110 protein-coding genes, 2 tRNA genes and 3 pseudogenes (1 of these 115 running past the window's edge) are annotated in these 111,527 nt (G+C 73.2%); 50 read left to right on the top strand and 65 right to left on the bottom strand.

The annotated features are described in order from the left end of the window. Together ligD and ACWD6N_RS02240 are read right to left on the bottom strand one after the other, a co-directional pair. Positions 1–312 carry the start of a non-homologous end-joining DNA ligase gene (gene ligD, locus ACWD6N_RS02245; protein ID WP_354963821.1) on the bottom strand. It extends 648 nt beyond the left edge of the window, so only the first 312 of its 960 coding nucleotides appear in the window; the start codon lies at positions 310–312; its stop codon lies off the left edge, out of view. Between the two features lie 31 nt (positions 313–343). Continuing rightward, on the bottom strand, positions 344–1,795 hold the full coding sequence (locus tag ACWD6N_RS02240) for an MFS transporter (RefSeq protein WP_354963820.1): 1,452 nt from the start codon (positions 1,793–1,795) through the stop codon (positions 344–346). Positions 1,796–1,871: 76 nt separating this feature from the next. Here ACWD6N_RS02240 and ACWD6N_RS02235 point away from each other — a divergent pair, with 76 nt between their 5' ends. From ACWD6N_RS02235 to ACWD6N_RS02220, 4 genes and pseudogenes are all read left to right on the top strand, one after another. Continuing rightward, positions 1,872–2,300, top strand: a complete 429-nt coding sequence (locus ACWD6N_RS02235; RefSeq protein WP_354963819.1) for a winged helix-turn-helix transcriptional regulator — start codon at positions 1,872–1,874, stop codon at positions 2,298–2,300. 101 nt (positions 2,301–2,401) lie between these two features. Then, the gene (locus ACWD6N_RS02230; protein ID WP_354963818.1) at positions 2,402–2,989 is read left to right on the top strand and encodes a TetR/AcrR family transcriptional regulator; all 588 of its coding nucleotides are present in this window, start codon (positions 2,402–2,404) and stop codon (positions 2,987–2,989) included. Then, a pseudogene (locus ACWD6N_RS02225) lies at positions 2,989–4,056 on the top strand (MMPL family transporter); the annotation flags it as partial. The gene ACWD6N_RS02230 and the pseudogene ACWD6N_RS02225, both read left to right, overlap by 1 nt. 6 nt (positions 4,057–4,062) lie before the next feature. Then, a pseudogene (locus ACWD6N_RS02220) lies at positions 4,063–5,205 on the top strand (MMPL family transporter); the annotation flags it as partial. 21 nt (positions 5,206–5,226) lie between these two features. On the opposite strand, the gene ACWD6N_RS02215 reads toward ACWD6N_RS02220, so the two are convergent. After that, a complete protein-coding gene (locus ACWD6N_RS02215) occupies positions 5,227–6,483 on the bottom strand; it encodes an erythromycin esterase family protein (protein WP_354963816.1) in 1,257 nt (418 codons plus the stop codon). A gap of 118 nt (positions 6,484–6,601) precedes the next feature. Here ACWD6N_RS02215 and ACWD6N_RS02210 point away from each other — a divergent pair, with 118 nt between their 5' ends. Continuing rightward, positions 6,602–6,793 (top strand): DUF2795 domain-containing protein, encoded by a 192-nt coding sequence (locus ACWD6N_RS02210; protein WP_354963815.1) that lies wholly within the window; start codon positions 6,602–6,604, stop codon positions 6,791–6,793. An 11-nt stretch (positions 6,794–6,804) separates the two neighbouring features. Here ACWD6N_RS02210 and erm read toward each other — a convergent pair whose 3' ends face one another. Further along, positions 6,805–7,602, bottom strand: coding sequence for an ErmE/ErmH/ErmO/ErmR family 23S rRNA (adenine(2058)-N(6))-methyltransferase (gene erm / locus ACWD6N_RS02205; RefSeq protein ID WP_354963814.1), 798 nt, complete (start codon positions 7,600–7,602; stop codon positions 6,805–6,807). A gap of 491 nt (positions 7,603–8,093) precedes the next feature. Beyond that, positions 8,094–8,996, bottom strand: a complete 903-nt coding sequence (locus ACWD6N_RS02200; RefSeq protein WP_354963813.1) for a Gfo/Idh/MocA family protein — start codon at positions 8,994–8,996, stop codon at positions 8,094–8,096. Between the two features lie 242 nt (positions 8,997–9,238). On the opposite strand from ACWD6N_RS02200, the gene ACWD6N_RS02195 reads away from it, so the two are divergent. After that, the gene (locus ACWD6N_RS02195; protein ID WP_354963812.1) at positions 9,239–9,634 is read left to right on the top strand and encodes a hypothetical protein; all 396 of its coding nucleotides are present in this window, start codon (positions 9,239–9,241) and stop codon (positions 9,632–9,634) included. Further along, positions 9,627–10,043: a hypothetical protein gene (locus tag ACWD6N_RS02190; RefSeq protein WP_121657381.1), complete on the top strand. Its 417-nt coding sequence runs from the start codon at positions 9,627–9,629 to the stop codon at positions 10,041–10,043. Before ACWD6N_RS02195 ends, ACWD6N_RS02190 begins: the two co-directional genes overlap by 8 nt. A gap of 61 nt (positions 10,044–10,104) precedes the next feature. Here ACWD6N_RS02190 and fabG read toward each other — a convergent pair whose 3' ends face one another. Both fabG and ACWD6N_RS02180 read right to left on the bottom strand, forming a co-directional pair. Further along, positions 10,105–10,863 carry a 3-oxoacyl-ACP reductase FabG gene (gene fabG, locus ACWD6N_RS02185; RefSeq protein WP_354963811.1) on the bottom strand — a complete coding sequence of 253 codons (759 nt, stop codon included), beginning with the start codon at positions 10,861–10,863 and terminating at the stop codon, positions 10,105–10,107. Positions 10,864–10,899: 36 nt separating this feature from the next. Beyond that, entirely contained in the window at positions 10,900–12,558 is a 1,659-nt protein-coding gene (locus ACWD6N_RS02180) for an alpha-amylase family protein (protein ID WP_354963810.1), read from the bottom strand. A 93-nt stretch (positions 12,559–12,651) separates the two neighbouring features. Here ACWD6N_RS02180 and ACWD6N_RS02175 point away from each other — a divergent pair, with 93 nt between their 5' ends. After that, positions 12,652–13,266, top strand: a complete 615-nt coding sequence (locus ACWD6N_RS02175; protein ID WP_354963809.1) for a DUF1349 domain-containing protein — start codon at positions 12,652–12,654, stop codon at positions 13,264–13,266. A gap of 100 nt (positions 13,267–13,366) precedes the next feature. After that, on the top strand, positions 13,367–14,038 hold the full coding sequence (locus ACWD6N_RS02170) for a DedA family protein (protein ID WP_354963808.1): 672 nt from the start codon (positions 13,367–13,369) through the stop codon (positions 14,036–14,038). Positions 14,039–14,068: 30 nt separating this feature from the next. Here ACWD6N_RS02170 and ACWD6N_RS02165 read toward each other — a convergent pair whose 3' ends face one another. The 3 genes from ACWD6N_RS02165 to ACWD6N_RS02155 form a co-directional block, all read right to left on the bottom strand. Further along, positions 14,069–15,475: a carbohydrate-binding protein gene (locus ACWD6N_RS02165; protein ID WP_387326013.1), complete on the bottom strand. Its 1,407-nt coding sequence runs from the start codon at positions 15,473–15,475 to the stop codon at positions 14,069–14,071. 71 nt (positions 15,476–15,546) lie between these two features. Beyond that, entirely contained in the window at positions 15,547–16,302 is a 756-nt protein-coding gene (locus ACWD6N_RS02160) for a YidC/Oxa1 family membrane protein insertase (RefSeq protein ID WP_354963806.1), read from the bottom strand. Between the two features lie 99 nt (positions 16,303–16,401). Further along, positions 16,402–16,695: a DUF6412 domain-containing protein gene (locus ACWD6N_RS02155; protein ID WP_354963805.1), complete on the bottom strand. Its 294-nt coding sequence runs from the start codon at positions 16,693–16,695 to the stop codon at positions 16,402–16,404. 229 nt (positions 16,696–16,924) lie between these two features. Here ACWD6N_RS02155 and ACWD6N_RS02150 point away from each other — a divergent pair, with 229 nt between their 5' ends. From ACWD6N_RS02150 to ACWD6N_RS02140, 3 genes are all read left to right on the top strand, one after another. Further along, on the top strand, positions 16,925–18,061 hold the full coding sequence (locus tag ACWD6N_RS02150) for a carboxylate-amine ligase (RefSeq protein WP_354963804.1): 1,137 nt from the start codon (positions 16,925–16,927) through the stop codon (positions 18,059–18,061). 23 nt (positions 18,062–18,084) lie between these two features. Next, positions 18,085–19,464: an FAD-dependent oxidoreductase gene (locus ACWD6N_RS02145; protein WP_354963803.1), complete on the top strand. Its 1,380-nt coding sequence runs from the start codon at positions 18,085–18,087 to the stop codon at positions 19,462–19,464. A 72-nt stretch (positions 19,465–19,536) separates the two neighbouring features. Then, positions 19,537–20,517 (top strand): LacI family DNA-binding transcriptional regulator, encoded by a 981-nt coding sequence (locus ACWD6N_RS02140; protein ID WP_354964010.1) that lies wholly within the window; start codon positions 19,537–19,539, stop codon positions 20,515–20,517. A gap of 52 nt (positions 20,518–20,569) precedes the next feature. On the opposite strand, the gene ACWD6N_RS02135 is transcribed toward ACWD6N_RS02140, so the two are convergent. The 4 genes from ACWD6N_RS02135 to ACWD6N_RS02120 form a co-directional block, all read right to left on the bottom strand. Continuing rightward, on the bottom strand, positions 20,570–21,523 hold the full coding sequence (locus ACWD6N_RS02135; RefSeq protein ID WP_354963802.1) for a carbohydrate kinase family protein: 954 nt from the start codon (positions 21,521–21,523) through the stop codon (positions 20,570–20,572). Then, complete coding sequence (locus ACWD6N_RS02130) at positions 21,520–22,785, bottom strand: AGE family epimerase/isomerase (RefSeq protein WP_354963801.1); 1,266 nt, start codon at positions 22,783–22,785, stop codon at positions 21,520–21,522. The genes ACWD6N_RS02135 and ACWD6N_RS02130 overlap by 4 nt, the downstream gene beginning before the upstream one ends. 253 nt (positions 22,786–23,038) lie before the next feature. Beyond that, a complete protein-coding gene (locus ACWD6N_RS02125; protein ID WP_354963800.1) occupies positions 23,039–23,464 on the bottom strand; it encodes a nucleoside deaminase in 426 nt (141 codons plus the stop codon). After that, positions 23,461–24,312, bottom strand: coding sequence for an LLM class flavin-dependent oxidoreductase (locus ACWD6N_RS02120; RefSeq protein WP_354963799.1), 852 nt, complete (start codon positions 24,310–24,312; stop codon positions 23,461–23,463). The genes ACWD6N_RS02125 and ACWD6N_RS02120 overlap by 4 nt, the downstream gene beginning before the upstream one ends. Before the next feature lie 81 nt (positions 24,313–24,393). On the opposite strand from ACWD6N_RS02120, the gene ACWD6N_RS02115 reads away from it, so the two are divergent. Next, complete coding sequence (locus tag ACWD6N_RS02115) at positions 24,394–25,260, top strand: aminoglycoside phosphotransferase family protein (protein ID WP_354963798.1); 867 nt, start codon at positions 24,394–24,396, stop codon at positions 25,258–25,260. A 12-nt stretch (positions 25,261–25,272) separates the two neighbouring features. Here the strand turns inward: ACWD6N_RS02115 and ACWD6N_RS02110 are convergent, their stop codons facing one another. Then, positions 25,273–26,082: an Fpg/Nei family DNA glycosylase gene (locus tag ACWD6N_RS02110; RefSeq protein ID WP_354963797.1), complete on the bottom strand. Its 810-nt coding sequence runs from the start codon at positions 26,080–26,082 to the stop codon at positions 25,273–25,275. Between the two features lie 131 nt (positions 26,083–26,213). Here ACWD6N_RS02110 and ACWD6N_RS02105 point away from each other — a divergent pair, with 131 nt between their 5' ends. The 3 genes from ACWD6N_RS02105 to rocD all read left to right on the top strand — a co-directional run bounded on the left by ACWD6N_RS02105 (position 26,214) and on the right by rocD (position 29,620). Beyond that, positions 26,214–27,041, top strand: coding sequence for a thrombospondin (locus ACWD6N_RS02105; RefSeq protein WP_387326006.1), 828 nt, complete (start codon positions 26,214–26,216; stop codon positions 27,039–27,041). Positions 27,042–27,590: 549 nt separating this feature from the next. After that, a complete protein-coding gene (gene ddaH, locus ACWD6N_RS02100) occupies positions 27,591–28,406 on the top strand; it encodes a dimethylargininase (protein ID WP_354964009.1) in 816 nt (271 codons plus the stop codon). Then, positions 28,406–29,620 (top strand): ornithine--oxo-acid transaminase, encoded by a 1,215-nt coding sequence (rocD, locus tag ACWD6N_RS02095; protein WP_354964008.1) that lies wholly within the window; start codon positions 28,406–28,408, stop codon positions 29,618–29,620. Before ddaH ends, rocD begins: the two co-directional genes overlap by 1 nt. A gap of 50 nt (positions 29,621–29,670) precedes the next feature. On the opposite strand, the gene ACWD6N_RS02090 is transcribed toward rocD, so the two are convergent. From ACWD6N_RS02090 to ACWD6N_RS02065, 6 genes are all read right to left on the bottom strand, one after another. Then, positions 29,671–30,822, bottom strand: a complete 1,152-nt coding sequence (locus tag ACWD6N_RS02090; protein ID WP_354963795.1) for an FHA domain-containing protein — start codon at positions 30,820–30,822, stop codon at positions 29,671–29,673. Positions 30,823–31,006: 184 nt separating this feature from the next. Next, on the bottom strand, positions 31,007–32,059 hold the full coding sequence (locus tag ACWD6N_RS02085) for a fatty acid desaturase family protein (RefSeq protein ID WP_354963794.1): 1,053 nt from the start codon (positions 32,057–32,059) through the stop codon (positions 31,007–31,009). Positions 32,060–32,190: 131 nt separating this feature from the next. Next, positions 32,191–35,619, bottom strand: a complete 3,429-nt coding sequence (locus tag ACWD6N_RS02080; protein WP_387326002.1) for an SCO7613 C-terminal domain-containing membrane protein — start codon at positions 35,617–35,619, stop codon at positions 32,191–32,193. Positions 35,620–35,667: 48 nt separating this feature from the next. Then, positions 35,668–35,988: a divalent-cation tolerance protein CutA gene (cutA, locus tag ACWD6N_RS02075; RefSeq protein ID WP_354963792.1), complete on the bottom strand. Its 321-nt coding sequence runs from the start codon at positions 35,986–35,988 to the stop codon at positions 35,668–35,670. A gap of 9 nt (positions 35,989–35,997) precedes the next feature. Further along, on the bottom strand, positions 35,998–37,014 hold the full coding sequence (locus tag ACWD6N_RS02070; RefSeq protein ID WP_450004376.1) for a 1-acyl-sn-glycerol-3-phosphate acyltransferase: 1,017 nt from the start codon (positions 37,012–37,014) through the stop codon (positions 35,998–36,000). Continuing rightward, positions 37,014–37,847 (bottom strand): patatin-like phospholipase family protein, encoded by an 834-nt coding sequence (locus tag ACWD6N_RS02065; RefSeq protein WP_354963790.1) that lies wholly within the window; start codon positions 37,845–37,847, stop codon positions 37,014–37,016. The genes ACWD6N_RS02070 and ACWD6N_RS02065 overlap by 1 nt, the downstream gene beginning before the upstream one ends. A 165-nt stretch (positions 37,848–38,012) precedes the next feature. On the opposite strand from ACWD6N_RS02065, the gene ACWD6N_RS02060 reads away from it, so the two are divergent. Together ACWD6N_RS02060 and ACWD6N_RS02055 are read left to right on the top strand one after the other, a co-directional pair. Next, positions 38,013–38,915: a serine/threonine-protein kinase gene (locus ACWD6N_RS02060; protein ID WP_354963789.1), complete on the top strand. Its 903-nt coding sequence runs from the start codon at positions 38,013–38,015 to the stop codon at positions 38,913–38,915. A gap of 62 nt (positions 38,916–38,977) precedes the next feature. Beyond that, on the top strand, positions 38,978–39,346 hold the full coding sequence (locus tag ACWD6N_RS02055) for a hypothetical protein (RefSeq protein WP_387325997.1): 369 nt from the start codon (positions 38,978–38,980) through the stop codon (positions 39,344–39,346). A 31-nt stretch (positions 39,347–39,377) separates the two neighbouring features. Here the strand turns inward: ACWD6N_RS02055 and ACWD6N_RS02050 are convergent, their stop codons facing one another. The 9 genes from ACWD6N_RS02050 to ACWD6N_RS02010 form a co-directional block, all read right to left on the bottom strand. Continuing rightward, positions 39,378–40,487: a glycosyltransferase family 4 protein gene (locus tag ACWD6N_RS02050; RefSeq protein WP_387325995.1), complete on the bottom strand. Its 1,110-nt coding sequence runs from the start codon at positions 40,485–40,487 to the stop codon at positions 39,378–39,380. Between the two features lie 100 nt (positions 40,488–40,587). Then, on the bottom strand, positions 40,588–41,259 hold the full coding sequence (locus ACWD6N_RS02045; protein ID WP_354963787.1) for a BON domain-containing protein: 672 nt from the start codon (positions 41,257–41,259) through the stop codon (positions 40,588–40,590). A 178-nt stretch (positions 41,260–41,437) separates the two neighbouring features. Beyond that, positions 41,438–43,012, bottom strand: a complete 1,575-nt coding sequence (locus ACWD6N_RS02040; RefSeq protein WP_354963786.1) for a trypsin-like peptidase domain-containing protein — start codon at positions 43,010–43,012, stop codon at positions 41,438–41,440. Between the two features lie 63 nt (positions 43,013–43,075). After that, entirely contained in the window at positions 43,076–44,635 is a 1,560-nt protein-coding gene (locus ACWD6N_RS02035; RefSeq protein WP_354963785.1) for a sensor histidine kinase, read from the bottom strand. Further along, complete coding sequence (locus ACWD6N_RS02030; protein WP_030336721.1) at positions 44,632–45,333, bottom strand: response regulator transcription factor; 702 nt, start codon at positions 45,331–45,333, stop codon at positions 44,632–44,634. Before ACWD6N_RS02030 ends, ACWD6N_RS02035 begins: the two co-directional genes overlap by 4 nt. 97 nt (positions 45,334–45,430) lie before the next feature. Then, a complete protein-coding gene (locus ACWD6N_RS02025) occupies positions 45,431–46,042 on the bottom strand; it encodes a PadR family transcriptional regulator (protein ID WP_354963784.1) in 612 nt (203 codons plus the stop codon). After that, entirely contained in the window at positions 46,039–46,863 is an 825-nt protein-coding gene (locus tag ACWD6N_RS02020; protein ID WP_354963783.1) for a DUF4097 family beta strand repeat-containing protein, read from the bottom strand. Before ACWD6N_RS02020 ends, ACWD6N_RS02025 begins: the two co-directional genes overlap by 4 nt. Before the next feature lie 141 nt (positions 46,864–47,004). Then, positions 47,005–47,931: a lysophospholipid acyltransferase family protein gene (locus tag ACWD6N_RS02015; RefSeq protein ID WP_354963782.1), complete on the bottom strand. Its 927-nt coding sequence runs from the start codon at positions 47,929–47,931 to the stop codon at positions 47,005–47,007. Further along, positions 47,928–48,707, bottom strand: coding sequence for a GNAT family N-acetyltransferase (locus ACWD6N_RS02010; RefSeq protein WP_354963781.1), 780 nt, complete (start codon positions 48,705–48,707; stop codon positions 47,928–47,930). The genes ACWD6N_RS02015 and ACWD6N_RS02010 overlap by 4 nt, the downstream gene beginning before the upstream one ends. Positions 48,708–48,861: 154 nt before the next feature. Here ACWD6N_RS02010 and ACWD6N_RS02005 point away from each other — a divergent pair, with 154 nt between their 5' ends. The 3 genes from ACWD6N_RS02005 (at position 48,862) to ACWD6N_RS01995 (ending at position 51,407) form a co-directional block, all read left to right on the top strand. Further along, positions 48,862–49,509, top strand: a complete 648-nt coding sequence (locus tag ACWD6N_RS02005) for a hypothetical protein (protein ID WP_354963780.1) — start codon at positions 48,862–48,864, stop codon at positions 49,507–49,509. 141 nt (positions 49,510–49,650) lie between these two features. Beyond that, positions 49,651–50,586, top strand: coding sequence for an ABC transporter ATP-binding protein (locus ACWD6N_RS02000; RefSeq protein WP_354963779.1), 936 nt, complete (start codon positions 49,651–49,653; stop codon positions 50,584–50,586). Continuing rightward, positions 50,583–51,407 carry an ABC transporter permease gene (locus ACWD6N_RS01995; protein WP_354963778.1) on the top strand — a complete coding sequence of 275 codons (825 nt, stop codon included), beginning with the start codon at positions 50,583–50,585 and terminating at the stop codon, positions 51,405–51,407. The genes ACWD6N_RS02000 and ACWD6N_RS01995 overlap by 4 nt, the downstream gene beginning before the upstream one ends. An 86-nt stretch (positions 51,408–51,493) precedes the next feature. Here ACWD6N_RS01995 and ACWD6N_RS01990 read toward each other — a convergent pair whose 3' ends face one another. Together ACWD6N_RS01990 and ACWD6N_RS01985 are read right to left on the bottom strand one after the other, a co-directional pair. Further along, positions 51,494–51,901 (bottom strand): hypothetical protein, encoded by a 408-nt coding sequence (locus tag ACWD6N_RS01990; protein ID WP_354963777.1) that lies wholly within the window; start codon positions 51,899–51,901, stop codon positions 51,494–51,496. Then, complete coding sequence (locus ACWD6N_RS01985) at positions 51,898–52,245, bottom strand: hypothetical protein (protein WP_354963776.1); 348 nt, start codon at positions 52,243–52,245, stop codon at positions 51,898–51,900. Before ACWD6N_RS01985 ends, ACWD6N_RS01990 begins: the two co-directional genes overlap by 4 nt. 265 nt (positions 52,246–52,510) lie before the next feature. Here ACWD6N_RS01985 and ACWD6N_RS01980 point away from each other — a divergent pair, with 265 nt between their 5' ends. From ACWD6N_RS01980 to ACWD6N_RS01965, 4 genes are all read left to right on the top strand, one after another. Next, positions 52,511–56,266, top strand: a complete 3,756-nt coding sequence (locus ACWD6N_RS01980; protein ID WP_387325985.1) for a multifunctional oxoglutarate decarboxylase/oxoglutarate dehydrogenase thiamine pyrophosphate-binding subunit/dihydrolipoyllysine-residue succinyltransferase subunit — start codon at positions 52,511–52,513, stop codon at positions 56,264–56,266. A gap of 106 nt (positions 56,267–56,372) precedes the next feature. Then, positions 56,373–56,558, top strand: a complete 186-nt coding sequence (locus ACWD6N_RS01975) for a DUF6104 family protein (protein WP_088987811.1) — start codon at positions 56,373–56,375, stop codon at positions 56,556–56,558. Between the two features lie 81 nt (positions 56,559–56,639). Beyond that, positions 56,640–58,709: a phosphate acetyltransferase gene (pta, locus tag ACWD6N_RS01970; RefSeq protein WP_354963774.1), complete on the top strand. Its 2,070-nt coding sequence runs from the start codon at positions 56,640–56,642 to the stop codon at positions 58,707–58,709. Then, positions 58,706–59,821 (top strand): acetate/propionate family kinase, encoded by a 1,116-nt coding sequence (locus ACWD6N_RS01965; protein WP_387325982.1) that lies wholly within the window; start codon positions 58,706–58,708, stop codon positions 59,819–59,821. Before pta ends, ACWD6N_RS01965 begins: the two co-directional genes overlap by 4 nt. 66 nt (positions 59,822–59,887) lie before the next feature. Here ACWD6N_RS01965 and ACWD6N_RS01960 read toward each other — a convergent pair whose 3' ends face one another. Beyond that, positions 59,888–60,061 (bottom strand): hypothetical protein, encoded by a 174-nt coding sequence (locus ACWD6N_RS01960; protein ID WP_387325979.1) that lies wholly within the window; start codon positions 60,059–60,061, stop codon positions 59,888–59,890. A 158-nt stretch (positions 60,062–60,219) separates the two neighbouring features. On the opposite strand from ACWD6N_RS01960, the gene ACWD6N_RS01955 reads away from it, so the two are divergent. The 3 genes from ACWD6N_RS01955 (at position 60,220) to ACWD6N_RS01945 (ending at position 62,375) form a co-directional block, all read left to right on the top strand. Further along, positions 60,220–61,125, top strand: a complete 906-nt coding sequence (locus tag ACWD6N_RS01955; protein WP_354963771.1) for an alpha/beta hydrolase family protein — start codon at positions 60,220–60,222, stop codon at positions 61,123–61,125. A 29-nt stretch (positions 61,126–61,154) separates the two neighbouring features. Continuing rightward, positions 61,155–61,334: a hypothetical protein gene (locus ACWD6N_RS01950; protein ID WP_387325976.1), complete on the top strand. Its 180-nt coding sequence runs from the start codon at positions 61,155–61,157 to the stop codon at positions 61,332–61,334. Positions 61,335–61,409: 75 nt separating this feature from the next. Beyond that, positions 61,410–62,375 (top strand): alpha/beta hydrolase family protein, encoded by a 966-nt coding sequence (locus ACWD6N_RS01945; protein WP_387325973.1) that lies wholly within the window; start codon positions 61,410–61,412, stop codon positions 62,373–62,375. A 50-nt stretch (positions 62,376–62,425) separates the two neighbouring features. Here ACWD6N_RS01945 and ACWD6N_RS01940 read toward each other — a convergent pair whose 3' ends face one another. From ACWD6N_RS01940 to ACWD6N_RS01930, 3 genes are all read right to left on the bottom strand, one after another. After that, positions 62,426–63,388, bottom strand: a complete 963-nt coding sequence (locus tag ACWD6N_RS01940) for a zinc-binding dehydrogenase (RefSeq protein ID WP_387325970.1) — start codon at positions 63,386–63,388, stop codon at positions 62,426–62,428. 99 nt (positions 63,389–63,487) lie between these two features. Beyond that, the gene (locus ACWD6N_RS01935; RefSeq protein WP_387325967.1) at positions 63,488–64,666 is read right to left on the bottom strand and encodes an NAD(P)-dependent malic enzyme; all 1,179 of its coding nucleotides are present in this window, start codon (positions 64,664–64,666) and stop codon (positions 63,488–63,490) included. Between the two features lie 143 nt (positions 64,667–64,809). Continuing rightward, positions 64,810–65,160, bottom strand: a complete 351-nt coding sequence (locus ACWD6N_RS01930; RefSeq protein ID WP_387325964.1) for a S24/S26 family peptidase — start codon at positions 65,158–65,160, stop codon at positions 64,810–64,812. An 84-nt stretch (positions 65,161–65,244) separates the two neighbouring features. On the opposite strand from ACWD6N_RS01930, the gene sodN reads away from it, so the two are divergent. Genes sodN through ACWD6N_RS01915 form a run of 3 tightly spaced genes read left to right on the top strand, consistent with a single transcriptional unit; the run spans position 65,245 to position 66,661 of the window. Then, a complete protein-coding gene (gene sodN / locus ACWD6N_RS01925) occupies positions 65,245–65,649 on the top strand; it encodes a superoxide dismutase, Ni (RefSeq protein ID WP_387325961.1) in 405 nt (134 codons plus the stop codon). Then, on the top strand, positions 65,646–66,221 hold the full coding sequence (locus tag ACWD6N_RS01920; protein ID WP_387325958.1) for a GNAT family N-acetyltransferase: 576 nt from the start codon (positions 65,646–65,648) through the stop codon (positions 66,219–66,221). Before sodN ends, ACWD6N_RS01920 begins: the two co-directional genes overlap by 4 nt. 32 nt (positions 66,222–66,253) lie before the next feature. After that, complete coding sequence (locus tag ACWD6N_RS01915; RefSeq protein ID WP_354963763.1) at positions 66,254–66,661, top strand: ATP-binding protein; 408 nt, start codon at positions 66,254–66,256, stop codon at positions 66,659–66,661. Positions 66,662–66,695: 34 nt separating this feature from the next. Here the strand turns inward: ACWD6N_RS01915 and ACWD6N_RS01910 are convergent, their stop codons facing one another. Then, positions 66,696–67,085 carry a hypothetical protein gene (locus ACWD6N_RS01910; protein WP_387325955.1) on the bottom strand — a complete coding sequence of 130 codons (390 nt, stop codon included), beginning with the start codon at positions 67,083–67,085 and terminating at the stop codon, positions 66,696–66,698. A gap of 43 nt (positions 67,086–67,128) precedes the next feature. Here ACWD6N_RS01910 and ACWD6N_RS01905 point away from each other — a divergent pair, with 43 nt between their 5' ends. Together ACWD6N_RS01905 and ACWD6N_RS01900 are read left to right on the top strand one after the other, a co-directional pair. Further along, positions 67,129–68,079 (top strand): diacylglycerol/lipid kinase family protein, encoded by a 951-nt coding sequence (locus ACWD6N_RS01905; RefSeq protein ID WP_387325952.1) that lies wholly within the window; start codon positions 67,129–67,131, stop codon positions 68,077–68,079. Between the two features lie 451 nt (positions 68,080–68,530). After that, positions 68,531–68,788: a WhiB family transcriptional regulator gene (locus tag ACWD6N_RS01900; protein ID WP_007072794.1), complete on the top strand. Its 258-nt coding sequence runs from the start codon at positions 68,531–68,533 to the stop codon at positions 68,786–68,788. A 92-nt stretch (positions 68,789–68,880) separates the two neighbouring features. Here the strand turns inward: ACWD6N_RS01900 and ACWD6N_RS01895 are convergent, their stop codons facing one another. From ACWD6N_RS01895 to ACWD6N_RS01880, 4 genes are read right to left on the bottom strand one after another with little or no spacing between them, the layout of a single operon-like run. Continuing rightward, the gene (locus tag ACWD6N_RS01895) at positions 68,881–69,690 is read right to left on the bottom strand and encodes a sirohydrochlorin chelatase (RefSeq protein ID WP_387325949.1); all 810 of its coding nucleotides are present in this window, start codon (positions 69,688–69,690) and stop codon (positions 68,881–68,883) included. Continuing rightward, positions 69,672–70,433, bottom strand: coding sequence for a phosphoadenylyl-sulfate reductase (locus ACWD6N_RS01890; RefSeq protein ID WP_387325946.1), 762 nt, complete (start codon positions 70,431–70,433; stop codon positions 69,672–69,674). The genes ACWD6N_RS01895 and ACWD6N_RS01890 overlap by 19 nt, the downstream gene beginning before the upstream one ends. Then, positions 70,430–70,591, bottom strand: a complete 162-nt coding sequence (locus tag ACWD6N_RS01885; RefSeq protein WP_172899052.1) for a hypothetical protein — start codon at positions 70,589–70,591, stop codon at positions 70,430–70,432. Before ACWD6N_RS01885 ends, ACWD6N_RS01890 begins: the two co-directional genes overlap by 4 nt. After that, positions 70,588–72,303 carry a nitrite/sulfite reductase gene (locus tag ACWD6N_RS01880; RefSeq protein ID WP_387325942.1) on the bottom strand — a complete coding sequence of 572 codons (1,716 nt, stop codon included), beginning with the start codon at positions 72,301–72,303 and terminating at the stop codon, positions 70,588–70,590. The genes ACWD6N_RS01885 and ACWD6N_RS01880 overlap by 4 nt, the downstream gene beginning before the upstream one ends. A 314-nt stretch (positions 72,304–72,617) precedes the next feature. Between ACWD6N_RS01880 and ACWD6N_RS01875 the strand changes: the two genes are divergently transcribed. After that, positions 72,618–74,132 carry a glycosyltransferase family 39 protein gene (locus ACWD6N_RS01875; protein WP_387325939.1) on the top strand — a complete coding sequence of 505 codons (1,515 nt, stop codon included), beginning with the start codon at positions 72,618–72,620 and terminating at the stop codon, positions 74,130–74,132. Positions 74,133–74,207: 75 nt separating this feature from the next. Here the strand turns inward: ACWD6N_RS01875 and ACWD6N_RS01870 are convergent, their stop codons facing one another. Further along, complete coding sequence (locus ACWD6N_RS01870) at positions 74,208–75,803, bottom strand: histidine kinase N-terminal domain-containing protein (protein ID WP_387325936.1); 1,596 nt, start codon at positions 75,801–75,803, stop codon at positions 74,208–74,210. Between the two features lie 25 nt (positions 75,804–75,828). Next, positions 75,829–76,860, bottom strand: coding sequence for an SIS domain-containing protein (locus tag ACWD6N_RS01865; protein WP_354964005.1), 1,032 nt, complete (start codon positions 76,858–76,860; stop codon positions 75,829–75,831). A gap of 188 nt (positions 76,861–77,048) precedes the next feature. Between ACWD6N_RS01865 and ACWD6N_RS01860 the strand changes: the two genes are divergently transcribed. After that, a complete protein-coding gene (locus ACWD6N_RS01860) occupies positions 77,049–78,890 on the top strand; it encodes a tetratricopeptide repeat protein (protein ID WP_387326211.1) in 1,842 nt (613 codons plus the stop codon). A 63-nt stretch (positions 78,891–78,953) separates the two neighbouring features. Here the strand turns inward: ACWD6N_RS01860 and ACWD6N_RS01855 are convergent, their stop codons facing one another. Further along, positions 78,954–80,531 (bottom strand): MDR family MFS transporter, encoded by a 1,578-nt coding sequence (locus tag ACWD6N_RS01855; RefSeq protein WP_354963756.1) that lies wholly within the window; start codon positions 80,529–80,531, stop codon positions 78,954–78,956. Between the two features lie 111 nt (positions 80,532–80,642). Between ACWD6N_RS01855 and ACWD6N_RS01850 the strand changes: the two are divergent. Then, a pseudogene (locus ACWD6N_RS01850) lies at positions 80,643–81,291 on the top strand (TetR/AcrR family transcriptional regulator); the annotation flags it as partial. Here ACWD6N_RS01850 and ACWD6N_RS01845 read toward each other — a convergent pair. Continuing rightward, entirely contained in the window at positions 81,267–81,776 is a 510-nt protein-coding gene (locus ACWD6N_RS01845) for a GNAT family N-acetyltransferase (protein ID WP_387326208.1), read from the bottom strand. The pseudogene ACWD6N_RS01850 and the gene ACWD6N_RS01845 sit on opposite strands and share 25 nt — an antisense overlap. Further along, the gene (locus tag ACWD6N_RS01840) at positions 81,773–81,994 is read right to left on the bottom strand and encodes a biotin/lipoyl-binding carrier protein (RefSeq protein ID WP_172899197.1); all 222 of its coding nucleotides are present in this window, start codon (positions 81,992–81,994) and stop codon (positions 81,773–81,775) included. Before ACWD6N_RS01840 ends, ACWD6N_RS01845 begins: the two co-directional genes overlap by 4 nt. Here ACWD6N_RS01840 and ACWD6N_RS01835 point away from each other — a divergent pair. Further along, positions 81,987–82,289: a 50S ribosomal protein bL37 gene (locus ACWD6N_RS01835; protein ID WP_387325933.1), complete on the top strand. Its 303-nt coding sequence runs from the start codon at positions 81,987–81,989 to the stop codon at positions 82,287–82,289. The genes ACWD6N_RS01840 and ACWD6N_RS01835 overlap by 8 nt on opposite strands. A 117-nt stretch (positions 82,290–82,406) precedes the next feature. Here the strand turns inward: ACWD6N_RS01835 and rsrA are convergent, their stop codons facing one another. The 5 genes from rsrA to ACWD6N_RS01810 all read right to left on the bottom strand — a co-directional run bounded on the left by rsrA (position 82,407) and on the right by ACWD6N_RS01810 (position 85,715). Next, complete coding sequence (gene rsrA, locus ACWD6N_RS01830; RefSeq protein WP_089019138.1) at positions 82,407–82,694, bottom strand: mycothiol system anti-sigma-R factor; 288 nt, start codon at positions 82,692–82,694, stop codon at positions 82,407–82,409. Between the two features lies 1 nt (position 82,695). Further along, positions 82,696–83,523, bottom strand: coding sequence for a sigma-70 family RNA polymerase sigma factor (locus tag ACWD6N_RS01825; protein WP_354963753.1), 828 nt, complete (start codon positions 83,521–83,523; stop codon positions 82,696–82,698). Positions 83,524–83,749: 226 nt separating this feature from the next. Further along, positions 83,750–84,367, bottom strand: coding sequence for an alpha/beta hydrolase family protein (locus ACWD6N_RS01820; RefSeq protein WP_354963752.1), 618 nt, complete (start codon positions 84,365–84,367; stop codon positions 83,750–83,752). A 48-nt stretch (positions 84,368–84,415) separates the two neighbouring features. Then, positions 84,416–84,808: a WhiB family transcriptional regulator gene (locus tag ACWD6N_RS01815; RefSeq protein ID WP_354963751.1), complete on the bottom strand. Its 393-nt coding sequence runs from the start codon at positions 84,806–84,808 to the stop codon at positions 84,416–84,418. Between the two features lie 196 nt (positions 84,809–85,004). Further along, complete coding sequence (locus tag ACWD6N_RS01810) at positions 85,005–85,715, bottom strand: SOS response-associated peptidase (RefSeq protein WP_354963750.1); 711 nt, start codon at positions 85,713–85,715, stop codon at positions 85,005–85,007. A gap of 101 nt (positions 85,716–85,816) precedes the next feature. On the opposite strand from ACWD6N_RS01810, the gene aroA reads away from it, so the two are divergent. From aroA to ACWD6N_RS01790, 4 genes are all read left to right on the top strand, one after another. After that, on the top strand, positions 85,817–87,118 hold the full coding sequence (aroA, locus tag ACWD6N_RS01805) for a 3-phosphoshikimate 1-carboxyvinyltransferase (protein WP_354963749.1): 1,302 nt from the start codon (positions 85,817–85,819) through the stop codon (positions 87,116–87,118). Between the two features lie 121 nt (positions 87,119–87,239). After that, positions 87,240–88,250: a ribosome small subunit-dependent GTPase A gene (rsgA, locus tag ACWD6N_RS01800; protein ID WP_354963748.1), complete on the top strand. Its 1,011-nt coding sequence runs from the start codon at positions 87,240–87,242 to the stop codon at positions 88,248–88,250. 28 nt (positions 88,251–88,278) lie between these two features. Further along, positions 88,279–89,100 (top strand): histidinol-phosphatase, encoded by an 822-nt coding sequence (gene hisN, locus ACWD6N_RS01795; protein WP_387325927.1) that lies wholly within the window; start codon positions 88,279–88,281, stop codon positions 89,098–89,100. Between the two features lie 26 nt (positions 89,101–89,126). Further along, complete coding sequence (locus ACWD6N_RS01790; RefSeq protein WP_354963746.1) at positions 89,127–90,014, top strand: hypothetical protein; 888 nt, start codon at positions 89,127–89,129, stop codon at positions 90,012–90,014. 30 nt (positions 90,015–90,044) lie between these two features. Here the strand turns inward: ACWD6N_RS01790 and ACWD6N_RS01785 are convergent, their stop codons facing one another. After that, the gene (locus ACWD6N_RS01785) at positions 90,045–91,244 is read right to left on the bottom strand and encodes a glycosyltransferase (protein WP_354963745.1); all 1,200 of its coding nucleotides are present in this window, start codon (positions 91,242–91,244) and stop codon (positions 90,045–90,047) included. Positions 91,245–91,479: 235 nt separating this feature from the next. On the opposite strand from ACWD6N_RS01785, the gene ACWD6N_RS01780 reads away from it, so the two are divergent. From ACWD6N_RS01780 to ACWD6N_RS01765, 4 genes are all read left to right on the top strand, one after another. After that, the gene (locus ACWD6N_RS01780) at positions 91,480–92,478 is read left to right on the top strand and encodes an SDR family oxidoreductase (RefSeq protein ID WP_354963744.1); all 999 of its coding nucleotides are present in this window, start codon (positions 91,480–91,482) and stop codon (positions 92,476–92,478) included. A 59-nt stretch (positions 92,479–92,537) separates the two neighbouring features. After that, entirely contained in the window at positions 92,538–92,762 is a 225-nt protein-coding gene (locus ACWD6N_RS01775; protein WP_387325923.1) for an STAS domain-containing protein, read from the top strand. A gap of 12 nt (positions 92,763–92,774) precedes the next feature. Further along, on the top strand, positions 92,775–93,278 hold the full coding sequence (locus ACWD6N_RS01770; RefSeq protein WP_449938660.1) for an ATP-binding protein: 504 nt from the start codon (positions 92,775–92,777) through the stop codon (positions 93,276–93,278). An 88-nt stretch (positions 93,279–93,366) separates the two neighbouring features. Continuing rightward, positions 93,367–93,939 carry a DUF5709 domain-containing protein gene (locus ACWD6N_RS01765; RefSeq protein ID WP_354963742.1) on the top strand — a complete coding sequence of 191 codons (573 nt, stop codon included), beginning with the start codon at positions 93,367–93,369 and terminating at the stop codon, positions 93,937–93,939. Positions 93,940–93,945: 6 nt separating this feature from the next. Here ACWD6N_RS01765 and ACWD6N_RS01760 read toward each other — a convergent pair whose 3' ends face one another. Continuing rightward, complete coding sequence (locus tag ACWD6N_RS01760) at positions 93,946–94,599, bottom strand: response regulator transcription factor (protein WP_354964003.1); 654 nt, start codon at positions 94,597–94,599, stop codon at positions 93,946–93,948. Between the two features lie 14 nt (positions 94,600–94,613). Then, a complete protein-coding gene (macS, locus tag ACWD6N_RS01755; RefSeq protein WP_354963741.1) occupies positions 94,614–95,747 on the bottom strand; it encodes a MacS family sensor histidine kinase in 1,134 nt (377 codons plus the stop codon). 121 nt (positions 95,748–95,868) lie between these two features. On the opposite strand from macS, the gene ACWD6N_RS01750 reads away from it, so the two are divergent. Continuing rightward, positions 95,869–96,324, top strand: a complete 456-nt coding sequence (locus ACWD6N_RS01750; protein WP_354963740.1) for an ATP-binding protein — start codon at positions 95,869–95,871, stop codon at positions 96,322–96,324. A 25-nt stretch (positions 96,325–96,349) separates the two neighbouring features. Here ACWD6N_RS01750 and ACWD6N_RS01745 read toward each other — a convergent pair whose 3' ends face one another. Then, positions 96,350–97,288, bottom strand: a complete 939-nt coding sequence (locus ACWD6N_RS01745; RefSeq protein ID WP_354963739.1) for a ribose-phosphate diphosphokinase — start codon at positions 97,286–97,288, stop codon at positions 96,350–96,352. A 102-nt stretch (positions 97,289–97,390) separates the two neighbouring features. Here ACWD6N_RS01745 and glpK point away from each other — a divergent pair, with 102 nt between their 5' ends. Beyond that, positions 97,391–98,875, top strand: a complete 1,485-nt coding sequence (gene glpK, locus ACWD6N_RS01740) for a glycerol kinase GlpK (RefSeq protein ID WP_354963738.1) — start codon at positions 97,391–97,393, stop codon at positions 98,873–98,875. A gap of 92 nt (positions 98,876–98,967) precedes the next feature. On the opposite strand, the gene ACWD6N_RS01735 is transcribed toward glpK, so the two are convergent. Continuing rightward, positions 98,968–99,801, bottom strand: coding sequence for a phosphoribosylaminoimidazolesuccinocarboxamide synthase (locus ACWD6N_RS01735; protein ID WP_354963737.1), 834 nt, complete (start codon positions 99,799–99,801; stop codon positions 98,968–98,970). 152 nt (positions 99,802–99,953) lie between these two features. On the opposite strand from ACWD6N_RS01735, the gene ACWD6N_RS01730 reads away from it, so the two are divergent. Further along, on the top strand, positions 99,954–101,285 hold the full coding sequence (locus tag ACWD6N_RS01730; protein ID WP_354963736.1) for an ABC transporter substrate-binding protein: 1,332 nt from the start codon (positions 99,954–99,956) through the stop codon (positions 101,283–101,285). Positions 101,286–101,361: 76 nt separating this feature from the next. Here the strand turns inward: ACWD6N_RS01730 and ACWD6N_RS01725 are convergent, their stop codons facing one another. The 7 genes from ACWD6N_RS01725 to ACWD6N_RS01695 form a co-directional block, all read right to left on the bottom strand. Next, a complete protein-coding gene (locus ACWD6N_RS01725; protein WP_089019121.1) occupies positions 101,362–101,613 on the bottom strand; it encodes a hypothetical protein in 252 nt (83 codons plus the stop codon). Between the two features lie 159 nt (positions 101,614–101,772). Beyond that, positions 101,773–101,849 (bottom strand) — tRNA-Met (locus ACWD6N_RS01720). Positions 101,850–102,006: 157 nt separating this feature from the next. Then, positions 102,007–102,080 (bottom strand) — tRNA-Met (locus tag ACWD6N_RS01715). 84 nt (positions 102,081–102,164) lie between these two features. Continuing rightward, complete coding sequence (locus ACWD6N_RS01710) at positions 102,165–103,085, bottom strand: hypothetical protein (protein ID WP_354963735.1); 921 nt, start codon at positions 103,083–103,085, stop codon at positions 102,165–102,167. After that, positions 103,075–103,584, bottom strand: a complete 510-nt coding sequence (locus ACWD6N_RS01705; protein WP_354963734.1) for a SigE family RNA polymerase sigma factor — start codon at positions 103,582–103,584, stop codon at positions 103,075–103,077. Before ACWD6N_RS01705 ends, ACWD6N_RS01710 begins: the two co-directional genes overlap by 11 nt. A gap of 182 nt (positions 103,585–103,766) precedes the next feature. Continuing rightward, entirely contained in the window at positions 103,767–106,769 is a 3,003-nt protein-coding gene (locus tag ACWD6N_RS01700) for a UPF0182 family membrane protein (RefSeq protein WP_354963733.1), read from the bottom strand. A gap of 97 nt (positions 106,770–106,866) precedes the next feature. Beyond that, positions 106,867–107,880 carry a YlbL family protein gene (locus tag ACWD6N_RS01695; RefSeq protein WP_354963732.1) on the bottom strand — a complete coding sequence of 338 codons (1,014 nt, stop codon included), beginning with the start codon at positions 107,878–107,880 and terminating at the stop codon, positions 106,867–106,869. A 115-nt stretch (positions 107,881–107,995) separates the two neighbouring features. Here ACWD6N_RS01695 and ACWD6N_RS01690 point away from each other — a divergent pair, with 115 nt between their 5' ends. Next, positions 107,996–109,285 (top strand): zinc-dependent metalloprotease, encoded by a 1,290-nt coding sequence (locus tag ACWD6N_RS01690; protein WP_354963731.1) that lies wholly within the window; start codon positions 107,996–107,998, stop codon positions 109,283–109,285. A 95-nt stretch (positions 109,286–109,380) separates the two neighbouring features. Here the strand turns inward: ACWD6N_RS01690 and ACWD6N_RS01685 are convergent, their stop codons facing one another. Then, the gene (locus ACWD6N_RS01685; RefSeq protein WP_354963730.1) at positions 109,381–109,989 is read right to left on the bottom strand and encodes a hypothetical protein; all 609 of its coding nucleotides are present in this window, start codon (positions 109,987–109,989) and stop codon (positions 109,381–109,383) included. 183 nt (positions 109,990–110,172) lie between these two features. Continuing rightward, positions 110,173–110,703: a M48 metallopeptidase family protein gene (locus ACWD6N_RS01680; RefSeq protein ID WP_354963729.1), complete on the bottom strand. Its 531-nt coding sequence runs from the start codon at positions 110,701–110,703 to the stop codon at positions 110,173–110,175. Positions 110,704–111,217: 514 nt separating this feature from the next. On the opposite strand from ACWD6N_RS01680, the gene ACWD6N_RS01675 reads away from it, so the two are divergent. After that, positions 111,218–111,385, top strand: coding sequence for a DUF5679 domain-containing protein (locus tag ACWD6N_RS01675; RefSeq protein WP_007464795.1), 168 nt, complete (start codon positions 111,218–111,220; stop codon positions 111,383–111,385). The last annotated feature ends 142 nt before the right edge of the window (positions 111,386–111,527 follow it).

Raw genomic sequence — 111,527 nt, 5'->3', positions numbered from 1 at the left:
GAACCAGAGCAGGGTGCGCCGGTCGTCGCAGAGGGCGTACGAGACCTCCCGGTGTGACGCCTCGGCCCAGACCGGCACCCGGCGGACCCAGTCCGGGGTGTAGCGGGGCAGATTCTTCTGCATGAACGGCGGCTGGCCGGGGCGGACCCGGATCACCGACAACGGCCGGTCCCGCAACTGCGGGAGGATCCGGTCCCAGACCGCGTCGAGGTAGTCGACCAGGTCGCGCTTGGTCGCGTCGTCGCGGTCGGACAGCGGCTGGTCGAGGTTGGTCAGGGCCACCCCGTCCCGGGTTTCGTCAGCCTCGCTCACCCGCTCACCCTCCCGGCCCCGACGCCGTCGGTCAACTGGACGCGGCGCTTCGCTGCCGCTCGATTCCGGCGCGCGGCGCGGCGCGCCGGGCACCCGGCAGCGTGGTCAGCGCGACCAGCAGCGCGGCGACCACCAGGGCGGCGGCGACGGTGAACGCGATCCGGTAGCCGCCGGCCAGTGCTGCCACCTCGGCCCAGCCGGCGGCCCGCAGACCCTCGGTGCGCGTGGCGGCCAGGGTCGCCAGCGCGGCCAGCCCGACCGCCCCGCCGACCTGCTGGGTGGTGTTGGCCAGCCCGGACGCCAGCCCGGCGTCCGCGTCGGTTGCGCCGGCCATGGCGAGCGTGGTGACCGCCGGCAGGGTCAGGCCACCGGCCACCCCGAAGATCAGCATCGCGGGAAGCACGTCGGCGAGGTAGCCGCCGTCGGCGGGCAGCCGACCGAGCAGCAGGAAACCGACGGTGGCCAGGCCGAGCCCGGCCAGCAGCACGGCCCGGGCGCCCCACCGGGCGATCAGCCGACCGGCCAGGCCCAGCGACACCACCGCGATCACCACCGGGGTGGGCAGGAAGGCCCAGCCGGTCGCCGCCGCGTCCAGCCCGAGAACCAGTTGCAGCTCCACGGCGAGCAGGAACTGGAAGCCGAAGTACCCGGAGATCATGAGGAACTGCACGGCGTTCGCCGCGACCAGGCCGGGGACGCGCAGCACGCGGGCCGGCAGAAGCGGGACGGGCGCCACCCGCTGGCGGACCGCGAACCCGCTGAGCAGCAACGCCGCGAGCGCCGCCGCGCCGAGGGTCCGCGGGCTGGTCCAGCCGTGCTCACCGGTCCCCACGATGCCCAGCACGGCGGCCATCAGTCCGGCGGTGGCGAGCAGCGCGCCGGGCAGGTCCAGGCCCGACCGCAGGCCGATGCCCCGCTCGGCGGGGAGCCGGCGGACGGCGGCCAGCACGATGGCCGCCCCGATCGGCAGGTTGACCAGGAAGATCGACCGCCAGCCGGCCAGCTCGGTGAGCACCCCACCGGCCACCGTGCCGACCGACGCCCCCGCCGCCCCGGTGAAACTGAAGACGGCGATCGCGCGGGCCCGCTCGGCCGGCTCGGGATAGAGCCGGACGATCATGCCGAGGCTGACCGCCATGGCCAGCGCGCCGCCGACACCCTGGCCGAAGCGGGCGCCGACCAGGACGGCCGGCCCGGTGGCCAGCGCGCAGGCCAGCGAGGCCAGGGTGAACAGCGCGATGCCGGCCAGGAAGATCCGCCGCCGGCCGAGCAGGTCGCCGAGGCGGCCGGAGAGCAGCAGCAGCCCGCCGAAAGCGACCAGGTAGGCGTTGACCACCCAGGCCAGGCCGGCGGCGGTGAAGCCCAGGTCGCGTTGCACGGCGGGCAGCGCCACCGCGACGACGCTGCCGTCCAGGATGATCATCAGGCTGCCGGCGCAGAGCACGAGCAGCGCCGGCCAGCGGGACGGGACCGAACGGTCCATCGGAACGCCTCCTTGGTGCATGGTTTGTTACCGACGCCATCGTCTGTGACCATGAGTGAGGGCGGAAGGAGGCACTGTGATGTCCCAGAGGAACAGCGATGTGTCCGCGCTGGTCGAGCTGACCTGCGCGCCGGGGAACGTGCCGTTCACCACAGGTCAGGCCCGGGCGTGCACCGTCCGCGAGGTGCTCGACCGGGTCGGCGGCAAGTGGAGCATCAGCATCCTGGTGTCCGCCTCGAATGGCCCGGTGCGCTTCACCGAACTGGAGCGGCACATCGAGGGGATCAGCCGCCGGATGCTCACGCTGACCCTGCGCAACCTGGAACGCGACGGCCTGCTGCACCGCACGGTCTATCCGACCGTCCCACCCAAGGTCGAGTACACGGCGACCCCGATGGCGTTGGAGCTCTACGAGTCGCTGGTGGCGCTGACCAGCTGGGCCGAGCGGCACCGCCGGGGCATCGCCGAGGCGCGGACCAGGTACGACGCGGAGCACGCCGGTTAAACCGGGCCGGGGTGTGGGGAACGCCACCGTGGCAATCTGACCGATCGGTCAGGGTCTGACCGATCGGTCAGGCATGCTGGTCTGCGGGAGGTGGACCGGTGATGGCCAGAGCGGTGTCCGAGACGCACGGCGAGATCCTCGCCGCGGCGGCGCGACGGTTCGCGGTGACCGGCTACCGGGGCACCTCGTTGCAGGACATCGCCCGCGAGGTCGGCTGCTCCAAGGCCACCGTGCTCTACCACTTCGCCAACAAGGAAGCCCTGCTCGCCGAGCTGATGGCCCCGGCCATCGCCGTCCTGCAGGAGCTCGACGACCGGCTCACCGGCCTGACCGGCGGGGCCGCCCAGCAGGTCGCCGCCGCGGGCTTCGTCGACCTCGCGGTGCGCTTCCGGCGGGAGATCGCGCTGCTCCGCGGCGAGTTCCCGGAGCTGCTGGCCCAGCCGGCCTTCGCGCACATCCAGCAGATCTCCGAGCGCCTGCGGGACGCCTTCGCCGGGCACTCCGACCGGCCAGGCGCCCGGATCGCCGCGCTGGTGCTGCTCGCCGGCATTTCCGAGGCGTGCGCCGAGTTCGTCGACGTTCCCGACGACGAGTTGCGCCCCGCCCTGCTCGCCCTCGTCCGGCGGGCCGTCGAGCCCGTCGAGTCCCCCCTGCCCCAACCACCCACGACCGAGGACAAGGAATCCTGATGGCCACCCTGCTCTACCGGCTCGGCCGGGGCGCGCTGCGTCGGCGACGGCTCGTCGTCGCGCTCTGGCTCGTCGTACTCGTCGTCGCCGGCCTGGCCGCGGCGACCCTGCGCGGCCCGACGGCGAGCAACTTCACCATGCCCGGCACCGAGAGCCAGCGGGCGCTCGACCTGCTCGCGCAGCAGTTCCCCGCAGCCAGTGGCGCCACCGGCACCATCGCGGTCAAGGCACCGGGTGACGGCCAGTTGGCCAGCCCGCAGGGCCAGGCCGTGGTGCAGGAGATCGTCCAGCAGGCATCGACACTGCCCGGCGTGGTCGGCGCCGTCGACCCGTTCCAGGTCGGCGCCGTCTCGCCCAACGGCCGGTACGCGCTGGTCCAGGTCCAGTTCGCCACCGGAGCGGACGAGGTGACCGACGAGCAGAAGACCGCGTACGAGCAGGTCGGCGCGGCGGCCGAGGCGCAGGGCTGGCAGGTCGCCCCGGGCGGCGAGGTGCTGGGCGGTGAGCCGGAGATCGGCTCCACCGAGGCGCTCGGTGTGCTGGTCGCCGCGATCGTACTGATCATCACGTTCGGCTCGCTGGTGGCCGCCGGCATGACGATGCTCAACGCCCTCATCGGCGTGGGCGTCGGCATGGCCGGCCTGTTCGCGCTGAGCAGCGTCGTGCAGTTGACCAGCACCGCGCCGATCCTGGCGCTGATGCTCGGCCTCGCGGTCGGCATCGACTACTCGCTGTTCATCACCTCCCGGCACCGGCAGAACCTGCTCGACGGCCTGTCCCCCGAGGAGGCGGTCGGCCGGGCCGTGGGTACGGCCGGCTCCGCCGTGGTCTTCGCGGGCGCCACCGTCGTCATCGCCCTGGCCGGGCTCGCCGTGGTGGACATTCCGTTCCTCACCGTGATGGGTCTCGCCGCCGCCGGCACGGTCACCGTCGCGGTGCTCGTCGCCATCACCCTCCAGCCCGCGCTGCTCGGCTTCGCCGGTCGCCGGGTGCTTCCCCGCCGGCTGCGCTCGGTCACCGCCGACAGCATCCCGGCCGACGACACGGACGCCGACCGCCCGGCTACCGCCACCGCGCGGTCCGAGGACCGGTCCGGCTTCGGCTTCCGCTGGGCGCGGCTGGTCACCCGGTTCCGCGTACCGGTCATCCTCGTCGGCCTGCTCGGCCTCGGAGTCCTCGCGCTGCCCACGCCGGACATGCGGCTGGCCCTGCCGGACGCCTCCACGGCGGCCGCCGGCTCGCCCGCCCGGGTGTCGAACGACCTGACCACCGAGGGCTTCGGTGCGGGCTTCACCGGCCGCCTCGCGGTGGTGGTCGCGGGCGACACGCCACAGGCCACCTCGGCCGCGGTGCCGCAGGTCACCGCGCTGCTCCAGCGCACCGACAACGTGCTCGCGGTGGCGCCGGCGCAGCTCAGCCCGGACGGCCGGACCGCCCTGCTCGGGGTGGTGCCGAAGACCGGCCCGACCGACGAGGCCACCGAAACCCTGGTGCACGACATCCGTGCCTCCGTGGGCGGGATCCGCGACGCGGACGTGCTGCTCACCGGCGTCACCGCGATCGGCATCGACGTCTCCGAGAAGCTCTCCGACGCGCTGCCGGTCTATCTGCTGCTGGTGGTCGGGCTCTCGGTGCTGCTGCTGATGCTGGTGTTCCGTTCGCTGCTGGTGCCGGTCAAGGCCGCGCTGGGCTTCCTGCTGACCGTCGCCGCCACGTTCGGCATCACGGTGGCGGTCTTCCAGCAGGGGCACCTCGCCGACCTCGTCGGCCTGGACACCCCGGGCCCGCTGATCAGCTTCCTGCCGATCCTGCTCATCGGGATCCTGTTCGGGCTCGCGATGGACTACGAGGTGTTCCTGGTGTCCCGCATGCGGGAGGACTTCGTGAACGGCGAGTCGGCCCGGCAGGCCACCATCAGCGGCATGGGGCACGGCGCCCGGGTGGTCACCGCCGCCGCACTCATCATGATCTCGGTCTTCGGAGGCTTCGCCTTCCTGGAGGATCCGGTGATCAAGTCGATGGGCTTCGCGCTCGCCGTGGGTGTGGCCATCGACGCCTTCGTGGTGCGGATGACCATCGTTCCCGCAATAATGTCGCTGCTCGGCGACCGCGCCTGGTGGCTCCCGCGCTGGCTCAACCGCGCCCTACCGAACGTCGACATCGAGGGTGAAGGCCTGCGCGCGAAGCTCACGGACCGCACCCCGGCCGGCGTCTGACCCTCCCGCTGCCCGGCCCGGTCAGACGCCGGCGGGGTAGGTCTCCATCTCGCCGGAGACGGCCGGGACGGGCAGCGGGTGCAGGGCGGTGGTCTCGTCGCACCAGATGAAGGCGTCGTAGCGTTCGCCGAGTCGGGTGGGCACGTAGTTGCCCCAGGACTCGAAGGACGGGTCGTAGACCACTCCGATCGCCCGGTGGTCCGCGGTGCCGGTGACCCAGCCCGGCTGGTCGTCGCCGCCGAAGACCAGCACCGCCCGCTCCGGCATCAGCTGGTGCAGCCGCCGCTCCACCGATCCCTCCCGGGCCGGCGGGACGACCATCGCCTCGGCCGGTGACCCCCATCGGGGGGCGGCGATCGCCGTACCCCGGTAGCTGCCGAAGCCGATCAGCGCCACGGCGTCGTCGCCGTGCCGCTCCCGGGCCAACTGGCCGATGTTGATCATCCCGTCGGTGACCATGTCGGTGGCCCGGGCGTCCCCGACGTGGGTGTTGTGCGCCCAGACGATCCCGCGGGCGTCCGGGCCGTACCGGTCCAGCAGCCGGTCCAGGGTGTCCTGCATGTGGATGTCGCGGATGTTCCACGAATCCGGTCCGCCGGTCACCATCGCCCGGTAGTAACGCTCCGCGCCGGCCACCACCTCCGCGTTCTGCCACGCCGAGAAGCGGTCCGGGCCGTCGGAGAGTGCCTGCTCCCGGGTCCTGGCCAGCAGTCGCACCACCTCCTCCTCGCACCGGGCGGAGACGAACCGGCTGGCCGCGCCGTACTCCTCGACCCGCTTGCCGTACGGCTCGAAGCACCGGTACGCGTCCTGCGCCGCCTCCAGCGAGGTCGGATCCTCCTCCCCCAGATAGTCGAAGATCGCCTGCATCGACTCCCAGAGGCTGTACACGTCGAGCCCGTGGAATCCAGCCCGTTGGCCCTCCGCGCGCTCCAGGTTCCACGCCCGCAGCCAGCGGCAGAACCGAGCCACCTCGGCGTTGGCCCACATCCAGGTCGGCCACCGCTCGAACCGCTCGAGCGCCGCCTGCGGGTCGAGAGCGCCGCCCGGCGCACCGGTGACCGAGCGGTGCACCCGGTCACAGTCCGGCCAGTCGCCTTCGACGGCCACGAACGAGAAGCCGCACTCCGCGATCAGCCGGCGGGTGAGCTGCTCGCGCAGCCGGTAGTAGTCGTAGCTGCCGTGGGTGGACTCGCCGATCATCACCACCCGGGCGTCCCGGACGCGCTCCAGCAACGGGTCGAAGTCGCTCGGCGCGCCGAGCCGCTGAACCAGCATGTCCGCGGCTACCCGGCGGCCGCTCCGACAAACCGTCGGCGCGCCGCCGGGCGACACGCCGTCCGCCGGCCGCCCGGCCGACCGGTGTACGCGTACGACGAGCGGGTAGCCGGCCGGCATGACCGTCACCGGGATTCAGTTGCAGGAGTACCTGGCCGGGCTCGACTACCCGGTCTCCCGCGAGGACCTGGTCCGCTGGGGCCAGGAGAACGGGGCCAGCACGGCGATGTTGCAGATGTTCCAGGCGTTGCCGATGGAGCAGTTCGAGTCCCCGGACGAGCTGAACGCGGCGCTGACAACCCTCTCCTGACCCCGCTGCGGTCAGCGGGCGTGCAGCAGTCGGAAGAGGACCAGCCACTGCTCCGGCCAGACGTACCCGACCGGGGTGTCCGGCGCCGTCCGGGTGGCGCGCAGCGCCGCGGCCACCCGGGCCGGCGGGTGGTGCCGGCGCAGGGTCGCCGCCAGCGAACCGCCGACGCCCTCGAAGCCCACCGCCACCAGCCTTCGGTACGCCGGCAGGGCGGCCCGGGGCAGCAGCGGCTCCGCCCGTCGGTCGATCCGCAGGATCCCGGCATCCACCGCAGGCACCGGCCGGAACGCGGTACGCGGCACCCGCCCGGCAAGCCGCCAGTCGACCTCCGGCCAGGTCGACACGGTGAGCCGGGTCCACCGGCCGTAGTCGCCACTGCGGCGACGGGCGTACTCCAGCTGGGTGAGCAGGGTGGCCGAGCGCAACCGGGGCGCGGCCAGGCACCACCACACCACCGCGGACGTCAGCGACCACGGGATGTTGCCGACCACCGCGAACGGCTCCGGTGGCGGCTCGGCGGCGAGGAAGTCGGCCTGCCGGTGCTCGACGTTGGGCAGGGCCGCGCAGACGGCAACCAGCTCCCGGCCGGCGGCCGGGTCCACCTCGTACGCCGTCAGTCGCCCGCAGCGGGCGGCGAGCGGTCGGGTCAGCTGGCCGCGACCGGCGCCGACCTCCAGCAGGAGCCCGTCCGGATCGGGGTCGGCCGCGCGGACGAGCCGTGCCACCGCGGCCCGGTCGACGAGAAAGTTCTGGCTGAGTACGCGACGGGACCGGTCGCGTTCGGTTGGTCGGAAGTTGCGGGGCGCCACGGGTCGTCGTCCTGTCTGTCGCCGTTCGGCGACGGGCTGGACAGGCAGCCGGGATTCCGGGCCTGTCCGAGTGGATCGGGACTCGGACGGCCCTGGACGATGACACGGGTACGCGAAGGTGCGGCGGCGACGGGGCGGCAGCCCCGTGCGGCGGCAGGAATGAGCCGATCAGCAGCGGCGGGGCTCAACCCCGGCGCACCGCGGAGATGGACCGATCAGCGGCGGGTCGCGTCCCGGCCGGCCAGGGCCGGACGCCGGACTCGCGGGCGGGACACCAGCATCGGGCCCCAGGCGGCCGGCGTACCGACCCCCTCGATCAGGGCATGCGTAAACATCCCGCCACCCTAACCAACCCCCCACGTCAACCCCACCGATTAACGCCCACCCGCCCCCGCCGCCCGGTGATCAAGAGGTTTGCGTCACGACACGCCGCGCCGGTTGACGCAAACCTCTTGATCAACAGGCGGCGGGGGCGGGGTGCGGATGGGGGGTTACGGGAGGGGGATGGTGCGGGATTCGGCGCGGGCGGTTTCGGCGGCGGCGAGAATGGCGACGACCTCACGGCCGAACCGGACGTCGCAGCGGTGGTCGCGGGTGCCCGCCCGCACCTGCTCCACGAGCTGGTCGATCGCCACACCGAACGCCGTGGCCGGGTCGTTGTCGCCGACCGGGACGGTCTCGATGCCGTTCTCGCCGTAGAACACGAACTCGCGGGTCATCGACTCGCTCGGGGCGTCCAGGGAGAGCGAGGCGCTGCTGGTGGCGCCACCGTCGTGGGTGAGCAGCAGGTGCACCATCCCGCTCGGTCCGTCCATCGCGGCCACCCGGGTCACCCGACCCAGCACCGGCAGGATGATGGAGAGCGCGTGCGGGGCGATGTCCCAGAGCGCGCCGTGCTCCCGGCGCCACAGCGAACCGCCGTACGGGCTGCCCTCCTGGAAGATCGAGGCGAACGCGACGGTCCGCCCGTGCTGCCAGCCCCCGGCGGCTGCGGTGGCGGCGAGGAACGCGGTCACGTTCGGCTGGAACCGCTGGGTGAAGAAGACGACCGAGGCGACCCCCGACGCCTCCGCCGCCGCGACCACCCGGTCGGCGTCCTCGACGGTCAGCGCCAGCGGCTTGTCCAGCAGCAGGTGCCGGCCGGCGGCGGCCGCCCGGGTCGCGATGTCGGCCTGGATGTTCGGCGGCAGCGCGACCGCGACCGCGTCGCACACCTCGAGCAACGCGTCGACGTCGGCGTACGCCGGCACCCCGTACCGCTCGGCCAGCGCGGCGGCCCGCTCCGGGTTGCGCCCCCAGACGCCGACCAACTCCGCGTCCGGGTGTGCGTGCAGCGCCTTCCCGTGCGTCTCGATCGCCCAGTGACCGGTGCCGAACAAGCCGAACCGCAGCACGTGTACCTCCGCCGTTTCCCCGCACCGCGACGACGCCACGGGCGTGATCCACGCTAGTCGCCCCACCAGCCGTGACGGCGGCGGGTCGACCAACCCCGAGCCCGCAGGTTCCGGTCTCCGCCCGGCCGGCCATGGCCCGGCCGCTCGACAGCGGTGGCGGAGGACAGCGAGGCAGGGTCGCCGACGTACTACGACGGTTAGTAGGCTGTGCCGGTGACCGAGGCAACGACCGGGTGGGGCCGATGACCAGTGCGGCAGCGGCCAACTCGCCGGTGGACGGGATTCTCGCGACGGCGTCGATCGTGCTGTCGTTGCTCGTCGCGGTGTGGGCACTGGTGGCGGCGGTACGCCACCGGCCACCGGACCGGGTGCAGTTCGCCGGCCTGGCCGTCCTGGAACTGGCACTGCTCGCGTTGAGCGTGCTGGCGCTGGTCGCGGTCGGCGGCGGGGATCGGCCCGGCGAGCCCGGCGCCTTCTTCGGCTACCTCGTCACGCTGGTCTGCCTGCCGCCGCTGGCCTGGGTGCTGGCCCGGATGGAGCCGACCCGCTGGGGTTCGGCGATCGTCTGCGCGGTCTGCCTGGTGGCCCCGGTGGTGGTCGTCCGATTGCAGCAGACCTGGGAGGTCATCGGTGGTTGAGACACGACCGGCCCGGCGCGCGACGAACACCGGTCCGGGCCGGCTGCTGATCGCGGTCTACCTGCTCTTCGCCATCGCGGCGACCAGCCGGGCAGGCCTGCAGATCGCCACGAGGTTCGACGAGGCGCCGGTGGCGTACCTGCTCTCCGCGCTGGCCGCGCTCATCTACATCGTCGCCGCGGTGGGGTTGGCCCGTGCCGGGCACACCGGCCGACGGGTCGCGCTGGCCTGCTGTTCACTGGAGCTGGTCGGGGTGGTCGCGGTCGGCATCCTGAGCCTGGCCGACAAGGAACTCTTCCCCGACGAGACGGTCTGGTCGCAGTTCGGCAGCGGGTACGGCTACATCCCGCTGGTGCTGCCGGTGCTCGGCCTGTTCTGGCTCTGGCGCACCCGCCGCGACCCCGCCTGAACGACCCGCGCACACGTCGAGGGCGCTCCCTCGTGCATGGAGCGCCCTCGACGGGTACGGGTCAGTTCCGCGGGCCGCCGGCCACGTAGATGACCTGGCCGGAGACGAATCCCGCCCCCTCGCTGGCCAGGAACGAGATGGTGTGCGCGACGTCCTCCGGCCGGCCCGGGCGACGTACCGGGATCTCGGCGGCGGCGTGCTTCTGGAGGTCCTCGAAGTCCACCTTCATCCGGGCGGCGGTGGCGGCGGTCATGTCGGTGACGATGAAGCCGGGCGCCACCGCGTTCACGGTCACCCCGAACGGTCCCAGCTCGATGGCGAGGGTCTTGGTGAAGCCCTGGAGACCGGCCTTGGCGGCGGCGTAGTTCGCCTGGCCCCGGTTGCCCAGCGCGGAGGTGCTGGACAGGTTGACGATCCGCCCCCACCTGCGGTCCACCATGTGCTTCTGGGCGGCCTGGCTGAACAGAAACGCGCCACGCAGGTGCACCCCCATGACCGTGTCCCAGTCGGCGTTGGTCATCTTGAACAGCAGGTTGTCGCGGAGCACCCCGGCGTTGTTGACCAGCACGGTGGGCGCGCCCAGCTCGGCGGCGATCCGCTCCACGGCGGCTTCGACCTGGGCCCGGTCGGAGACGTCGGCGCCGACGCCGAGGGCCCGGCCGCCGGCACCGGCGACGGCGTCCACGGTCTCCTTGGTGGCCGCCTCCTCGATGTCGACCACGGCGACGGCCATGCCGTCGGCGGCCAGCCGGCGGGCGGTGGCCGCACCGATACCGCGTGCGGCTCCGGTGACGATGGCGACGCGGGGCTCCTCCGACATGATTACCTCCGGGTAACTTGGCTCGGTCGGTGGAGCTTAACCCGTCCCCACCGAGCCCCGACAGAGCCGGATCCAGCGGTAGCCGTAGCCGGAGAGCTTGACCGCGCCGAGCTTGCCCAGCTCTCCGTAGCCGCGGTCGGCGAGCACGTCGTTCGGCAGGTCGGCCTCCGCCTCCAGGGTGCTCAGGTCCACCTCGACGTCGTCGGCGCCCAGGTTGTGCAGGAAGACCATCGTCCCGGTCGGCCCGTCCGCCCGGTGCGCCAGCACCCCGGCCGGCGCGGGCACGTCGATGTGGGTGGTCGAGCCGGAGCCGACCTCCGGTGCCTCACGCAGCGTCCGCATCATGCGTTCGAACCAGGCGAGCAGCGACTTCGAGTCACCGCGCTGGGCCGTGACGTTGACCCTCTGGTAGCCGAACTCACCCTTGTCGATCACCGGGCGGACCAGCTTCTCCGGGTCCGCTGTGGAGAAGCCGGCGTTCGGCTGGTACGACCACTGCATCGGGGTACGGATCGCCTCCCGGCCGGGCAGCGACAGGTCCTCCCCCATCCCGATTTCCTCGCCGTAGCGCAGCACCGGCGTGCCGCGCAGCGAGAACTGGAGGGCGTACGCCAGCTCGATGCGACGCCGGTCGTTGCCGAGCATCGGGGCAAGTCGGCGGCGGATGCCCCGGTCGTAGATGCGCATGTTCTCGTCCGGGCCGAACTGCGCGTACACCTGGTTGCGCTGTTCGGTGGTGAGCCGGGACAGGTCGATCTCGTCGTGGTTACGCAGGAAGGTGGCCCACTGCCCACCGACGGGCAGCGTCGGGGTGTCCCGCAGCGCCTCGATCAGCGACTCCGGATCCTGTCGGGCGAGGGCCAGCATGAGTCGACCGTTGAGCATGAAGTCGAAGAGCATGTGGATCCGGTTGCCGGAGCCGCCGGCGTCACCGAAGAACGTCGGCAGCTGGTCCGGCTCGACGTTCGCCTCGGCCAGCAGGACCGCGTCGCCGCGCCGCCACTGCACGTGCTGGCGCATCTCGGTGAGGAACTCGAAGTCCTTCGGCGAGTTCGGGTTGCCCGGCTCGGTCAGCTCGATGATGAACGGCACCGCGTCCATCCGGAAGCCGGAGACGCCGAGCTGGAGCCAGAACGACATGACCTTCTTGATCTCCGCCCGGACCTCCGGGTTGGCGAAGTTGAGGTCCGGCTGGAACTTGTAGAACCGGTGGTAGAACCACGCCTTGGCGGTGCGGTCGTAGCTCCAGGTCTCGTTCTGCTCACCGGGGAAGACCATGCCCTGGTGCCGGTCGGCCGGCTCGGTGTCGGACCAGACGAACCAGTCGCGGTACGGCGAGTCCGGCGACGAGCGGGCGGACTGGAACCACGGGTGCTCGTCGGAGGTGTGGTTGACGACCAGGTCGATGATCACGCGGATGCCACGGTTCTGCGCCTGGTGCAGCAGCTCCGCGAAGTCGCCGAGGGTGCCGAAGCGCGGGTCCACGTTGTAGAAGTCCGTGGCGTCGTAGCCGTCGTCGCGGTTGGGTGACGGGTGGATCGGGTGCAGCCACAGGCAGGTCACGCCCAGCCGGGCCAGGTAGTCCAGCCGGCCGATCAGCCCACGGATGTCACCAACCCCGTCGCCGTCGGAATCGGCGTACGTGTCGATGTCGAGGCAGTAGACGACGGCTTCGGAATACCAACGGTCACCCATGCCGGAGGAACTTCTCCCGTGGATCGGCGCGGCAAACCCGGCCGACGGGCGGCGGAGCCGGGACGGTCGCTTCCGGCCGGTACCGTGCCGGTCATGGAGATCGACCTCGTACCGCCGAGCGAACCGTTGGACTGGGCCCGGGGCGGCTGGCTGTATCCGCCGGTCCGCGCCGAGGAGAGCCCGGCCGGCGAGTTGGTCGTCGAACCGGCGGCGGAGAGCGACCTCTGGCGGCGGACCAGCTACGGGTTCGTGCACGACAACGGCCCCGCCCTGCTCGCCCCGCTGCCGGTCGGCAGCGCCATGGAGGTGAGCTTCCGGCTCGACCTCACCGGGCAGTTCGACCAGGCCGGTGCGCTGGTCCGGGTGGACGAGCGCAACTGGATCAAGGCCGGTGTCGAGGTGAGCGACGTCGAACTCCAGCTCGGCGCGGTGGTGACCCGGGAGTTCTCCGACTGGTCGGTGGCACCGGTGCCGGAGTGGGCGGGCCGGGAGGTGACGGTCCGGGTCAGCCGGGCCGGCGACGCGCTGACCGTCCGGGCGCGGATCGACGACGAACCGTGGCGGCTGGTCCGGCTCGCCCCGCTGGACCCGACGGCCGAGGCCACGGCCGGGCCGTTCTGCTGCGCGCCGGTCCGCGCCGGCCTCACCGTGGTGTTCACCGGCTGGCGGCAGGGGCCGGCCGACACCGCGCTGCACCCGGAGCACTGACCGGCACGGCGAGGTGGCCCGGCTCACCGGCAGGTGTGGCCGGGCACCGATCGGGTATGACCATCCGATCCCCCCGGCCGCCGACCCGGAAGGACCGACCATGGCGCTCGCCCAGAATGTCGACCCGACCAGGTTCACCGGGTTGACCGGCTGGGTGGCCACCGTGATCGAGGGGATGGGGCCGGTCGGTGTCGCGCTGCTGGTGGCGCTGGAGAGCATCGTCCCGCCCATTCCCAGCGAGATCGTGCTGGCGCTCGCCGGCTACCTGGCCAGCGAGGGCCGGTTCAACGTGGTGCTCGTGGTGGTGGCCGCGACGGTCGGCTCGCTGGCCGGCGCGCTGGTGCTCTACTGGCTCGGCGCGGCGCTGGGTGAGGAGCGGCTCAAGCGCTGGCTGGACCGCATCCCGCTGGTGGACGCCGACGACCTGGAGAGGGCCGACCGCTGGTTCGAGCGGCACGGCCGGTGGGCGGTGCTGATCGGCCGCGTCGTGCCGGTGGTCCGCAGCCTGGTCTCCGTCCCGGCCGGGGCGAACCGGATGCCGCTGGGCGAGTTCATCCTGCTCACCACGATCGGCAGCGGGGTGTGGAACGCCCTCATCGTCGGCGCCGGTTACGCGCTCGGCAGCCGCTGGCAGGACGTCGAGCGGTACAGCGACTGGTTCAACTACGCGATCGTCGCGGTCTTCGTCGTCATGGTGGTCGGCTGGGTGATCCGCAAGGTCCGCCGTCGCCGGACGCGCGACGACCGGCGGTCGGTGACCGCCGGTCGCTGATCCGCGTGCCCGCTCAGCCGAACTGGGCGTTCAGCGGCGGAAAGTGAACCAGTTGACGTTGACGAAGTCGTTGGGCTGCCCACTGGTGAAGGTGAGGTAGACGGTGTGCCGGCCGGTCACGCCGCTGACGTTGCCGGGCACCGAGCGCCAGCTCTGCCAGCCGCCGGTGTTGCCGATCGCGAAGCTGCCGATCAGCGCGGCGGTCGGGCTGTCCAACCGCACCTCGACCAGACCGCTCACCCCACCGCCGGCCCCGGAGGCCACCCGGGCCACGAAGTCCCGGGGCACTGCGGAGCCGAACTCGACGCCGTCGTAGCGCGCCCAGTCCCCGTTGCGGAGCGCGGCGATGTTCTGCCCGCCCTCGGCGCACGCCTCGACGAGCACCCCGTTCTGCCCGTTGAACGCCTCGGCCTGGATCTGCCCGTACGCGTCCCTGCTGCCGCCGGGCGGCGGGGTGGTGGGCGGCGGGGTGGTCCCGCCGCCGCGGCGGTACACCGCCACGTAGTCGACCAGCATCGGCCGACCGGGGACGGTCGCCGCGGTCGGCGTGCCGCTGCCCGCCACCCCGTTCGGGAACGTCCCGCCCATCGCCACGTTGAGCAGCAGGAAGTAGCCGGCGTGCGAGGTCATCTGCGACCAGGCCGGCTCGCCGACCCGGCTCTGCGTGACGGTGTGGTAGAGCTGCCCGTCGACGTACCAGCGCAGTTGCTGCGGGCTGATGGAGACGTCCCACTCGAACCGGTAGGTGTGGAACGCGGACTGGCAGCTCGCGCCCGGGCAGGCCCGGGAAGCGCCGATGCCGTTGAACTCGTCGCACGGTCCGCCCGGCGCGACGCCGCAGTGCAGCACTCCCCAGACCGAGTTGATGCCGTTGACGTTCTCCATCACGTCGAACTCGCCGATGCCCGGCCAATTCTGATAGTTGCCCCGGTAGGGTGCGCCGAGCGCCCAGAACGCCGGCCAGTAGCCGGCCGCCGCGGCGCCGGTGACGTTCGGCATCTGGATCCGGCCCTCGATGGCCAGCACACCGCCGGCCAGGGCCTTGAAGTCGCTGCGCACGGTCTCGATCCGGGCGGAGGTCCAGCCGCCCCCACCATCGCGCAGCGGCGTGATCCGCAGGTTGCCACCACCGTCGTGGCTGACGTTGGCGGTGCTGGCGGTGTAGTTCTGGATCTCTCCGGTGCCCCAGTTGGCCGGGCCGCCGGGGTAGTTGTGGCCGGTGTCGATGATCCAGTTGGCCGGCGACGGCAGGGTGCCGACGGCGCCGGTGAAGTCGTCGCTCCAGACGGTGCTCCAACCGGCGGCGGGGGGCGGCACGGCGGCCTGCGCGGTCACGGTGATCCCGGCCAGGGCGGTGGTGGTGGCGACGAGCAGGACGGACGCCAGCATCCGGCGTCGGACGGGCGGGGCGGCGATGGCCGCCGGAGGAGGTGACATGGATGTGCCTCTCTGCGGGGACGGGTCGAGAGAGCGCTCTCTCAGAGTTGTACGTCCCAACGAAACAGTTGTCAACGTCGATCTATATCGGCGCGCGCCGGAGTGGCCTGCGGCCGGCGGAGCACCACCTGCTCCAGTGCCGACCAGGCGGTCGTGGTCACCAGGTAGATGACCGCCGCGAGTGGCAGCACCAGCGCCACCAGCACCGTCGTGAACGGCAGCAGGGGCAGCAGCCGACCGAGCGTCGCCGCACCCGGGCCCTCGGTGGGCGTACCGGCCACCGTGCCGACCGCCGCCGACGCCCGGCGGGCCCGCCGCGACGACCACCAGGCCAACACCAGCAGCGCCGCCAGCAGTACGGCGAAGAGCGGACCGGCCGCCCCGGCCAGCCCGTCGCCGAGGTGGTGGCCCAGCGGCACCCCGGCCAGCCGCTCCTGGAGCAGCCCGGTGCCGCCCTCACTCGTGGTGAACAGCCGGTACAGCACCAGCAGGAACGGTGCCTGGAGCAGCAACGGCAGGCAGCCGGCGATCGGGTTGGCGCCGGCCGAGCGGTACAGCCCGAACAGTTCGCTCTGGAGCTTCGTCGGGTCGTCGGCGTACCGCCGCTGAAGATCACGGACCTGCGGGGCGAGCGCCGCGCGGCGCCGCTCCCCGCGGACCTGGGCGACGGTGAGCGGCGAGATCAGCAACCGCACGGCGATGGTGAGCAGCACGATGGCGGCGGCGGTCGCCATGCCGCCGGCCAACGGTTCGAGCAGATCGGTGAGCCAGGACAGCGCGGTGCCGGCGGCGCCGACCACGCCGGTCAGAGGTGCGAAGGCGAGCATGGGAAACCCCTCGGTCCGATTCCGGTGGGTCCTCCCCCGGCGGCGTCCGCCCGACGGGAGAACCGATGACGGCGGGATCGGCCGCGCGGCGGCGTCGCGCTACGCGGCCGAGGGGTGCCCGGGTGCGCGGGGGCGGGGCCGGCCGGCCGCGTCGGGGTCGACCTGCCGGGGCACCCGGCGACCACGGGAGCGGGCCCGCAGCCCGGTCCAGCGCCGGGCGACGCCCGGCACTCCCGAGCGACCGGGCACGCGCGCCGCGAGCAGCACGGCGAGCAGCACCAGGGCGGTCAACGCGACGCCGGCGAGCAGGTCAGCCGGGCGCAGCGCGAGCAGGGTGAGCTGCGCGAACGTGGAAATCCACGCAACCCCGAGAAGCCCCACCGGTACCGGCACGGGTTCAGCCTAGGGCCCGGTGTCACGCCAGCCGATCGAATCGCGGCCACCCGTCGGCACGTGGGGGGCGAACCCGGCGGCGGCCGACACGCGGTGCGCGACGCGCGGTGTCCGCCCGACACGCGGTCCGACGCGCCGTCACCACGTTTCCCGCCATCGCCACGGTGGGTAACCAAACGACCGACCGACGCGGACGGACCGCGACCGGCAGGAACGGACGGTGGTGGCGATGACCGGCCAGGTGGCGGAGGTGCCCAGCGGGACGACCGCGGGGACCGAATTGCTCACCGTGGGTGTCGAGGAGGAGTTCCTGCTCGTCGACCCGCACACCGGGGCCGCGGTACCCGCCGTCGACCTGGTCCTCGAACAGGTGCCGGCGGAGCTGCGCGGGCAGGTGGAGCGGGAGTTCCAAACCAGCCAGATCGAGATTGGCAGCCCGCCCGGCCTTGAGCTCTCCTCGATCCGGCACTCCCTGACCGTGCTGCGCGGGGCGCTCGCCGACGCCGCCGAGCGGGCCGGCGTACGGCTGCTGGCCATCGGCACCGGGCCGGTCGACGGTCCGGTGCCGCCGGTGGTCGACAAGCCCCGCTTCGACCGGATGATCGAACGGTTCCGGCTGCTCGTCCCGGGTCCCGGCAACAACGGCATGCACGTGCACGTGGGTGTCCCCGACCCGGAGACCGGCGTGCAGGTGCTCAATCACGTCCGGCCCTGGCTGCCGATGCTGCACGCCGTGACCACCAACTCCCCGTTCGCCCGCGGCGAGGACACCGGCTACGCCAGCTGGCGCTCGGTGGAGTGGGAACGCTGGCCGTCGGTGGCGCCGACGCCCTGGCTGGAGTCGCACGAGCACTACGAGCGGCTGATCCGCCAGTTGATCGCCAGCGGGGTGATGCTCGACGAGGGGATGCTCTACTGGTACGCCCGGCTGTCGGCGAAGTACCCGACCGTGGAGCTGCGGATCGGCGACGTCTGCCCGTCGGTGGACGACGCCGTGCTGGTCGCCGCGCTGGTCCGGGCCCTGGTGGCCACCGCCATGTCGGACGTCGAGGCCGACCGACCCGCGCTGCCCACCGACCACCACCTGCTGGTCGGCGCACACTGGCGGGCCGCCCACGACGGCCTGGAGGGCGACGCCGTCGACGTCACCACCGGCGAGCTGCGCCCGGCGTGGGAGCTGCTGGACCGGTTCGTGGAACGCATGCGACCGGCGTTGGAGCAGCACGGCGACTGGGCCGAGGTGACCGACCTGCTGAGCGTGCTGCGCCGGCACGGCAGCGGCGCGGGGCGGCAGCGGGCGGTGTTCGCCCGCACCGGACGGCTGATTGACGTGGTGCAGGACGTGGCGCGACAGACCCGCGGCTGATCACCGCGTGACAGGATGGTCCCGTGGCGCAACGACTGATCGTCATCGGCGGGGACGCCGCCGGCATGTCGGCGGCGTCCCAGGCCCGACGCCGCCGCGTCCGTGACGACCTGGAGATCGTGGTCTTCGAACGCGGCCACTTCACCTCCTACTCGGCGTGCGGCATCCCGTACTGGATCAGTGGCCTGGTGCCCGGCCCGGAGCATCTGATCGCCCGGTCCCCGGAGACGTTCCGCACCGAGTACGCCATCGACGTGCGGATACGCCACGAGGTGACCGCCATCGACCTGGAGCGCCGCGAGGTTGTCGCCCGGGACCTGGAACAGGGCGGCGAGGTCCGCGAGCGCTTCGACGAGCTGATGTACGCCGCCGGCGCGATGCCGGTGAAGCCGCCGTGGGCGGACACCGACGCGGGCGGCGTGTTCGGCATGCAGACCCTCGACGACGGGGCCGCGCTGCGCGACTGGCTGGACAGCGAGCCGCAGCCGCGCCGGGCGGTGGTGGTCGGTGGCGGGTACATCGGCGTCGAGATGGCCGAGGCCCTGATCCAGCGCGGCCTCTCCGTCACCCTGGTCGAGGCGGCCGACCAGCCCATGGCGACCGTGGACGGCGACATGGCCGAGCTGGTCGCCGACGCGATGCGCGGCCTGGGCCTCACGATCCGCACCGGCCTGCGGGTGACCGGCCTGGAGCAGCGCGACGGCCGGGTCTCCGCGGTGGTCACCGCGGAGGGGCCGATCCCGACCGACGTCGTGGTCCTGGGCCTGGGCGTACGCCCCAACGCCGCCCTCGCCGAGGCGGCCGGGCTGCCCATCGGGCCGACCGGCGCGATCCGGGTGGACCGCCGGATGCGGGTCCCCGGCATGCCCGGTATCTGGGCGGCCGGCGACTGCGTGGAGACGCTGCACCGGGTCAGCGGGATGCCGGTGCACATACCGCTGGGCACGCACGCCAACAAGCAGGGCCGGGTGGCCGGGATCAACATCGGCGGCGGGTACGCCACCTTCATGGGCGTGATCGGCACGGCCGTCACGAAGGTCTGCGACCTGGAGGTGGGCCGGACCGGCCTGCGCGAGCGGGACGCCACCGCGGCCGGCTTCGACTTCATCTCCGTGGTCGCCGACTCGACCAACCGGGCCGGCTACTACCCCGGCGCCCGGCGGATGACCGTCAAACTGATCGCCGAGCGACCCAGCGGTCGACTGCTCGGCGCGCAGATCGTCGGCTGGTCCGAGGCGGCCAAACGGATCGACACGCTGGCCGTGGCGCTGTGGAACGGCATGACGGTGGACGATATGACGGCGCTCGACCTGGGCTACGCTCCGCCGTACGCGCCGGTGTGGGACCCGGTGCTGATCGCCGCCCGAAAAGCCGTCGACGTGCTCGCCGCCGTCGACCGCTGACCCGCGCCGCCCGTGGAGGACCCCCCCGTGACGCAGACCCCGACCCGGCCGACCGCGCGCCGACGCCCGACCATGGTCGACGTGGCCCGGCACGCCGGGGTCAGCCTGAAGACCGTCTCCCGGGTGGTGAACGACGAGCCGGTGGGGCAGGAACTGGTCGGTCGGGTGCTGGCCGCCATCGCCGAGCTGGGCTTCCGGCGCAACGACATCGCCCGCAACCTGCGTTCCCGACAGCTCAACGCCACCGTCGGGCTGCTCATCGAGGAGATCGCCAACCCGTTCTACGCCACCATCGCCAGTGTGGCCGCCGAGATCGCCGCCGCGCACGGGACGATGCTGATCACCGCCTCCTCCGAGGAGGACCCGGAGCGGGAACGCGCCCTGCTCCAGGATTTCACCCAGCGCAGGGTCGACGGGCTGCTGGTGGTGCCGGCCGGCCCGGACCACTCGTTCCTGCGCCGCGAGGTCGAGCTGGGCATGCCGGTGGTCTTCCTGGACCGGCCGCCGCAGGGTCTGCTCGCGGACGCCGTGCTGCTGGACAACCAGGGCGGCAGCCGTGCCGGGGTCGGCGCCCTGCTCGACGAGGGGCACCGCCGGGTGGGTGTCCTGCTCGGCGCGCCGAGCGTGCCCACCATTCGTGAGCGGCTGGCCGGCGCCCGGGCGGCGCTGGCCGCCGCGGGGATCGAGCCCGACGAGTCGCTGGTCCGCGACCGGCTCATCGCGCCGGAGGAGGCCGGACGGGCCGTCGCCGCGCTGCTCGACCTGCCGGACCCGCCCACCGCGTTCTTCTGCGGCAACAACCGGATCACCGTCGGCGCCCTGCAGGAGCTGCACCGGCGGGGCAGCGACGCCGCGTTGGTCGGCTTCGACGACTTCGAGTTGGCCCACCTGATGCCCAGGCCGCTCACCGTCGTCGGGTACGACACCCGGGAGCTGGCCCGGATCGCCAGCGAACGGCTGTTCCAGCGGATCGCCGGTGACGACTCCCCACCGTCGACCACCGTGCTCCCCACCCGGCTGCTGCGTCGGGGCCTGACCCCGCCGGCCGCCTGACGGCCGATCGCGCCGACCCGAGACCCGAGCGAGGGTCGGGCCGGCGCGGTGCTCAGCTCACGGCACCGAGCAGGGCCTCCACCTCGGCCCGGCGGGGCGGGTCCGCGCCGCGACGGGCGCAGGTCAGCGCGGCCACCAGCGCGGCCTGCCGGAGCACCCGGGCCCACTGCGCCGGGGTCAGCGCGGCGAGCCGGTCGGCCGGCCGGTCACCGAGGGCGTCGAGGTCGGCCAGCGCGGCCAGCAGGCCGCCGGTGAACGCGTCACCGGCCCCGACGGTGTCGACCACGGTCGTGGGCACCGCCGGCTCCTCGTGCAGCGAGCCGTCCGGGGCGAGCAGCCAGGCGCCGTCGGCACCCCGGGTCACCACCGCGCAGCACACCCCGGCCTCGCGCCACTCGGCCATCACGTCGGACACCGTCCGATCCGGGTAGAGCCAGGCCAGGTCCTCGTCGCTGGCCTTGACCAGGTGGGCGAGGCTCACCTGACGCCGCACCCTCGCCTGCTCCGCCGCCCGGTCGGTGACGATGCTCGGACGCAGGTTGAGGTCGATCGACACGGTGAGCCCGTCCCGGCGGCGTTCGCGGGCAAGCAGGTCCTCCAGTACCTGCGCGCCCGGTGCCAGCGCCAGCGCGAGTGACCCGGTGTGCAGGGCGGTCGCCGGCGAACCCGCAAGTTCGGGCAACTCCTGCGGCGTCCACTGCCAGTCCGCCGTGCCGGCCAGCCGGAACTCGTAGCTGGCCTGCCCGGTGGCGTTCAGGGTGGCCACCGCCACCGAAGTCGGCTGCTCGGCGCGGATCGCCCAGTCCAGGTCCACCTGATTGGCGCTCAGGTGCTCGGCGAGCTGACGGCCGTACTCGTCGGCGCCGAGCCGGGCCAGCAGCCGCACCGGCTGGTCGAGCCGGGCCAGCGTGACCGCCACGTTCGCCGGCGATCCGCCCGGCACCGCCCGCTGCCCCTCGGCGGTGACCACCAGGTCGATGAGCGCCTCACCCGCCACCACGATCACGCGGGCACCTCGCCCGGGGCGAGCGGGCCGGGGCCGCCGAGCGCGTCGGCCGAGCGGGACAGCAGCACGGCCTGGTACGCGTGATAAACGTCCGGCCGGCCGTGCCAGACCGTGCCGGCGGGCTGGTTCCGCGGGTCCAGTTCGTGCCGCCACCCGGCGTCGTCGATCAGGTGGTGGCGCGCGTAGGTCCAGAACACCCGGTACCAGTCGGCGTAGACCGCGTCCCCGGTGCGCCGGTGCAGGGTGATCGCCGCCCCGATCGCCTCGGCCAGCACCCAGTGCATCCGGGAGCGGACGACGGGCCGGTCGTCCCAGTCGATGGTGTAGACGAAGCCGTCGGCGCCATCGACCGCCCAGCCCCGTCGTACGGCGGCGGCGAACAGGGCGCGGGCGTCGGCGAGCAGCCAGCTCGGCGGCTGCGGCAGAACCGCCTCCAGCTCCAGCAGCAGGCGGGCCCACTCCAGCCAGTGCCCGATCGTCGAGCCGTACGGCCGGAACGGGTCGGCGGGCCGGTCCCGGTTGTAGTCGGGCAGCGGTGCCCAGTCGGCGGTGAAGTGCTCGGGCAGCCGCCAGTCGTGCCGGGCGCCCTCGCCGTGCACCAGATGGGTGCCGATCCGCAGCGCCCGGTCGGTCCAGCTCGCGTCGCCGGTGGCGGCCGCGGCGGCGAGGAACGCCTCGACCATGTGCATGCTGCTGTTCGCGCCCCGGTAGTCCTCGGTGACCGTCCAGTCGCGGTTCCAGGACTCGCGGACCGCGCCAACCTCGGCGTCCCAGAACCGGTCCCGCACCACGGCCAGGGCGTCGTCGAGGAGCCGGTCCGCGCCGGGCCGCCCGGCGCGCGCCGCGCCGGACGCGGCGAGCAGCACGAACGCGTGGTCGTACCCGGCCTTGCGCTCGTTGGTGGGCGCGCCCTGCTGGTCGACGGCAGCGAACCAGCCGCCGTACCGGTCGTCGCGCAGCAGCGTGCTGAGCGCGGCGATTCCGTGGTCGACCAGAGCGGCCGCGTCCGGGTCGCCGTTGCGGTGGGCGAGGGCGGACACGTGGGTCATCCGGCAGGTGATCCAGGTGTGCAGCGGCTCGCCGCGGTCCGGGGTGCGGTCGTCGGTCAGCCACCAGAAGCCGCCCTCGGGCCGGACCGCCCGCCGCGCCGTGTCGAGCAGCGTGTGGGTCTGGCCGGCGAGGAACAGATCGAGGTCGGGCAGGTCGGGTGATCCTGCCGGAGCAGGGGTCTTTTCGGCGTCGGATCGGGGCACGTCGGTCATCTCAGCTGGTCACCGTCGGGTAGGGAAGGAACATACGGCCAGGATCGGCGGGCGGACCGGGTCCGCGCCGGGAAACCGCCAACGGGACGCCGCGAACCGGCTGGCCGCGCCGGATGCACAGCGGGGAGGATCATGACGCACGATTCCTCCCTTTTGCCCGTTGACATCGTTGTCACCGCTCAACCCTGCTCCGGCAGCCGGCCGACTGTCAATTCCGGTTCGTCACACCGCACCGGACCAGCCACAGCTGTGGTCAGTAATAGTTGTCGATCGGCTGGCGCGCCTCATCGAACAGCGCCGGCCCCTCGTACCGGACCGGGGGCAGCGGCGGGGTGGCCGGCTTGACCGTCTCGAACTGCTCGCTGGACAGGGCGTACACCACCCGTCCGAGGCCGGACCGGTTGATCGCGGTCGCGCACATCGGGCAGGGCTGGCAACTGGTGAACATGGTGGCGCCGGCGGCCACGTCGGGGGAGAGTTCCCGAGCGGCCCAGCGGGCCAGCTTCAGTTCCGGATGAGCGGTGATGTCCGAGTCGGAGACCACGGTGTTGTGGTCCTCGATCAGGACGACGCCGTCCGCACCGACCAGCAACGAGCCGAACGGTCGTTCGCCGGAAGCCCCTGCCTGCCTGGCGAGTTCCACGGCGCGGCGGAGAAACGTCTCGTCGTCGGGTGTCATCGACCCTCCTGGGATCTGTGGTGGGCGGCCACGGCCGCAAGGGTCCGCCAGGCGCGTTCGGGCTGGCGGATCTCGGTCAGGTCGCCGTTGAACGGGTCGAGCACCACCGTCTCCGCGCCGAGCAGACGGACCTGGTCGATGTCGGCGATGATCTGGTCGATGGCGCCGACCCCGGCGAGCCGGCCCGGGTCGGTGACCGGATCAGGGGTCTCCCGCAGCGCGATACGCGGCATCAACGCGGGCACCGGGCGACCCAGTTCGTCGGCGACGGCCTTCAGCTGTCCGGCTGCCTCGGCCAGCCATCCGGGCGTGACCCGCAGCGGGTGCCAGGCATCACCGAGCAGTGCCGCGCGACGCATGCCGGCTTCGCTGTTGCCGCCGACCCAGATCGGGATCGCACCCGTGTCGTAGTCGTCGGTGTTCTGCCAGGCGTCGCGCATGGCACGCAGGTAATCGTCGGTCAGCGCGCCGCGCCGCCGGAACGGCACGCCGAGCGCCTCGAACTCCTGCCGGGCCCAGCCGACGCCGACACCGAGGACGAGCCGGCCGCCGCTGAGCCGGTTGAGGTTCGCCGCCATCCGGGCGGTGAGCAGCGGGTGCCGGTACGGGACGATGAGCACCGTGGTGCCCAGCCGAATCCGGCGGGTCACCCCGGCCAGCCAGGACAGCGTGGTGAACGGCTCGTAGAACGGCGCCGGATACTGCTCGGCCACGTCCGGGGTCACCGCGATGTGATCGGAGACCATCAGCAGGTCGAAGCCGAGACCCTCGACCGTCTGCGCCCACTGTCGCAACATGTCAGGGTCGGTGCCCGGGGCGAAGTTCGGTACGTTCACGCCAATGTGCACGGGTCCCACGCTAGCCAGTGTGGACCGGCGTGTGAACATCGTGATCCCACAACAGCGCGGTGGATGCCCCAGGATGGCCGGATGGATCTACCCGAGGGACTTGACTGGGTACGTGCGTCACCGGCGGGCCGGGCCTGGCTCGCCACACTCCCGACATGGCTGACGGAGTGCACCGAGCGATGGTCGCTACGACTCGGCTCGCCCTTTCGGTACGCCTACGCCTCCCTGGCGCTCCCCGCCGACCTGCCCGACGGCACTCCGGCGGTTCTGAAGCTCCAGTACCCCGACGAGGACAGCCGGCACGAGGCCGACGCGCTGGCCCACTGGGACGGCGACGGGGCGATCCGGCCGCTCGCACACGACCCGGAACGACGCGCCCTTCTGGTGGAGCGCTGCCAACCCGGCACTCCGCTGCACGAGCTGCCCGTGGACCGGGCGCTGGACGCGGTGACCGGGCTGCTGCCCCGGCTCTGGCGGCCGGCCGGCGCGCCGTTCACCCCGTTGGCCGAGGAGGCCGCCGGCTGGATCGACCGGATGCCCCGCAAGTGGGAACGGGCCGGCCGGCCGTACGAGCGGCGGCTGCTCGACGCGGCGCTCGCCCTGCTCACCGATCTGGCGTCGAGCCAGGGCGAGCAGGTGCTGGTCAACCAGGACCTGCACGCCGGCAACGTGCTTGCCGCCGACCGGGAGCCGTGGCTGGTGATCGACCCGAAGCCGCTGACCGGCGAGCGGGATTTCTCGGTCGTGCCGATGGTGCGCGGTCGGGAGCTCGGCCACTCGCCGGCCGCCGTCCAGCACCGGCTGGACCGGCTCAGCACCGAGCTCGGGCTGGACCGGGAGCGGGTCCGGGGTTGGACGATCGGGCACACGCTGGCCTGGAGTCTCGACGGCGACGCGCTTCTCGCGCACAACGTCGAGGTGGTCCGGTGGCTGCTCGACGAGCAGTGACCGACCGGCCGATCAGGCGGGCTGGCAGGTACGGCACCAGTAGAGGTTGCGCCCGGCCAGCTCGCCGCGGCTGACCTCGGTGCCGCAGACGTGGCAGGGCGCGCCGGGGCGGCGGTAGACGTAGACCTCGCCACCGTGCCGGTCCACCCGGTCCGGCCGCCCCATCGCCTCCGGCAGGTGCGCGTCGCGCACGGTGTCGATCCGGCCGTGCTCGACCGCGAGCCGCATCAACCCGACCAGGTCGACCCAGAGCGCGTCCCAACCGGCACGGGTCAGCCCTCGACCGGGCATCGTCGGCGGCAGCCCGGCCCGGAACAGCGCCTCGGTCACGAAGATCAGCCCGGTACCGGCCACCACCGACTGGTCCAGCAGCAGCGCGGCCAGCGGCGTCGGGCTGCGGGAGATCCGGGCGTACGCCCGCTCGGGATCGGCATCGGCGCGCAGCGGATCCGGCCCGAGGCGGTCTCGCAGTGCGACCACCTCGGGCGGGGTGAGCAGCTCACAGGCGGTGGGCCCGCGCAGGTCCAGCCAGTGCCGGTCGCTGGCCAGCCGCAGCCGCACCTGGCCGACCGGCTCCGGCGGCTCCCCCGACCCGTCGGTGAACTTCCCGTACAGCCCGAGGTGCACGTGCAGCGTCAGCTCACCGGCGTAGTGGTGCAGCAGGTGCTTGCCGTACGCCTCGGTGCTCTCCAGGACGGTGCCGGAGAGCCGGGCGGCGCCCTCGGCGAAGCGGCCCTGCGGGCTGGCGGCGTGCAGCTTGTCCCCGGCGAACAACTCGGCGTGCCGGGCCGCCAGGCGGTGGATGGTGTGTCCCTCTGGCACGGGTGCCAAGGATAGCGAGTCGGCCGTACCCGGGATTGGTGTCAGGAAACGCCCAGGTGGGTATTTCAGGGCGGTACCGCGTGGGTGCCACCCGTTCCGTCGGCCACCACGCATTCATCAGGAGGTGTGTTGTGGTCAGGATTCCTTCGCTGTCCCGCCGGTCCGAGCCGGCACCGACGCGGGACGAGAACCTCGACGGCCGCATTGACGGCCGCGACACCCCGGTCGTCGAGGGCCGGGACGAATCGGCGGCCCGCGTGAGCCGACCCGACGACGAGACTGCGGGCCGCCCCGTGGTCACCGAGCGGGACGCCGACCAGACGACGTACCGCAGCCCCACGGCGACCGGTGACCAGGCCGGTGAGGCCGAGCGGCGGGCGAGCGAGCGGGCGGCGGTTGCACGAGCCGCCACCGGCCGACCGGCGGAGACCGATCCACGGCCCGCCACCGCCCGGCCCGTGGAGACCGAGCCCCGGCCCGGCACCGACCCGACCACCGAGCGCACCGCCGACCGGGACGCCGACCTCGCCAGCACGACCCGGCGACCCGACACGACGGACCGGGTCTCGACCGACCGCCCATTCGACCCGACCCCCGACCGGACCGCGCCCGAGCCGACGGTGACGCGCGGCCCGAGGCCACGGGCCAGCCTGCTCGCCACCCTCGGCCTGATCGTCTCCGTCGCCGGTGCGCTCTTCGTGCTGACCGGCACCCTGGCCGGGTACGGCATCGGGCTCGGCGCCCTCGGCGCGGTGCTCTCGGTGCTCGGCCTGATGGCCACCCGCCGCCGGCACGTCGCCGGCAAGACCGACGCGCTGTTCGGCGTACTGATCGGGCTGGCCGCGGTGGTGATCGGCGTGCTGGCGACGACCGGCCAGTTCGACTGGCCGACCACCGACGGCGACTGGGTGCAGCGCTTCCGCGAGTGGCTCGACTCACAGTTTGTCGACCGTTTCTAGCGGGCACTGTTCCGCTCGCCGGTGATGCACCGGCGAAAAGCCGGTGGTTCGCCGGCAGCCCGAACACCCCGGTGGTTCACCGGCCGGGCGACACCCTTTCAGGGGCGGCGGGTTCGCCGCCCCTGAAGTGTTTTCCGGCCCAGCTCGCCAGGCCCGTCACGAGGAGTCCCGCAGCGCGGAGGACCACGTGCACGGTGTCCTTTGCTCTGCTTCACCCCACGCAACACCGCACGTCCGGTAAACGGACGTCGCGTGTTGCGCCCGTTGAAGCAGAGCAAAGGCCGCACGAAGGCTCACCCGACCCGCTGGTCGACGCGCCAGACGACCTCGAGCACGGCGACAACCAGTGGCCGGAAACACGAATCCCGCCTCGCCAAGCTCTGACGCAACGAATCGCAGTCGCGGACCATCCATACGCAACGAATGTTCGGTCCGCGCAACTCTCAGTGGTGGATCCTGCCGCTGACGCCGCATAACGTTGAGCAACGGCGCCAGCCCGTTGGCCACGGTGGCCGGGCGCGCCCGACACCTGGGAGCACCACAATGACGATGGACGCCACCAGCCAGCGCCTGTTGATGTGCCGGCCGACGTACTTCGCCGTCGACTATGCGATCAACCCCTGGATGGACCCGAGCGCGCCGGTCGACGCCGACCTGGCCGTCCGGCAGTGGGAGCAGCTGCGCCAGACGTACCGCGACCTGGGCCACACCGTCGAGGAGATCACTCCGGTGCCCGGCCTGCCCGACATGGTCTTCGCCGCCAACGGCGGCACCGTGATCGACGGCAAGGCGATGGCCGTGCAGTTCCGCGACCCGCAGCGCGCCGACGAAGCCCCGGCCTACCGGGCCTGGTTCGAGGCCGCCGGCTTCGAGATGTACGACCCGAAGCACGTCAACGAGGGCGAGGGCGACGTCCTGCTGGCCGGCGACCACCTGCTGGCCGGCACCGGCTTCCGCACCGCGCACGCCTCGCACGCCCAGTTGCAGGAGGTCTTCGGCTACCCGGTGATCACCATGCAGCTGGTCGACCCGCGTTTCTACCACCTGGACACCGCGCTGACCGTGCTCGACGAGCGGACCGTGGCGTACCTGCCCGAGGCGTTCTCCCCCGGCAGCCAGGCCGTGCTGCGCCGGCTCTTCCCCGACGCCGTGCACGCCACCATGGCCGACGCCGAGGTGCTGGGGCTGAACGCGGTCAGCGACGGGCGGCACGTGGTGCTGCCCGCGCAGGCCACCGACCTGGCCGCCAAGCTGCGCGACCGGGGCTACGAGACCATCGGTGTCGACCTGTCCGAGCTGCGTAAGGCCGGCGGCGGACCGAAGTGTTGCACGCTGCGACTCCGTCAGGGAAAGGCAAGCAAGTGATCGTGGATGACATCCTGCGGACGCCGGGAGCGGTCCGGGACGCCGAGCGCTGGACGGCGCACAACTACCACCCCCTGCCGGTGGTGATCTCCTCCGCCGAGGGCGCCTGGCTCACCGACGTGGACGGCCGGCGCTACCTGGACTGCCTGGCCGGCTACTCGGCGCTCAACTTCGGCCACCGGCACCCGCAGCTGATCGCCGCCGCGCACGCGCAGCTCGACCGGCTGACGCTGACCAGCCGGGCCTTCATCCACGACCAGTTCGCCGACTTCTGCCGGGAGCTGGCCGAGCTGTGCGGCAAGGACCTGGTGCTGCCGATGAACACCGGCGCCGAGGCGGTGGAGACCGGGATCAAGGTGGCCCGCAAGTGGGGCTACCAGGTCAAGGGCGTGCCCGCCGGTCAGGCCAACATCGTGGTGGCCGAGGGCAACTTCCACGGCCGGACCACCACCATCGTGAGCTTCTCGACCGACGAGGACGCCCGCGCCGACTTCGGGCCGTACACCCCGGGCTTCACCGTGGTCCCGTACGGCGACCTGGACGCGCTGGCCGCCGCCATCGACGAGAACACCGTGGCCGTTCTGCTGGAGCCGATCCAGGGCGAGCAGGGCGTGGTGGTGCCGCCGGACGGCTACCTGCCGGGCGTACGCGAGGTGTGCACCGAGCGCAACGTGCTCTTCATCGCCGACGAGATCCAGTCCGGGCTGGGGCGTACCGGTGCGACCTTCGCCTGTGACCACGAGGGCGTCGTGCCCGACATGTACCTGCTGGGCAAGGCGCTCGGCGGCGGCATCGTGCCGGTCTCCGCGGTGGCCGCGAACGCCGACGTGCTCGGCGTGCTCAAGCCCGGCCAGCACGGCTCCACCTTCGGTGGCAACCCGCTGGCCTGCGCGGTGGCGATCGAGGTGGTCCGGCTGCTGGCCACCGGCGAGTTCCAGCGCCGCTCGGCCGAGCTGGGCGAGCGGCTGCGGGCTGGTCTGGAGGGGCTGGTCGGCAAGGGCCTGGTCGGGGTACGCGTCCGCGGTCTCTGGGCCGGTCTGGACATCGACCCCGCGCTGATGAGCGGGCGCGAGGCGTGTGAGCGGCTCGCCGAGCGCGGCGTGCTCGCCAAGGACACGCACGGCTCCACCATCCGGCTCGCCCCGCCGCTGGTGATCACCGAGGAGGAGATCGACCTCGCGGTCGCTCAGCTCGCGGCCGTGCTGGCCGGCTGACCCGGAACGTGATGAAAGGCGGGCGTCGGGACCGACGCCCGCCTTTCGCGTCAGGGGCGAGGTAGGCGCATCGCCATGGTGGGGGCCTCGGCCATCACCGAGGTGGGGGTGAACGGGGCGCCGGCGGGCAGTTCCTCGGCCCGGCCGATCTGCACCCCGGGGTAGAGCTCCACCATGTCGCCCTCACCCAGCACCCGGGACTGCTGTGGCGCCAGGGCGATGCGGTCCGCCTCGGCCATCGAGCCGGCCGGCCGGATGCCCGAGCCGTTGGTGCTGACGTCGGTCACCACGACCTCGCCGACCCGCAGCTCGAAGCGGACGTGGCCACGACTGATCCACCGTCGGGCCTCGTCGTTGAGCCACTGCCCGAGCATGATCCCGCCGTCCTGCTCCGGGGCCCGGCCGGCCAGCACCGGCTGCTCCTCGCTGAGCACGAACCGCCGCCGGACCAGGCCGCCGACGCGTACCGCGAGCACCTCCGTACGCGGCCGGGGCCCGCCGTCGCCGAGCCGTGCGCCGTGCCGGGGGCAGGTCGGTACGCCACCGCGCAGCGCGGGCGGCGGCTGCCCGGCCGGGCTGCGCTCCACCCGGGCGAGGTCGGCGAACGCGCCGCCTCCACCACCGCCACCGAACAGCGCGCAGCCCGGCTCGGGGCAGCGCCACTGGCGGGCCAGCAGCTTCGCCCCGGTTGGCGAGCGGGTGCCGGCAACCGGCGAGTGCCCGCCCCCGACGTGCGCGATGAACGCCGGTCCGCCGGCACCGGGCACCGGGGCGAGCAACCGACCGGGCTGCTCGACCAGCCACGGGAACCGCCCGCGCAGCCCGTCGAAGCGGACCCGGCTGAGCACCGGCAGCCCAAGCAGGTCGGCGACTTCCAGCATCCGGTCGCCCGGGTTGTCGAGCACCTCGACGAGCCCGTCGTCGGCCCAGCGCCGGACCACCATCCGCTCGTTGGAGGTGAGATCGGCGTCGGAGAGCAGTGCCCGGTGCACCACCGCGTAGACCTGGACGCTGTCCTCCTCCAGCTCACGGGAGAGCGCGTCGATGACCATGCCGAGCCGCAGCAGGCTGGCCGGCCGGCCGCCGTCGATGTCCTGGTAGCGAATCACCTCGGCCAGGTCGAGCACCGCCCGGACCAGCGACGGGTCGGTGCAGACGCGACCCTCGATGGCGTCCAGCACCTTGCTGATCTCGAACCTCATCGGGCGCTCCGGATGAACTCGTCGATCCGGCGGGCGAGGTCGATGTCGCGGTGGGTGACCCCGCCGAGGTCGTCTCGGACCGCTTCCGCGGTGAGCAGGTCTGCCATGCGCCGACCCTACCGGGGTCGGCGAGCGGCATCGACCAGCGGTGGCGGGGTGTCGGGCGGCTCAGCGGCCTCCGTGCTCAGCCGCGCAGCGGCTGGCCCACCTCGTGCAGGTGGCCGAGCGCCTGCCGGTACGACTCGACCAGCCCGGTCTCGGCGTACGAGATGCCCTGCTCGGCGCAGTAGGCGCGGACGATCGGCTGGGCCCGGCGCAGGTTGGCCCGGGGCATGTTCGGGAACAGGTGGTGCTCGATCTGGTAGTTGAGCCCACCGAGCGCGGTGTCCACGAACCGGCTGCCCCGCACGTTGCGGGAGGTCAGCACCTGCTTGCGCAGGAAGTCCAGCTCGTCCTCAGCGGTCGGCATCGGCATGCCCTTGTGGTTCGGCGCGAACGCGCAGCCCATGTAGAGGCCCCACAGCCCCTGGTGCACGGCGGCGAAGACCAGTGCCTTCCCGGGCGACATGACAGCCAGCAGCAGCGCCACGTAACCGGCGGTGTGCGCGAGGAGCAGGCCGGCCTCGACCGCCCGGTGCCGCATCGGCGTGGCGTACCGGCCGTCCGGGCCCCGGCCGACGATCGCCCGGATGCTCGCCACGTGCAGGTTCAGGCCCTCGAGGAACAGCATCGGGAAGAAGAAGTACGCCTGCCGCTTGGCCATCCAGCGACCGAAACCTCGGGTCTCCAGCGCCTGCTCCGGCGTCCAGACCAGGGCGCCCGCGCCGACGTCCGGGTCCTCGTCCTCGTGGTTCGGGTTCGCGTGGTGCCGGTTGTGCTTGTCGACCCACCAGCCGTAGCTCAGTCCCACCGCCGCGTTGCCGGCGAACAACCCCACCAGCTCGCTGGGACCCCGTCGACGGAACATCTGGCGGTGCCCGGCGTCGTGACCGAGGAACGCGACCTGGGTCGTGGCCACCGCCATCACGGCCGCGAGCGGCAGCTGCCACCAGGAGTCGCCGACGAGGAACACGGCGACCCAGCCGGCCACGAAGGCGCCGAGGGTGAGCAGGATGCGGGCGACGTACCAGCCGGGCCGCCGCTCCAGCAGGCCCGCCTGGCTGATCCGTCGGGACAACTGTGCGTAGTCACTGCCTCGCCGTCGTACCGGCGGTTCCGCCACCGCTCCGAGCGCCATTGCTGCTCCCGTTCCCGCTCACGCCCGTACCGGGGTGGACCGGGCCGACTCAAGTCTCCCGGGATCAGTTGCTCTGAGTAACCCTGACAACCCCCGAATGGGGGGTAGGGCGAGCCCTACCCCCCATTCGCTCAGCCGAGCCGCGCCACCGCGTCGCGCAGCCGGGCCAGGTCGCGCCGCCGCCGCTCGTAGCTCGCGGCGAGCCCGATCAACGCCAGCCCGCCGGCACCCAGGTAGATCCACCGGGGCAGCAGGTCCCAGCCGCGGGCGAGCTCGTGCAGCGCCAGCACCGCCAGCACCCCGCCGCCGAGCAGCACCGGAGCCTGCCACCGGCGGGTGGCGCCGGCCAGCACCGCGCCCAGCGCTGCCGCGCCGAGCAGCAGCCGCCTCCACGGCTGCGGGTCCGGCCCGGCCAACACCGACACCAGGCTCGGCAGCAACGCCGCGACCAGCCCCGGGCCGAGCGCCGGCCAGCTGGTCAGATCGGGCCGGGTGCGCAGTGCCAGCAGGCCCGCGCCGAGGGCGAGCGCCGCAGCCGGCAGGGTGTACGCCTCCAGCACGGTCACCCCGCCGGCTGCCATCAGCACCCACGCCCCGAGCAGCTCGCTGCCGGCGGCGATGGCGGCGAACGACCACCGCCGTGCCGCCGGCTCGCCCGGGCGCAGCAGCCGCAGCGCGACGGCGACACCCCAGAGCACGCAGATGGTGGCGAGGTGCCGCGCCACCTCGACGGCGAACAGCACCGCCACCAGCGCCACGGCCTGCGCGGCGGCATCCAGCACCCGCCCGGCCCGGGCCCGCGCCGACGAATCTCCACGGGCCGCCCCCGGCGGGCTCGACGCGGCGGCGACCGCCAGGACCAGCGCGGCCACCGCCAGCAACGGGTACGCCGCTGCCCGGAGCGGCAGCCCACCGGCGAGCGGGGCGGTCACTGCCAGCGCCGACGCCGCCCCCACCGCGGCGAGGCAACCAACGAGGCGTACCTCGACGTTTCGCGCTCCGACGGCGACCACCACCGCAGCCACCAGCAGCGCACCCTCGGCGGCGAGGGTGCCGGCCCGGGTGACCAGCAGCCCCACCACGCCGGAGGCGGCCAGCACCATCCCCGCCGGCACGGCGATCGGCACGAGCGCCGGGCGGGGCACGGCCAGCGCGGCGAGCAGCAGCGCGGCCAACCCGGCGAGCAGGACTGCGGCCGGCAGCAGCGGCCAGGGCGCGCCGACCGCGACGAGCAGTACCGGCAGCGCGGCCGCGCCAAACGGCAGCGCGCGCAGCAGCGGCGGGTCGACCGCCCGAACCGTCAGCACGGCGGCCACCGCCAGCACGACCAGCGCCAGCGCGGCCGGTAGCGCCGTCGGGTCGGCGACGACCGCAGGGACTCCCGACCAGACCGGACCCCGGTTGCCGTACGGTGCCGTGAGCGCGGTCAGCAGCGCCGGCAGCGCGGCCAGCACCGCGACCGCCACCAGAACGACGCCGGCCACCGCCAGCAGGCCCGACCGGCCGTTCGCCGGCCGGTCCCAGCGGGCGACGAGCGCGACGCCCAACGCCGCCAGCGCGGCGTACGGCGCGAACGGCTCGTTTCCCGCCACGACGAGCGGCGCCAGCCCGGGCAGGCTCACCGCGACCACGGCACCGCTCACCGCGTACCCCGTCAGCTCCACCCGGTGCCGATGCGTCGCGAGCACCGCGACCAGCGGAAGCCCGGCGGCGACCAGCGCGACCCGTGCCTGCCACCAGGGCGGCGCGTCCGCGGCGAACAGCGCCAGCGCGGCGACCCCGGGCAGCGCGACCTGCGCGACCAGCAGGCCGGTGCCGGCCACCCGCCGGTACGGGCCGGCGGCCCGTCGCACGGCCAGCGCCAGGCCGAGCACGGTGATCGTCCCGAGTGCCACCAGGGCACCGGCCGGAGCGGCCAGGGCCACCAGCAGGCCGTGCCCGAGCAGGACGGCGCCGCCGAGCGCCCCGGTGAGCAGTGTGGTCGGCCGGAGCGCCGGTCGGGCCAGCACGGCGAGCAGCAGCACGGCCCCACCGACCAGGTCCACGGCCACCACGGCCGGCCAGGCGACCGCCCAGCCGACGGGCAGGGCGAGCAGCACGACCACCGCGCCGGCCGTGGCGACCACCACCCGCGCGCCGCGGGGCAGCAGCAGCGTCGACGCGCCGAGCGCCAGCGCCAGGGCGGGTGCCACCTGCCAGCCCCAGTCCAGCTCCGGCCCCGTCCCGGCACCGTGCCACGGCGGCAGCGACCGCCCGACGGCGGCGACCGCCAGCCCGCCGGTGATCAGCGCCGCGATCTGCACCGTGCCCGCCGCGACCAGAAGCGCCCCGGCCCGCGGGCCGGTCCGCCAGCCGGGCGGCAGCAGCCGTACCGCGCCGGCCAGCCCGAGAGCCACCGTGGCCGCCGCGATCAGCAGCGACGACGGCCGTAGTTCGGCCACCGGGCGCAGGAGCGCGGCAGCGAGCACCGGCACCAGCAGCCCGGCGGCCACCGCGCGCAGCACCCGTCCCCCGACCAGCCCGGCCGAGCCGAGCCCGGTCAGCGCCACCAGCAGCAGCGGCCCCCCGGCCAGCAGCGGCGCACCGGCCGCCCGGCCGAGCAGCAGCGGCACCAGGGCACACCCGGCGGCACCGACCAACGCGGCGACGTGCCCGACCCCGGACAGCACCCGGCCGGCCAGCCGCGCCCGCCCTCCCCCGTCGCGCAACCCGGCCAGCACGGCCAGGTTCAGCAGCGCCACCCCGAGCAGGACCAGCGCCCAACCGGCCGGGCCCGGCCGCGCCTCCACGGCGAGCAACGGCAGCACCGGCTGGGCGGCCAGCAGGGCGGCGAACCAGGGCCCGGTCAACCGGCTCCACCGGGCGTACGCCGCGGCGACCGCCGCGCTGGCCCCCCCGACCAGCGCGGCGTACCTGCTGCCCGGCCAGCCGGCCACCCCTGCCAGGTCCACCGACCAGGCCGCGTAGCCGTCCAGCACCACCAGCAGCAGCCCCACCGCGGCGAACGTCTCCGCCGTGCCGCGCAGCCCCCGACGGACCGCCACCAGCGGGACGGCCAGGGCGAGCGCCGTGACCGCCGCCAGGATCAGCGCCCGTCCACCGACCCCCACCGCCGCCCAGGCCACCGCGGTGAAGACCACCGCCGCCGTGCCCAGCAGGAGTCCACCGAGGACGAAGAGCAGGCCCTGGACCGTCCGGGTCGACGTCTCCGCCGCTCCCGGCGCCGGGGCCCCCGCGGCGGCCGAGGCCGCCACCCCCGGCCCGTTGGGCGTCTCCGCCCCCGTGGAGGACACCGGACGCGCCGGGACGGACGCGGCCACCCCGGCACGAACGATCGCGGCCAGCTCGTCCCGGCGCCGGGAACTGGCCGCCAGCCGCCCGGCCAGCTCGGCGTACGTCCGGCGGGCCCGCTCCACCTCGGGCCCGAGCCGCGCGACCTCCCGGCCCAGCCGGACCACCTCGGCGGCGGTCGGGTCAGGCGGGCGGCGACAGCCGCCGCAGCCGGCGCTCAGGTCGGCCGGGGCGCCGCAGGCGGGGCAGGGGTAGCCGGTGTCATCCACGCGGTCATTCTCGAAGCGCCACCGGGGGCGAGCCCAGAGTGCGCGTACTCAGGGGCGGGTGTGCTCGTGCACCCAGGTGGCGTAACCGGGGTCGCCACTCTCCACCCTGGACACCAGGATCTCCGGAACCTCGTATGGGTGGCTGGTCCGGATCTGGTCCACGAGCGCGGAGAGCCGGTCGGGCGCGGTCTTGAACTGCACCGACCACTCGGTACTGGTCTCCACCCCGGACCGCCACCAGTAGGTGCTGTCCACCTGGCCGCTGACCTGGGCGCAGGCGGCGAGCCGTCCTGCGACGGCTGCGGCCGCCAGCAGGTCGGCGACCGAACGGGCATCCACCACCGTCGTCACCACGCAGATCTGGTCCACGACCGCACCCTACGCGGCGCCGTCCCGGTTGGCCGCGATCCAGGTGTCGATCTTCGCCCACCAGTCGTAGAGCCAGTCGATGCGTTCCTGCCGTCCGGTCGGTACGTCCTCCGGCGGCACCGACCAGAACCGCATCACGATCCGCTTGTCCATCGGCAGTTCCCGCCACACGTCGGCGACGGTGAGCATCCGGTCCAGCCCGGTGTGGGCGACGAAGATGACCCCGGCGTCCGGGGCGGCGTCCAGCGCGGCGAGCATCCCGCCGGGCTGCGGGGCGAGCACGTGCCGCATCCGCTCCGCGCGCAACGCCATCCGCTCCAGCCCGAGGGAGCGCAGCCGGGCGATGGCACGCAGCCTCCGTTTGGGGGTGAAGTTGCCGCCCTCCGGGAAGATCACGAACGCGTCGTTGTCGTCCAGGCCGGTGGCCAGGTGCCCGACCTGGCGCACCGTCTCCTCGCCGCGCTCCGGTGTCGGCGCGATGAACCGGTTGGGCAGCCGGTTGAGCAGCACGTCGATCGCCGGGTCCCACTGGAGGCTGTCCTTGAGCACGATCCGGGGCTCCCGGTTGAACCAGTTGACCAGCCCGTGGATCAGGATGAACGAGTCGCCCGGCCCGGCGTGCCGGCAGAGCACCAACTCGGGCCGGCCCGGCAGCGCGGTGTCCGGGTCGGTGCCCACCACGTCGATACGCAGCCGCAGTGTCCAACGGGCCTGCCAGAACAGGGCCCGCAGGAACCAGCCGGCCAGCAGGTAGTGCGCGCGCTGGAGGGCCGGCGACCGGCTCCGCCAGCCGAAGCCGGAGGCGACCCAGAGCGCGAAGAGCGCGAGCAGCGCGGCGGCGTCCCAGACCAGATAGACGCAACCGATCCAGAACAGCCGCAGTGGGCGCAACCGGCCCGGGACCAGCGGGGAGGCGGCCGCGGCGAGCAGCGCCCAGACCGGCAGGGTGGTCACCACGGTGACCGCGAGCAGCACCACAACGGGGGCGAACAGCAACCGGCGCAGCCACCTGGGCGGCAGCGGCATCACCGCACCACGTGGGTCGCGAGGTAGCGTCGGGAGGCGGTGTACGCGCGGCTGATCCGCCGCCCCACCGCCGCCATGTCGCGGTACGCCCACGGGGTGTCGTCGCGCGGGTTCAGCCCACCGGTCGGCAGGACGTGCACCTCCACCCCCTCGGGCAGCGCCGCCAACTCACGGAAGAACCGGTGCCGGCGGGAGATCTCGAACGCCACCTGCGCGATCTCCCACGGCCGCCGGGGCGGCGTCAGCTCCCGTTCGATCCGGCCCACCTGAAGGACGAAGATCTGCTTCGCGCCGACGGCCACCGCCTCGCCGATCGGTATGGAGTTGACGATGCCACCGTCCACGTAGTGCGCACCGTCGATCTCGGTGGGTGGGAGCAGCCCCGGCACCGAGGCCGACGCGAGCACGGCCGGCACCACGGGGCCACTGTCGAACCAGTGCTCGGCGGCCCGCTCGATGTGCGCGGCACAGCAGCGGAACGGCACCCGCAGGTCGGCGAAGGTGGTGTCCACACCCAGCTCGGCTTCGAGCACGCGGCGCAGTGGCCGGGGCGAGTGCAGGTGGGTCCGGGCGGCGAAGCGGCGCAGCTGCCGGGCGACCGAGTCGCCGTACACCTCGCTGGCCTCCGGCGAGGCCCAGAGCCGGACCAGCCGGTCGGTCACCGCCTCCGACGGGTCGGCCGCGACCAGCGCGCCGTTGACCGCGCCGATCGAGGTGCCGAGCACCATGTCGGGTTGGATCCCGGCGCGGAACAGGGCACGCAACATGCCCACCTCGACCGCGCCGAGCACTCCCCCGCCCCCGAGTACGAACGCCACCGGTCCCCCCGCCATGCCACCCATCCTGGCACGGGCGTGCCGCCGACCGGTCGGCCACCGCCGCGCGGTGGCGGGCGCACCCGACCGGCGCGGATCGAGGGGCGGACAGTGACGACCGTTGACAGCCCGGACGCATTCGCGCAACCTGATACCGCTCCCACCCCGAGGCAGGTGCGATCCGTGAAGGCAGCACTGCACGCGGGCCGGTTGCTGGCCCGCAGGTACCGGCTTGTCGACCAGATCGGCGCCGGCGGCATGTCGGTCATCTGGCGCGCACGGGACGAGGTGCTGGACCGGGTCGTCGCGCTCAAGGTGCTCGCGCCGTCGCTGGCCGCCGACGCCCGGTTCCGGGACATGGTGCGCGAGGAGGCCCGGGCCGCCGCCCAGCTGGTGCACCCGCACGTGACCTCGGTGCACGACTACGGCGAGACCGTCGCCCCGGACGGCGCCATCACCTCCTTCGTGGTGATGGAGCTGCTCAGCGGTGAGGAGTTGAAGCTGCGGCTCACCGAGGGCCCGCTGCCGTGGGCCGAGGCGGTCCGGGTGGGCGCGCAGGTCGCGGACGCGCTGGCCGCCGCGCACCGGCTCGGCATCGTGCACCGGGACATCACCCCGGCCAACGTGATGATGACCGAGGTGGGCGTCAAGGTGCTCGACTTCGGCATCGCCACCCGGATCGGCGCTCCCGACGAGGACGAGGACGGCGGCACCTTCGGCACCCCGGCGTACGTGGCCCCGGAACGGCTCGACGGCGCGCCCGCCCAGCCGGCGACCGACGTGTACTCACTCGGCGTACTGCTGCACGAGGCGCTGACCGGCCGCGTCCCCTACCTGGCGGACACCTGGGAGCAGCTCAGCGACGCGCTGGCCAGCGGCCCGCCGCCGACGCTGGCCGGGCTGCCGGAGCTGCCCCCTGAGGTGGCCCGGGTCTGCCTGCGCAGCCTTGCCCGGGATCCGGCCGAGCGGTCGACCGCCCGGCAGGTCGCCACGGTGCTGCGTGAGCACCTGCTGCCGACCGACACCACCCCGGCACCCACGCCGCCCCGGCCGCCGGCAACCCCCGCCCCTGCGGCCGGCGGCTGACCGTCGCGGCCCTGCTGCCCGAGCAGCGGGCGACACCGCGGACGCAGCCCACCACCGGTCCGGTGCCGACCGCGTCGAGCGGCCCGCCGGTCACCGAGTCGTCCGCCCCGGCCGCGGCGCCGCCGGCACCACGGAGCACCGGCTCGCCCTCCGCCGGGCCGGGCAGCCTGGTGGAGGCCGCCAACCGGGTCGACGGGTTGATCGGCGCCGGGTTGACCGCCGGGGAGATCCGCGCCGACGTCGGCCTCGACCTGCGCAACGAGCTGCGTAACCTGACCGCCGCGGTCGGCTCCGGTCGCAACGACCTGGCCCCGCCGGTGGCCCGGCTGCGCGAGAAGGTCACGGTCCGGCTGGGCGAGGGCGGCATCAGTCCGGCGTACGCGGAGCGGCTGGACGCCGCCATCGCCGAGCTGGGTGCCGCCCGGGTCTGATCCGGGCTCCGACGGCAGCGGGGCGGGCCGGTCAGCGGGCCGCCACCCGGACCGACTCGCGGACGTCGTGCCGGCCGGCGAGTACGCGTCGGAAGACCTCCTCGTAGCCGTACGCCAACCGCTCGACCGAGAAGTTCTCCGCGACGTGCGCCACGCACGCCGCCGGGTCGAGCCCCTTCGCCGCGAGCAACGCCGCGGGTAGCTCCTCCGGTTGCTCGCAGACCAGACCGGTCACTCCGGGCAGGACCAGCTCCGGCACCGCACCCCGGTCGAAGGCGACCACCGGAGTCCCGGTGGCCATCGCCTCCAACATCACCATGCCGAACGGTTCCTCCCACTGGATCGGCATGATCAGACAGCGGGCGTCGACCAACATCCGCAGGGTCTCCGCGCGGTCGGCGTTCAACACGACGGTCACGTCGTCGCCGACCAGCGGCGCGACGACCTGCTCGTAGTACCGGCGTTCGGCCGGCTCGTTGCACTTGCCGGCCAGCAGCAGCGGCAGCCCGGCCGCCCGGCACGCCCGGATGGCGACGTCCGGGCCCTTGTCCGGGCTGAACCGGGCCAGCCACAGCACCGGCCCGGGACCGGGCGCGAACTTGCGCGGAAACCCGCGCAGGTCCAGCGCGTTGTGCACCGTGCCGGCCCAGGGCAGGACCGGGTTGAGCCGGCGCTGGGCGTGCGAGATGGCCACCAGGGCGACGCCCCGGTCCACCTCACCGAGCACGTCGCCGTACTCCCCCACCGGGTTGCCGTGCACCGTCGCCACCGTCGGCACCGCCCGGCGACCGGCCACGAGCGGGCCGATGGTGGTGTGGTCGTGGATCACGTCGAAATCGCCGGCCGTGATCATCCGATTCACCCGGGCCAGGTGGGCCAGTTCGGGCAACGACTCGCCGAGTCGCGGGTACTGGACCTCCGGAACGGTGGAGACGAAGTCACCGGCGGCGGTGCCGTGGTGTACACCGGCACCGAACAGCGTCACCGCGTGCCCGTGCCCGGTCAGCGCGTCCACCAGCCCGGCGACCACCTGCTCGAGGCCGCCGTAGCCGGGCGGCGGCACGGACAGCCACGGCGGCACCACCATCGCGATGCGCAACGGCCGCTCCGAGGCACGGGCGGGCGGGTGGTTCACGGCCACGAGTCCTCCCCGTCGCTCCCCGGCCCGGTGTCGCCGCCGGTCGGAATGGTCCGCGGCGGTTTCCCCATGTCGTCGCCGGTAAACCGGACAAGACGGACGATCACCCGCCGACCAGGAGCTGGTCGTGCACGACCCGCACCCCGGGCGCGGACCAGGCCACCCGCTCGACCTGGTCGCGTTCCCACCACGAGCGGACCACCCCGGCGAGGACCAGCGTGTCGCCGTCCACCTCGACCGTCACCCGGTCGCCGCCGAGCGTCCGCAGCAGCGCGCGCTGGACGTCCCGGCGCAGCCGGTCACCGGCCGGTGGCGCCGGCGGACGCACCTCGACCAGGTTGGTGATCCCCCGTACGCCGTCCAACCGGCGCAGCTCCCCCTCCGCGGTGCGGCGCTGCCAGCCGAACTCGACCTCGCCGCGGAGCATCAGCCAGCCGTTGGCCACGGTCACGTCCAGCCGTTCGGCCGGCACGAAGCTGTCCCACTCCAGCGCCCGGCTGGCGGCGATGGCGATCTCGGCGTCGGTACGCCCCGGTGTGCCCGGCAGCCGCACCTCGATCTCGTCGGCGACCACCCGCACCCCGCGGACCCGCTGCGCGCAGCGGATCGCCGCCCAGCCGCGGGCGGCCCCGTCCACGAATCCGGTCAGGGTGACCACACCCTGGTCGACGGTCACGCCGATCTCGTTCGGTTGCAGCCGCGCGTCCCAGGCCAGCTCGGCCAGGACGTCGCGCTGGATCCGCTGGTCGTCGCGGACATCCGTCGCCGTGCTCATGGCATCCACCCCCGTACGTCGCCGGATCGCCTGCCGACCGTGCCCGGCGTACGGGTGACGGCGGTTCACCCGGATCGGGTGAACCGCCGTCAGGGCGGAAAAGAGCGGCGGGTGACGGAGCCAACCCCCTTGGCCCCGCCACCCGCCGCCGGAGGGAGGAGGCAGGTTCAGATATCGGTCAGGACGTCTCGGCGAGCGTCACGGTCACGGTCTTCTCGGTGCCGTTGCGCTTGAACTGCACCTGGACGCGGTCGCCGACCTTGCCGGCCTGCACCGCGCCGACCAGGTCGTCGGAGTCGTTGACGGCCTTGTCGCCGAACCGGGAGATCACGTCGCCCCGCTGGAAGCCGGCCTTGTCGGCAGCGCTGCCCGGGGTGACCGACGCGACCAGGGCACCGCCGCCCTCGGCCTGGTTGACGCCGACCCCGAGCGACGGGTGGCTGACCTTCTCGCCGCGCTGGAGCTTGCCCGCGACGTCCTTGGCCTTGTTGCTGGGGATCGCGAACCCGACGCCGATGTTGCCGGTGCTCTGCCCGGAGGTGGCGATGGCGGTGTTGACGCCGATCACCTCGCCACGGGTGTTGACCAGGGCGCCACCGGAGTTGCCGGGGTTGATCGGGGCATCGGTCTGGAGCAGGCCGGAGATCGAGCTGACCGCCTGGCCCTGCTGGTTCGGGTCCTGGGGCTGGCCCTCACCGGCCCGGATGGTGCGGTCCCGGGCGCTGAGGATGCCCGCGGTCACCGACCCCTGCAGGCCGAGCGGGCTGCCCAGGGCGAGCACCTGGTCGCCAACCTGCATGCCGTCGCTGTCGCCGAAGGTGGCCGGCTTGAGGTTGCTCACCCCGTCGGCCTTCACCACGGCCAGGTCGGTCTTCGGGTCGGTACCGACGATCTTCGCTTGCGCGTTCTTGCCGTCGGCGAAGACCACCTGCACGGTGTCACCGGCGGCGGAGGCGACCACGTGGTTGTTGGTGAGCACGTAGCCGTCGGCGCTGAGCACCACGCCGGAGCCCTCGCCGCTGGTGGTGGCGATGGAGACGACGCTGTCCTGCACGGCGGCGGCGATCTTCGGCAGGTCGGCGCTGTTGAGCACCGGGGCCGCGGAGTAGGTGCGGGTGACGCCACCACCGTCGCCGTCGAGGGCGAGCGCGAGCGCGCCACCGGCCACGCCGGAGCCGAGCATGAGGGCGAACACGGCGACGCCCGCGCCGGCGAACTTGGCGATCCGGCCGGGCCGGGGCCCGGTGCCGGGCGGCGTGGCCTGCGGGCCCCAGGGCGGCACAGGCTGCCCCGGGTGCTGCTGGTACTGCTGGTGCTGCCCCGGGTGCTGCTGGTGCTGCTGGTGCTGCTGCTGGTACGCCATGCCCGGCTGGCCCCCGCCGGCCCAGCCGGACTGCTGGCCGGGGTACCACGGGGCGCCGGGGTACCGGGCGGCGGTCGGCTGCGGGTAGCCCGGCTGGCCGGAGACCGGGTACGGCGGCGCGGAGTGGGTGCCGGCGGGAGGCTCGTACCCGGTCGGCTGCCCGGCGGCCGGCGGTGCGCTGGCCTGCTGGCCGGCGTATCCCGCGGGCGCTGCGGGCTCGGCCGGCACGGGCGGGTTCGCGGCGGTCACCGTGTCGCCGGTGGTCGGGACGACCGGAACAGGGGTGGTCGGGGAGTCGGACTGCGCGCGCTCGTCGCGCGGCAGCTCGGCGGTGGGGTCGGCGTCGGTGGGGGCCGGCCGGCGCTGCGGGTCGGACTCGAACTCGGTCATGGAACTACCTTCTCCCCGGCCACTGCGACCAACCTGGAACCGTCCTGAAAGTTGCCTGAAAAGTCATTCGCCGGCACCGCCGTCGTCCTGTGGCACCTGCGGCAGCCGGACCCGGAAGGTGGCGCCGCCGCCCGGGGTCTCCACCACCTCGACCGCGCCGTGGTGGGCGGCGACCAACGCCGCCACGATGGCCAGGCCCAGGCCGGTGCCGGTGTTGCCGTCGGCCCGCCGGGTCCGCGCCGCGTCGGCCCGGTAGAACCGCTCGAAGACCCGTTCCGCCTGCTCCGGGGAGAGCCCGGGGCCGGTGTCGGCCACCTCCACGACGGCGAGGTTCCCCGGCTCGGCGCGCAGCCGCAGGCTGACCTTGGCGTCCGCTGGGGTGTGGGTCAGCGCGTTGGTGACCAAGTTGCCGATCACCTGACGCAGCCGCGCGTCGTCGGCGAAGACGACCAGGGGGCCCGAGCCGGGCTCGATCTCCAGCTCGATCCGCCGGTCCGGGGCCATCGCGCGGGCGGCCTGCACCGCGTCGGACGCCAGCACCGGCAGCTCCACCGGGGCGAGCGAGAGCGGCCGTTCCCGGTCCAGCCGTGCGAGCAGCAGCAGGTCCTCCACCAGCAGCCCCATCCGGGCCGCCTCGTCCTCGATCCGGCGCAGCAGGCCGGCGGTCTGCTCGGGTGCCCGGGCCGCGCCCTGCCGGTACAGCTCGGCGAAGCCCCGGATGGTGGTCAGCGGGGTCCGCAACTCGTGTGAGGCGTCCGCGACGAACTGCCGCATCCGCTCCTCGGACCGCCGGGCCCGCGCCTCGGACGCCTGCGCGGCGACCGCCGCGTCCCGGGCGGCGCTCTCGGCCGAGCGCGCGGCGGTCTCCGAAGCGGCCCGGGCGGTGAACGCCGCCTCGATCTGGGTGAGCATCGCGTTCAGCGCCCGGGAGAGCCGGCCCAGCTCGGAGGTGGGATGCTCCTGTCCCTGCTCCGGGTCGGGCACCCGGCGGGTCAGGTCACCGCCGGCGATGGCGGCGGCGGTCCGTTCGATCTCCACCAGCGGCTTGAGGCTGGTCCGCACGATCGCCGCGCCCACCGAGGCCAGCATGATCAGCACCGACCCGCCGACCAGCAGGTCGATCCAGGCCAACCGCTTGACGGCGAGGTCGACGTCGGTCAGGTGCTCGCCGATCGCCGCCCTCTGGCCGTTGGGCAGCTCGGTGTAGAGCATCCGCCAGCGCACCGAGCTGTCCCGGGCGCGGACGGTGCGCGGGCTGTCCTTCTGTGCCGCCTCCTGCGCTTCGAACCCGGCCGCGTCGCTCGGCCACGGCGGTAGATCCGCCAGCGTGAAGCGGGACGTGTCGTACGCGTAGTCCTGCACCTTGCCAGTGGTCGGGCTGGTCACCACGACAACGTAGTCGCTGGGCAGGTAGACCTCCTTCGACGACGGCAACTGGATCCGGTCCGCCGAGTTGCGCAGTTCGAGGTCGATCTGGTCGACCAGGTAGTTGTGCAGGAAGTACGCGGTCGAGACGCTGATCACCACCAGGGCGCCGGCGACCAACGCCAGCACCGAGGCGACCAGTTTGATCCGCAGTGGTACGGCCCGCAGCCGCCCCTTCGCCTGCTGGACCCCGTTCACGCCGCCGGCTTGCGCAGCACGTACCCGACGCCGCGCAGGGTGTGGATGAGCCGGGGCTGGGTGGTGTCGACCTTGCGCCGCAGGTAGGAGATGTAGGACTCGACGATGTTGTCGTCGCCGCGGAAGTCGTAGTTCCAGACGTGGTCGAGGATCTGCGCCTTGGACAGCACCCGGTTGGCGTTGAGCATCAGGTAGCGCAGCAGTTTGAACTCGGTCGGCGACAGCTGCACCCGCTGCCCGGCCCGGTGCACCTCGTGGGTCTCCTCGTCCAGCTCCAGATCGGCGAAGGTGAGCCGGGACGGGGCCTGCTCGCCGGTGGTGGTGCGGCGCAGCACGGCGCGGATCCGGGCGGTCAGCTCCTCCAGGCTGAACGGCTTGGTGACGTAGTCGTCGCCGCCCAGGGTCAGCCCGCGGATCTTGTCGTCGGTGGCGTCCCGGGCGGTCAGGAAGACCACCGGGGTACGCGTACCGCCCTCGCGGAGCATCCGGATGACCTCGAAGCCGTCGAGGTCCGGCAGCATCACGTCGAGCACGACCAGGTCGGGTCGGTGGTCCTTGGCGGCGTTCAGGGCCGCGCTGCCGCTGGTCGCGGTGGCCACGTCGAAGCCCGCGAAGCGCAGGCTCGCGGAGAGCAGTTCGAGGATGTTCGGGTCGTCCTCGACGACGAGCAGTCGCGCCTCGGTCTGGGTAGCGGGCATGTGCCCATCATCGGTGACCTCACTGCACCGGCGCTGGATGCTTCCTGCAAAAATCCTGTGAGTCGTCGGCCGCTCCCGACCTGGCCGGCACCGCCGGTCAGCGCAGCAGCCGACGCAGCCCGTCCAGCGCGCCGTCGAGCAGCCGGATCGCGGTACGCAGCTGGGTGTCGCTGAACTGCCGGGCCCGCGCCAGCCGGCCGACCTCGACGGTGAACGCGGCCAGCCGCTGGTCGAGCTCGTCGAGCAGTCCCGCGCGGGGGCCGTTCGCCGCCGCCGGACCGGGCGGCGGGGCCGGAGGCTCCCAACGGGTACGGCGGGTCTGCCGGGCTGCCGCGCTCAGCTCCCGCTTGAGGTCGCGCACCGAGCCGCTCACCTCGCTGCGGATCTCGCCGGCCAGGGTGGAGAGGTCCGCCACCGAGGCGGCGATGTCCGCCTCCAGGGTGCTCAGCTCGCCGGCCCGTTGGCGCAGCTCGTCGCGGCCGGCGTCGGTGATGCCGTACGTCTTGCGGCCTCCGGCGGCGGTGTGCGTGACCAGCCCTTCGGCCTCCAGCCGTTGCAGGCGGGGGTAGATGGTGCCGGCGCTGGGCGCGTAGAGCCCGAGGAACCGGTCCTCCAGCAGGCGGATCAGCTCGTAGCCGTGCTTCGGACCGTCGTCGAGGAGTTTGAGCAGGTAGAGCCGGAGCCGGCCGTGGCTGAACACGGCGGTCACGGCAACTCCTCCTGGTCGTCGTCCACCGGCCGGGCAAGTAGGGCGATGCTCCCCGAGGTCGCGGACGCCCAGAGCTTACCCTCGCCGGCGCCGAGCACCCCCACACTGTTGGCCAGCGGGAACGTCGATGTGCGGACCTGGGGGAACCCGCTGGTGATCCGGCCCGAGGTGGTGTGCAGGCGTACGTCGAGGTCGCTGTCCTCCCGGATCCGGACGGTGATGCTGCCCGAGATGGTGGTGAGTCGGATCTCGCTGCGGCGGGGGTTGTCCAGGTCGCAGGTGATGGCTCCCGAAACGGTCTGCGCCCGCACCCGGTCAGCGGCGCTGTCGGCGAGGATCACCTCACCGGAGACCGTCTCCAGACTGAGGTCGCCGCCCACGCCGAGCGCCTCCACCGGCCCGGAGGTGATCTTCGCGAAGGTGCTGCCCCGCAACCCCATCAGGGTGATCTGCCCGGCGGTCACGTCGACCGTGGTTTCCCGGCGCAGCCCGGAGGCGACCAGCGAGCCTGCGACCAGCCCCAGGTCGGCGACGACGTCGGCGGGCACCGCCACGGAGACGTCCACTCGCGGGTACCGCGTGATCGACCGGATCCACCGCAGGGCGTCCGCCCAGCCCCGGCCGCGCTCCTGGCGGATGGTGAGCCGACCGTCGGAGTGGGTGACCAGGACGGGTCGGCGGCCGACCCGGGTGACGTCGACCCGGGCCGGGCCGTCGGTGGCGACCACGTTGAGCCGCCCGCTCACCAGGCGGACGTCCAGCCGGCTGACCGGGCCGTCCACGGTGAGCCGCTGTGGGCTGTCGACCGTCCATCCGGTCATGGCGTCCTCCTCCCCCTCGACGACGCGCCGATGCGCGTCCGCCGAGAGAAACAGTAACGCGATACATCGCGACAGCACAAGACTGTCGCGAGTTGCCGGGCCGTCCGGCCCGGGCATGCGCCGACCGGGCGGCCGCTCCCCTCAGGCCGCCAGGTCCAGCTCCCGGCCGGCGGCTGGCGACAGCACGGGAGCCGCCGGGCTCGTGGTTCTCCGGGCCCGCGCCCCGGCACCCGGCGGGGGCCGCAGGTGTACGGCCGACTCGGCGGCCCGGGCCAGCAACCGCCGATCCGCGTCGCGGGCCGGATGCAGCGCGGCACCGACCGTCACCGTCACCACCAGTTCCCGCGCCGCGACCACCCGGGCCACCGAGCGCAGCAGGGTGTCCGCGCCGAGGAAGGCGCCGGCCGTGGTGGCCGTCCCGGTGGCCTCGCACCGGTGCACGAGCCGCAGCGGCACCACCGGGCTGCCGGTGTCGATGGCCGCCTGGAACGTCGCGGGCCGGAACCCGCCGCCGGGACGGCAGTCGACCGCGCGGTCCCCGGCGCACCAGGTCGTACCCTCCGGAAAGACCGCTACCGAGCGGCCGGCGCGTAGCGCGTCGCCGACCCGGCGCACGGTGGCCGGCAGCGCCCGCGGCCGGGACCGGTCCACGAAGACCGTGCCCGCCGCCGCCGCGAGCAGGCCCACCACCGGCCAGGAGCGGATCTCCCGCTTCGCCACCATCCGGGTCGGCGCGACCGCCAGCACCGCGAGGATGTCCAGCCACGAGACGTGGTTGGCGACCAGCAGCGCACGCCGCCGGGGCGGTCGGCCCCGGATCACCAGTCGGACGCCGAAGGCGCGCGCGGTGCCCCGGGCCCAGCCACGGACCGCCGCCTGCCGCTCCGGTGCCGGCAGCAGGGGCAGCAGCACCACCAGGCCCACCCCGGCCAGCAGCATGCCGGCCGCCGCGACCAACCGGAGCACCCGGCGGGCCACCGGCACCGTGGGCACCTCGCCGGCCGCCGGCAGGCACCCCTCGTCACAGCCGGACGAGGGCCGCCAGAGGTCGTGCGGCGCGGCGGTCACCGCTCCTCCCCGCCCAGGAAGTGCCGCAGGTAGCGCGGGTTCATCCGGTCCAGCGAGAACAACACGTAGAAGTCCGCGACCCCGAAGTCGGGGTCGTACGACGGCTCGCCGCAGATCCACGCGCCGAGCCGCAGGTAGCCACGCAGCAGCGGCGGCACCGCCGCGCGGCCGACCGGATCGGCGGCGGCCACCGGGCCAGCGCCGGCGGCCGGCTCGGCGAACCAGGGCCGGAGCGGGCGGACCCGCAGCGGAGGCGGCGCCAGGTGCCGGGCCTGGGCCTGCGCCCACACCTCGGCCACCGCCCGACCGCCGTCGGCCACCGGCACCGAGGCGCAGCCGCCGAGCCAGCGTGAGCCGCGCAGGTGCAGGTACCGGGTGATGCCGGCCCACATCAGGTTGATCACCGCGCCCGAGCGGTGGTCCGGGTGCACGCAGGACCGCCCAGCCTCGACCAGGTCGTCGCGCAGCGGGTCGAGCGCGGCGAGGTCGAACTCGCCCTCGGCGTACCGACGGTTGGTGCGACCGGGCGGCAGCAGCCGGTACGTACCGACCACCTCGCCGGTGCTCTCCTGGCGGACGATCAGGTGGTCGCAGTGGGCGTCGAAGGGGTCCACGTCCATCCCGGCCTCACCCGGGCGGAGGGTGGCGCCGAGCTCGGTGGCGAACACCTCGTGACGCAGGCGTTGCGCGGCCGCGACCTGGGTTGGGTCGTCGGCGATCAGCAGGGTGTATCCGCTGGTCGTCAGGGGTGCGCCAGCGGCATGCAGAACAGCCATGGGATCTGTGTAGGTGCCCCGGGTTGCCATCCAAGGTGACCACCGGTGTCGCTCGGGTGAACGCCGGCCGGCGGATGCGCCCGACGGCGGCCGTGCGAGGCTGCCGGACGGACCCGGCGACGGCGCCGGCACGCCCCGACACCGGAGGTCGACGATGCGCATCGAGTCCCGCTACAACGGGCCGTCCGGCTCCGGCAACGGCGGCTGGAGCGCCGGAGTCTTCGCCGCCGAGGCCGGCGGCCCCGGCCCCGTCGAGGTGACGCTGCGCCGGCCACCACCGTTGGAGACGGCGCTGAGGATGGTCGACGGCGAGGTCCGTGACCCGGCCGGCGAGCTGGTGGCCGAGGTACGCCCGGACGGGGCGGTGGACGCCGTCGTACCGCCGGTCGACCGGGACACCGCGATCGACGCCGCGAGCCGCTACCCCGGGCTGGTCGAGCACCCGTTCCCCGACTGCTACGTCTGCGGTCCGCACCGGGCCGACGGGCTGCGGATCTTCCCTGGCCGCCTGCCGGACGGTCGGACCGCCGCGCCGTTCCGGGCGCCCGAGAGGGTCAGCGACGCCACGGTCTGGGCGGCGCTGGACTGTCCGGGTGGGTGGACGGTGCTCGCGCCGGGCCGTCCGTACCTGCTGGGCCGGATCGCCGCCGTGGTCACCGCGCTGCCGGAGCCGGGCGACGAGTGCGTGGTGACCGGTGCGCTGATCCGCGCCGATGGGCGCAAGGCCCTCGTGCACACCAGCCTGTACGGACCGGACGGCGCGCTGCTCGGCCTGGCCCGTGCCACCTGGATCTCCCGCTGAACCGCTCCGTCGTCCGCAGGGAGGACCCGCCTCCACCCCGAGGCGGACCACGCCGTACGGACCGCGCCTGATTGACCTTGTTGCCCGGGGCCGTCACGCTGTGCCACGGCGTACCTCGACGCCACACACGGGAGGAGAACGATGACTGACGGGCAGCGAAGCCCCACCAGCGACGGTCAGATCGTGGTGTCCGGTCTGTCGAAGCAGTACAAGAACGTCCGGGCGGTGAACAACCTGTCCTTCACCGTCGCGCCGGGACGGGTGACCGGCTTCCTCGGCCCGAACGGCGCCGGCAAGACCACCACGCTGCGCATGTTGCTGAACCTGGTCACGCCGACCGCCGGTACGGCCACCATCAGCGGCCACCGGTACGCCGACCTCTCCGACCCGCTGCGGCACGTCGGCGCGATCCTGGAGGCGTCCAGCGCGCACAAGGGCCGCACCGGCATCAACCACCTGCGGGTGATCTGCGCGGCGGCCGGGCTGCCCAGGCAGCGGGCCGACGAGGCGCTGGCCCTGGTCGGGTTGACCCCGGCGGCGAAGCGCAAGTTCAAGGGCTACTCGCTCGGCATGAAGCAGCGGCTCGGCATCGCCGCCGCCATGCTCGGTGACCCCCGGGTGCTGATCCTGGACGAGCCGGCGAACGGGCTCGACCCGGAGGGCATCCGGTGGATGCGCGGGTTCCTCAAGAACCTCGCCCACGAGGGTCGCACCGTGCTGGTCTCCAGCCACCTGCTGTCGGAGATGCAGTTGCTCGCCGACGACGTGGTGATCATCGCGGCCGGGCAGCTGGTCCGCCAGGGCCCGGTCGACCAGGTCCTCGGGTCGATGGCGCAGGGCGCTCGGGTCCGCGTCCGCACCCCGCACACCGAGGCGCTGATCACCGCGCTGAAGGCGCAGTCGGCCACCGTCGACACCGACGAGCAGGGTGTCCTGCTGGTCGGCGGGGTGGACGCCCCGACGATCGGCCGCGCCGCCCTGGCCGCCGGGGTCGAGCTGCACGAACTGACCACCGAACGGCCCGACCTGGAACGGGTCTTCCTGGAGCTGACGGCCGGAAAGGCGGGCATCCGATGAACCTGATCCGAGCCGAACTGCTCAAGATCCGTACCACCAACACCTGGTGGATCTTCGCGCTCATCAGCCTGCCGCTCTGGGCGCTCACCCTGCTCATCAACTGGTTGCAGGCCGATGCCCTGACGAGCGGGAACCTCGGCGACGTGCCACCCGACCAGGTCGACACCCTGGCGGCCGCGGCCAGCCCGGACGCCCTCTCGTCGAACCTGTTCACCACCGGGCAGTTCTTCGGTCTGCTGATCGTGATGCTGCTCGGCATCATCGTGGTGACCAGTGAGTTCTTCCACCAGACGGTGACCACCACGTTCCTCACCACGCCGCACCGCACCGCCGTGATGAGCGCCAAGCTCGCCGCGGCGGGTGTGCTGGCGCTGCTGTTCTGGCTGGTCACCACGGCGCTCAACCTGCTCGCCGGTGCGGCGGTGCTGAACGCCGTGGGGGTGGGCTCGCAACTGGGCAACGACGCGGCCTGGCGCGCGATCGGGTTGAACCTGCTCGCGTACCTGCTCTGGGCGGTGTTCGGCGTCGGCATCGGGGTGCTGATCCGCAGCCAGATCGGCGCGACCGTGACCGGCATCCTGCTCTACCTGGGTGGCTCGATCGGCGCGATCGTGGTGATCAGCATCCTGGCCGCCCGCTGGGGCGATTGGATCAACAACCTGCAACTGCTGGTGCCGTCGCTCGCCTCGTCGCTGATGGTCACCGGGGCGGACATCCCCGGCAACCCGCCGCGCTGGGCCGGCGCCCTCGTGCTGATCGGGTACGCGGTGATCACCGGCCTGGTCGGCACCCTGCTGATGCGCCGGCGCGACATCTCCTGACCCGGATCGTCCCGGGGTGGCGGCGGCTCGGTCGCCACCCCGGGGCGTCCCGGACCCCCGACCCCGCCGGCCCCGGCTCCGTCGACTCACCCGCCCGGGCAGCCCCGGCCACCGCTGATCGGGACGCAGTGGCCGACCGGCGGGTCCGGCTCCTGGTCGGCCGGGGTGTGGCCGACCAGGGTGCTGGTGGCCATGCTGCCGGCGAGCGCGACCGCCACGTAGAGCAGCGCCATCCCACCGAACGCCCAGCCGAAGTGCCGCCGCCAGCCCTGCTCCCCCGCCCACCCGGCGAGCAGCAGGCCGGCCAGCGGCAGCGCCGCGTTCAGCAGGAGCCCGGCGGTCAGCAGGGCGTCGGTCGTCGCGCCGAACGCCCGCGCCACGTCCTGGGTCGGCGTGTACGGCGTGGACGTCCGCCGGATCAGGGCCACCACGAGCAGGAACGGCACCCCGTAGAGCCAGGCGAAGAAGAGCCCGCCGAGCCCGAGCCGCTTCACGACCGGCCCAGGTACGCGGCGGCCACGACGGCGCAGACCGCGAGGCTGACCGCCACGGACAGAGTGCCGGCCAGCACCGGCGAGGTGATCCGGCGGACCAACAGCGCGTTGATCACCGCCGTGACGATCAGCAACCCGACGAGCACCGGCCCGCCCCAGACCAGCCCGGCCAGCGCCAGTGACTCCATCGGGGAGAGGCAACTGAACATCGCCGAACAGTCCCGCCGCGGGGCGCTCGGCACGCTGTTCACACCCACCACCACCGCCGCGATCGCGGTGGCGTACCAACCGAACGCGACCGCCATGCTCGGGCCGTACCGCTTCCGTTCCCCCGTGTCATCCATGCGGCCGATCCTGCCGAGGAGCGCCCGTGCGGACATCCGTACCGGTACTCAGGCGCCGGCGCCGGCCGACCTATCAGCCCTCGGGCCGACCCGCAGCACTTGCTGAACTTCTGGCATCTTCTGTGAATCGGACCACGCGGCCGAGGCGGAAATGCCTGCGGGATCCGTACGGCGTAGCCTGGGAGCCGTCCTGTCCGTGCTCCGAACCGGGCGCGACGGACACCGCGTGACACATAAACCCGCGTGAAAGAGGCGATTACCGGCCGTGTCGACCCAGCAGACTTCGCAGGATAACCCACTGGCGGGTTTCGGCCCGAACGAGTGGATCGTCGAGGACATGTACCAGCGCTACCTCGCCGACCCAACGAGCGTCGATTCGGCCTGGCACGACTTCTTCGCCGACTACCGACCCGCGCCGGGTGCCGCCACCCCGCGCGGCGGTGAGTCGACGGGCACGCCGGCCGCGGCGCCGGAGCCGGACGGCCAGCCCGAGGCGGCCGCCTCGGTCAGCCAGCCCAGCGCCGCGGCGAAGCCGGCGGCCGCCAGCAAGCCGGCCGCCGCGCAGCCGGCACCGGCCAAGGCCGCACCCGCTCCGGCGAAGGCCGCCGCCCCGGCGAAGGCCGCCCCGGCCAAGCCGGCCGAGAAGGCCGCCGCGCCGAGCGCCGACGGCCCCCAGACCACGCCGCTGCGCGGGGTCGCCGCGAAGATCGTCCAGAACATGGACGCCTCGCTGAGCGTGCCCACCGCGACCAGCGTGCGCGCCGTCCCGGCCAAGCTGCTGGTGGACAACCGCATCGTGATCAACAACCACCTCGCCCGCGGGCGCGGTGGCAAGGTCAGCTTCACCCACCTGGTCGGCTACGCGATGGTCCGGGCGCTGGTCCAGCACCCGGAGATGAACAACTCCTTCGCCGAGGCCAACGGCAAGCCGGCGGTGGTCCGCCCGGCACACGTCAACCTCGGCATCGCCATCGACCTGGCCAAGCCGGACGGCACCCGCAACCTGGTGGTCCCCTCCATCAAGGGCTGCGAGCAGATGGACTTCCGGCAGTTCTGGCAGGCGTACGAGGACGTGGTCCGGCGGGCGCGGCGCAATGAGCTGACCATGGAGGACTACTCCGGCACCACGATCTCGCTGACCAACCCCGGCGGTATCGGCACCGTGCACTCGATGCCGCGGCTGATGCAGGGGCAGAGCGCGATCATCGGCGTCGGCGCGATGGAGTACCCGGCCCCCTACCAGGGCATGTCCGAGGCCACCCTGGCCGAGCTGGCGGTCAGCAAGATCATCACGCTGACCAGCACGTACGACCACCGGATCATCCAGGGCGCGCAGTCCGGCGAGTTCCTCAAGGTGATGCACGAGCTGATCCTGGGCGAGCACGGTTTCTACGACGAGATCTTCACCTCGCTGCGGATCCCGTACGAGCCGGTCCGCTGGGTACGCGACGTCGCGGTCAACTCCGAGGGCCAGATCAACAAGACCGCGCGGGTGCACGAGCTGATCCACGCCTACCGGGTGCGCGGGCACCTGATGGCCGACACCGACCCGCTCGAGTTCAAGATCCGCAAGCACCCGGATCTCGACGTACTCCAACACGGGCTGACCCTGTGGGACCTCGACCGCGAGTTCCCGGTGAACGGTTTCGCCGGTCGGCAGCGGATGAAGCTGCGCGAGATCCTCGGCGTGCTGCGCGACTCGTACTGCCGCCGGGTCGGCATCGAGTACATGCACATCCAGGACCCGGAGGAGCGGCGCTGGATCCAGGAGCGGATCGAGCGCAAGTACGAGAAGCCCTCCCCGGACGAGCAGAAGCACGTGCTCAACCGGCTCAACGCCGCCGAGGCGTTCGAGACCTTCCTGCAGACCAAGTACGTCGGCCAGAAGCGCTTCTCGCTGGAGGGCGGCGAGTCGCTGATCCCGCTGCTCGGCGAGGTGCTGGAGTCCTCCGCCGAGAGCGGGCTGGACGAGGTCGTCATCGGCATGGCCCACCGGGGTCGGCTCAACGTGCTGGCCAACATCGTCGGCAAGCCGTACGAGAAGATCTTCTCCGAGTTCGAGGGACACCTGGACCCGCGCTCGACGCAGGGCTCCGGCGACGTGAAGTACCACCTGGGCCAGAACGGCAAGTTCACCACCCCCGACGGCGAGCACGCGGTCAAGGTGTCGGTGGTGGCCAACCCGTCGCACCTGGAGGCCGTCGACCCGGTGCTGGAGGGCATCGTCCGGGCCAAGCAGGACCGGATCGACCTCAAGCTGGAGGGCTACACCGTGCTGCCGCTGGCGGTGCACGGTGACGCCGCGTTCGCCGGGCAGGGTGTGGTCGCCGAGACCCTCAACCTCTCGCAGCTGCGCGGCTACCGCACCGGCGGCACCGTGCACGTGGTGGTCAACAACCAGGTCGGTTTCACCACCGCCCCGGAGTACAGCCGGTCCAGCCTCTACAGCACCGACGTGGCCCGGATGATCCAGGCGCCGATCTTCCACGTCAACGGCGACGACCCGGAGGCCGTGGTCCGGGTGGCCCGGCTGGCCTTCGAGTACCGGCAGGCGTTCAACAAGGACGTCGTGATCGACATGGTCTGCTACCGCCGGCGCGGGCACAACGAGGGCGACGACCCGTCGATGTCCAACCCGCAGATGTACAAGATCATTGATTCGAAGCGCTCGGTCCGCAAGCTCTACACCGAGGAGCTGATCGGTCGCGGCGACATCACCGTGGAGGACGCGGAGGAGCTGCTGCGCGACTACCAGGCGCAACTGGAGCGGGTCTTCAAGGCCACCCGGGACGCCGCCTCGGCGCCGCGCCAGCTCAACCGGCCGCGCCGTGAGGAGGAGCCGGAGCCGCAGGTCGACACCGCCACCGACGCCGCCGTGGTGAAGGCGATCGGCGAGGCGCACATCAACCTGCCGGAGGGCTTCACCCCGCACAAGCGGATCCAGCAGTTGCTCGACCGGCGGGCGAAGATGTCCGTGGAGGGCAACATCGACTGGGGCTTCGGCGAGATCATCGCGCTCGGGGCGCTGCTGCACGACGGGATCACCGTCCGGCTCGCCGGTCAGGATTCACGCCGCGGCACCTTCGTCCAGCGGCACGCCTCGGTGGTGGACGCCCGCACCGGCGACGACTACCTGCCGCTGAAGTCGCTCACCGGTGACGGCGAGCGCTCCCGGTTCTTCGTGCACGACTCGCTGCTCAGCGAGTACGCCGCGATGGGCTTCGAGTACGGCTACTCGGTGGAGAACATCAACGCGCTGGTCGCCTGGGAGGCCCAGTTCGGCGACTTCGTCAACGGTGCCCAGTCGGTGATCGACGAGTTCATCTCCTCCGGTGAGGTGAAGTGGGGTCAGCGCTCCGCGGTCACCCTGCTGCTGCCGCACGGCCACGAGGGTCAGGGGCCGGACCACACCTCCGGCCGCCCCGAGCGGTTCCTGCAGATGTGCGCCGAGGACAACATGCGGGTCTCCATCCCGACCACCCCGGCGAACTACTTCCACCTGCTGCGCCGTCAGGCTCTGTCGCCGAAGCGCAAGCCGCTGGTGGTCTTCACGCCGAAGTCGCTGCTGCGGCACAAGCTCTGCGTCTCGTCGGTGGAGGACTTCACCACCGGCACCTTCCAGCCGGTGCTGCGCGACACGGCCGCCCCGGCACCGGAGGCGGTGAAGCGGGTGCTGCTCTGCTCCGGCAAGATCTACTACGACCTGTTCCAGGCCCGGCAGCAGCGCGAGGTCACCGACACCGCGATCCTCCGGATCGAGCAGCTGTACCCACTGCCGGTGGAGGAGATCCGGGCCGCCCTGGCGCAGTACCCGAACGCGGAGGACTTCGCCTGGGTGCAGGAGGAGCCGGCCAACCAGGGGGCCTGGTCGTTCGTCGCGCTCAACCTGCTGGAGCACCTCACGGACGTCCGGCTGCGGCGGATCTCCCGCCCGGCCGCAGCCGCCCCGGCAGTCGGCTCCGCCAAGACCCACGAGGTCGAGCAGAACGCCCTGATCGAGGCAGCCCTCCCCCGCCCGTGATCTGACCGCACCGCGCGAGCCGGGGCAGGACCGTTCACAACGGCCCTGCCCCGGCTCCGTCGGTCCACCCGCCCGGCCGAGCCGGGACGAGCAAGAGGACGTACCCATGTACTTCACCGACCGCGGCATTGAGGAGCTGGTCGAGCGCCGGGGCGACGAGCAGGTCACCCTGGAGTGGCTCGGCGAACGCCTGCGCGACTTCGTGGACCTCAACCCCGACTTCGAGACCCCCATCGAGCGCCTGGCCACCTACCTGGCCCGACTGGACGACCCCGACGACGACGACGCCTAGACCCCGGCGGCTGCCGGTGATCGAGCTTGGAGGGGCCGGAGGACCCGGGCGGGAGGTCTTGCGATCTTCTAGGGTTGGGGCGTGGCCCGGAGCGTGTATCTGACGAGTGTGGGATCGGGCGGAGGTAAGTCGACCGTCGCCCTCGGGCTGGCCGAGTTGCTGTCCCGCCAGGTCGGGCGGATCGGCGCGTTCCGGCCGCTGGTCGCCGGCTCCGGCCCGGACCCGATCCTCGCCCTGCTCAGCGAGCGCTACCGGATCGAGCAACCGCTGACCGAACTAAGTGGGATGAGCTACGCCGAGGCCACCGCACTGGTCGCCGACGGCCGGCGGGAGGAGCTGATCTCCGCCGTCGTCGAGCGCTACCGGGCCGTGGAGCGGCAGTGCCCGGCGGTGGTTGTGGTGGGCAGCGACTTCGACGACCCGGGCGACCCGGCCCGTCCCCGGGAACTGGCCTTCAACGCCCGGCTGGCCACCGAGTTCGGCAGTGTGGTGGTGCCGGTGGTGGACGGCTTCGGGCAGGAGCCGGCGGCCATCGCGGCAGCCGTGCGGGGGGCGTACCACGATCTGGCCGACCTGGGCGCGACCGTGCTCGCGGTGATCGCCAACCGGGTGCCCGGGCCGATGACCCTGCCCGAGCTGCCGGTGCCGGCGTACGCCATCCCGGAGGTGCCGAGCGTGTCGGCGCCGACGGTGGCCGAGGTGGCCGCGGCGCTCGACGCCACCCTGCTCGCCGGGGACGACGCCGCGCTCGGGCGGGACGTGCTGGACTTCGTGGTCGGTGCCGCACACGTGCCCACGCTGCTGGACCACCTCACCGAGGGCGCCCTGGTGATCACCCCCGGGGACCGCGCCGACCTGCTCGTCGCCGCCAGCGCCGCGCACGTGGCCGGGCAGGTGTCGGTGGCCGGGCTGGTGCTGACCCTCGGCGAGCAGCCCGACCCGCGGGCGATGCGGTTGGTGGAGGGGCTGAACACCGGCTTGGCGGTACTCTCCGTGCGCAGCGACAGCTACCACACGGTGGCCGCGTCCAGCCGGATCGAGGGCCGACCCAGCGCGGCGAACCCGCGCAAGGTGGAGGCCGCGCTCGGCGCGTTCGAGCGCTGCGTGGACACCGACGACCTGGCCCGCCGGCTGCGCGTCAGCCGGTCGACCCGGGTCACCCCCCTGATGTTCGAGAACGAGCTGATCGACCGGGCCCGGTCACAGCGCCGGCACCTCGTGCTGCCGGAGGCCGCCGACGAGCGGATCCTGCGCGCGGCGGAGATCCTGCTCCGCCGCGGGGTGGTCGAGCTGACCCTGCTCGGCCGGCCGGACGACATCTCCCGGCGTACGCGTGAGCTGGGCGTCGACCTCGGCGACGCGCACGTGGTCGACCCGGTGACCAGCGGGTGGCGGGACGATTTCGCGGTCGAGTACGCCCAGCTCCGCGCCCACCGGGGGGTCACCGCCGAGTTGGCGCACGACATCGTCGCCCAGCCGAACTACTTCGGCACCCTGATGGTGGCCACCGGACGGGCCGACGGCATGGTCTCCGGCGCGACGCACACCACCGCCGCCACCATCCGGCCGGCGTTCGAGATCATCCGAACCGTGCCGGAGGTCTCGGTGGCCTCCAGCGTCTTCTTCATGCTGCTCGCCGACCGGGTGCTGGTCTACGGCGACTGCGCGGTCAACCGCGACCCGGATGCCGCCCAGCTCGCCGACATCGCGATCTCGTCCGCGGACACCGCCGCCCGGTTCGGCATCGAGCCCCGGGTGGCGATGCTGTCGTACTCCACCGGCAGCTCGGGGGCCGGCGCGGACGTGGAGAAGGTCGCCACGGCCACGGCGCTGGTCCGGAAGCGCCGGCCCGACCTGCTGGTCGAGGGGCCGATCCAGTACGACGCGGCGATCGACCCGGCGGTGGCGGCGACCAAGCTGCCGGGCAGCGCGGTCGCCGGCCGGGCCACGGTCTTCATCTTCCCCGACCTGAACACGGGCAACAACACGTACAAGGCGGTGCAGCGCTCCGCCGGGGCGGTCGCCGTCGGCCCGGTGATGCAGGGCCTGCGCCGGCCGGTGAACGACCTGTCCCGGGGCGCGACCGTGCCGGACATCGTCAACACGGTGGCGATCACCGCCATCCAGGCGGCCACCGAGGAGGCGTCGTGAGTCGGGTGCTGGTGCTCAACTGCGGGTCGTCATCGGTCAAGTGGCGCCGCTACGACGGTGACCGGGTGCTCGACCAGGGCACCGTCGAGCGGGTCGGTGAACCCGGTGGCGGCCCGGCGGACCACACCAGCGCCGTCCGGGAGATCCTGGCCGGGCAGGACCTGAGTGGGCTGGCGGCGGTCGGGCACCGGGTGGTGCACGGCGGCCGGATGTTCACCGCGCCGGTCCTGGTCGACGACGCGGTGCTGGCCGCGATCCGGGACCTGGTACCGCTCGCCCCGCTGCACAACCCGGCCAACCTGGCCGGCATCGAGATGGCCCGTGAGACGCTGCCGGACGTTCCGCAGGTCGCCGTCTTCGACACCGCGTTCCACCACACCCTGCCGGAGGCCGCGGCCACCTACGCGATCGACCGGGACACCGCCGAGCGGTACGCCATCCGCCGGTACGGCTTCCACGGCACCTCACACGCGTACGTCTCCCGGCGCACCGCGGAACTGCTGGGGCGCCCGTACGGGCAGCTCAACACGATCACCCTGCACCTCGGCAACGGTGCCAGCGCCTGCGCGGTGGCGGATGGCCGCAGCGTCGCCACCTCGATGGGCATGTCCCCGCTTCAGGGGCTGGTGATGGGCACCCGCAGCGGCGACCTGGACCCGGCCGTGATCTTCCACCTGCGGCGGGAGGCTGGGCTGTCGGTGGACGAGATCGACGACCTGCTCAACCACCGCAGCGGCCTGCTCGGGCTGACCGGCGTCAACGACATGCGCGAGGTGCTCCAGCGCAGGGCGGCCGGAGACCAGGCGGCGGAGCTGGCCTTCGACGTGTACTGCCGGCGGATCACCGGCTATGTGGGCGCGTACTACGCGCTGCTCGGTCGGGTCGACGCGATCACCTTCACCGCCGGGGTGGGCGAGCACGCGGCGCCGGTGCGGGCCGCCGCGCTGGCCGGGCTGGACCGGCTCGGCATCGTCGTGGACCCGACCCGCAACGCCGGGAACGGTGACCGGGTGATCTCGCCCGAGGGCACCGAGGTGACCGTCTGCGTCATTCGCACCGACGAGGAACGGGAGATCGCCCGGCAGGCCCGGGCCGTGGTCGAGGCCGGCTGACGCCATTCCGTGGGGCTCAGCACGCGGGCATCTCACCGCCGGTCAAACCCGGCCGGGCCGGCAGGCTCAGCGCAGCGCCAACCAGGCGACGAGGGCAACCACCAGCACGACGACCACCGCCGCACCGATGATCAGCGGCAGGCGGGACGGGGACTCCGCCGGCGCGATGGCCTCCGGCGTCTGGGTGAACGCGCGGAACGCCTCGGTGTTGCCGCTGGGGTCGGTGTAGTTCTCAGGCATGCCGGTGACCCTAGCGAAGCCGGTCGCGGCGCACCGCCCCCGCCCACGGCACCCGGTGGTGTCGACCCGGCCGGCGGAGCTGACCCGACCCGGCCGGCGGGTGCGGCCGGACCGGACGGCGGGGTCGCTACCCACACCCGGGCACCTACCGTGGAACGATGGGGGCGGGGCGGCTGATCGCCGTACTGGTGACAGCGCTGCTGGCCGGTTGCGCGCCGGCCACCGCCGTGGCGGACGGGTCCACCGCCGCCCCGGTCGTGCCGTCGGCGCGCCGGGCGCCCGAGGGGTCGTACGTCGTCGGCGTGCGTACGCTCACCCTCGATCCCCGCTCGGCGCGCCCCCTGCCGGTGACCATCTGGTACCCGGCGTCACCCGACGGGGTGGCCGCCGGGCGGTTCCCGGTGGTCATCTACAGCCACGGCCTGGACAGCCGGCCCGGGCTGCACGCAGGGCTGACCACGCGCTGGGCGGCGGCCGGCTTCGTGGTGGCCGCTCCCGCGTTCCCGCACACCCGGCGCGGTGCCGCCCGGTTCACCCGAGCCGACGTCCGCAACCAGCCGGCCGACTGCTGGCGGCTCATCCGGCACCTGAGCCGTCTCGACACCGACCCGGATGATCCGCTCGCCGGTCACCTGGCCCTGGCATCGATCGCCGCCGCCGGCCACTCGGCCGGCGGCTTCACCACGGCCGGCATGTTCGCCGAGGGGCACCAGGCCCGGCTGCGCGCCGGGATCGTGATCGCCGGGGGCGGACTGCCCGGCAGTTTCGCCGGGCCGGCCGCGCCCCTGCTCTTCGTGCACGGCACGGCCGACCCGGTGGTGCCGGTCGCGGTCGGCCGGGCCGCGTACGGGCGTACCCCCGGCCCGGCCGCCTTTCTCAGCCTGCTCGGCCAGGACCACGGCGCGTACCTCACCCCGGACAGTCCGGGGTTCGCCCCCGTCCTCGCCACCACCACCGACTTTCTCCGCTGGACCCTCTACGACGACAGCGCGGCCGGCGCCCGCCTCCCCGCCGACGCCCGCACCCCCACCCTGACCCGCTACGAGTCCCGCCCGGCCCGCTGACGACCCCGGCCGCCCCGCTACCGGCCGGGATGCTGGACGCGCCAGCGGGCCGGATCGGCACGCTCACCGTGCCGACGATCTCGGTGTCAGCCCAGATCGAGTTCAAGCAGATGTACCCGATCTGGATGCCGGAGCGCCCGCGCCGACCAAAGGACGCCGACGACCTGGCCCGGCTGCGCGCCGCCGTCCCGCCGGCCGGAGAAGACTGAGCGCTGGGTGAGCGGGTGGCCACGCCACACCGAACGCGACCGAGCGGGTCAGCCGGGCAGGGCACAATTGAGTTCATGTCCCGTCGCGTCACCCCCGCGCTGCTGGCCAGCGCCCTGCTCACGGCCGGCCTGGTCGGCTGCACCGCGGACGCCCGGCAGGCCGAGAGCGGGCCGGCACCGGTCGAGCCCTCCTCCGTCGCCTCGGCGACGCCGCGGGTACCCGCCGGGACCGCGCCACAGCGAGCCTTCGCCGTCGGCGTACGCCAGCTCAAGCTGAACCGGGACGGCCGGGCGCTGCCGGTGACGCTCTGGTACCCGGCGGCCGGGGAGGCCGGCGGGGCGGTCAAGCGGTCGGCGGCGGCAGCGGCCGGCCGGTTTCCCGTGGTGATGTTCAGTCACGGCCTGGGCGGGCGGCCGGACGACTACGCCACGCTGCTGACCCGGTGGGCGGCGGCGGGCTTCGTGGTGGCCGCGCCGGCCTTCCCGCACACCTCCCGGGGCGGCGACGGCAACGTCCTCGACGTGCTCAACCAGCCGGCCGACGTGTCCTACACGCTGACCGAGGTGCTGGCGCTCGACGGCAAGGCGGGCGACCCGCTTCGCGGCCGGCTGGACGCCGAGCGGGTGGCCGCGGCCGGGCACTCGGCCGGCGGGGTGACCACCATCGGCCTGTTCACCGCCAGCCGGGACGAACGGCTGGACGCCGGCGTGGTGTTCGCCGGCACGGCGCTCGGCGTGGGTACGGCGTTCGCCGGCGCGGCCGCGCCCCAGCTGTTCGTGCACGGCGAGCTGGACGAGGTGGTCGACTACGCGGCGGGCCGGGCCGCGTACGACAAGGTGCCCTGGCCGAAGGCGATGCTGAGCCTGCCGAAGGGCGACCACGGGCGGGCGCTGCTCAGCGACGGCGCGGCGCTGCGGGTGGTCTCGGACACCTCCGTCGAGTTCCTCCGCTGGACGCTGTACGGCGACCCGGCGGCCAAGAAGCGCATCTCCACCGACGCGAAGCGCGGCGACATCGCCACCTTCGACGACCACCTGTAGGTAGCCGGCCGGGCGAAGGCGCGGATCATGAAAGCAACGCCGCGGACGCGTCAGGCGGTGTGGTCGACGACGACCTTGCCGAAGGCGTCACCGGAGTGCAGCCGGGCGAAGGCGTCCTCGACCCGGCTGAACGGGACGACGCTGTCCACCACCGGGCGCACGTCGCTGTCCGCGCAGAACGCCAGCAGCTCGTACAGCTCGCCGGGCGTGCCCATCGAGGTGCCCAGGATCTCCAGCTGCATGGCGAAGACCCGGCGGAGGTTGACCGCCGGCTCGTGACCGGCGGTGGCGCCGGAGACCACGATCCGGGCCATCGGCGCTGCCGACTTCATCGAGTGGTCGAAGGTGGCCGCGCCGACCGTCTCGATCACCACGTCGACCCGTTCCGGCAGCCGGGCACCCGGTTCCACGGCGGTGGCGCCGAGCGCGGTGATCCGCTCCCGCTTGGTGGCGTCGCGGCTGGTCGCGTACACCCGCTTACCCATCGCGACGGCGAGCGCGACGGCCGCGGTGGCCACGCCGCCGCCCGCGCCCTGCACCAGCACGCTGTCGGCGTCCTCGACACGGCCCTTGGTGGTCAACATCCGCCACGCGGTCAGCCAGGCCGTGGGCAGGCAGGCCGCGTCGGTCGCCGCCATCCCGTCGGGCAGCGGGACCAGGTTCGACCGGGGTACGGCGACCCGCTCGGCGAGGGTGCCGGGGAAGTACTCGGAGAGGATGGAGACCCCGCGCGGGTCACCCCGGGTGACCACCACCGGGTAGACGACCACCTGGTTGCCCTCCGGGTCCACGCCGACCGCGTCGCAGCCGAGGATCATCGGCAGCTGGGCCTCGGTGAGCCCCACCCCCCGCAGCGACCAGAGGTCGTGGTGGTTGAGCGAGGTGGCGCGCAGCTGCACGGTCACCCAGTCGTCCGCCGGGTGGGTCGGCTCGGGCCGCTCACCGACAGTGAGCGCGGCGAGCGGGTCGGCGTCGTCGAAGCGGGAGGCGAAGGCAGCACGCATGATCGGCACGGTAACAAGCCGAACGCCGGTTAAGAAGGGGCCCTTCCACACACCCGGCGTTAGGAAGGGACCCTTCCTATGCACCAGGCGTTAAGAAGGTGCCCTTCCTTACCGGCGGGCGACGCCGTCGCGGCGGGCCGCCTCGGCGACCGCCTCGGCCACCGCCGGGGCGACCCGGGGGTCCAGCGGCGACGGGACGATCGCCTCGGCGGTCAGCGACTCGGCCACCACTCCGGCGATGGCGTCCGCGGCGGCGACCTTCATGCCCTCGGTGATCCGGGTGGCCCGCGCGTCCAGCGCGCCCCGGAACACCCCGGGGAAGGCGAGCACGTTGTTGATCTGGTTGGGGTAGTCGCTGCGCCCGGTGGCGACCACCGCGACGTGCCGGGCGGCCACCTCGGGGTGCACCTCCGGGGTCGGGTTGGCCAGCGCGAACACGATCCCGCCGGGTGCCATGCCGGCGACCGCGGCCTCCGGGATCTGCCCGCCGGAGACGCCGATCAGCACGTCCGCGCCGCGCAGCGCCTCGGTGATGTCACCCTGCCGACCGTCGGCGTTGGTGGTCGCGGCCAGCTCGGCCTTGGTGCCGGTCAGCTCGGTACGGTGCCGGCCGATGATGCCCTTGGAGTCGCAGACCACCACCTGGTCGGGGTTGACGCCCCCGGCGACCAGCATCTTCGTCACGGCCACACCGGCCGCGCCGGCGCCGCTCACCGCGACCCGCAGGTCACCGAGCTTGCGGTTGAGCAGGGTGGCGGCGTTGCGCAGCGCGGCGAGCACCACGATCGCGGTGCCGTGCTGGTCGTCGTGGAAGACCGGGATGTCCAGCGCCTCGTCGAGCCGGCGCTCCACCTCGAAGCAGCGCGGCGCGCTGATGTCCTCCAGGTTGATCCCGCCGAACGAGGGGGCCAGCGCCCGCACCACGGCGACGATCTCGTCCACGTCCTGGGTGTCCAGACAGATTGGCACCGCGTCGACCCCGGCGAACTGCTTGAACAGCACCGCCTTGCCCTCCATCACCGGCAGCGCGGCACGCGGGCCGATGTTGCCGAGCCCGAGCACCGCCGAGCCGTCGGTGACCACCGCGACGGCGTGCGACACCCAGGTGTAGTCGTCGACCAGGTCGGGGTCGGCGGCGATCGCCTCACACACCCGGGCCACCCCCGGGGTGTACGCGAGGGAGAGGTCCTCCCGGCTGGTGAGCGGCACCGTCGAGGTGACGGCCATCTTGCCGCCCCGGTGCAGCTGGAAGACGGGATCAGCGGGGTCCACGGTGGACGAAGGCATGGCGGTGACTCCAGGATCTGTCGAGCAGACGGGGCGGCCGGCCCGGCCGCGAGGTGGGCGGCGAGCGGTGGCACGCGGTGCGGGGGGTCACCCGGGCACTTTCCGAGCATAGTGTCGACACTGCCACTCGGATGTGAGCAGGGTCATAACGGTCGACGCGGGACCCGTCCGGGGCGCGGCCAGTAGCGGGCCACCACCCGCCCCCGCACGTCGGCCACCCCGTACGCGCGGGAGTCGTCGGTGACCAGGTCGTTGTCCCCGCGCAGCCACCAGCCGCCGTCCTGTGCCCGGACCGCCCGTTTCACCACCAGCAGCTCGGGACGGGTACGGAAGACCGCGACCACCACGTCACCGGGGCGGATCGGACGACCGTGCGGGCGGACCAGCACCGCGTCGCCGTGCCGCAGCGTCGGCGCCATGGACGGGCCGGTCACCAGGATGGCGGTCAGCGGCCCGCGCAGCCGGGGAGCCCCCGCCGGGTGATCGGCCCGCACTGGTTTCACCTCCACCCGCTTCGGGGAGCATTCCCAGGAGTAATGTCGCCTTTGATCATCGCAAACTTCCCATGGAGGATCCCGATGCGACTTCCACGCATCCTTGCGCCCCGCGTCTCCGCGAGCGCTCACTGCGACCTGCCGTGCGGCGTCTACGACCCGGCCCAGGCCCGGATCGAGGCCGAGTCGGTCAAAATGATCTGCGAGAAGTACCAGGCGAACACCGACCCGGAGTTCCGCACCCGGGCGGTCATCATCAAGGAGCAGCGCGCCGAGCTGGTCAAGCACCACCTGTGGGTGCTCTGGACCGACTACTTCAAGGCCCCGCACTTCGAGAAGTACCCGAACCTGCACACCCTGTTCAACGAGGCCACCAAGCTCGCCGGCGCCGGTGGCGTCAAGGGCAGCCTCGACCCGGCCACCGCCGACAAGCTGCTCGCGAAGATCGATGAGATCTCGAAGATCTTCTGGGAGACCAAGAAGGCGTGACCGCACCCGTCACCCCGACGATCCGGCCGGCACGTCCCGAGGATGTGCCGGCCGTCGTCGCCATGGTTCACGAGCTGGCGGAGTACGAACGCGCCCCGGACCAGTGCCACCTCACCACCGAACAGTTGACCTCGGCCCTGTTCACGACTACTCCAGGTCGCGGCGTGGCGTCAGACGCGCCGAGCTGGAGTGGTGGTGCGACCGCACCGGCGCTCTTCGGCCACGTCGCGGTCGACGAGCACGACCAGCCGATCGGCTTCGCGCTGTGGTTCCTCAACTTCTCCACCTGGGCCGGCGTGCACGGCGTCTACCTGGAGGACCTCTACGTCCGACCGGCCGCCCGGGGCACCGGTGCGGGCCGGCTGCTGCTCGCCACCCTAGCCGACATCTGCGTACGACGCGGCTACCGGCGGCTGGAGTGGTGGATGATCAACTGGAACCCGGCCGCCGGGTTCTACGCCTCCATCGGCGCGGAGCAGATGAGCGAGTGGGTCCCCTACCGGCTCAGCGGCGACGCACTGCGTGACCTCGCCAGCCAGGCCACCGCCGCTGGCACGCGCCCGGGCGACTGACCGGGTAGAGTCCCCGACCGGGGGGATGAGGCGTGACTCAACTGACCGGCCAGCCAGCGACCGACGACGACGTGGTGCACCTCACGGTGCCCGCCGACGGCGGCTACCTCGGCGTGCTCCGTACCGCCACCGCCGGTCTCGCGGCCCGGTTGCAGTTCGCGCTCGACGAGATCGAGGATCTGCGGATCGCGGTCGACGAGGCGTGCGCCATGCTGCTCGCCATCGCCACCCGCGACGCCGAGCTGGAGTGCCGGTTCTCGGTCACCGAGGACGCGCTGACCGTCGAGGTCACCGTGCCGACCGTGCGCGGCGCCACCCTGCCCGCCGAGTCGTCCTTCGCCTGGAAGGTGCTCACCGCGCTGACCACGTCGGCGTCCACCACGGCCGCCGACGGCCGGGCGACGATCTCGCTGTTGACCCGCCGCTCCGGCGGCTATTGACCCACCCGTTCACCCCGTCGGGCGCGGAGCCCGGTCACTCGAAACCGAGCGCCCGGGTCGTCGGGGGGCTCACCAACAGCCAGCTGACGCCCAGGCCCAGTGCCATCAGCGGCACGCCGAGCCAGCCCAGCCCGGCCTGGATCATGAACCACCCGATCGGCAGCAGCATCAGCTGAAGCACGATCGCGGGGGCGCGCGCGCCGGCCTGACGGCGCAGCAGCGCGCGGCCCAGTGCCCAGAGCACGACCGCCGCCCCGACGGCGAACGCGGTCACCAGCAGGGCTGACAGCAGATCGCGGGTGGCGGCGGTGAGATCGGCCCAGACCAGCCAGGCGGCGATCAGCCCGACGGCGACCGCCTCCGCCCACAGCAGCCGCACCGCCCAGCGGAGCGTGACGGGAATCGGGGCCGAGTCGATGGTCACGCGCGCCACGATACCCGGGCTACCGGAAGGTACAGTGCCGCCCATGCGGGCCGTCCTGGTGGTCAATCCGAAGGCCACCACCACCAGCGAACGCAGCCGGGACGTGCTTGTCCGGGCGCTGCGCAGCGAAGTCGACCTCAGCGTGCGCTACACCCGCCGGCGTGGGCACGCCATGGCGCTGGCCCGGGAGGCCGCCGCGGAGGGGGTCGACCTGGTCGTCACCCTGGGTGGCGACGGCACCGTCAACGAGGTGGTGAACGGCCTGATGACGGCCGAGCCGCCCGCCGGCGCCGATGGCGCCACGCTGGCCGAGCGGCTGCCCGCGCTGGCGACCGTTCCGGGTGGCTCGACCAACGTGTTCGCCCGCGCGCTGGGCCTTCCCCGGGAGTGGCCGGAGGGGACCAGCATGATCCTCGAAGGGCTGCGTCTCGGTCGACACCGGACGATCGGGCTGGGGCGCGCGGACGATCGCTACTTCACCTTCTGCGCCGGGTTCGGCCTGGACGCCGCCGTGATCCACCGGGTGGAGCAGGCACGTCGTCGGGGGCGCGTCTCCACTCCGGGTCTCTACCTGCGCTCGATCATGAACCAGTACTTCCTCGCCTCGGACCGACGGCACCCGGCGATCAGGTTGGAGCGTCCCGGTGAGCCCGCGGAAGGCGAGCTGGCGACCGTCATCATCCAGAACACCGCGCCGTGGACGTACCTGGGCGATCGGGAGATCAACCCGAACCCGGAGGCGTCGTTCGACCTCGGGCTGGACGTGCTGGCGTTGCGTCAGCTCCGGGTGGCCAGCACAACACGGACGGTGACGCAGTTCCTGTCCCGGCGGCCGGATCCACGCGGCCGGCAGGTGTTACGACTCCATGACACGGCGGAGTTCACGCTGGTCTCCAACCGCCCACAGGCGTTCCAGCTGGACGGCGACTACCTCGGCGAGCGGGAGAAAGTCAGATTCACATCCGTTCCCGCCGCACTGAGAGTAATCTGCTAGGTCTCGGGTACTGCCCTAGGTCGACGCGGCCGCCACAACTGCATCGACACGGTCGCCGCCACACCGAGGGGCAGGTGCCGGAAATGTCAGCAATGTCACGTGGACTGTACTATATTGATCCTCGGCTGTGGCACGGCGGGTAACCAGGAAGGCACTGGAACCCGGACAAATGGGTTGTGGGCTTGCTCACCGCCCGGAGTTTTTCCGAGCGTCACCCTTGACATCGCGAATGTTCGTGAAAGTATTCACAAGCGAACTTGAGTTACCGGGACATTGCCTGGATATGCTCGTCAGGTTGAGCTGTTCCAGCAGGTCCCCCGGGGCTAACCGCCTGCTCACGCACTGCCGAATGGACCGACGCGAACTGTCACCATCGGCTTTGCGGATGCATATAGGAAAAGCACTACAAGCAATAATTGCCACCCCATCCAGAATGAGGAGTGTTGCCGCCATGGACTGGCGTCACCATGCTGTCTGCCGCGACGAGGACCCGGAGCTGTTCTTCCCTATCGGGACGTCCGGACCGGCTCTCCTGCAGGTCGAGCAGGCCAAGGCCGTCTGCAGGCGCTGCTCCGTGACCGACCAGTGCCTGCAGTGGGCGCTCGAGTCGGGTCAGGACGCCGGCGTCTGGGGCGGAATGAGCGAGGAGGAGCGGCGCGCTGTCAAACGTCGCGGCGGCCTCCGGGTCCTGCGCGCTCACTCCGCCTGATCCCACGACACAGCTGTACGCCCCGGCGGGTCCGCCCGCCGGGGCGTTCCGCTTTCCTACCCCGCTGATCATTCGCAAGCCGGCGACCTCGGTCACACCGCCGGCGCCAGGACTCGACCGGACCACTCGTCGACCCGCCGCAGCACCAGCTCGACCAGCTCCGGGGCGTCGGTCAACGGGTCGGCCACCGCCACCGCGCCGGCCGCCCGGGCCGCCTCGGCCACCGCGTCGTGAAAGAGGCCCGGCGCCAGGAAGTACCCGGCGACCGCCACCCGGCGAGCGCCGGCCGCCCGTAGCCGGGCCACCGCGACACCGGTCTCCGGCGGAGCCGCCGAGGCGTACGACACCCGGCAGGGCACCCCGAACTCCGCGCCGAGCGCGTCCGCCACCAGGCCCACCGAGCCACGCGCCCGCGTGTCCCGGGTGCCCGCCGCTGCCAGCACCAGCGCGTCGAAGCGGCCCGTCCACGACTCGCCGAGCCGGCGTCGCAGCCCGGCCAGCAGAGCCCGGTCCACCGTGCCGTCCGCCGGACCGAGCACGTCGGTCACCCGTACCTCCAGGGGAGGCCCGGCCCGCGCCGCGGCGGCGACGGCCGCCGGGATGTCGACCCGACGGTGGTACGCGGCGGTCAGCAGCAGCGGCACCAGCACCGCCCGGCGGTGGCCGGCCGCCGCCAACCCGCGCAGCACCTCGGTCGGCCCCGGCTCGGTGTGGTCCAGCCAGCTCGTCCACACCGGGGTGTCCGGACGGGCGGCCGACACCGCCCGGCCCAGCGCCCGGGTGGCCTCGGCCGCTCGGGGATCACGGCTGCCGTGCGCGACCAGCACCACCGGATCCGCCCCGCCGGCCACACGCAGGCCGGTCGGGGTCGTCGACGGGGAGGTCAGACGTGCAGTCCGCACTCGGACTTCTCGAACATGGCCCACCGGCCGGCCCGCGCGTCCTCGCCGGCCTTGGTCCGACGGGTGCACGGCCAGCAGCCGATCGAGCCGTAGCCCTGCTTGAACAGCTCGTTGACCGGCACGTTCCAGCGGGCGATGTAGGCGTCCACGTCGCCCTGCGACCAGGCCGCGATCGGGTTGACCTTGACCTTGCCCCGCCGCCCGTCGAAGGTCACCACCGGCGTGTTGGCCCGGGTCGGCGACTCGTCCCGGCGCAGGCCCGCGGCCCAGGCGTCGTACCCGGTCAGCGCCCGCTCCAGCGGCTCCACCTTGCGCAGCTGGCAGCAGTCGTCCGGTGACTTGTTGAACAGCCGGGGACCGTACTGGCCGTCCTGCTGACCGACGGTGAGCCGAGGGCGGATCGACCGGACGTTCACCGGCAGCGTCCGCGCCACCTCGTCCCGCACCCGGAGGGTCTCCGGGAAATGGAGGCCGGTGTCGAGGAAGACCACGTCCACCCCCGGGGCGACCCGGGACACCAGGTGGGCCAGCACGGCGTCGGCCATCGAGCTGGTGACGCAGAACCGGTCGCCGAAGGTCTGCGCCGCCCAACGGGCGATCTCCAGCGCCGGGGCGCCCTCCAGCTCCCGACCCGCCTGCTCGGCCAGCGCCCGCAGCTCGTCAGGGCTGCGCCGGGTCGGATCGGCCGGGGTCGGACCGCCCGGACCGACCAGGCCGAGGCCGGCGGCGGAGACGAGGCTCACCGGTTCACCGCCCGGGAGAGCAGCCCGGTGAACTTCACCGAGAAGACCCGGGCGCAGGCGTGGCACTCCCAGGCGCCGTGCCCCGCCTCGTGCGGCCGTAGATCCTCCTCGCCGCAGTACGGGCAGTACAGGGGTGCCGCTCGGTTCTCGCTGCTCATCGCAGTTCCTCCTCGTCGACTCTGATCACCCAGTTGGCGAACGTCTCGCCCTCGCTCCGGCCGGCCAGGTAGCGCAGGGCCAGTCGTTCCACGTACTCCGGAAGCTCCTCGGCGGTGGTCTTCAGGCCGCGCAGCTTGCGCCCGAAACCGGCGGTCTGCCCCTGCGCCATGCCCAGGCCGCCACCCAGGTGCACCTGGAAGCCCTCGACGTGCCGACCGTCCGGGCCGACCACCAGCTGGCCCTTGAGTCCGATGTCGGCCACCTGGGTGCGCGCGCAAGCGTTCGGGCAGCCGTTGATGTGGATCGAGATGTCGGCATCGAAGTCGCGCAGCCGCTGCTCCAGCCGGGCCACCAGCTCCTCGCCGCGGGCCTTCGTCTCGACGATGGCGAGCTTGCAGTACTCGATGCCGGTGCACGCCATGGTGCCGCGCCGCCAGGCCGACGGCCGGGCCTCCAGGCCGATCGCGCGCAGCGCGTCGACCAACGACTCGGTCCGCTCCGACGGCACGTCGAGCACCAGCAGCTTCTGGTACGGGGTGAGCCGCACCCGGTCACTGCCGTGCGCCTCGACCACGTCGGCCAGCTGGGCGAGCTGCGCGCCGGAGACCCGCCCGACGACCGGGGCGGCGCCGACGTAGTGCCGCCCGTCGGCCTGCTCGTGCACCCCAACGTGGTCGATCGGCTTCGCCGGCAGGTCCGGCGCCGGGCCGTCGAGCAGCGTCCGGCCGAGGTAGTCCTGCTCCAGGACCTCGCGGAAACGCTCGATGCCCCAGTCGGCCACCAGGAACTTCAACCGGGCGCGGTTACGCAGCCGCCGGTAGCCGTAGTCGCGGAAGATCCCGACCACGCCGGCCCACACGTCGGGGATCTCGGCCATCGGCACCCAGACGCCGAGTCGCTGGGCCAGCATCGGGTTAGTGGAGAGGCCGCCACCGACCCAGACGTCGAAGCCGGGGCCGTGTTCGGGGTGGTCGACGCCGAGGAAGGCGATGTCGTTCGACTCGTACGGGGTGTCCACCAGCCAGGAGATCGACGTCTTGAACTTGCGGGGCAGGTTGGAGAACTGCTTGTCCCCGACGTACCGGGCGACGATCTCGTCGAGCGCCGGCGTGGGGTCGAGCAGCTCGTCGCGGGCCACCCCGGCGACCGGGCTGCCCAGCACGATCCGGGGGCAGTCGCCGCACGCCTCGGTGGTCTGCAGGCCGACCGACTCCAGTCGGCGCCAGATCTCCGGCATGTCCTCGACCCGGATCCAGTGGTACTGGATGTTCTGCCGGTCGGTGATGTCGGCGGTGTCCCGGGCGAACTCCCGGGAGATGTCCGCGATGACCCGCAGCTGGGCCAGGCTGAGCTGGCCGCCGTCGATGCGGACCCGGAGCATGAAGAACTCGTCCTCCAGCTCGTGCGGCTCCAGCACCGCGGTGCGCCCACCGTCGATGCCGGCCCTGCGCTGGGTGTAGAGGCCCCACCAGCGGAACCGGCCGCGCAGGTCCTGCGGGTCGATGGAGGCGAAGCCGCCGTGCGCGTAGATGGTCTCGATCCGGGCCCGGACGTTGAGCGGGTCGTCGTCCTTCTTGATCCGCTCGTTGGGGTTGAGCGGCTCGCGGTGGCCGAGCGCCCACTGACCCTCACCCCGCGGCCGGCGCGTCACCGTCCGGGCAGGGCGGGCCGTCGGGTCCTCGGAACGGGCCGGGATGCTGCTGACCGCCATCGCGGCGTCCTCCGTTGTCTGCTGTGCCTCGGGGCGGGCGCGGGGCGCGGCGGCCGGCCCGTCGAGAGCGGGCGGGACAACGGTGTCTGAGACAGCCGGCGCGGAGCGCGCCCGAGACAGATGGGTCGGGCGTCGTCAGTTGGCCGGACAGATCGCGCTGCGCACGCGGCCGTAATCAACGTGGCGACGAGCCACGAAGCGGCGGACGACAGCGGCGGTCATGGGCTCATGCTGCCACACCGCATGGGGGCCGGCCAATGAGCGCGTGCCGGATCCCACATCACGGGCCGGGCCAGCCGTGACAGGCTCGGACGGTGGGCATATTGTCCGAAAAGTCGCCCGAGGCGGTGCGAGGTCGGCTGCACCGCGTCCCGGTCTGGCTTCCTCCGGCGGTGCTGACCCTGGCGGTCACCGGCGCTGGGCTGGGCTCGGCCCAGCTCTGGCGCGACGAGCTGGCCACCTGGAGCGCCGCCACCCGGTCGCCCGGCGACCTGGTCCGGCTGGCCGGCACCATCGACGCCGCCACCGGCCCGTACTACCTGTTGCTGCACGGCTGGCTCGCGATCGTCGGCGACTCCACGGTGGCCCTGCGCGCGCCGGCCGCGCTGGCGATGACCGTCGCCGCCGGGCTGCTCGCCGTGCTCGGCGCGCAGCTTGCCGACCGGCGTACCGGTCTGTTCGCCGGGCTGCTCTTCGCGCTGCTCCCCGGCACCTCCCGCTACGGGCAGGAGGCCCGCCCGTACGCCCTGGCCACCGCGCTCGCGGTCCTTGCCACCCTGCTGCTGGTGAGTGCGTTGCGTCGGCCCGGCTGGGCCCGCTGGGGCGGTTACGCCGCCGCGGTGGCCGCGCTCGGGCTCACCCATCTGATCGCCCTCACCCTGCTCGCCGCACACGCGCTGGTCGTGCTGGTCACCTGGTGGCGGGGCTCCGCCGTAGCCGGGGTGGCCGAGTCGGACGGGACCGGCGAGGTGGGGCGGCCGGATCGGCGGGTGTGGCGGTGGGTGGTCGCGGTGGTGCCGGCCGCGCTGCTGGTGAGCCCGCTGCTGCTGAAGGCCGGCACACAGCGTTCCCGACAGTTGGACTGGGTTGCGTCGGCCCGCCTGGACGACCTGAGCGCGCTGCCCGGTGGCGTGGCCCAGAGCTCCGTGGTGGGCGGGCTGCTGGTGGGGATCGCCGCGCTTGGTGCGGCCCGCCTCGGCCGACGGGCCCTGCTGCCGGTGAGCGCGGTGCTGCTGCCCGTCCTGCTGCTCTTCGCCGCCGGGACGGTCGTGCCGCTGTGGGTACCCCGGTATCTGGTCTTCGTGGTGCCGTTCGCCTGCCTGCTGGCCGGCGCGGCGCTGGCCGGGGTGAGCGCGCCGGCCGCGCTGGCCGTGGTGGTCCTCGCCGGGCTGCTCGGCCTGCCCGACCAGGCGGCGCTGCGGCGGACCCACGAGTGGCCGCGCAGCGCGCCGGTGGACTACGCGGGTGCCGCCCGGGTGATCGCCGACGGGCAGCGGCCCGGGGACGCGGTGGTCTATTCGCCCCGGGACAGTTGGCTCTTCCTGGATCTGGGCGTCGAGTACCACCTGGGGAACCCGCCGCGGGACGTGCTGGTCGCCGAGGACGAGGTTCGTCGGGGCGATCTGTGGGCCGCGGAGTGCCCGCGACCGGCGCGGTGCCTGGCCGGCACGCCACGGGTCTGGCTGGTCGTCGCCGGGCGGCATGCCGAACCGTTGGCCACCGTGCCGGGCGCCAAGGGTGACGCGTTGCGCGCGGACTTCACCATCGCGCGTGTCTGGCAGCGCCCCGGCCTGACCGTCGCCCTGCTGACCAGCCGCCCCGGCCGCTGACCTGTCCGGCAGACGGGGCGGACCCGCCCGGGTGCGGAAAACCCAAGGCCGGCGGGGGTCGGGTCGGCAGGTGGGTCAGGGTTGCGAGCGGCCGTCGGGCGCGCTGCGGGCCAGCGGTACGACGAGCACCGCCTCGGTGCCGCCGTTGGCGCCGGCGCGCAGCGCGATGGTGCCGCGCAGCTCCCCGGTGACCAGGGCCCGGACGATCTGGAGGCCCAGCCGGCTGCCGCTCTCGGCATCGAAGTCGGGTGGCAGCCCGCGTCCGTTGTCCGCCACGGAGACGTGCAGCATCTTGCGGAACCGGTGCGCCGAGACGACAACCTCGGGCCGCCCGGCCGGGTCGGTCCCGGGTACGACGGCGGGCACCACGTCGGCCGGCGCGGACGGGACGAGAGCGTCGTCCGCTTCGTCAGCGGGCGGGAAGCCGTGCTCGACGGCGTTGAGCAGCAACTCGTTGAGGACCATCACCAGCGAGGTGGCGATCTCCGCGGGCAGCACGCCGAAGCTGCCCCGCCGGCGCATGCCGACGCTCACCTCGGTCGCCGCGACCTCGGTCGCCGCGCTCGCCACCCGGTCGACGATGCCGTCGAACTCGACCGCCTCGTCGCTGGACATGGAGAGCGTCTCGTGCACCAGGGCGATCGAGGCGACCCGGCGAACCGACTCCTCCAGGGCGACCCGGGCCTCCGGCATGGCGACCCGGCGGGCCTGCAACCGCAGCAGCGCGGCCACCGTCTGGAGGTTGTTCTTCACCCGGTGGTGGATCTCCCGGATGGTGGCGTCCTTGGTGATCAGTGCCCGGTCCCGGCGGCGGACCTCGGTGATGTCCCGGACCAGGACCAGCGCGCCGATCGGCACCCCGGCGGGCATCAGTGGCAGCGCCCGGGTGAGCATCGTGGCGCCCCGCGCGTCGATCTCCCGGCGGGGCGGCGCCTCGCCGCGCAGCGCGGCCAGGATCCCGTTCGCCGCCTCGGTGCCGTCCAGCGGATCGCCGGCCAGCCGGCGGTGCAGCGCGGCCAGATCCTCCCCCACCAGGTGGGAGGCGTAGCCCAACCGGCGGTACGCGGACTGCGCGTTCGGGCTGGCGTAGGTGACCTTGCCGCCGGCGTCGAGCCGCACCAGGCCGTCCCCGACCCGCGGGGCGGAAGTGGTCTCGCCCGGGTGCCGGGGCGGCGGGAAGGTGCCGTCCGCGATCATCTGGGCCAGGTCGTCGGCCGTGGTCAGGTAGTTGAGCTCCAGCTGGCTGGGGGTACGCGCGGTGGAGAGGTTGGTGTCCCGGCCCACCACCGCGATCACCTCGCCGGCCTCCCCCTCGGCGGTGCGCAGCCGGACCGGGATCGCCTCGTGCCGGGCCGGTACGTCGCCGTACCAGACCGGGTCGCCCTCCCTCCAGATCCGGCCCTGGGAGTAGGCCACGCCCAGGTGGGCCACCTCCGGCCCGCCGACGATCCGCCCCACCTGGTCATCCTGGTACGCGGTGGGCGCGGTCGTCGGGCGGACCTGGGCGACGCAGAGGAAGGTGCCGTCCGTGTCGACCGGCACCCAGAGCAGCAGATCGGCGAAGGACAGGTCGGAGAGCAGTTGCCAGTCGCCGGCGATCCGGTGCAGGTGGTCGATGTCGGCCGGACGGAGACGGGTGTGCTCCTCGGCGAGGTCGCGCAGCGTGGACACGATGACCAGCGTGCCACGCCGCGACTCACATCGTCGCGGTGACCTTCTTCAGCCCGCGCGGCGCGTCCGGATCCTCGCCCCGGGTCAGCGCCAACGCCATCGCCAGGCGCTGCAACGGCAGGATGTCCAGCAGCGGGGCGTACCGCTCGTCGACATCGGGGACGGCGAGCCGCGTGGCGCCCGGCACGTCGGCGGAGCCGACCACCACCACGTCGGCGCGGCGCTCGCCGAGGCGGGGCAGCACCTCGCCCATCGACCGTCCGCCCGGGCCCGAGCCGACCACGGCGAGCACCGGAACCTCCGGGTCGGTCATCGCGAGCGGACCGTGCAGCAGGTCGGCGCCGGAGAAGGCGAGAGCCGGCAGGTACGAGGTCTCCATCAGCTTGAGGGCGGCCTCCCGCGCGGTCGGGTAGGCGTACCCGCGCCCGGTGGTGACCAGCTGGCGGGCGAAGCGGTAGCGCGGAGCGAGCTGCGCCGGGGTGTCGTCGGCGAGGGTGCGGGCGGCCAGCTCGGGCAGCGCGTCGAGCGCCTCCCGCTCGGCCGCCGGGAGCACGCCGTCGCCGGCACGGATCCCCTCGATGAGCATCAACAGGGCGAGCAGCTCGGCGGTGTACGTCTTGGTGGCGGCCACCGCCCGCTCGTGCCCGGCCGCGATGTCGACGCTCAGCTCGGCCACCTCCACCAGCGGGGAGTCCGGGGCGTTGGTCACCGCGAGGGTCAGCGCGCCGGAGGCCCGCGCGGCGCGCAGCACCTCGGCCAGGTCGGGCGAGCCGCCGCTCTGGCTGACCCCGACGACCAGCGCGTCGGACAGGTCGGGGCGGGCGCCGAACAGGGTGACCGCGCTGGGCGAGGCGAGCCCGGCGGGCAGCCCGAGCCGGATCTCGGCCAGGTACGCCCCGTAGAGGGCCGCGTGGTCGGAGGTGCCCCGGGCGGTGAAGACCACGTGCCGTGGCCGACGCTCGGCGACGGCAGCCGCCACCCGGGCGATCTCCCCGGCGTTGGCGGTGGAGAGCAGGCGCGCGTAGCCGGCCGGCTGCTCCTCGATGTCGGCGGCCATCCCGGCCCCTGCACGCGTCACGGACGCTCCCCTCTTGCGCGGTTCCCGCGCGTTTCCTGCTCAGTCTTGCACCTTTCAAACTATCCGAGCAATCGAACGAGCAGCACTGCGCAGTTGATCACCGAATGATCTCAATATCAACTAGGCTTGTCCCGCTCCAACCGGTGTCGCTGCGACGAGAGGACGATGTGCCCGAGGGAAGGGACGACCCCGCGCTCTCCGCGACGGAGGAGCTGGCCCTGGCCCGGCTGGCACTGGACGAGGGCGACCTCCACCACGCCGCCGGCCACCTCGCCGGCGCGCTGGCCCGGGCGCCGACCCTGCCGGAGGTGCACGAGACGTTGGCCCGGCTGGCCGCGGTCAGCGGGGGCGGGCTCGACCTCTTCCCGATCAACCACCACACCTTCGTCGGCGCGGTCGTCGCCCGCGCCCACCTGCTGGCCGCCGCCGGCCGACCGGCCGAGGGGCTGGACCTGCTGGCTGCGGCCACCGGGTACGCGCCCGGCACGGAGTGGGCCGGCGTGCCATGGGTGATCGCACCCGAACTGGCCGAGCGACTGGACCCGGAGCACATCGCCCGGATCCTCATGCAGGTCTGTGCCGCGTTGCCCGACCCGGTGCCGCGCGTCGGCCGGGGCGCGCTCGCGCCGTACCTCGCGCTGGCCCGCAACGCGGTCACCGTCCGCCCCGAGCACGGGCTGCTGCTGGGCGCGGGGTCCGCGCTGGCCAGGCGGCTCGGCGAGGTCACGCTGGCGATCCGCTGGGCCACCCGCGGCGTACGGTCCCAGCCCTCGAAGATGGGCGAGGTCTGGCTCGGGTACGCGTACCGCAGCGGCGGCCGCACCCGTGAGGCCCTCGCGGCGCTCGGCCGGGCCGTCGCGCTGGACCCCGACGACCTGGCCATCTACGCCGACATCGCCGGCACCCTGGCCGAGACCGGCCGGCTGGACGAGGCGCTGGAGTGGACCGAGCGGGCGCTCGCTCGGGACCCGTCGTTCGACTGCGCAGTGCACACCGCCCACCGCCTGCGGCACCTGCGCGACGGCGACCTCGCCCACCTGGTCGCGCTCGCCGACTTCGTCCGTGACCACCCGGACGACAGCCACGAGCACGGCGATCTGGCCCAGTGCTGCCGGGGTCGGCCGTGGCTCGGCCAGTTGACGCCGGCCGGCGGCCCGCTGGTCGACGCTCTGCGCCAGGCGGTGGCCGACGACGACAATGGTCTCGGGACTGCCGTACGCCTGCCGGCGGCGGCCCCGCCGAGCGCCGTGCGGACGGCCACGGCGGCGGCACCCGGGCTGCGGATCGAGGTCGCCGGCGCGGTGGAGCCGGACCCACGAGAACCGCGACGGGCCACCACCCGACGCCTGTGGCACTACGCGGACACCCTCCCGACGCCCGCGCTGCCGGCGCCCTCGGCGGCGGCGGTCGAGCGGATCGGGCAGGTCGCCCATCCGGCGTGGCCGCACCCGCCGGCGGCCTACGACGCGGCGGTGGGCCTGGCCGGCCTGGACCTGGCCGACCTGCTCGGGCTGCTGGTGCATCCGCCGGCGGCGCCGGCCAACGCGCTGGGCCGGCTCCTGGCCGCCCAGGACCCGTCGGTCTGGGTGCGCGGCGTGCAGGTGTGGGCCTGCCTGGGGCTGCTGCACCACCGCACCGACGAGCCGTGGGACGACTCGACCCGGCGCCGGGTACTGCTGGACCTGGTCTGGGGCGTGGAGGACTGGATCACCGAGGCGGCACTGTTCGCCCTGGTCACCGCTGCCTGGGTGGACCCGGGGGTGCGATCGGACGTGGCCCAGGTGGTGGCCGAGCGGCTGGCCGACGCGGCAGCGGTGGCCCGGGCCCGGCCGGTCCCGATCGCCGTCTCACTGGCCCACCTGGCGCTGGCCGCTCCGGCACTGGACCCGGCCACCGCCGCGCTCGCCATCGAGTTGCTCGGCGACCCGCCGCCGCCCCGACTTCCGCGCCCCCGCAATCCACTTCGCCGCCTCTGGCGACGCCTCACCACACCCCGACGTCGTCGCTGACCCTGGAGAAACGGCCGCGCCGCGCCGTCCCCGGTGGGGCCAGCGCGGCGCGGGAGTTCCGGGTCAGGCGACCGGGGCCTTGCCGAGAGCGATCTCGGCCTCCTCCTCCGGGGTGGCCTGCGCCGGCGCCTCGTTCGCGGTGCGCAGCGGGATCTCCTTGATGAACCAGGCGAGCACCGGGATCACGACGGTGAACAGCACCGCCCAGAGGAAGACGTGCGAGATCGCGTCGGCGAGACCGCCGAGCACCAGTTCGCGCGCCTGGGCGGGCAGTTCCTTGAGCTTCGCCAGGTCCATCCCGCCGCCCTCGCCACCGAAGGCGCCGCCCGCGCTGGAGCCGGCCAGCCGGCTGGCGAAGATCGCGCCGAACAGGGAGATGCCGAACGAGCCGCCGATCGACCGGAAGAAGGTGGCCGCGCCGCTGGCCGCGCCGAGGTCCTTCTGCTCCACGCTGTTCTGCGCGATCAGCATGGACGTCTGCATGAGGAAGCCCATGCCAGCGCCCAGCACGACCATGTACAGCGAGGACTGCAGCTTGCTCGTGTCGGTGTCGAGCATGGTCAGCAGCGCCATACCCGTGGCCATCACCACGCCACCGACGATCGGGTACACCCGGTACCTGCCGGTCTTCGTGATCGCCCGCCCGATGACCAGCGAGACGACCAGCATGCCGAACATCAGCGGCAGCAGCAGCAGGCCGCTGTTGGTGGCCGAGGCGCCCTGCACGGTCTGCTGGTAGAGCGGCAGGAAGTTCATCGCGCCGAACATCGCGAAACCGAGCAGGAAGCCGATCAGCGAGATCAGTGCGAAGTTGCGGTTGGCAAAGAGGGACAGCGGGAGGATCGGCTCGGCGACACGGCGCTCGACCAAGCCGAACGCCACCAGCGCGAGCACGGACAGTACGGCCAGGCCGAGGATCTGCGGGGACGACCAGTCGTACTCGTTGCCGCCCCAGGTGGTGATCAGCACGATCGCGGTGATGCCGACGGAGAGCAGCCCGGCGCCGAGCCAGTCGATCCGGTGCTCGGTGCGGTACTTCGGCAGGTGCATGGTGGTGATCAGCAGCAGCAGCGCGACGCCGCCCAGCGGCAGGTTCACGTAGAACGCCCAGCGCCACGAGAGGTGGTCGGTGATGAAGCCGCCGACCAGCGGGCCGGCCACCATGGCGATGGCCATGATCCCGGCGATCATGCCCTGGTAGCGCCCGCGCTCGCGGGGCGGGACCAGGTCACCGATGATCGCCATCACGCCGACCATGAGGCCGCCGGCGCCCAGACCCTGCACGGCCCGGAAGGCGATGAGCTGCACCATGCCGTCCTGGGGACCGCCCAGCATTCCGGAGCCGGCCATGCCGCAGAGCGCGGAGCCGAGCAGGAAGATGCCGACCGAGGTCAGGAAGACGGACTTGCGCCCGTAGAGGTCACCGAGCTTGCCCCAGATGGGGGTGGAGACGGTGGTGCCGAGGACGTACGCGGTGACCACCCACGTGAAGTGGTTGAGGCCGCCGAACTCGCCCACGATGCGCGGCAGCGCGGTGCTGACGATCATGTTGTCGAGCATTGCGAGCATCATCGCGATCATCAGCCCGAACAGCACGACCCGTACGTTGGGTCGCGCGCCGGCCTGGGTTGCCTGAGTCATGGGTAAGCTCCCCCCGAGGATTGCGTACTTACTTGCCGCCCGGCTAGTCACCTTACTAGCCGCACGGTAAGTTGGGCGGCAAGTGACGGTCAAGCCAATTGGAGGGCGTGGGTGAGGGAGAGCACAGGCGGCACCCGCGAGCGGATCAAGGCCGTCGCGCTGGAGCTCTTCACCGAGCAGGGGTACGAGAAGACCTCGCTACGCGAGATCGCCGAGCGCCTCAACGTCACCAAGGCGGCGCTCTACTACCACTTCAAGAGCAAGGACGACATCGTCGCCAGCTTCGTCGAGGACCGGCTGGAGCGGATGGACGAGCTGACCGCCTGGGCCGAGTCGCAGCCGGCGACCCTGGCCACCCGGCGCGCGCTGATCTCCCGGTACGCCGACACAATGTTCGCCGGCGACCAGCCCTCGGTGATGCGCTTCTTCGAGCAGAACCAGACCGTGCTCAAGAGCCTCGCCTCCGGCCAGCAGATGCGCGGCCGGATGATGCAGTTGGCCAACGCGCTCTGCCGGGGCGACGACTCCCCCGTCGCCCAGCTGCGCGCCGTGCTGTCGCTGTTCGCCGTGCACAGCAGCTGGTTCGCCGTCCGGGCGCCGCACATCACCGACGACGAGCGCCGCCGGATCGCCCTGGAGGTGGCCGACGAGCTGCTGGCCGCCATCGGCGCGCAGCCCGACGAGAGTGGGACCCCGGCCGCCTCGGGCAGCTCGCAGGACTGACCGGCCGGCGGCTCAGCCCCGGGGCAGCTCCAGCCGCAGGCCGAGCAGGTCCACGCCCGGCGCCGGCGCCCAGTCCTTCTCCGGGCAGCGAACGAAGCCGAGCCGCTCGTACAGCCGGTGCGCCGAGACGGCCATCCCCGCACGGACGCAGATCACCACGGCCGCGCAGCCCAGCTCGGCCGCGCGGTCGACGCACGCCTGGGCCAGCGCCGCGCCAACGCCCCGGCCCTGCGCGGCCGGGTCGACCGCGAGCATCCGGAACTCCGCCTCACCCGGGCCGGACAGCTCGGCGAACGGGGTGCCCGACAGCACGAAGGTGACCGAGCCGAGCACCGCCCCGGTCGCCTCGTCCACCGCCACCAGCACCTCACCGCTGGTGGCCCGGGTCGACACGTCGGCCAGCACCGCGCCGTACCCGTGCTCGCCCTTGAGCTGGCCGTCCGCCTCGTACGCGGCCACGGTCAGCTGAGCCACCGCCGGAAAGTCGCCCGGGTCGGCGCGCCGGACCAGCAGGCCGCTCAATCGATCACCGCGATGAGGTCGCCGTCCTGCACGACATCGCCCTCGTTGACGGCGAGCTGCTTGACCACACCGTCGGACTCGGCGATGACCGGGATCTCCATCTTCATCGACTCCAGGATCACCAGGGTGTCGCCCTCGGACACGGTGTCGCCGGTCGACGCGACGACCTTCCAGACGTTCGCCACCATCTCGGCGCGGATCTCCTCGGCCATGTCCAGGCCCTCCCTTTTCCCGATGTGCCTGCCGACGTATCCAATCATGCGGCGACCGACGGTGGGCCCGGAGCGGCGGCCCGGGTGCCGCGACCGCCCCGCCGGAAGGCGTCGGGTGCCGGCCGCACTACCATCAGCGGGTCGGACCCGACGCCGGGCGGCCGGTGGGTACACCGGCGCCGAGGCCGCGCGCAGGGCGGATCCGACCCATCACGAGGAGGTCAGCATGGCGAAGAAGTCCCGGAAGAAGAAGGCACGGAAGAAGAACGCCGCAAACCACGGCAAGCGTCCCAACTCCTGAACGCGCCGACGGGCCGACGGCCCGTCACCGGTCAGACCAACCCGGCGGACGCCGGGTACGCCGGTGGCCCGGGTCGAGATCGACCCGGGCCACCGGTTTCGTTCGTCGGGCCGACGCTCAGTCGGCGAGTTCGCGGGAGTCGCTGGTCTCGAAGACCACCAGCTCGGTGAGCTTGACCCGGAGCCGCTCGCGCAGCTCGTCCGGCGCGGTCTCGTTGCCGCAGCAACGCGCCACCAGCGCCCGCACCTCCTGCTCGAGCCCGTACTCGCGCAGGCACGGCCCGCACTCGTCCAGGTGGTGCCGGATCAGCGTGCGCCGCTCGTCGGCGCACTCCAGATCCAGGTAGAGGTAGACCTCCGCGAGCACCTCACGGCAGTCCGTCTCGTGCGGCTCCCCACAGCTCACGTCACACCTCCCGGCCGGCAGCGGCAGCGGTCGAACCCTTCGAGGAACGGGCCGCGCTGAAGCCTCGCTCCCCGGCGTACTGCTCGAGCAGCTTGCGCAGATTACGACGGCCCCGGTGCAGGCGCGACATCACCGTGCCGATCGGCGTACCCATGATGTCGGCGACCTCCTTGTAGGAGAAGCCCTCGACGTCGGTGAGGTAGACGGCGAGCCGGAACTCCTCCGGCAACTGCTGGAGGGCCTCCTTGACGTCGCTGTCCGGCAGCCGGTCCAGGGCCTCGGTCTCCGCCGAGCGCAGCCCACTGGAGGTGTGCGACTCGGCCTCGGCCAGCTGCCAGTCGGTGATCTCCTCGGTGGGCGCCTGGATCGGCTGGCGCTGCCGCTTGCGGTAGGAGTTGATGTAGGTGTTGGTCAGGATCCGGTAGAGCCAGGCCTTCAGGTTGGTGCCCTGCTCGAACTGGTGGAAGGCGGCGTACGCCTTCAGGTAGGTCTCCTGGACCAGATCCTCGGCATCCGCCGGGTTACGCGTCATCCGTAGCCCAGCAGCGTAGAGCTGATCGACGAATGGCATCGCGTCCCGCTCGAAACGGGCCCTGCGCTCGTCCGTCTTCTCGGTGGTCAACCGCACATCCCCTCGCGTCGGATGCTTTCCCGCCGAGGATACGCGCACGGACCTGCCCACAGATTCACTTCCGGCCGGTGTGCCCGTGCTCACCGCACCCGCCCCGCCCGGTCCCGCCGTCGCGGGCCAGTCCGGGCCATCCAGCAGCTGCTTCAGCTGCCGGGCGTCCCGCTCGTCCCGTTCCCGGCTCCGTGTTTCGGTCGGCACCGGCCACCCCCTCGCAGAAAAGTCGTCCGCGGGTAGTAACGCGAGAAGACGGGTGGGGCATTCCGGCCGGCCCTCCCGTTCCTGGCCCCGGCCCCGGCGACGGCCGGCGCTGGGACCAGGAAGGGCCTGGGAGGATTTGGCCCCGCCCGCCCGAATCCGGTAGGCGGCGCCACCGGATGCAACGACCCGCGCCCGGCACCGGACACGGTTCGCCCGGCCGACCGGGTCAGCCGGCCGCCCAGCCCTGGGCGCGGAGCCAGTCCCGCACCGCGGCCGCCGTACCGGCCGGATCCTTGCGCAGGTCGTGCGTCTCCCCCGGCCGGGTCACCACCTGCACGGCCGGCCCCGGCTCCGGCACCCCGAACGGATCCCGGTCGCCGTTGACCACCAGCGTCGGCAGCCCGGTGGCCAGCTCGGCGGCCCGGGAGCGCTCCGGTCGCCCGGGCGGGTGCAGCGGAAAGGCCAGCGCGACGACGCCGGCCGCACCCACCGCGCGGGCCGTCCGACAGGCCACCCGAGCGCCGCTGGAGCGACCGCCGACGAGCAGCGTCGGGACGTTGGGCTGCCGGTCGCGCAACGCGGCGAGCACCGCCGTCCAGGCGTCGTCGAGGTGCCCGGCGGGAGCCGGCGCGCGGCGGCCGGCGACCCGGTAGGGCTGGGTCACCCGCACCACCGCCAGACCGAGCTCGACGGCCGCGTCACGCACCGCGAGCAGGTCGGGGGCGTCCACGCTGCCGCCCGCACCGTGCCCGAGCACCAGCAGGGCGGCGGCCGGCCCGATCGGCAGGTCGGTGTCGATCCGCGCCGGACCGCGCGTGGTCCCGATCTCGTCGCTGGGCAGCACGGACCCATTCTGCGCCGCCCCGTCCGGCGCCCGGGACGGGACCGGTGGTCAGCTCAGCGGGACCAGGGTGAGCAGACGGTCCCGCACCGGCGGGCCCGCCTCGTCCACGGCGTCCGGATCCGGTTCGACCTGGCCACGCCAGGCCACCAGCATCGCCCGCCGCTCGCGGGGCGTCGTGGCGCCCCACACGCCGTGACAGTCACCCACCTCCAGCGCCCAGGCCAGACAGGACCCCTGGACGTCGCAACTGCGGCACAGCGCGACGGCGGCGTCCGCCGGCTCGTTCGGCGCCGGAAAGAACGTTTCCGGATCGACGCTCTGGCATGTCCCTCTGGTGCGCCAGGCGTCATCCTGTCGGCGTTCCCGCAAGGCCCGCAGCAGTCGCGGATCTCGCCGCGCCGCGGCCACCTCGTGCGGACGGGGCATACGCGCCCGTGTCATTCACCCACCTCCCCCGTGGGACCGGCAAGATCGGTGGATGTCGTCCGCCCCGTGCGAATCGACACCCACTACCGGCGCTGTGTTCTATCGCACTTACGGACGCCGAGACAAGGGCCTGCCGGGAAGATGACTGAACGGCCAGGCGACGAATCACGCGCAACCCCAGCAAATCGGCGCCCGACGATGCGCACGAGCCTCAGAACAGGGTCAGCTCCTGCGCAGCCGTCGTCGGTGCCAGCGGCACCCGGGCGATCAACTGCGGCCCGTCGTTGCGGACGTCACCCACTGCCGGCCCGACCGGACGGATCTCCAACCGGGCCAGCTGGTCGGTCGCCGGCGGGGCGAGCAACCCGTCCGGCTCCCCGGTCGGCGCCAGCCACGACGACCACCGCTCGGGCGGCAGCAGCACCGGCATCCGGTCGTGCACCTCGGCCAGCTCACCGAGCGCCGCGGTGGTCAGCACGCTGAAGGTGAGCCGGGATTCGGCCCCGGACTCCCAGATCGACCAGATCCCGGCCAGGGCGAGCACCGAGCCGTCGGTGGGGGTCATGTAATACGCCTGCCGCCCCCCGTCGGGTTGGCGGACCCACTCGTACCAGCCGTCGGCCGGGACCAGGCAGCGGCGACGGGCGAACGCCCCGGCGTACGCCCGGCTGGTGGCGACCGTCTCCGCCCGCGCGTTGATCATGCGGGCCGCGCCGGCGGCCGATCGCGACCAGTGCGGCAGGAGGCCCCAGCGGCCGACGCAGAGACTGCGGTGCCCCTCGGGGGTGACCCGGACCAGCGGCACCGGGTCGGTCGGCGCGACGTTGTGGTCCGGCCGGATCCGGCCGTCGGTGTCGTCGGACGACTCGAACAGCGCGCTCAGCTCGCCGGAGCTCCGGGTCGTCGCGTACCTGCCGCACATGGGCACACGCTAACCCGTCGACGGCCCGCCGGCTGTCCCGCCAACCGGGAGCAGGACCGCCGGTCACCGCCGCCCACCGGCCGACACGGCAGAATGTAACCGTGGGGAACCTGACAGCAACCCGGCCGCCGCAGCCGTGGACCGCACCGACCGCCTCCGATCCGGTGGCGGCCACGCTGCGCCTGCCCGGGTCCAAGTCGATGACCGCGCGCGCCCTGGTGCTCAGCGCGCTGGCCGCCGGCCCGTCGACACTGGCCGGGCCGCTTCGCGCCCGGGACACCGAGCTGATGGCGGCCGGCCTACGGGCGATGGGCGCGCACGTGTCGATCAGCGACGACGAGCGCTGGCTGGTCCGGCCGCACCCGCTGGTCGGCCCGGCCCACGTGGACGTGGGGCTGGCCGGCACGGTGATGCGGTTCGTGCCGCCGGTGGCGGGGCTGGCCGACGGCCGGATCACCTTCGACGGTGACCCGCAGGCCCGCATCCGGCCACTCGGCCCGCTGATCGGCGCGCTGCGCTCGCTGGGTGTCCGGATCGACATCACCGGTGCGGGCAGCCTGCCGCTGACCGTGCTCGGCGCCGGCCGGATCACCGGCGGCGAGGTGGTGATCGACGCCTCCGCCTCCAGCCAACTGGTCTCCGGGCTGCTGCTGGCCGCCCCGCGCTTCGACCGGGGTGTCGTGGTGCGGCACGTCGGCCCGCCGGTGCCGTCCGCCCCGCACCTGCGGATGACGGTGCAGATGCTGCGCGCCGCCGGCGCGGCCGTCGACGACACCACCCCCGACGTGTGGACCGTTGAGCCCGGCCCGCTCGCCGGTCGCGGCTGGGAGATCGAGCCGGACCTCTCCGGCGCGGTGCCGTTCTTCGCCGCCGCGCTGGTCACCGGCGGCGAGGTCACCCTCCAGGGCTGGCCGCGTAGCAGCGCGCAGCCGGTCGAGCAGCTACGCTCGCTGCTGCACCGGATGGGCGGCGAGGTGACCCTCTCCACCACCGGGCTGACCGTCCGGGGCTCCGGCGTGGTGCACGGCCTCACCGCCGACCTCTCCGACGTGAGCGAGCTGACCCCGGCGCTGACCGCGCTGGCCATGCTGGCCGACTCGCCGTCGTCCTTCACCGGCATCGGGCACATCCGCGGCCACGAGACCGACCGGCTGACCGCGCTGGCCCGGGAGTTCGCCGCACTCGGCGCCGACGTCACCGAGGCGCCCGACGGGCTGGAGATCCGGCCCCGGCCGCTGCGCGGCGGCGTGTTCCACACCTACCACGACCACCGGATGGCACACGCCGCCGCGGTGGCCGGGCTCGCCGTGCCGGGCATCGAGGTGGACGACGTCGGGTGTACCTCCAAGACCATGCCCGAGTTCCCGGCACTATGGTCAGCGATGGTGACCGGCAAGAGCTGACGCGAGAAGAGGACAGGTCCTGGCGACCAGACGGCGGGAGTACGACGAGGACGACGTACGGGTCCGGCCCGGGAAGTCGTCGCGCCCGCGTACGCGCACCCGACCCCGGCACGCCGACGCGGTGGACGGCTTCGTCATCGCCGTCGACCGGGGGCGCTACACCTGCGTGCTGTCCGGGGCCGAGCGCGGCGTGGTCGGTGCCGAACTGCCCACGGTCACCGCGATGCGGGCCCGTGAGCTGGGCCGCAAGTCGGTGGTGGTGGGCGACCGGGTCGGACTCGTCGGGGACACCTCCGGCGCGGAGGGCGCTCTCGCCCGCATCGTCCGGATCGCCGAACGCCGCTCGGTGCTGCGCCGCACCGCCGACGACGACGAGACCACCGCCGAGGGCCGGCTGGAGCGGGTGGTGGTGGCCAACGCCGACCAGTTGGTGATCGTCAGCGCGCTGGCCGACCCGCCGCCGCGCACCGGGTTCATCGACCGCTGCCTGGTGGCCGCGTACGACGCGGACGTCGAGCCCCTTCTCTGCCTCACCAAGGCCGACCTGGCCGGCCCGGAGGAGGTGCTGGGCTACTACACCGAGCTGGAGCTGCCGTACGTGCTCAACCGCCCCGACTCCGACCTGGACGCCCTGCGCGCGCTGCTCGCCGGCCGGGTGTCGGTGCTGGTCGGGCACTCCGGGGTGGGCAAGTCGACGCTGGTCAACCGCCTCGTCCCGGAGGCAGCCCGGGCGGTCGGCGTGGTCAGCGCGATCGGTCGTGGCCGGCACACCTCCACCAGCGCGGTGGCGCTGCGACTGCCGCCGGTGCCCGGCGTCGACACCGACGCGGGGTGGATCATCGACACCCCGGGGATCCGCAGCTTCGGGCTCGCCCACGTCTCCGCCGACAGCCTGCTGCACGGCTTTCCCGACCTGGTCGAGGGCACCGTCGACTGCCCGCCCAACTGTCCGCACACGGCTGACGAGGCCGACTGCGGACTGGACGCCTGGGTGGCCGCCGGCAAGGCCGATCCGCGCCGGCTGGCCTCGTACCGCCGGTTGCTCGCCTCCCGGGCCGGCGAGGGCGACCAGCGCGGCGAGACCGACCAGCGCGGCCCCGGCGAGGGTGATCGGCGCGGCCCGGACGAGTGACCCGTCGGGTGTCGGCTAGGTTGCCGGCATGACCGGGTACGCCGACGACCTCGCCCTCGCCCACCTGCTCGCCGACCGGGCCGACGCCATCTCCACGGCCCGGTTCCGCGCGCTCGACCTGCGGGTCGAGGCGAAGCCCGATCTGACCCCGGTCTCCGACGCGGACACCGCCGTGGAGCGGGAGATCCGGGCGCTGCTGGCCGAGCACCGGCCGGCCGACGGGCTGCTCGGCGAGGAGTACGGCGACCAGCCGGCCACCGCTCCGGACGGCCGGCGGTGGATCATCGACCCGATCGACGGCACCAAGAACTTCGTCCGCGGCGTGCCGGTCTGGGCCACCCTGATCGCGCTCTTCGACGCGGACCGGCCGGTGGTCGGCGTGGTGTCCGCTCCGGCGCTGGGACGACGCTGGTGGGCGAGCCTCGGCGCGGGCGCGTACGCCGGGCCGGGCCCCGCCGCCGCCGGCGAGCGGATCGGAGTCTCCGCCGTTCGGAGGCTCGCCGACGCCAGCTTCTGCTACTCGTCGCTCACCGGCTGGGAGCGCGCCGGCCGGCTCGACGCGATGCTCGACCTGATGCGGTCCAGTTGGCGCAGCCGGGCGTACGGCGACTTCTACGGCTACATGCTGTTGGCCGAGGGCGCACTGGACGTGATGGTCGAGCCGGAACTGTCGCTGTGGGACATGGCGGCGCTGGTCCCCATCGTCACCGAGGCGGGTGGCACGGTCACGGATCTGGCCGGTCGACCGGCTCCGACTGGCGAGCCGGGCACCGAGAGCAGCCTGGTGGCCACCAACGGTGTGCTGCACGCCGACATCCTCGCCCGGCTCGATCGACCAGCCGCGCGCTGACCCCCGGCAGCCTCTATCCTCGCCAGGTGGTCTCCTCCGGCTGGTGCTTCCTCGCGGCAATGATCGTCGCGTACGGCGTCGCCAACCTGCTTCAGTCGGTGGCCGCGGCCCGCACCACGGTGCACCACACCTTCGATCCGGGCCTGCTGCTGCGGCTGGCCGGGCACCGGACGTATCTGGTCGGGCTGAGCTGCCAGATCGGCGGGTTCGTGCTCGCGTTCCTGGCCCGGCGTGACCTGCCGCTGTTCCTGGTCCAGGCGAGCGTGGCCGCCGGGCTCGGGGTGACCGCCATCCTCGGCGTGGTGGTGTTGAAGTGGCGGTTACCGGTGGCCGAGGTGGCGCTGCTGGCCCTGCTCTTCGCCGGGATCACCGCGCTGGTGCTGGCCGCCCGGCCGGCGCCGTCCCGGCAGCTCGGCACCGCCGGCTCGGTCGCCCTGCTGGTGGCGCTCGGCGTGATCGCGGTGCTCGGCTTCTTCGCCGTCCGGCTGCACGGGGCGCCCGGTTCGGTGGCCCTCGGCTCGCTGGCCGGGCTGGCGTTCTCCTCGGCCGCGGTGGCCGCCCGACCACTGGCCTCCGCGCCGTCCGCCGAGGCGTTCCTCGCCGACCCGCTGCTCTACCTGCTCATCGTCCACTCGATCGTCGGTCAGCTGCTGCTCGGCCTGGCCATGCAGCGCGGCTCCACCACCGCCGCGGTCGCCGCGATGGACGCCGCGGGGGCGGTGCCGGCGGCGATCGTCGGCCTCCTGCTGCTCAACGACAAGATCTGGCCGGGTCGGGAGTGGCTGGCCGCGGTCGGCTTCCTGGTCACCCTCGCCTCGGTGATCGGGCTGACGCGGTACGCGGAGCCGCAGCACCACCACGCGAAGGCGCGCCGCCGCGACCGCGCCATGGTGGGCGTCGGCCAGCCCGGCTGACCAGCACACACCCCACGTCCGGCGCCGCGCTCAGGCTTCGACCGGTTTGCGGCGGCTCACCACCCGCTCGTAGAGGCGTTCCAGCGCACCGGCGGTCCGTTCCCACGTGTAGCTGCTCCGGACCCGGTCCACCGCGGCGTGGCCGTACGCGAACCGCCCGGCGTTGTCGGCGAGCAGCCGGCGCAGGGAGACCCCGAGGGTCCGTACGTCGCCGGGCGGCACCAGCCGGCCGGTGACCTCGTCGACGACCGCGTCCGCCAGCCCGCCCATCGCGTAGCCGACCACCGGCACGCCGCAGGCCATCGCCTCGAGCGAGACCCGCCCGGCCGACGAGTAGTGCGGCGTGCAGGCCACCACGTCCGCCGACCGGTACCAGGTCGCCATCTGGTCGTGCGGCACCGCGCCGACGAGCCGTACCTGGTCGGCCACCCCGACCTGTTCGGCCAGCTCGCGCAGCCGGCGTGCCTCGGTGTGGTTGGCCAACTGGTCGGCCATCGGCCCGCCGGCGATCACCAGCTCGGCGTCGCCGACCAGTCGCATCGCCCGGATCAGGTCCTCCTGGCCGTGGCCCGGGGAGAGCCCGCCGACGGAGAGGATCCGCGACCGCTGCTCGCGGGGCGCCGCCTCACCGTCGGGGTGGAACTGCTCGGTGTCCACCCCGGCCGGCACCATCGCCACCGAGCTGCGTTGCAGGCCCATCCGGGTCAGCTCGTCCACCTCGTCGTTGCACTGGGCGACCGCGATGTCCACCGCTCGGGTCAGCGCGCGTTCCAGCGGGATCCGCTCTCCCGGCCCGTCGTATCGGCCGCCCAGGTGGCGCAGCTGCTCGACGCCGAGCGAGTGGAAGGTCTGCACCACCGGGAGGTCGGTCTCCCGGACCGCGTGCGCGGCGGCCAGGCCGCCGATCCAGTAGTGCCCGTGCACCACCTCGGGCCGCCAGGCGCCGGCCCACTCGTCGGTCAGCCAACGGCCGAACTCCGTCACGTGGGGGATCAGCTCGGCGGTGGGCAGCGGGGCGGGTGGGCCGGCTGAAACCCGATGCACCTGGTAGCCGTCGACGTCCGTCGTCACCGGCAGCTTCGGGTCGTCCCGACGCTCGTAGAGCCGGACGTCGTGACCTCGGCCGGCCAGCTCGGCGGCGACCCGCGCGATGTGCTGTTGGGTGCCGACCGGCGGGCCGTCGGCGTGCCGGTACGAGCTGGTGTGCGCGCAGACGAGGCCGACGCGCATGGGTCACCTCCCTGCGATCTTTCCTCGGCAGTGGTCCTCCCGGTCAGAGCGTCCCATTAACCGGGTGACCGGGAGCCGAAACCTGGCAGATCGGAACAGTCCCCACAGGTGCCACCGACACTTGCGCCACGACAATCACGACAGCCCCCGGCGCGGCTCCGCCGGGAGGCTCTCCCGCGTTGATCGACCAACGGCCGGTGGTATGACCCGGCCCTACCGGGGGTACGGCTCAGGAATGCCGCTGACCCGCAGCCTCGACGATTCGACCGTGGTGATCACCGGCGCCTCCAGCGGGATCGGCACGGCCACCGCGTACGCGCTGGCCCGCCGGGGCGCCGCCGTCGTGCTGGCCGCCCGCAGTGAGCCGGCGCTGCGGCAGGTCGCCCAACACTGCCGGCAACTGGGCGGCCGGGCGCTGGCCGTACCGACCGACGTGACCGACCTGGAGTCGGTGCAGCGGCTGGCTGATCGGGCGGCGGCCGAGTTCGGGCGGATCGACGCGTGGGTGAACAACGCCGCGGTCGGGGTCGTGGGGCTGTTCGACGAGATCCCGGTCGCCGAGTTCCGACGGGTGGTGGAGGTGAACCTGCTCGGCGCGGTGCACGGCATCAAGGCCGCGCTGCCGCACCTCGGCGCGGCCGGCGGAGGCGTGCTGGTCAACAACGCCTCGGTGCTGGCCGAGGTGGCGATGCCGTACCAGTCGGCGTACAACGCCACCAAGCACGGCATCCGCGGGCTGGCCGACACCGTCCGGCAGGAACTGCGGGTCACCGGCCGGGGGCAGATCTCCGTCTGCACCGTGCTCCCGGCGACCATCGACACCCCGTTCTTCCGGCACGCGGCCAACCACAGCGGCCGCGAGCTGCTGCCGCCACCGCCGGTGTACCCGCCGGAGGTGGTCGCCGAGACCATCGTCCGGCTGCTGCGCCGCCCCCGCCGCGAGGCGTACGCCGGCGGCGCCGCCCGGCTGCTCGGCCTGCAGTGGCGGCTCGCACCGGCGCTCATGGAGCGCGCCCTCGGCTGGTACGCCCACCGGACCCAGTTCGGCCCCGGCGCGCGGATGGACAGCAGCGGCAACGTGTTCCACGCCGATGCCCAGGGCCGCCGGAACGGTGGCTGGCACGGCCGGCGGCGCCAGCTGGTACGAATGACCGCCGCGTTCGGGCTCGCCGCCGCCGGCACCGCGGTCGGCACGATGGCGGCGATCACCCGCCGGTCCCGGTTGACCCGCTGATGACGGGTATCGGGCGGCCGGATGCGACCTCCGTCGTACGGGCGCACAATGGGGCGATCATGCCGACCGACGTGCGTTGTCTGGTGGAGATCGACGAGTCGTCCGGGGTGGTCCGGCTGACCGGAGTGCTCGACGCGGCCGGCGCCGACACCGTCCGGGCCGCGCTGCTGGCCCGCCTCTGCGACCGACCTGGCACAGTGGTGGCCGACGTGACCGGGTTGCGGGTCGCCGACCAGGTCGGGCGGGGCGTCTTCGCCGAGATCCGCCGGGAGGTCGCCGACTAGCCCGCCGCGGACCTGCTGCTCTGCGACCCGGCGATCTCCGGGTCCGGCGGTGCCGACGCCGCACTGACCGGCGTCCCGGCCTGGCCCACCCTGGACGGCGCGCTGGCGGCGGCGCCACTGGCGGCGGTCCTCACCGCTGAGCTCGCCCCGACCGTCGGCGCCGCCCGGCAGGCCCGCGAGCTGGTCGCCACCGGCTGCCAGCACTGGGACGTGCGGACCCTGGCCGAACCGGCGAGCCTCGCGATCACCGAGATGGTCAACAACGTGGTGGCGCACGCCCGGACCCCGATGACCGTCCGGCTCGCTCCCCAGGCGGGCACCCTGCGTGTGGCGGTTCGCGACCACTCCCCCCTCCGACCCGCGTTCGCCGGGCCGGCCCCACCGACCCGGGCCGGCGGGCGGGGCCTGGTGCTGATCGACACGGTGGCCCGTCGGTGGGGCAGCAGCCCGGTACCGGACGGGAAGGTCGTCTGGTGCGTGCTGCACCCCGATGACGAACCCGGCCCCGCCGGCTGACGGGTTGTTCCCGCCCTGGTGTCCGGGTCGCCACCACACGGCCGGCAGCCCCCGGTTACGGCGGCAGGGCAGCGGGTAGTGATCAGACATGCGCGACAACGAGTACCCGACCCCCGTGTCCGACACCGAGGCGGACGGCCTGCCCGGCACCGCCGACGACGACTCGACGGCCAACGACGATGTGCTCACCGGGCGCGAGGCGGACGGCCCGGACCCGGCCCAGCTGCCCGGCGACCGGACGCCGGTGGCGGTGGACCGGTTCGGGACCACCGCCGAGGAACAGCTCGACGGTGAGTCGTTGGACTACAAGCTCGACCGAGAGGTCTACGAGCGCCCGGTGGACGACCCGTTGGCCGGCACGATCGACCCGAAGATCGCCTTCGAGGCCGACAACCTGGAAGCCGCGGCCGAGGCCCAGTTGGATGCCGACGTGATGGACCCCGGTCCGACCTCGGACCCGAACTCGCCGGTCTCCCTCTACGACCACGGCCAGCTCGGCACGGTGGCCGACGCCACGGTGGGCCGGCTGGTGGAACCGGACGAGGGGGCGCACACCGACCAGGAAACCGACTCCGTGGCGTACGACGCTGGTTCGGCGGGCGGCGGGGCGAGCGCCGAGGAGCTGGCCATCCACGAGACGGAGCCGCCGCGCTCGGTCTGAGCGGGTTCAGTCGTCCAGGCCCCGCTCGATGGCGTACCGGGTCAGCTCGACCCGGTTGTGCAGTTGCAGCTTGCCCAGCGTGTTCTGCACGTGGTTCTGCACGGTGCGGTGCGACAGCCCGAGCCGCTGCGCGATCTGCTTGTACGACACCCCCTTGGCCACCAGGCGCAGCACCTCCGTCTCCCGGTCGGTGAGGCGCGGTGCCCCGGGCTCCGCGCCGCCGGCCGCCCCGGCGTCCGACCCCGGCCCGGCGGCCAACCGGCGGTACTCGCCGAGGACCAGCCCGGCCAGGCCGGGCGTGAACACCGGATCGCCGGCAGCCGTGCGGCGCACCGCGTCGAGGAACTCGGCCGGCGCCGTCGACTTCACCAGGTAGCCGGTGGCCCCCGCCTTGACCGCGTCCAGCACGCTCTGCTGCTCGCCGCTGGCGCTGAGCATCAGCACCCGGACCTCCGGCAGCACCACGCGCAGCCCGCGGACCACCTCGACGCCGGAGACATCCGGCAGTTGCAGGTCGAGGACGACCACGTCCGGTCGGGCGGCGGGGGCCACCCGGATCGCCTGCCGCCCCTCGCCGCTGGTGGCCACCACCAGGAAACCGGCCTCGGTCAGGTCACGGGCCACTCCCTCGCGCCACATCGGGTGGTCGTCGACCACCATCACCCGTACCGGGGTCACGGCTCCGCCCTCGGCACGGTCAGCTCGATCTCGGTGCCGGCCTCGGGGGCCGACACGATCCGGACCGTTCCGCCCAGGTCCGCCATCCGGCCCCGGATCGACTGGGTCACGCCGAGCCGCCCCTGGGCGGCCGCCTCTGCCAGCCGGCCATCCGGGATGCCCGGCCCCTCGTCACGGATCGACACGGTCACGGTCGCCCCCTCGTCCTCGATCAGCACCCAGGCCCGCCCGTCGGCGTGCCGCCCCACGTTGTCCAGCGCCGCGCCGGTCGCGGCGGCCAACTCCCCGGCCACCTGCCGGGGCAGCGACACCGGGGTGGCCGGCGCGGAGAGCGACACCGCCGGTGAGGCGTACCGGCCGAGCAGCGTCCGAAGATCCACCGTGCCGGCCGCGTCCGGGGCGGTGGCGTCGGCCGGGGCGGCGCCGGCGATCAGCGCGCGCAGGGCGGCTTCCTGCTCACCGGCCAGGCGGGCCAGCTCGCCGGCCTCGCCGGGCAGGTCGGCGCCGCGCCGCTGCACCAGGGCCAGCACCTGGAGAACCGAGTCATGGATGCCCCGGGCCAGCCGCTCCCGCTCCCGGGTGGCCGCCTCCAGCTCCACCGCGCGTTGCAGCCGCTCCTCGGCGGTCGCCGCGAGCCGGGCCACATGCCCGACCACCACTCCGGCGAGCAGCATCAGGATCACCCCGGTGAACGAGGACTGGCCGATCCGTTCCCGGGTGGCCAGGTCCGCGCCGGCGACCAGCAGCGCGGCCACGGTGCCCCGCCGGCGGCCACCGGAGACGGCCCAGGCCAGGACCGGGCCCGCCATCCAGGCCACCCCCAGGGTGGGCACGCCGGTGGCGAGCGCCGCCCGGCCGACGACCCACGGGGTCGCCAGCACGATGGCCATCACCACCCCGAGGTCGGCCAGCAGCAGCGGCCAGCGCCGCCAGGCCGGGCGGGCGTAGCCAATCGCGGTCGCCACCGTCCAGGCGATCATCACCAGGACCAGGGCCGCGACGACGAACGGGTGGGCGTACCGGTCGGCGTCGCGTACCGCGAGCACGCCGACGTACGCCAGGGACGCGAACCGGAACACCGCGAGCGCCCGCCAGAGCGGCACCTCGAATCCACCCGATGGCGACGGCATGGCGGTCAGGATGCCACAGTCCGACCAGCCGGGCGGCCGGCAGCGAGTGCGGTTCGGGAAACCCTGACGTACGGTGGAAAAGCCGCGAAATTCTCCGAGATCCGCCGGTCGGGACGGGGCCATGACGAACGCAGATCCGCACGCACCGCGTACGGTTGTGCCCATCGAACCTGCCCTCCTGATCGCCGATGCCTTCGACCAGGCCCAGGTGACCGAGATCCGCCACTCGGTCACCTCCTGCGCGCACGCCTGCGGGCTGATCGGCCAGCGGCTCGACGACTTCGTGCTGGCGGTCAACGAGCTGATCACCAACGCCGTGCGGCACGGCGGCGGGCGAGGGTGGTTGCGGCTCTGGCAGGAGCCGGGGACGCTGGTCTGCGAGGTTGCCGACCACGGGCACGGGATCAGCGCACAGCGCCTGGGCGACCGCCGGCGGCCGGCCCCGGACACCGCGGGCGGCTGGGGCCTCTGGCTGGCCCGCGAGCTGACCGACGCCATGGAGGTGGCCACCGGCGCCGCCGGCACCACCGTCCGCATCACCTCAGCCCTCACCATCCGTAACCGCACCGCGCTCTGACCCCCGCCCACCACCGTCGCGGGGCTCAGGCGAAGAGCGCGGAGACGGATTCGCCGTTGTGGATCCGGCGCATCGCCTCGGCCAGGGCGGGGGCCACCGAGAGGACCTGGAGTTTGGGGACCCGCTTGTCGGTCGGGATGGGCACCGTGTTGGTGCAGACGATCTCCAGTACGCCGGGCTGATCGCTGAGTCGCCGCAGCGCGTCGCCGGAGAAGAGGCCGTGCGTGCAGGCCAGCCGGATCGAGCGGACCTTCAGGCCACGCAGGTGCTCCATCAGCTCGACGACCGTGCTGCCCTTGGCGATCTCGTCGTCCAGCACGATGACGTCCTTGTCGGTCACCTCACCGATCACCGCGCTGATCTTGACCAGGTCGTCGCTGAACCGTTGCTTCGCCCCCGCCGCGACCGGCGTGCCGAGCAGCCGGGCGAAGGCCGCGGCCTCCTTGGCGTTACCCAGGTCGGGCGAGACGACGACGGTGTTGCTGAGGTCGTAGCGCCGGAAGTGGGCGGCGAGCTCGCGCAGCGCGTGCAGGTGATCCACGGGGACGCTGAAGAAGCCGTGCACCTGGGGCGAGTGCAGGGTCATCGCGAGCACCCGGTCGGCGCCGGCCGAGGTGAGCAGGTCGGCGACGAGCCGGGCGCCGATCGAGATCCGCGGCGCGTCCTTCTTGTCGGAGCGGGCGTACGCGTAGTGCGGCAGCACCACCGTGATCCGGCCGGCGGACGCCCCTCGGGCGGCGTCGATCATCAGCAGCAGCTCGACCAGGTGCTCCTGCACGGGCGGCACCAGCGGCTGGATCAGGAAGACGTCCCGCTCCCGGCAGTTGGCCTGCAGTTGCACTTCCAGGCAGTCGTTGGCGAACCGGGAGACCCGCACGGGATGCAGCGGCACCCCCAGGTGGGCGCAGATCTCGGCGGCGAGGTCGGGATGGGCGGTTCCACTGAAAACGGCGATGTCGCGCACGTTCGCACATCGTAGGCGAAGCGGTCGGCGCAGGACGGCGGCGGGCCGCAACCGACCGTGACGCCGGTCGCACCGCGCGGTGGGTCCGGGTACGGTGCTGCGGTGACCCCCCAGTACGTCGCCGCCATCGATCAGGGCACCACCTCCTCGCGGTGCATCGTCTTCGACCGGGCCGGGGAGATCGTCGCCGTGGCCCAGCGCGAGCACCGGCAGATCTTTCCCCGACCCGGCTGGGTGGAACACGACGCCGAGGAGATCTGGGACAACGTCCAGCAGGTCGTCCAGGAGGCGTTGCGGTCGGCCGGCACCGACACGGCCGGGCTGGCCGCGGTCGGCATCACCAACCAGCGGGAGACGACCGTGGTCTGGGACCGGGCCACCGGACGGCCGGTGGCCAACGCGGTGGTCTGGCAGGACACCCGGACCGGGCCGCTGCTGCGCGAGCTGGAGGCGGCGTACGGCGAGGAGCTGTTCCGGACCCGCACCGGCCTCCCGCTGGCCACCTACTTCGCCGGGCCGAAGCTGCGCTGGCTGCTGGACGAGGTGGACGGCCTACGCGAGCGCGCCGAGCGCGGCGAGGTGCTCTTCGGCACCATGGACAGCTGGCTGATCTGGAAGCTGACCGGCGAGCACGTCACCGACGTGACCAACGCCAGCCGGACCATGCTGATGGACCTCGCCACCCTGGCCTGGGCCCCGGAACTGCTGGACGCGATGGGCGTGCCGGCGGCCATGCTGCCGGAGATCCGCAGCTCCGCCGAGGTGTACGGCACCGCCACCGGGGTGCTGGCCGGAGTGCCGGTGGCAAGCGCGCTCGGCGACCAGCAGGCCGCCCTGTTCGGCCAGACCTGTTTCCAGCCTGGCGAGGCGAAGTGCACCTACGGCACCGGCAGCTTCCTGCTGCTCAACACCGGGGCCAGCCCGGTCCCGTCGACGCACGGCCTGCTCACCACGGTCGCCTACCGGATCGACGGCCAGCCGGCGGCGTACGCGCTGGAGGGCGCGATCGCGGTCACCGGTTCGCTGGTGCAGTGGCTCCGGGACAGCCTCGGTCTGATCTCGACCGCCGGGGAGGTGGAGGAACTCGCTCGCACCGTGGACGACAACGGCGGCTGCTACGTGGTGCCGGCGTTCTCCGGGCTCTTCGCCCCGCACTGGCGCAGCGACGCGCGTGGCGTGATCGCCGGGCTGACCGGCTACATCACCAAGGGGCACCTGGCGCGGGCGGTGCTGGAGGCGTCGGCGTGGCAGACCCGCGAGGTGGTGGACGCGATGAACGCCGACTCCGACGTGGCGCTGCGCCGGCTCCGGGTGGATGGCGGGATGACCGCGAACCAGCTGCTCATGCAGTTCCTCGCGGACGTGCTCGACGTGCCGGTGGTCCGCTCCCGGATCACCGAGACCACCTGCCTTGGCGCTGCGTACGCGGCCGGCCTCGCGGTCGGCTTCTGGCCGGACCTGGCCACCCTGCGCGAGCAGTGGCGCTCGGACGCGCAGTGGGAGCCGGCCATGGCCCCCGAGTTGCGAGACCGGGAGCTGCACAACTGGCGCAAGGCCGTGCGGCGCACCCTCGACTGGGTGGAGTGAGCCTCGTTCGCGGGCCCTCGGTGCGCGGGGTTCCCGGTGCGCGACAGTGACCCGGGGCGTCGAAGACAGCGTCGTACCACGCCCCGCCCGGCTCAGCTCCAGCGGTTACCGGTGAGCTTCTCGTAGACCTCGACGTAGCGGGCCCGGGTCGCCTCGACCACCTCGGCCGGCATGTCCGGCGCCGGACCCTGCTTGTCCCAGCCGCTGCCGGTGGCCCAGTCCCGCACGTACTGCTTGTCGTACGAGAACTGCACCCGCCCGGGCTGGTACGACTCGGCCGGCCAGAACCGGGACGAGTCGGAGGTGAGCAGCTCGTCGGCGAGGACCAGGGTGCCGTCCGGCGCCCAGCCCAGCTCGATCTTGGTGTCGGCGACCAGGATGCCCCGGTCGGCGGCCAGTTCCGCCCCGTGCCGGTAGATGTCGATGGTGATCTGCCGCAGCCGCTCGGCGGTGGCCTGGCCCACCTTGTCCACCACGTCGGCGAACGTGATCGGCTCGTCGTGCTCGCCCACCGGGGCCTTGCTCGACGGCGTGAAGATCGGCTCGGGCAGGATCGACGCCTCGCCGAGCCCCCGGGGCAGCGGCACGCCGGAGACCGCGCCGGTGCGCTCGTACTCCCGCAGGCCACCGCCGGTGAGGTAACCCCGGGCCACGCACTCGACCGGGACCATGTCCAGCCGCTGGCAGCGGATCGCCCGCCCGGCGAACTCCGCCGGCACGTCGGCGGCCGAGATGACGTGGTTCGGCACCAGGTCGGCGAGCTGCTCGAACCACCACAGCGAGAGGGCGGTGAGCAGGCGACCCTTGTCCGGAATCGGCGTCGGCAGCGCCACGTCGTAGATCGAGATGCGGTCCGAGGCGACCAGGATCAGGTCGTCGCCGTCGGCGTAGACGTCCCGGACCTTGCCCGAGTGCAGAAGTTCCACGCGCCCTAGTACACCACGCGGCACCGGGACGCCCGCTTCGACCACCCGCGCTCGCCGTTGCGGGCAGCGGTGCCCGGACGCACGTTGACACCTTCCCGCGCCGCCTGCGTGAATGGTCCGACCGCCGCCACCCGCAGGTGCCAGGAGATCCCGTGCCCGCTGTTCGACCCCCGATCGACCGCCTCGACGCCGACCCGGGCCGGCGCCGAGTGCTGGGCGCGCTGCTCGGTGCTCCCCTGCTGGCCGCCGGCGGGCTGACCGGATGCAGCGACGGCCCCGCCACATCCACCGACGCGGGGCCGGTCGAGCTGTCGGTCTTCTGGTGGGGTGGGACGAAGCGGGCCGAGCTGACCGAGAAGGTGCTGCGGCTCTACTCGGAGCGCAACCCCCGGGTCACCTTCCGCGTCACCTGGCAGGGCGCCGACGGCTACTACGACCGGCTGGCCACCCAGGCGGCCGGCGGCAACGTGCCGGACCTGATCCAGCTCGACGACGCCGTGCTGACCGAGTACACCCAGCGCCAGATCGTCCTCGACCTCACCGAGCGGGTCGCCGACCACCGGTTGGACCTGCGCGGCCTGCCGGAGAGCCTGATCCGCTACGGCACGGTGGACGGGCGGACGATGGCGGTGGCCGGTGGGCAGACCCTCGCGGCGGTGGTGTTCAACCGGGACCTGCTGCGGGAGCTGAGGGTGCCGGAGCCACGCGGCGGGATGCCCTGGGCGGACTACATCGCCTGGGCGGAACAGGTCACCGAGGCCAGCGACGGCCAGGTGGCCGGCACCATGGACGCGTCCGGCGACTACCGCGCGCTCTGGCTCTGGCTGCGCGCCCAGGGCGGCGAGTTCTACCGGGGACGCCAGCTCGGCTTCGGCGCGGACGAGCTGATCGGCTGGTTCGAGCTGTGGCAGCGCGCCCGGGCCGGGCGGGCCACGCCGGGCGCGGCACTGGTCGAGCAGGCCGACAGCGGGGAGCCGGCACGGCAACTGGTGGTCAGCGGGTTGACCGCCGCGTCCTTCGCCTGGTCCCACGAGCTGCCGGAGCTGCAACGGCTCACGGAGGCCGAGCTGGGCGTGGTCGGCTTCCCCGGCCCGCCGGGTGCGCAGTGGGCGCGGGCGTCGATGTACTGGGCGGCGTTCCGCGGCACCCGCCACCCGGACACTGTCATCGACGTGATCAACTTTCTGACCACGAACGGCGAGGCCGGCACCGTCCTCGGCCACGAACGCGGCCTCAACGCCAGCATCGCCGTCCGCCGCTACACCGAGGGCAGCATCACCGACCCGGCGCAGCAGCGGGCCGCCGCGTTCAACGCCAGCATCGCCGAACAGCTCGGGCCGGCACCGGCGCCACCACCAAAGGGGCACGCCAAGGTGCGTACCCTGCTCGTCACCGCCGCGGAGAGCATCCGCTCCGGACGCGCCGGCACCCGCGCGGCCACCTCTCGTTTCATCGCCCAGGCCAACGCCGCCCTGGCGGCGTGACCACCGGCGGCGGCCGGTCGGCCGCCGGCGGTGATGACGAGCCGCCGACCGGCCGGGCACGGCGGCAACGCCCGGGTCAGCGCGGCGGACCGCCCCGGCGGTTGCGCGTCAGCCGCAGCACCAGGAACACGATGATCGCCACCACCACCAGGCAGCAGAGCAGGCCGAGGAATCCGAAGCCACCGCCGCGGGACCGCCGCCGGGCGGCCTCCACCACCAGCTCGCCGGTGCCCGTGGACGCCCAGGCCGCGACGGGCACGAACACCGCCAGCACGACCGCACCGAGGACCGCGCTGAGCCGGCCCCACCACTTGCCGAATGAAGACATGTCCCCATCCTCGCCGAAGGACGCAACCTCGGCACGATTGTCCACACCCAGTCATGCGGCCTACGTCGCCGCCGCCCACACCAGACCGCGCCTGTGCGGGATCCCAAAAAAAACCCGACCCCCACGATCTGGGGGCCGGGCTTTGACGTGCACCTTCAGTGGTAGCGGGGACAGGATTTGAACCTGCGACCTCTGGGTTATGAGCCCAGCGAGCTACCGAGCTGCTCCACCCCGCGTCGACTGGTTAACCCTAACCCATCCGTTCCGGTGATGATCGGCGGGGTCGCCACTCGAGGCCTGGCACGACCACCGGTCCGCCGCCCACACGTACCCGACAACGTCGACAGCCCGCCTCCGGCGAACCGGAAACGGGCTGTCGATCTGTGTCTCTCGTAGCGGGGACAGGATTTGAACCTGCGACCTCTGGGTTATGAGCCCAGCGAGCTACCGAGCTGCTCCACCCCGCGTCGGCTCGATAACCGTAGCGCACCGACCCGGGGCACCGCAAAGCGACCCACATCCCGCCACCCACCCGCTCACCGGGGCCGCCGTCAGCCGAGCCAGTCCTCGATCGCCGCGACCGCCCGCCGGCTGTCGGCATCGAACGGGGCACGTTCGGCGGAGGTGCCCTCCCAGCCCTGTTCCCAAAGCACCGTCACCACGTCGTCGATGCGGACCGCCCGGACCAACCGGACCTCCTCGCCGTCCGCTTCGCCGTTGGCGTCCAGGAACGGTGCCCGCATCTCGAACAGCACCGACTCGTCCCCATACCTGCCCGGGTCGAGCAGCCGCTGCCGCCAGGTCCGCGCGCCGTCGTCGGGCAGCTCCTGCTCGGGGCAGTCGCGAACGGCCCGCCGCAGCTCCCGTATTGCGTCGTCGGCACGGCCCGGGCGGTAGATGGTGATGGTGTGCCGGTAGCTGCCGTCCGGCAAGTACCCCTGCGGGGTTTCCGGCCGCTTGTAGGCCAGGTACCGGCCGCGGCGCTGCGCCACGGCGGACTCGCTGGGATAACCGGCCGTGCAGAGCACCGGCAGCGCCGCGCCGTCGATCCGCGATTTCAGGCCGGTCTGGTTCGCGGCCGCCAGGACGAAGAAGGCACGGTCCGGAATCGAGGTTGGTGGCCGGGGAGTGCCCGCACCTGTTGTGGGCGCCGACGGCGTACCACTCGGCGTGCCGCCCGGCGGCGACGACGGTGGCGACGGGGACAGGGACGGGGGTGGCGTCGATCCGGTCGGCACCGGGCCCGGAGTGTCGGCGGGCGGCGGCAACGGTGTTGCGTCGTCCGCCGACAACACCAGCCGGCCGCCGACCGCCACCCCGCCGAGCAGCACCGCCACCGCGAGCGCGGTGCTGGCGACCCGGACGCGGGCCCGCCGGTCGGCGCGCCGCCGAACCAGCCCGGGGTGCGCGAACTCCTGGTCGTCGACAGCGGCGCCGAGCGACCGGTAGAGGTCGGAGAGTTCAGCTGACATCGTTCGCCTCCAGCTTCACGGTGGAGAGGTCGGGCAGCAGCGCGGCCAGCCGGAACCGGCCGCGGGACAGCCAGGACTTCACGGTGCCGACCGGCACGTCGGCCTCCCGGGCGATGTCCTCCACCGACATGTCGAAGAGATAGTGCAGGGCCAGCGCCTGCCGCTGGCCGGTCGGCAACTCGCGGAGGGCACGAACCAGCAGAACGCCGTCCTCACTGGGCGCCGGAGCGTCCGGCGGTGGTCCGGTGCGACTCAGCGCCGACCGCCAGCGGTGCAGGCGCCGCCAACGGTCCGTCGCGAGCCGGGCCACCACCAGCCGCAGCCACGCCTCCGGGGCCGGATGCGTCGACAGCCGTCCCCACTGCCGCCAGGCACGGGCGAACGCCTCCTGCACCAGATCCTGCGCCTCGGTGTGGTCGCCCGTGACGGCATAGCCGTACCGCAACAGCCGCCGCGCCGTGCCGCGGTACAACTCGTCGAAACTCTGCGCGTCCCTCATCGGCTGGTCCCCCTCGTCCGCACCCCGTTGCAGAGAGGACGACGGACCGGTACCGCAGGTTGCGGGCCGGCCGGCCGCGGTGTGTCCGGGAGGCGACACGCGGACACGGCGAAGCCCTCGCCGTCACGACCAGGTGCGGTCCGACGACGAGGGCTCCGAAAGGTTCTTCCCGAGGGGCGAGGTCAGCCGCCCGGGCTGGGGGTCGGCGGCGGAGCGCTGCCACTCGGCGACGGGCTGCCACTGGGCGAAGCGGGCGGGTTGGCCGCCTGCTGCGCCTGCTGGAAGGCGGTGAGCGCCTCGTCCAGCGCCTTGAGCGCCCGACCGTACCGCTCGAAGTCCCCGGACGTCTGCGCGGCCCGGACCTCGGTGATGGCGGTCTGCACCCGGTTCGCCGCGTCGGCCAGTTCGCCGGTCATCGGCGGCGTGCCGGTGCCGGGGCCGGGGCTCGGCGGCGGCGTGGTCGGGTTACCCCCGGTGGTCGGGGGCGGCGGCGGCGGTGCGCCCTGCCCGGCCCGCTTGCCCTGCTCGACCAGCTGTTTGATGCCGTCGTTGATGTTGTCGGCGAGCGCCACGAAGGAGCCGCCGTCACCGTACGAGAGCAGCACCTTCTGCAGCAGCGGGTACGCGTCCTGCTGGTTGCTCTTCACGTAGACCGGCTCGACGTAGAGCATGCCGTCGGCGAACGGCAGCGAGAGCAGGTTGCCGTACTGCACCTGCGCCTGGTTGCTGGAGAGCAGGTTGAGCTGCTGGCGGATGTTGGCGTTGTTGGTCATCTGCTGGTGCACCTGCACCGGGCCGGAGACCCGGGTCTGGTCCGGCAGCTCCAGCACCTCCAGCCGGGGCTGCCCCTCGACGTACGACCCCGAGATCAGCGCGGCGAGGTTCTGCCGGCCGTTCGGGGTGACCGCGGAGGTGAGCTGGAAGCGCGGGGACTCCTGCCCGGGGAACTGGGTGAACAGGTAGTACGGGGGCTGCTTCTGGCCGCTGTCCGGCGCGTCCGGCACGTTGGGCACCTGCCAGAAGTCCTGCGCCGAGTAGAAGTCACCCGGGTTGGTCACGTGGAACTTGGTGAGCAGGTTCCGCTGCACCTTGAACATGTCCGCCGGGTAGCGCAGGTGCTCGGTCAGCTCGACCGGAATCTCCGTCTTCGGCAGCACCAGGTCACCGCCGAACGCCTTGTTCCACGCCTTGAGCACCGGGTCGGTGTCGTCGTACTCGTAGAGCTTCACGGTGCCGTCGTACGCGTCGACGGTGGCCTTCACCGAGTTGCGCATGTAGTTGACGTTCTCCCGGGCCAACTGGAAGGTGCCCCGGTTGGTCAGCTCGTCGGTGGTCTCGGTCTGGAGGTTGACCCGCTCGGCGTACGGGTAGGTCGCCGCCGTCGTGTAGCCGTCGACGATCCACTGCACCCGGCCGTCCACCACCGCCGGGTACGGGTCGCCGTCCAGGGTGAGGAACGGCGCGACCTTCTCCACCCGGTCCCGCGGGTTGCGCACGTAGAGCAGCCTGGAGTCCTTGTTGACCGCCTCGGAGAGCAGGAAGTTCGACTCCTGCTCCTTGATGGCGTACAGCAGCCGCCGCGTGAAGGAGCCGATCTCCACGCCGCCCTCGCCGGTGTAGGTGTAGGACTCGCCGCCACCCTCACCCACCGGCCGGTCGAACTCGGCCTTCTTGTTCGGGTCGGACTGCCCGACGATCGCGTAGTCGTCGGCGGCCATCCGCTCGCCGTAGTAGATGCGCGGCTGCTTCGCCGGGATCTGCTCGGTCTGCGAGGAGCACGCCTCCTGGGTCCGCTCGCCGAGGAAGCCGGAGACGAAGAACGGCTGCCCGCCGCAGACCACCTGGTTCGCCGGGGCGGCCACCAGCCCGTACCCGTGGGTGTAGACGGTGTGTCGGTTGATCCAGGTGTTCTGCTGGTCGGTCAGCTCGCCGTAGTTGATCTCCCGGACGCCGACCACGTAGTCGGAGGTCTTGCCGTTCACCCCGTACCGGTCGATGTCCAGCTTCGGGCCGAAGTCGTAGAAGCCGCGCACCTGCTGGAGCTGGGTGTAGGTCTCGCTGACCAACTGCGGGTCGAGCAGCCGCACGTTCGACACCACCGAGGTGTCGGTGGCCAGGTTGGCCGGCGGGGTGAGGTTGCTCGCCGCGAACGGGGTCGTCTCGGTGACCGCCAACCCGAACGCCGCCCGGGTCGCGTCGATGCTGCGTTGGATGTACGGCGCCTCCTTGTCCTTGGCGCTCGGCTTGACCTCGAAGGTCTGCACCGCCCAGGGGTAGATGCCGCCGATGGCCACCGCGGACACGCCGAGCAGGGCGAGCGAGATGCCCGGCCAGACCAGGTTCCGCATCCAGGCGTTGGAGAACACGATGATCGCGATCGCCACCACGATCGAGATGTAGGCCAGGATCTCCTTCGCCGGCAGCAGCGCGTTGACGTCCGCGTAGCCGGCGCCGTACAGCTTGGCGCCCTCGTTGTACTCCAGCAGCATCGCCCGCCGGTCCAGCACGTACGCGACGGACTTGAGCAGCACGAAGACCGCGACGAGGCTGCTCAGGTGGGCGCGGGCGGCGTTGCTCATCCGGTCCCCGACGCCCTGGAGGCGGACCCCGCCGAAGAGGTAGTGCACCGCCAGCGCGCCGATCACGGCCAGCACCACCGCGGTGAACGCGACCCCGAGCAGGTAGCGCCAGAACGGCAGCTGGAAGACGTAGAAGCCGATGTCGACCCCGAACTCCGGGTCCTTGATTCCAAAGTCGCCGCCGTTGCGGAAGAGCAGCCACTGGTTCCACCGGCTCTGCGCGGAGAGACCGGCGAAGAGCCCGACCACGGCGGCGGTCAGCGCGATCCAGGTGCCGAGGCGCGGGCTGAGCGCCATCCGGTAGCGCTCCAGGGTCGCCTGCTCGACCGAGTGCGGACGCAGCCGCGGGCGCAGCCGGTGGGCCAGCCACAGGTTGCCGCCGACGATGACCGCCATGCCGAGGCCGACGGCGAGGAAGAGCAGCAGCCGGGTGACCAGCACGCCGGTGAAGACCTCGGTGTAGCGGACCTCGTCGAACCAGAGCCAGTCCGTCCACGCCTGCACACCCCAGCCGAGCAGGGTGAAGAGCACGAACACCCCGACCAGGACAGCGATGGTGACGCGTCCGCGCCGGCTCATCCTCGGAAGGGGGCTGCTGCTACGCATGACCACTGTTGGCTCCGCACGCTCGAGTGTGATCGGCTCCGACCAGGCACCCAGAGTACGGGGTGTTCCTGAACGCGGCGGGGCACGGTCACACGCGTCAGCAGCGGGTCGGCTGTCCCCCCGCCCGCAGCGTCTCCAGCGCGGTCAGCCCTTGGCTCAACGAGCCCACCCGCAGCAGCGGCAGATCGGGTTGCGGATTGCGGACCGCCTCGGCGCAGTTGTCCGCCGGCACGAGGAAGACCTTGGCCCCGGCGCGCTTCGCACCGACCAGTTTCTGGGCGATCCCGCCGATCGGGCCGACGTTGCCCTCGTCGTCGATGGTGCCGGTGCCGGCGATGACCTGCCCACCGGTGAGGTCGGCTGGGGTCAGCTTGTCCACGATGCCCAGGGCGAACATCAGGCCGGCACTCGGCCCGCCGATGTCCTCCAGGTCGATGCCGAGCGTGAACGGGTGCGGCTGCTGCTGGTCGATCTCGACGCCGATCCGCGGCCGGCCGTCCTGCTCCTGACTGGTCACCGTCGCGGTGGCCGACGCGCCGTCGCGGGTGTAGCCGATGGTCAGGGCCGTGCCGGCCGGCTTGGCCCGGACCAGCTCGGTGACCTTCGAGGCCACCGGCACCGGCTTACCGTCGACCGAGGTGACCACGTCACCGACCTTGAGCACTGCGGCGGACGGGCCGTCCGCGGCCACCGTCTTGATCACCACCTGCACCGGGAAGCCCAGTTCGCGGAGCGCGGCGGTCTCGGCGCTGGTCTGCGACACCTTGAAGTCCTCGGCGTTGCGCTGCTCGACCTGCTCCGTCGACTCCCCCGGCGGGTACACCAGCTCGCGCGGCACCACCGCCTCGTCGTCGGAGAACCAGCCGGCGATCGCCCCGCGGAGCCGCACCGTGGGCTGCACCCCCACCGTGGTCAACCGGAGCTGGCCGGCGGAGGTGGACGTCTCCCGCCCGGAGACCTGGATGACCTCCTTGCCGTCGGCGGTGCCGAGGGTGTTGACCGTCGGGCCCGGGCCGAGCACCACGTACGGGATCGGCACCCGGAGCACCCCGATGCTCAGCAGGGCGGTGAACAGGGCACCGAGCAGGACCGTCAGGCCACGACGTCTCATGCGGCAGAGCGTACCGACCGCTCGGGGCCCGGTTGCCGGATGCGCCGCGCGACTTCGCCCTCAGCGCAACGCCAGCGGCGGCGAGCTGGGGCGCGGCGCGCGTACCGTAGACGTCGTGCCTGATATTCCGTTCGGTTTCGCGCTACCGGGTGGGCAACCACCAGACCCCAACGATCCCGCGCAGATGCAGCAGTTCATGTCGCAGTTGCAGCACCTGCTCTCCGCGCCGGGCAGCGGGCCGGTCAACTGGGACCTGGCCCGGCAGGTGGCGGCCAGCCAGCTGGCGGCCGCCGGCGACCCGGCGGTGTCGCCCTACGAGCGCAACGCGGTGGAAGAGGCGTTGCGCCTGGCCGACCTGTGGCTGGAGCCCGCCTCGGCCTGGCCGTCCGGCATCCAGTCCCCGGTGGCCTGGAACCGCAATGAGTGGATCTTCAAGACGCTGGACGTGTGGCGCAAGCTCTGCGACCCGGTGGCGAGCCGGATGGTCGGCGCGATGGGCGACCTGGTGCCGCCGGAGGCGCGCGCCCAGCTCGGCCCGATGCAGTCGATGGTGGCCACCCTCGGCGGCGCGCTCTTCGGCGGGCAGTTGGGGCAGGCCCTCGGCTCCCTCGCCGCGGAGGTGCTCTCCGCCGGCGACATCGGGCTGCCGCTCGGTCCGGCCGGCACGGCCGCGCTGATCCCGGCCAACATCCGGGCGTACGGCGAGGGCCTGGAGCTGCCCGAGGACGAGGTGCGCCTCTACGTGGCGCTGCGCGAGGCCGCCCACCAGCGGCTGTTCCAGCACGTCCCGTGGCTGCGCGGGCACGTGCTCAGCGCGGTGGAGATGTACGCCTCGGGCATCCGGGTCAACCGGGAGGCGATCGAGGAGGCGATGGGGCGGGTCGACCCGACCGACCCGGAGTCGATGCAGGCGATCGCCCTGGAGGGCATCTTCACGCCGGAGGACAGCCCGGCGCAGAAGGCCTCCCTGGCCCGACTGGAGACCGCGCTGGCCCTGGTCGAGGGCTGGGTGTGCCACGTGGTGGACAGCGCCGCCAGCGACCGGCTGCCCAACGTCGTCCGGCTGGGCGAGGCGTTCCGCCGCCGCCGGGCCGCCGGCGGTCCGGCCGAGCAGACCTTCGCCGCGCTGGTCGGTCTGGAACTGCGCCCGCGCCGGCTGCGCGAGGCGGCGGCGCTGTGGGCCGCGCTCACCGAGCATCGCGGCATCGCCGGCCGGGACGCGGTCTGGGGCCACCCGGACCTTCTCCCGTCGGACGACGACTTCGCCGACCCGGTCGCCTTCGCCATGAACGAGTGGGACCTGAGCGAGCTGGACAACTTCGACTTCACCGCGCCGGGTGGGGCCGAGGAGAAGGCTCCCGGCCAGCAGGACGACAGCGACACCGACGGCGACGCCAAGCCCTGACGACAGAGCCGGGGTGCCCGCACCGATCGACGGCGGGCACCCGGCCGGTCGGCCAGCGGGTCACGCACGCCCCGCCGGCCATATTGGCCAGCGGGTCAGGCCGGTCGGCCGGAGCCGGAGAGCAGGGCGCGGGTGGCCTCCCAACCCTCGAAGGCCGGGTCCAGGGTGGCCAGGTCGGCAGGCCCGCGTAGCCGACGCCACCCGGCCGTGACGGCAACGTCGCCGGGTCGGGGGGCACCGGCCCGCGCGTCGGCCGGTGTCGCCACGTCCAGGTCCAGCTTCGGTAGCCAACCCGCCACGGGCAGTCGCACGGCCACCCCGAGCAGGCCCGGGCCGCCGCCCTCCACCGGGGCGACCGCGACCGGCCGGGTGGTGAGCGGGCGCAGCAGTTTGCCGACGGTCAGCGCGGGCAGGTCGGGCACGTCACCGGCGAGCACCGCCGCCTGCTCGTAGCCGTCCAGCGCGGCGAACACCGCGGTCGGCGTCGGCTCGGCCACCTCGTACACGGTGGTGCCGGGCCAGACCACGGCGTCCGCCAACGACCGGTCGGCCGGGGTCACCGCGACGGCGACCTCCACCTCGTTGAGCGTGGCGAGCAGGTCGACGACGTCCTCGGCGAGCGCTGCCCGCCAGTCCGCCAGGTCGATGCCGGGCGGCGACCAGTGCACCGGCCCGAGCAACGCCACCACCACCCGTCGTGCCACATCCCGACCCTAGCGCCCCCGGCCCGACCACCTGGCCCGGCCTACGCCGCCCCGGCCGCCCGGGCTGGGCTGGGCTGGGCTGGGCTGATGATCCACCCGGTTTCAAGGATGTCGCGCTGTCCGAGGGCCCGGGACACCGCGACATCAAGGAAACCGAGTCGATCACGGAGGCCCGACCCCGCGTCAGGTGGCGACGGGGGCGCAGGAGGCGGCGGCCACGCCTTCGAGGTAGCCGCGGGCTCGTTCCGCCTTGGGATAGCGGCCGACCAGGCCCCAGAACCGGGCGTTGTGGCTGGGCACGATGAGGTGGGCCAGCTCGTGCAGCAGCACGTAGTCGATGACCCACTCCGGCATGTCCTGCACGCGGTGCGAGATCCGGATGCTGCGATCGGCGGGCGTGCAGGAGCCCCACCGGCCGTTCTGGTTGGTGACCCACCGGACGCTGGCGGGCACCGCCTTGGCGCCGTACCCGGTGAGGTAGAGGTCGATCAGCCGGGTGGCCCGGGCCAGCAGCTCCGCGTCCGAGCGGGCGAGCCGGCCCTCCCGGGCGGCGAGCCGGGCGAGCATCCGGTCGACCCACTCGCTCTCCTCGGCCCGGGAGAACTGGTCCGGGATGAGGACGACGACCCGCTCACCATCGCGGTACGCAGACACCGTGCGTCGTCGGCGCTGGCTGCGCCGCACCTCGACGACCGGCTTGCGCGTCCCCGCCATCACTGGCCCGCGCAGCCTCGGCTACGTGTCACGAAGGAAAGCTAATGCGTACTGACCAGGGGTCCGCAAGGGTCAACCGCGCGACACGCGCCCAGAAAATGGTGATTGGTCGTTGGGCGTCCCGAAAATTTCTTGGCCGGGTCGCCGCTGCGCCATCTCGTCACCCTTCGTGAACACCGATGGCGGCCCTCTCCGGGGACCCCTCCACCGTAGGTGATCACCGTGCTCGGTGCCGCTGCGGGGGCACCCGCACGGGTGGCTGAGAGGGTTTGGTCGGCGTGTCCCCGCCAAACTGACTTATCCGACCTAATTCGCCATGCACACTCTCGACGTCGACTTGCTCACAGTGTCGATGCACAGCTGACATGGAACTGCCCAGACCTGGGTAGGGTCCGCGAACCAGCGGTCACGAAGGTGGCCGCGGAGTGAGACCCAGCGCCGGCGCCCCGTGTGGCCCGCCGCCGGGCACCCCGCCGGGACGGCATTGACCGGCGGACGAGACGAGGAGGGCACCGTGGCCGACCAGGCCCAGACCTACAACGGTTACTGCGTGAAGTGCAAGGAGAAGCGGGACTTCGAGGGGCACGTTGAGGTCTCGAAGACCGGAATGAACATGGCCAAGGGCAAGTGTCCGGTTTGCGGGACAACAGTGAACCGCATCCTCGGCAAGGCCAAGGTCTGACGCGTACGGGTAATCGGGGGCGGGGGGGGGGGGGGGCCCCCCCCCCCCCCCGGGGGGGGGGGGGGGGGGGCGGGGGGGGGGGGGGGGCGGCCCCCCCCCCCCCGGGGGGGGGGTGATAACCCGACAACAATGTTGGTCGCAG

Source organism: Micromonospora sp. NPDC005163 (assembly GCF_053599835.1).
This window is presented reverse-complemented; position numbering and strand designations above follow the sequence as displayed.

Coding starts and splice junctions, on each gene's coding strand:
- ACWD6N_RS02240 (WP_354963820.1), bottom strand. CDS start 1,795: ATGGACCGTTCGGTCCCGTCCCGCTGGCCGGCGCTGCTCGTGCTCTGC.
- ACWD6N_RS02230 (WP_354963818.1), top strand. CDS start 2,402: ATGGCCAGAGCGGTGTCCGAGACGCACGGCGAGATCCTCGCCGCGGCG.
- ACWD6N_RS02215 (WP_354963816.1), bottom strand. CDS start 6,483: ATGCTGGTTCAGCGGCTCGGCGCGCCGAGCGACTTCGACCCGTTGCTG.
- ACWD6N_RS02210 (WP_354963815.1), top strand. CDS start 6,602: ATGACCGTCACCGGGATTCAGTTGCAGGAGTACCTGGCCGGGCTCGAC.
- ACWD6N_RS02195 (WP_354963812.1), top strand. CDS start 9,239: ATGACCAGTGCGGCAGCGGCCAACTCGCCGGTGGACGGGATTCTCGCG.
- fabG (WP_354963811.1), bottom strand. CDS start 10,863: ATGTCGGAGGAGCCCCGCGTCGCCATCGTCACCGGAGCCGCACGCGGT.
- ACWD6N_RS02180 (WP_354963810.1), bottom strand. CDS start 12,558: ATGGGTGACCGTTGGTATTCCGAAGCCGTCGTCTACTGCCTCGACATC.
- ACWD6N_RS02175 (WP_354963809.1), top strand. CDS start 12,652: ATGGAGATCGACCTCGTACCGCCGAGCGAACCGTTGGACTGGGCCCGG.
- ACWD6N_RS02170 (WP_354963808.1), top strand. CDS start 13,367: ATGGCGCTCGCCCAGAATGTCGACCCGACCAGGTTCACCGGGTTGACC.
- ACWD6N_RS02165 (WP_387326013.1), bottom strand. CDS start 15,475: ATGTCACCTCCTCCGGCGGCCATCGCCGCCCCGCCCGTCCGACGCCGG.
- ACWD6N_RS02160 (WP_354963806.1), bottom strand. CDS start 16,302: ATGCTCGCCTTCGCACCTCTGACCGGCGTGGTCGGCGCCGCCGGCACC.
- ACWD6N_RS02150 (WP_354963804.1), top strand. CDS start 16,925: ATGACCGGCCAGGTGGCGGAGGTGCCCAGCGGGACGACCGCGGGGACC.
- ACWD6N_RS02140 (WP_354964010.1), top strand. CDS start 19,537: ATGGTCGACGTGGCCCGGCACGCCGGGGTCAGCCTGAAGACCGTCTCC.
- ACWD6N_RS02130 (WP_354963801.1), bottom strand. CDS start 22,785: ATGACCGACGTGCCCCGATCCGACGCCGAAAAGACCCCTGCTCCGGCA.
- ACWD6N_RS02125 (WP_354963800.1), bottom strand. CDS start 23,464: ATGACACCCGACGACGAGACGTTTCTCCGCCGCGCCGTGGAACTCGCC.
- ACWD6N_RS02115 (WP_354963798.1), top strand. CDS start 24,394: ATGGATCTACCCGAGGGACTTGACTGGGTACGTGCGTCACCGGCGGGC.
- ddaH (WP_354964009.1), top strand. CDS start 27,591: ATGGACGCCACCAGCCAGCGCCTGTTGATGTGCCGGCCGACGTACTTC.
- ACWD6N_RS02090 (WP_354963795.1), bottom strand. CDS start 30,822: ATGAGGTTCGAGATCAGCAAGGTGCTGGACGCCATCGAGGGTCGCGTC.
- ACWD6N_RS02085 (WP_354963794.1), bottom strand. CDS start 32,059: ATGGCGCTCGGAGCGGTGGCGGAACCGCCGGTACGACGGCGAGGCAGT.
- ACWD6N_RS02070 (WP_450004376.1), bottom strand. CDS start 37,014: ATGCCGCTGCCGCCCAGGTGGCTGCGCCGGTTGCTGTTCGCCCCCGTT.
- ACWD6N_RS02065 (WP_354963790.1), bottom strand. CDS start 37,847: ATGGCGGGGGGACCGGTGGCGTTCGTACTCGGGGGCGGGGGAGTGCTC.
- ACWD6N_RS02045 (WP_354963787.1), bottom strand. CDS start 41,259: ATGAGCACGGCGACGGATGTCCGCGACGACCAGCGGATCCAGCGCGAC.
- ACWD6N_RS02040 (WP_354963786.1), bottom strand. CDS start 43,012: ATGACCGAGTTCGAGTCCGACCCGCAGCGCCGGCCGGCCCCCACCGAC.
- ACWD6N_RS02030 (WP_030336721.1), bottom strand. CDS start 45,333: ATGCCCGCTACCCAGACCGAGGCGCGACTGCTCGTCGTCGAGGACGAC.
- ACWD6N_RS02020 (WP_354963783.1), bottom strand. CDS start 46,863: ATGACCGGATGGACGGTCGACAGCCCACAGCGGCTCACCGTGGACGGC.
- ACWD6N_RS02010 (WP_354963781.1), bottom strand. CDS start 48,707: ATGGCTGTTCTGCATGCCGCTGGCGCACCCCTGACGACCAGCGGATAC.
- ACWD6N_RS02005 (WP_354963780.1), top strand. CDS start 48,862: ATGCGCATCGAGTCCCGCTACAACGGGCCGTCCGGCTCCGGCAACGGC.
- ACWD6N_RS02000 (WP_354963779.1), top strand. CDS start 49,651: ATGACTGACGGGCAGCGAAGCCCCACCAGCGACGGTCAGATCGTGGTG.
- ACWD6N_RS01995 (WP_354963778.1), top strand. CDS start 50,583: ATGAACCTGATCCGAGCCGAACTGCTCAAGATCCGTACCACCAACACC.
- ACWD6N_RS01985 (WP_354963776.1), bottom strand. CDS start 52,245: ATGGATGACACGGGGGAACGGAAGCGGTACGGCCCGAGCATGGCGGTC.
- ACWD6N_RS01975 (WP_088987811.1), top strand. CDS start 56,373: ATGTACTTCACCGACCGCGGCATTGAGGAGCTGGTCGAGCGCCGGGGC.
- ACWD6N_RS01960 (WP_387325979.1), bottom strand. CDS start 60,061: ATGCCTGAGAACTACACCGACCCCAGCGGCAACACCGAGGCGTTCCGC.
- ACWD6N_RS01955 (WP_354963771.1), top strand. CDS start 60,220: ATGGGGGCGGGGCGGCTGATCGCCGTACTGGTGACAGCGCTGCTGGCC.
- ACWD6N_RS01950 (WP_387325976.1), top strand. CDS start 61,155: ATGCTGGACGCGCCAGCGGGCCGGATCGGCACGCTCACCGTGCCGACG.
- ACWD6N_RS01945 (WP_387325973.1), top strand. CDS start 61,410: ATGTCCCGTCGCGTCACCCCCGCGCTGCTGGCCAGCGCCCTGCTCACG.
- ACWD6N_RS01935 (WP_387325967.1), bottom strand. CDS start 64,666: ATGCCTTCGTCCACCGTGGACCCCGCTGATCCCGTCTTCCAGCTGCAC.
- sodN (WP_387325961.1), top strand. CDS start 65,245: ATGCGACTTCCACGCATCCTTGCGCCCCGCGTCTCCGCGAGCGCTCAC.
- ACWD6N_RS01905 (WP_387325952.1), top strand. CDS start 67,129: ATGCGGGCCGTCCTGGTGGTCAATCCGAAGGCCACCACCACCAGCGAA.
- ACWD6N_RS01900 (WP_007072794.1), top strand. CDS start 68,531: ATGGACTGGCGTCACCATGCTGTCTGCCGCGACGAGGACCCGGAGCTG.
- ACWD6N_RS01885 (WP_172899052.1), bottom strand. CDS start 70,591: ATGAGCAGCGAGAACCGAGCGGCACCCCTGTACTGCCCGTACTGCGGC.
- ACWD6N_RS01880 (WP_387325942.1), bottom strand. CDS start 72,303: ATGGCGGTCAGCAGCATCCCGGCCCGTTCCGAGGACCCGACGGCCCGC.
- ACWD6N_RS01865 (WP_354964005.1), bottom strand. CDS start 76,860: ATGGCCGCCGACATCGAGGAGCAGCCGGCCGGCTACGCGCGCCTGCTC.
- ACWD6N_RS01855 (WP_354963756.1), bottom strand. CDS start 80,531: ATGACTCAGGCAACCCAGGCCGGCGCGCGACCCAACGTACGGGTCGTG.
- ACWD6N_RS01835 (WP_387325933.1), top strand. CDS start 81,987: ATGTCCAGGCCCTCCCTTTTCCCGATGTGCCTGCCGACGTATCCAATC.
- ACWD6N_RS01815 (WP_354963751.1), bottom strand. CDS start 84,808: ATGACACGGGCGCGTATGCCCCGTCCGCACGAGGTGGCCGCGGCGCGG.
- ACWD6N_RS01810 (WP_354963750.1), bottom strand. CDS start 85,715: ATGTGCGGCAGGTACGCGACGACCCGGAGCTCCGGCGAGCTGAGCGCG.
- hisN (WP_387325927.1), top strand. CDS start 88,279: ATGACCGGGTACGCCGACGACCTCGCCCTCGCCCACCTGCTCGCCGAC.
- ACWD6N_RS01785 (WP_354963745.1), bottom strand. CDS start 91,244: ATGCGCGTCGGCCTCGTCTGCGCGCACACCAGCTCGTACCGGCACGCC.
- ACWD6N_RS01780 (WP_354963744.1), top strand. CDS start 91,480: ATGCCGCTGACCCGCAGCCTCGACGATTCGACCGTGGTGATCACCGGC.
- ACWD6N_RS01775 (WP_387325923.1), top strand. CDS start 92,538: ATGCCGACCGACGTGCGTTGTCTGGTGGAGATCGACGAGTCGTCCGGG.
- ACWD6N_RS01765 (WP_354963742.1), top strand. CDS start 93,367: ATGCGCGACAACGAGTACCCGACCCCCGTGTCCGACACCGAGGCGGAC.
- ACWD6N_RS01760 (WP_354964003.1), bottom strand. CDS start 94,599: ATGGTGGTCGACGACCACCCGATGTGGCGCGAGGGAGTGGCCCGTGAC.
- macS (WP_354963741.1), bottom strand. CDS start 95,747: ATGCCGTCGCCATCGGGTGGATTCGAGGTGCCGCTCTGGCGGGCGCTC.
- ACWD6N_RS01750 (WP_354963740.1), top strand. CDS start 95,869: ATGACGAACGCAGATCCGCACGCACCGCGTACGGTTGTGCCCATCGAA.
- ACWD6N_RS01725 (WP_089019121.1), bottom strand. CDS start 101,613: ATGTCTTCATTCGGCAAGTGGTGGGGCCGGCTCAGCGCGGTCCTCGGT.
- ACWD6N_RS01710 (WP_354963735.1), bottom strand. CDS start 103,085: ATGTCAGCTGAACTCTCCGACCTCTACCGGTCGCTCGGCGCCGCTGTC.
- ACWD6N_RS01705 (WP_354963734.1), bottom strand. CDS start 103,584: ATGAGGGACGCGCAGAGTTTCGACGAGTTGTACCGCGGCACGGCGCGG.
- ACWD6N_RS01700 (WP_354963733.1), bottom strand. CDS start 106,769: ATGCGTAGCAGCAGCCCCCTTCCGAGGATGAGCCGGCGCGGACGCGTC.
- ACWD6N_RS01695 (WP_354963732.1), bottom strand. CDS start 107,880: ATGAGACGTCGTGGCCTGACGGTCCTGCTCGGTGCCCTGTTCACCGCC.
- ACWD6N_RS01680 (WP_354963729.1), bottom strand. CDS start 110,703: ATGGCGGGGACGCGCAAGCCGGTCGTCGAGGTGCGGCGCAGCCAGCGC.